Raw genomic sequence first — 112,149 nt, forward strand, 5'->3', positions numbered from 1 at the left:
TGCTCACCGGCACCTCCACCGACACGTACACCAACCTGTCCACGACGGCGTACCTGAACTGGTGCGAGCGCGTCGGGCAGGACCCCGTGTACGAGGCGTACCCGGCCCACGACCCGTGCGCCGGAGCGGTCGCCGCCGACCGCCTGCTCGCCCGCCCGGACCGGCCCGACGCCGTCTACGGGCTCTTCGACCCCAACGGAATCGACCTGCTGGCGGCGGCACGCCGGTATGGGCTGCGCGTACCCGACGACCTGCTCCTGGTGTGCTGCAGCGAGTCGTCCGTCTACGCCAGCACCGAACCCCCCATCACCACCCTCTCCCTCAAGCCGCGCCGCATGGGCACCGCAGTGGTGCAACTCCTCATCGACGCCATCGAAGGCGTCGAATCAGAGGAACCGATCCAACAGGTGCTGCCTACGGAACTCAAGGTTCGGACGTCCTCTCAGCGGCAGCAGCCGCACACCCTGGGTGACCCGCCTCGCTCACCTGGACAGGAAGAGGACACGGACCGGCAGGTGGCTTGCTCTGGGGGCGTCCACAGTTCCAGTCCTTGACACGTCCTGGCCGTCAACTGACCCGCTGGTACTGCCCTAGGCCCTGGCGCGGCTGCCCGCCGACGACGACCGTGCCACCGCCACAATTCGGGACCCCGAACAGGTATACGGCAAGGGTGTCGAAGTTCTATGATGTCGGGCATCCCGCCTCAGTGGTTCCCCCCGTGCCACTGAGGCGGGTTCGCCTTTGGCGCTCGCGTCGGATCCGGGGGCCGCCTTGGGCGGTAGACGGCGCAGCCAGTCCTCGGGTGGGGCCCGCGCCCGCCCGCCGCGGGGAACTTTCTCGTTTGAAGCCCGACGGATGAAGGTTCGAGCTGACCGCCATCCCTGTCGTCCATAGGCGGCATCGACCAGGTGGCATGGACCATGCGGAAGAAGCCACGATCCGTTGCGGAATCCACTCGCCCTGGCCGTGGACGATTGTCCTGGCCCCACGGTCAAGGGGGGTATGAAGCGGTGTCAATCGTCCGTGTCTGCCGACTCGACAGCCGCCAGTGTCACGGTGCCGTCGTCCGAGACCGACCAGCCGGGGTTGTGGCACACCTCCCAGCGGTGGCCGTCGGGGTCGGCAAAGTAGCCGTGGTAGCCGCCGAACGCCGCGCGTTGCGGTTCTTTGAGGACAGTCGCTCCTGCCGCACGGGCCCGCTGCATGGTTGCGTCCACTTCGGCGGGCGAATCGAGGTTCTGTGCGAGGGTGAACGGTGTGCCGGGTGTCGCCGCATGTCCGGTGTCGGCGCCGAGGTCGGCCAGGGGAAAGAGTGCCAGGGCCAGCCCCTTGCCGATCTGGTAGAAGACGATCTCGTCCAGATCGAGCAGCGGTTTCCAGCCCAGACCATGGCTGTAGAACCGGCGGCTCACTTTCAAGTCCTCGACGCCCAAGGTCACGAGATTCACCTGCTGGTTCATGAAACACCCCGATGTGCCGCTAGGAGATCGCCGTCCAGCCGCAACGCTACCGCCGGCGGCAGGCGATCCTGGGCTTGCCGGGCTTGCCGGGCTTGCCGGGCTTGCCGGGCTTGCCTTGGGCCATGCCGCACGGCTATCCACTGATCAGAGCTTTCTATTGGCCACGGGCGATGATCGACGCCCACGATGACCCCAGCCATGAGGGAGCCAAAACCGCGACGGCGTCCTCAGCGGCTGCCGCACGGGCTGAATTCCGCACCGCCCGGGAGCAGATGGCCGCTGTGCTGGGCACCGACCACCCGGACCGGGTGGCGGAGGTCATGGACAGCCTGCGCTCGTATCCGGGCAAGCACCGCATCGGCTGCCCGCTGCTCCTGCTGCACGGCGGCGAGGACCCCCTCGCCTGCTATGAGGACCAGGAGCCCTTCCTGCGCGCCGCCGACCCCTCCACCGCCACCGTGCGCATCTGGCCCGACGGCGAGCACACTCTCTACAGCCACGCCGCCGAGCGCGACGCCTGCACCGGAGACCGGTTCATGGATGATCTTGTTGGACAGGGCCTCCCGAGCAGCTAGGAGTAACAGTGGACTTCACCGTCGAGACCGCCACCGACGCGGTCGTGGACAGCTTTCGACAGAGCCAGGATCAGCGGTTGCGAGAGGTGATGGGGAGCCTGACTCGCCATCTGCACGCCTTCGTACGGGACATCGAGCCCACGATGGAGGAGTGGGAGGCCGCGATCGGTTTCCTCACCGCCGTCGGCCAGAAATGCGACGACACCCGGCAGGAGTTCATCCTGCTCTCCGACGTCCTGGGCGTCTCCATGCTCGTCGAGACCCTGAACGGGACCGAGAAGGGAACCGAGAGCACCGTCCTCGGCCCCTTCCACATGACCGAGTCCCCCCACCGTGAACTCGGCGACTCCATCGACCTCCTCGGCACCGGCCGCCCCTGCGTCGTCTCCGGCCAGGTGCTCGCCCCCGACGGCACCCCGCTGGCGGGCGCCGGACTCGACGTCTGGCAGTGCAACGAGGACGGCTTCTACGACGTGCAGCAGCCTGACGTACAGCCCCCGGGCAACGGGCGCGGCCTGTTCCGTACGGACGACGAGGGCCGCTTCTGGTTCCGCACTGTCGTCCCCTCCCACTACCCGATCCCCACCGACGGCCCGGTCGGTGGCCTTCTCGAAGCCACCGGCAGGCACCCCTACCGGCCCGCCCACATCCACTTCATCGCGAGTGCCGACGGCCATCGACCGGTGACCACCCACGCGTTCGTCGCTGACGGCCCGTACATCGACTCCGACGCCGTCTTCGCGGTCAAGCGGGGCCTGATCACCGACTTCACCGAGTCGTACGACGAGCAGGAGGCCGAGCGCTTCGGTGTGACCGCACCCTGCACACACGCCAGGTTCGACATCGTCCTGGCGCCGGAACCCGAGGCGACGTGATGATTCCGCAGCAGTCCTCCTTCACGTACGAGGCACTGCCCATGCGCGTGGTCTTCAGCGCCGGCAGCCTGCCCCAACTGCCCCAGGAGGCAGAATGGTTCGGTCTGCGGCGGCTGCTCGTGGTGTCCACTCCGGGGCAGCGTGTTCTCGCCGAGCGCGCCGCCGCGCTGATCGGCGACGACGCGGCAGGCGGTGCGTCGGCTGTTCACCGAGGTCCTACGCGCACGGTCATGGGCTGTCCTTTCGACGGCCCCCGGGCCGCTGTCGGCCCGGGGGCGAAGGGGTGTTCAGGAGAATCGGGTCCGCAGTTCCGTCTCGAGGTTCTCCAGCGTGCGGCCGCGCGTTTCGGGGACGTACAGCTTCACGAAGGCCAGGGAGAAGAGACCTGCCACCACGAAAAGGAAAAAGGTGCTGGAGATGCCGATGCCGGACACCAGCGACGGGAAGACCAGGCCGATGACGAAGTTGGTCAGCCACAGCACCACGGCTGCGACGCCCATCCCGAAGCCGCGCATCCGCATCGGGAAGATCTCCGAGAGCATCAGCCAGGTCACCGGCGAGATCGCGCCCTGCTGGAAGGCGAGGAAGGTGATGGTCATGGCGAGCACTGCGTAGGCCCGCCCCGTGCCCTCCGGCAGCGTCAGAGAGAAGACGCCGATCAGCAACAGCGCGCTGGTCGTGCCGATCTGGCCGGCCATCAGCATGGGTCGGCGGTCGGCCCGGCTCAGCAGCCAGATGCCGATGAAGGTGGCCAGCACCGAGATCACGCCGTTGGCGATGTTCGCCGTCAGTGCGCTGTCCGAGGTGAACCCGGCGTCGGTGAGGATCTGCGTGCCGTAGTACATGATCGTGTTCACGCCGGTGATCTGCTGCACGATCGCGATGCCGAAGCCGACGAACATCAGCTTGCGCACCCACGGTGTGGCCTTCATGTCCTTCCAGCCGCCGAGCTTCTCCTGCTCGTCCTTGACGGCGAGGGCGGTCACCTCGCTGAGTTCGGCCTGGGCGCGGGCCTCGGACCTGACCTGCTTGAGCACCTCGAAGGCCTCGTTGAAGCGGCTCTGGGAGGCGAGCCAGCGGGGGCTCTCCGGCATGACCAGCATGCCGAACCAGAGCACGACGGCCGGAATGGTCGCGATCACCAGCATGTAGCGCCAGACGCCGCCGGACTCGCCGCCCACGTGGGCGATGATCGCGTTGGACGTGAAGGCCAGCAACTGCCCACTGACGATCATCAGTTCGTTGCGGGTGACCAGCGCGCCGCGCCGCTCGGCGGGCGAGATCTCCGCAAGGTACACGGGCACCGTCACGGACGCGCCGCCGACCGCGAGGCCGAGCACGAACCGCGCCACCACCATCACCGCGGTGGTCGGGGCCAGCGTGCAGCCGAGCGCGCCGATGAAGAACAGCACGGCCAGCAGGAGGATGTTGCGGCGCCTCCCGCGCGCATCCGACATCCGGCCGCCGGTGACCGCGCCGAGCGCGGCGCCCAACAGCAGCGAGCTGGTGACCATGCCCTCCGTGACCGGGGTCAGGCCGAGGTCGTCGGTCATGTAGGGCAGGGCGCCGTTGATGACGCCCGTGTCGTAGCCGAAGAGGAGTCCGCCGAAGGTGGCGATGACGGTGATGAGCCGCAGCCGCCGGGAGACCGCCGGCGGAGCGTCGTCGATGAGCGTGGAAGGGGTGGTGCGCGCCTGTGCCGCGTCGTCCCTGACGTCCATGGCGGCCTCCTACCGGTTGTTGTTCGGGCGTCGGGTTCCGGTCAGGCCGCAACCGGCCAGGTGTTCACGGGTGCGTACGGCGATGGGCAGCGGTACGTCGGGAGCGCACGGGTACAGGTCCTGCTCGACGATGACGAACAACTCGGCGTCGAGCCTGGCGAGTTCGGCCACCACGTCGGCAGGGTTCGGCACACCTGCCGGAGGCGACACGCACACGCCGCGCTTGACCGCCTCGCCGAAGGAGAGGTCCTCGGCGGCGACCTGATGCTCGTCCTCGGGGAACCAGATGCCCCACGAGTCGGGGGCCGAGCCGAGGCACAGGTTGCCTGCGGTGGTGCGGAGGGTGGATGGCGCCGTTGCCATGGCGTGTCCTTCGGGGAGGGGACGGGGGACGTCAGCTGGAGGTGGGGAAGGTGAACCCTGCGGTGACCTGCTGTTTGGGCGGGGGCCGGCACGCCCTTCGGGCCGTGCTGCACCACGGCCAGCTCCACGCCGGCGGCGAGCAGCGCCTTGGCGGCGGCGTACGGCTCGCGCTCGCCGGTCGCCACCTCGCACTCGTCGATGACGGCGACGGTGGTGTGCCGAAGCGCCTCTGCCGCCCAGGTACTTGCCGAACGAGGTGACCTCCGCCAGCCCCACGCCTGTCTGGAGCGGATACACATCCACTCCCACGCGGCCCATGGTCAGCACTTCGATCGGCATCACGCTGGTTTCGTTTCCCTTCGCCCCGGAGATTCCGGGAACTATCGCGCTCTACTAGAGCGCTCTAGGCGAGTACGATGACCCCTGTCCAAATGTCATGTCAATAGGTTGTTGCGGGGAGATTTCGAGACCGCCCCGGCGCAGAAGAGCCGCGAGGGCCGCCTCGGTGGGAGACCACTTCCCGTGGCGGGCTACTTCCGAAGCTGTGACGATGGCGTACAGCCTTCGGATGCGACGGCACGACGGCACCTGGGAGACGACATGCCGATCAGCCGGTTGGGACTCGTCGTGCACGGGGGCCGCCCGGAGGCCGTGTCGGCAGCACAGACCGTGCGTGACTGGTGCACGGGGCACGGCATCGGGTGCGTGGACATCGATGTGTGGCAGGGCCAGGGGAGGCGCCGCGGTGCCCGGGAGGAGATGCAGGCCGCGGGCAGTCCTGATCTCGTCGTGACGCTCGGCGGGGACGGCACGTTCCTGCGAGGTGCGCGTGTCGCAGCCAAGAACAACAGCCGGGTGCTGGGCGTCGACCTGGGGAAGGTCGGTTTTCTGACCGAGGTCCCGGTCACCGATGTGGAGGACGCGCTGGACGCCGTGCAGGCAGGAGAGTGCGCGTGCGAAGAGCGGATGACGCTGACGATGCGGGCGTCCAGGCTGTTGGAGGTGCCCACCGATGTGGAGCAGATCCTGTGCTACGGGCGGGGGCCTGCGTTGCCGCCGCCCCCGCCGCATCCGGGTCGCGGCGAGAACGACTCGGTCGGCGTCGCGCTGGATGTCACCGCGCTGAACGACATCGTCGTCGAGAAGCTGGCGCGGGACCACCAGGTCGGCGTGGGGGTCTACATCGCCGACCGGCTGCTGGCTTCGTACTCGGCGGACGGCCTCATCGTCGCCACTCCGACGGGCTCGACCGCCTACAGTTTCGCCGCGGGGGGACCGGTGCTCTCTCCTCGGATGCGAGCGGTGGTCTTCACTCCCGTCGCCCCGCACATGGCGTTCAACCGTACGGTGATCGCCGCGCCGGACGAGTCGATCGCGCTGCGAGTGCTGCCCCATTCCGGTCGCGCCGTGGTCAGCGTCGACGGGCAGCCACGCGGCATCCTCGAGCCGGGTGACTGGATCGCGGTGCTGGTGGCGCCAGAGCCCCTGCGTATCGTCAGGCTCGCGCCCGCCAACTTCTACGGTCGGCTCCGGGAGCGGATGAGGCTTACGGACGCTCCCGCGACGGCTGCCGACGGTGCGGCGGCATCCCCGTCCTGGCCCGCGGGCCCCGTGCCCGACGGCCTGCGCCATCTCCGCCTCCCTCCACCGCCTTGACGGCCGGCAGTGGTTCCCGTGCCGGGCGCGCGCTACCGTCCGGCCGACATGGGGGGAATGTCGCCGGAACACGAGGGGCAGGGCCGTGGCGTTACCGTGATGGCGGTACTTCGAACGATCAAGGCGGATCAGCATGCACGGCGAGTACAAGGTGCCCGGGGGCAAACTGGTGGTGGTCGATCTCGACGACCGCGACGGAGTTCTGCGCAATGTCCGGGTGGCGGGGGACTTCTTCCTCGAGCCTGACGAGGCACTCGTCGCCGTGAACGAGGCTCTCGAAGGGGCCCCCGTAACCGCGGAGGCCGCTGAGCTCGCCCGGCGGATCGAAGCGGGCCTTCCTGAAGGCACCGTGATGTACGGCCTCACCGCGGAAGGCGTTGCCGTCGCCGTCCGCCGCGCGCTTGCCCAGGCCACGGACTGGACCGACTACGACTGGCAGCTCATCCACGAGCCTCCTCAGCCGCCTGCCCTGCACATGGCGCTCGACGAGGTCCTCACCGCAGAGGTCGCCGCGGGCCGCCGGCCGCCGACTCTGCGGGTGTGGGAGTGGGGCGGACCGGCCATCATCATCGGTAGCTTCCAGTCCCTGCGCAACGAGGTCGACGCCGAAGCCGCTCGCCACCACGACATGACCGTCGTACGGCGCATCTCGGGTGGCGGGGCCATGTTCGTGGAACCCGGAAACACCATCACGTACTCGCTGTCCGTGCCCGCCTCCCTCGTGTCGGGGCTGTCCTTCGCCGACTCCTACGCCTACCTCGACGACTGGGTCCTGGGTGCCCTCGACGACATGGGCATCAAGGCCTGGTACCAGCCGCTCAACGACATCGCCACCGAGGCGGGCAAGATCGCCGGGGCCGCGCAGAAGCGCATGGTCGGCCACGACGGTGGTCCGGGCGCGGTCCTCCACCACGTGACCATGTCCTACGACATCGACGCCGACAAGATGCTCGAGGTGCTTCGCATCGGCCGGGAGAAGCTGTCCGGCAAGGGCGTCAGCAGCGCCAAGAAGCGTGTCGACCCGCTCAGGCGGCAGACCGGCCTGTCCCGCGACGCCGTCATCGACCGCATGATCGAGTCATTCCGTGCACGCTACGGCCTCACCACCGGCCGTATCACCCGGCAGGAACTCGAGCGTGCTGAGGAACTCACCGTCACGAAGTTCTCGTCGCCGGCGTGGACCGGCCGCGTGCCGTAAAGCAGACCGATGCGGGTGCACTGCTTCCATGCAGCAGTACTGCCGCATGGAAGCAGTACTGCTGCGATGTACCACCATGCCGGTGCCGCGGTGCCGCCCACCACTGCGGCAGGATGGGGCCATGAGCGTAGTCAAGATCAACGTACTGACCGTACCGGCTGAACAGCGGGACATCCTGGAGAAGCGCTTCGCCTCCCGGGCGCACGCCGTCGAGAACTCCGACGGTTTCGAATGGTTCGAACTCCTCCGCCCGGCCGAAGGCACCGACAATTACCTCGTCTACACGCGGTGGCGCGACGAGGAGTCCTTCCAGGCTTGGCTCGAGGGGCCGATGAAGGCGGCACATCAGGGCGGCAGCGCGGAGGGCGGAGAGCGCCCCAAGCCGGCGGCCACCGGCTCCACACTCTGGTCCTTCGAGGTCATTCAGCAGGCTGCGCCGAAGAACGCTTGAACTGTCGGCGCCCGGAGGGATGCCTGACGGCATCCGTGGGGCGCCGACCGTGGTGCGCTGCCGGAGCCGCCTACCCGAACGACGCCGCCTTGCCCGCGCTGCGCGCGGCGCGGGCAAGGCAGGGCTGGGCGGCTGGCCTGCCCCCACATCACGCGGGCCTGGGACCTCGCCCGCGTATCGAGCGGAGACTTGCCGCCGATCCGAATCTCGTTCCCGTTCCCGTTGCCGTCGCGTCAAGGCTGTCGCTTTGTCCGCGGGAATCAATGACGCCGAGATATTGTTGTATATGACACGTATATGAGATTCCCGGCCGCACTGTCGCTCGACTGCTCGGCTCCGGTTGATCGGGGTGTATGCCGCACCGCTGCTGCCACCGCCGAACCGGGCCTTACCGCCACGGGCCGCAGCGGCCGCGTGTAGGGAGAGTGGCGTCAATGACCATGCTGCGTACGCGGGCTCCGCACTGTTACATCTCCGGCTGGTGTTCGACGACCTCGCACCGTCGCTGCGAGGGCAGGTATGCAGGGACGGCATGCTGCTGCCCCTGTCATGAGGCGACCGCTGTTGCCGCCGCGGCGCCCTGGTCGGGGGAGTCGGAGAAGCTGAGTGCATCCGAGGATGTGGCGGCGTAATGCCCCAGGGCTGGGGGCGGTCTGTCGACACCGGTCGGATGGGGGTGATCGCGGTGTCCGGCGAAGGCGGGTGGCCTCTCGCCGGCGGGAGGGCTACTCGGGCAGCGGGCGGTCCTGGACGACGTTCTTCATGACGAGGGTGGACGTCAGGCGCTGGACGCCCGGCAGTTTGGCCAGCTGCTTGTCGTAGAGCTGCTGGAAAGCCGCGAGATCGGCGGTGGCGACGCGCAGCAGGTAGTCGGGTTCGCCGAACAGGCGCTGGGCCTGGAGCACGTGCGGGACCGCGGCCACGGCCTCCTCGAAGGCGTCGACGGTATCGCGGTCCGACCAGCGCAGGGTGGCGAAGACGAGGGCCTCGAAATCCAGGCCGACGGCGGCCGGGTCGACGATCGCGCGGTAGCCGCGGATCGCTCCCTCTCGCTCGAGGTCACGCAAGCGGCGGTGGCAGGGCGAGACGCTCAGTTTCACGCGCGCGGCGAGCTCGGTCACCGTCAGGCGGCCGTCCAACTGCAGTTCGGTAAGAATCTTCCGGTCCAGGGCATCCATGAAGAAGATTCTCCCTCAAATGGCGCGATCATGAAGTAGGTACGCAAACACTTTCGGGCAAATCGCGCCTAATCTTCCCTCTTGGAACGTTGAATGTGAGAGGGATCGATCCATGGACACGACCACGATCGCGGCTTTCCTGGCAGTGGACCTGCTGCTGGTGTTCACCCCCGGCGCGGACTGGGCCTACGCGATCACCGCGGGACTGCGGGACCGGTCGGTCGTCCCTGCGGTCGCCGGGCTGATAGCCGGATACGCGGGATACACGCTGCTTGCCGTGGCCGGCCTGGTGGTGATCGTGGCGAGTTCGGCGAGCCTGATCACCGCGCTGACCGTCCTTGGGGCCGCCTATCTGATGTGGCTGGGCTGGGGCGTACTGAGGAAGCCTGCCGTCCTGGCCGCGTCCACGGAGAAAATGGCCTCCTCGCGCCTGCAGATCATGCTCAAGGGAGCCGGGATCAGCGGCCTGAACCCCAAGGCGCTGCTGCTGTACTTCTCGCTGTTTCCGCAGTTCATCGACTTCGGGGGCGGCTGGCCTGTGGCCGCACAGACGGGGCTGCTCGGCATGCTTCACATGACGGCCTGCGCTGTCGTCTACCTCGCCGTCGGCGTCCTGGCCCGCACGGTGCTGAAGACCCGGCCCTCGGCAGCCAGGGCGGTCACCCGCACCTCCGGTGCCATGATGATCGTCATCGGTGGGTTGCTGCTGGTGGAACGCCTGGCCGGCTGACGAACCCGCCCCACCCGTTCGCACACCTTGATGTCCGTCGAAAGAGAGCCCATGGAAGATCAGACGCAGCAGGAACAGGCGAGCCCCGAGGTGCACAAGCGCATCCAGGCCAGTTTCGACCGCCAGGGGCTGATGAGCCACCTCGGTGCACGCATGTCCCACATCGCGCCCGGCCGTGTGCACATCGTCCTTCCCGGCAGGCCCGAAGTGACCCAGCAGCACGGCTACTTCCACGCCGGTGCCACCAGCGCCATCGCGGACAGCGCCGGCGGCTACGCGGCCTTCACCCTGTTCCCCGAGAACACCGAGGTGCTCACCGTCGAGTACAAGATCAACCTTCTCGCACCCGCCGTCGGCGACCATATCGAGGCGGTCGGAACCGTCCTGAAGTCCGGACGCACCTTGACCGTGTGCCAGTTGGAGGTGTTCGACGTCCAGGACGGCCGGCGGTCGCTCGTCGCCAACGGACAGCAGACGCTGATCCGCGTGAACAGGCCCGAGCAGTGAGTCCGCAGCCGTTGCGTCGTGCAGGGTGCGGCCGATGCCGACCATGATGCCCACGGCGATCCCGCGGCGCAGGACGGCGATTACTCGACGGAGTTGAAGCGGCTCGTGCCCCCGTGGACATCGTTGCCGACCTCCAGGCTGCCCCCGGCGGCGTCCTTGGGGGTGAGGGTGAAGGCGATCCGATGGGTACGGCTCCGAGATGCCTTCGCATCGGCGTCGGCATTGACCACCCATGCCTTGACGCCGCCCTTGGCCCCGGCCTCGTGACGCAGTTCGACCGTGAACTCCATCTGAATCGGGCCGACTTCGAAGCGCACCGCCTCTCCGGACCCGGCCGCGGCCGCCTGCATCAGCCCGTCCCTGATCGCCCGCACCGCGGCGGCGAGTTCGATGTCCGCGAAGTCCGGCACTGATCCTCCTGTCGTCGACTGACGATCGACGGTAGGGCATGCCGCTCCGTCCCGTCTTCCCTTGGTGACCGCTGGTGGTCCGGTCGGGCTCGGACGGTCCCGAGCGTGGTGTGTATCAGCGGCCGCTGAGGCGGCGCCACCAGGGAGACGGTGGCTTCGGCGCATCGGACGTGGGGTACCTCAGGACCTGGCGTACCGAACCAGGCGGCAGGCACTCGGCTCCGGTGACCCGCAGATCGCCTGAGGACGCCCAGCTCAGGGTGACGGAGGCGTCGGGAATGCCGGCGAGCGCGGAGAGGTCCATGGTCGCCGGTCTGCGGCCGGCGTGCGTGAACTGGACGTGCAAGCGCAGCGCCCGAAGCGAGGGAAACAACCGGGGAAGGAGATCCGCGGTGCAGAGGTCTCCGGTCGCATAGGTGGTCACCTGCGCGCTGGTCACGCCGGGCAGACGGACCACCTGGGAGAGGTCCGGTGGGCAGAGGTCTTCGATGGTGAGGTCCACGTCCTGCAGCGAGGGGAGCCGGCTGAGCGCGGCCAGCTCTTCGGCCGGCACCGGCGCGCCGGACAGGGCGAGTGACGTGAGGTGCGGCCAGCGACGGATCGCATGGAGGTCGTCGACGACAAGGTTGCCGAGAAGCCGGAGCTTCCGCAGACCTGCGGGAAAGGGAACGTCGGTCAGCGTGAGGCGGCGTGCCGCCCCGCCCCGATCCCACCGCAGGGTCGCATCGTGGAGCGTCTCCACGTCCTGCAACGGGGACAGGTCGGGGCCGCTGGGCACGTTCCGGAGTATGACGGTGTTCACGCGCAGGCGACGCAGGGCCGAGTAGTCCGTGAGTCCGCCGCAGTCGGAGAGGCACAGCACGGAAAGCTCCGGCAGGTCCGCCGCCAGGAACTCCAGGTCCTGAAGCTTGTCGTTGGCATCCAGGGTGAAGTCGTCCGGGCGGGCGTGGCGGAGTACGGGCGACAGCGCCTCTGCTCGGAAGTCGCCCACGCAGGAGAGCACGGGGACCGAACCGATCGCGGACAGCGCGGAGAGCTGCGCCGCGCTGCGCACAGTAAGGCGTACTCCTGCGAGCGGTGTGTGGACGAGGATGCCCTCTGCGTATGCCCGGGCGTCGAAGCCGTCCCAGGCGTCCGCGAGTTCCTGCCGGACGTCCTGGTCCGGATGGGCGCGGAAGGAGTGCAGCACCTGATAGGCGTGCTCGCCGCCCAGCAGGCGGGCGGTACGGACGACCGCGCCGGCCTGTCCCGCCGTGAGCCCCTCGGGCGAGGGCAGCAGGTCCAGTGCCACGGTTCCGGCCTGAGCCAGCAGCTCGGCGTCCGCCGGGCTTTCGGGGGGTACGAGAGCTGCCGCACGCTCCTCGACCTCGGCGCGAACGTCTGGGGCGAGAGCCGTAGCGTGCTCCAGGCACGCCGCGGCAAGCAGGTGCAGCCGCTCGCGCTGCGGGGAGGCGGCCACGTCGCCGAGTTCGAGCAGGCGGCGCAGCAGTACCGCGCGTTCGTCCGCGCGGGCGTGGCCGACCGCCATCCGCACCACGTCTTCCCGCTGCGGCTCGTGGGCGTGCGCGGCCACCAGGTTGAGGTCCTGGCCCTCCACGGCGGCCTTCGCCCCGAGGTAGTCCTGGAACGTGCGGTGGATGAACTCCACGGTGTCGGGGGATGGCGCGCGCAGGATTCCGCTGCGCAGCAGCAGGTGGTCCAGGATGTCTGCGGCCTGCTCGGGTGCGGCGACCTGGGGCATCGAGCGCAGGGCATCGGCGACGACCCGTAGCGCGTTGGAGCGGTCGGCCTGGGCATGGCCGTTGCGGATCATCCAGTAGGCGAGCTGCTGCAGCAGCCACAGCTGGGCGCTCTCGTTGATCTGCAGATGCGTGGCGACCCTGCGCTGCACATCGCGGCGGACGAGCAACATGCTGAGCGCGGCCTCGTACAGCTCCAGACGGTTCTGCGGCAGGTAGGAATTGCGGTCGCGGTTCAGCGCGCAGATCATCGCGCACATCAGGGGGTTGGTCGCAAGGCGGCCCAGGTCGTTCTTGCGGGGCAGGGCGTCCGCCAGGACCTGCTCGTATTCCGCCAGCTGGGCCCGTTCCTCGGCGCGCTCGACGGTCTGGGCGGCTGCCTGGTGCCACCGGTGCATGAACGCGGTGACGTCCTGACGGTTCATCGGCAGCAGGTTCAGCTCGGTGAACTGCTGGCTGCTCAGCCAGCCGTCGTCCACGGCCGAGGGGCGGGTCGTCACCAGGAAGACGCAGTCGCGGTAGAGGGTGATCAGCTGCTTGAGCCAGTCCCGGGTCCGCTGCCGGTCGCCTTCCTGGATTTCGTCCACGCCGTCGATGAGCAGAAGCCCGCGCCCGGACTGCAGGACCTGGTCGGCCCAGCCTTCGGGCTGCAGGGAGTGCAGCGGATTGCCGACCGCGGAGAGGAAGTCCTGTGGTTCCGGCAGCGCATCGCGCCGGGTGAGGGTGCGCAGCGGCAGGACGAACGGCAGGCAGCCCTGAAGGTGCCCGAGCGCCAGGGGAAACTCCTGCCGGGCCGCGGTCACGGCGAGCCACTGCACCAGGGTCGTCTTGCCGGAACCGGCGTGGCCGCGCAGCAGGATGCGGGTCCGGCGTGCGAACGCCGTCTCGACACGTTGCCGTCCGCCGCCGACCGGATCGTGGAACCGGCCGCCCGGCTCGCCGACCGGGTCCTCCGATCCGGACCTCCGCCTGTGGTGGGGCGCCAGCTCCAGGCTCAGATACGCCGTGTCCAGTGGCCACTGGGCGTGTTCCTGGCGGCTGAAGTCGAGTCCGAAAATCCTCAGTTCGTTGTAGAACTCGGCCACGTACGCCGCGTATCGGCGCTCGAACGCGGCGTGCGGGTTGTGCTCGGGATCGGTGAGTTCGTCCACGGTCGGCTGGTGACCGGTGTGTTTCACCAGCCGCTCGATGAACTCCGGGTCCCCGAAGAGCACGCGGCTTCGTACGGCTTCAAGGCGACCGTGCTGCCAGTTGACGGGGTCCGTCACCACCACACCGATGATCGTTCCCTGCGCGAACAGAGCGGCCCCGGACATGCCCGCCCACGGCGAGAGGCCGTCCGCCTGCGCGAGAGGCGGCGTGTGCGGGCTGTCGAGTACGTATCGCGAGCGGACCATGCGCGAACCCGGCTTGAACGTGCCGACGATCTGCTCCGTGTCGAGTCCGCCCTCGCTGTCGCGCTGCATGTGCGGGAAACCGATGGCCTGGCAGGATTCCATGGGCGCGAGTCCGGAGGGCACGCCCCAGCGCACGGGCGCCAGCTGCTCGGCGAGTTCGGCAGGGATCAGGTCTCGCTTGGCGAGCAGGAGCGCGGCATCGCACTCGCGGTCCTGCCGCGACCACACCACGCGGCATTCGACCTCACCGACGCCGCCGAGAGTCGCGACCTTCGCCAGGTAGCGGTTCTGCACCACGTGTCCGGCGGTGAGGACGAGACGGGGTGTCAAGAGATACCCGCTGCCCTGGCGGGTGCCGAGTACGGCCGCGATGCGGAAACGTTCCGGGCCCACGGGTCACATTCTCCGCAGAAGTAGTGTTCGGTGGCTGCCTGCTGTGGTGGAGTCGCTCCAGCAGCCGACCGGGCTGCCCTGATCCCCGTCACCGCTTCCGTCGCTGGTCCGACGCTCCCACCGTAGGGCATTTCGCACCGTCAGGTCAGCGGTTCCGGCGGTCCGCGGGGCAGTTGGGGCGCACCCGGCGTGGGGTCACGGCTCGCACCGCTCAGAGGCGGCCTGGATGAGGGGGCGGCGGGTCGTCGCGTCGCGCCTTCACAGGCGACACCAGTCCCATGGGCCAGAATGCGGTGAATGACCGATTCGTTCGGAGATTTAACGCTGGGTCTATGGCAGGGGAGCGGGAGTCGATGGAGCTGGAGCTGAGCGACAAGGTTGCCGTCGTCACCGGTGGCGGCAAGGGCATCGGCCTTGCCGTCGTCGAGGCGTTCGGGCGTGAGGGCGCGCGGGTCGTGGTCGGCAGCCGTAGCGAGTCCGCGGAGCTCGCGGCGGTACGCGACGCGTACGACCTCGCCTTCGTCGCCGCTGATCTCAGTACGACCGAAGGGGCGGAGACGCTGATCCGGGCGGCTGTGGAACGGCACGGCCGGATCGACGTGCTGGTGAACAACGTCGGCGGCACCGATCACCGCACCGACTTCCTCGGCATCGACGACGCGCAGTGGCAGCGGGGCTTCGAGCTGAACTTCTTCAGCGCGGTCCGCGCCAGCCGCGCCGCGCTGCCGCATCTGCTCGCGGGCGACGGAGGCGCGATCGTCAACGTCAGTTCCATCAACGCCCGGATGCCCTTCCCCATGGTGGTGGACTACTCGGCCGCCAAGGCCGCGCTGACCAGCCTCACCAAGGCGCTGTCGGAGGAGTTCGCGCCGCGCGGCGTACGCGTGAACGCCATCGCCCCGGGACCGGTGCGCACCCCGTTCTGGACCGCTCCCGGAGGTTTCGCCGACATCGTCGCTGCTGATGCCGGGACGACGGCCGAGGAGGCCGTCGAGGTGGTGGTGCCCCGGCAGATGGGCATCTCCACCGGGCGCTTCACCGAGCCACAGGAGGTCGCCGACCTCGCGGTCTTCCTGGCCTCACCGTGCGCCGCGAACATCACCGGTGCCGAGTTCGTCATCGACGGCGGCCAGACGAAGACGACCTGAGACGCGGATCAGACGGCCGGCCTTGAGTGAGGGCGCAGTGTCGACGACGCGCAGGGCCTGGTAACGGGCCGCCTGCAAGGTCACCTCACCGGGTGGGCCGCCGTCGGTCACGTGGGAGGTGCTGTAGGGATTTCCTGACCGGAACTGGATCCGAGGGCCGGCGGCGTCTGGTCGTCCCCCGACGGGCCGAGGTCGCCGTCCTCCCACTCGGGGTCGTAGGCGCAGGGCACGGTGGCACCGCCGATGAAGTACTCCCGGTCCGGGAACCAGGTGAAGGACATCATCTCGGCCCCGTCGTCCCGCTGGACGTACAGATCCCACTCCTTGCCCTTCGTGCCCTCACGGAAGGCCGTGACCGGCCAGCCGTTGTCCTTCAAGTGCTGGTGGAGTCGGCGGAGGCCGGGGACGGCCTGGCTCGCGGGGACGTGGTCCAGCGCCCAGCTGTGGCTCATCCGGTAGGCCCCGTCGACGGTCTTGTCCGCCATCCCCAGCAGGCCCTCGTCGTAGCAGAAATCGGAGCTGAACGTGTTCTCCGTGCTGACGCCGACCTGCTCGGCTCCTGGTTCCACGGTGCGCTTGAACCCCACGACGTCATACGCCTTCTGGGAGCGCTGGAAGGCGCGGCTCGCCATGTCCTCGGGTGCGACGCGGGGGAAATCCGTTGCCGACCCCCATGAGCCCAGTGCGAACTGGACGATCACAACGAGTGCGACGACGAGTGCGACGCAGCCGCATCCGAGGCCCCCGATGACGAAAGCGGGGGGCCCGGAGTCGGTCGGGGCGGTGGTGGCGTCGGTCGGCGCGGTCTCCTCGGACATACGCGGACGGTATGTCAGCGGGGGAGCGCGGCGGATGGGTGCGGTTACCCAGCAAGGAGTGGGTACGCGAACTCAGTTGATGTCGAGCTCCTGTAGGGCGGGGGTGGGGGTTCGAGGTGCGGTCGGCTGCTGCGGTTACTCGGTGGGCCGGCGTGCCTGTCTTACTTCCCGGTGGATGGCCCAGGCGTCCGCTACTGGGCCCATGTGCCCGAGCTTGTCGGGGTTGATCACGGTGCGGATCGCCTGGATCTGCCCGTCGAGTACATCGAGCGCCATGGTGTGGAGAACCTTGCCGTCCCGGTCGCGGAAGATCGCGCCCGGCTGGCCGTTGACCTCGTGCCGCTCGAACGTCACGTCGACCCAGGCCATCCGGGGGAAGACGGAGGCAAGCAGCCGGGCCACGTTCTCGGCGCCGATGACGGCCCTGGCCAGCTGCGGGGCCTTGCCGCCGCCGTCACCGACCATCGACACGTCGGCGGCGAGCAGGTTCTGCAGGCCGGCGACGTCGCCTTCGCGGAGGGCGTCGAAGAACCGCGACGCCAGTTCCTCCCGGTCCTTGCGGTCCGCTTCGAAGCGGGGCCGGCCCGCAGCCATATGGCGCCGCGCCCGCACCACGAGCTGGCGGCACGCCGCCTCCGAGCGCCCCACCGCCGACGCGACCTCGGGAAAGCCGAAGTCGAACACCTCACGCAGTACGAAGACCGCCCGCTCGAGCGGGCTGAGCCGCTCGAGCAGCAACAGGGCCGCCATCGACACCGAGTCGGCCAGCTCCGCCGACCGCGCCGGATCCTCGTAAGGGTCGGCGAGAAGCGGCTCGGGGAACCACGGCCCGACGTACTCCTCCCGCCGGACGCGGGCCGAGCGCAGCACGTCGATCGAGATCCGGGTCACCGTGGCCGAGAGGAAGGCCTTGGCCGACCTGGGCTCGGTCGGGGAGGCCTCGAAACGCAGCCAGGTCTCCTGGACCGCGTCCTCGGCCTCGCTCACGCTGCCCAGTATCCGGTAGGCGATCGAGAAGAGTAGCGGCCGCAGCTCCTGGAACTCCTCGGTCCTGCTCATGCCGGCTCCTCCTTGAAGCCCTGGCGCCACGAGGGGTGGCGCAGCTGCCAGCCGAATTCCCGCTTGGTGTCGCCATGGGCGTTGGCGGTTGCTGAACACGCCCGTCGCCTTCTGTTCGCCCCGGCCCCATCTGCCACGAACACTCGCCTGATCATCACCCTCCGTGATCGACAATCGACTCTCAACCCCTGGGACAAGACAGCCCCGCTGTCCCAGGGCGTTTTTGCGCCCTGAGTCCTGAGTGGGACGGGGCTGGATGATCGGGCACCGTGCGTTGTGCCGCCGGTCAGCCGGTGAAGGACTCGGGGCCGAAGCGGCCCCACGCAATGAGGGCTGCAAGCGCGAGATAGACCAGGTTCAGCACCACGAGGCTGGATTCGCCACGGCGGCCGTGGGTGATCATCGCGCCGACCATCAGCAACACCCAGCAGACGGCGGTCACCGGCACCAGACCCGGTGCGATGTCGAGCGCGGCGGGCAGGATCAGGCCCGCTGCGGCCAGGAGTTCGAGGACGCCGAGCGTCTTGACGAAGGCGACGCCGGCGTCTGCGGTCCATCCCCCACCCTGGACCGCAGCCAGTTTCTCCTTGGGTACGAACGTCTTGCTGATGCCGCCGGTCAAGGCCACTGCGGCCAGCAGTCCGGCAGCGATCCACAGCGCGAGATGCATCGTCTACTCCTTGATCGAGGATTGCCTGCACCCCGTACGACGAGACAGCAACCTCGCCTGTGACATCTCCGAACACCCCGGCAAGGGCGTGGGAAGGCGGGCGCGCGCGTACGGCCTTCCCACCGGATCAGGATCTGAGTGGCCAGGACGAGACGAAATCGACGGCGCCGCCACGGTGGGCGTCGGCGCCGCGGTTTCGCGGGGACGGAATTCGGGCGACATGACGCGATCGCTCTGGAACGCTGCGGCCTGGGGCTGCGCCCTGGATACGACCGATCTGTGCCGGCACGGGAGTGGCGATCGATGAGTTTCACGTTGGAGGGGCCGGTTCTGGAAGGCGCGCTCGTGCGCCTCGAGCCTCTGGATCACCGCCATGCGGCGGACTTGGCCGCGGCGGCGGAGGAGGACCGGAACTCGTATCGGTTCACGTGGGTGCCTACGGCGGCCGAGGTGGAGCAGTACATCGATGCCCAGCTTGCCCGTGCCGCCGCCGGGAAGCTGGCCCCGTACGCGCAGGTGGAGCAGGCGTCCGGGCGGGCGGTCGGAGCAACGGCCTATTGGGATCCACGCCTGTGGCCTACTGGAGACCGACTGTGCGCGATCGAGGTCGGTTTCACCTGGCTCGCGGCGTCGGCTCAAGGTACGGGGGTGAATACCGAGGCCAAGTACTTGTTGTTCCGGCATGCCTTCGAGAACTGGGGGGTGGCACGCCTCGACTTGAAGACCGATGCACGCAACAGCCGTTCGCGGGCTGCGCTCGAGGGCGTGGGTGCACGGTTCGAGGGGGTGCTGCGGAACTGGTCCAGGTCCTGGGCGCCGGGCGAGGACGGTCGGCTCCGTGACTCTGCCATGTTCTCGATCGTCGCAGCGGAGTGGCCGGACTGCCGGGCCAGGCTCGAACAGCGAATCGCTCGAAACTCCTGACCCTCTGCGGTAGCCGGCACAGCACCGCGGTGGCGCAAGGGGTGACGGTTGGTAGATGTAAGATGCATGCGTCTGTGTCGAGAGGTCCGTCATGCCCCACATCACCATTGATTACTCGCCCCGGTTGGCCGATGTCTTCGACCGGCAGGCGTTCGTGAGGGAGCTGCACCCGATGGTGGTCGAGGAGGCGGGCTCGAACGGAGTGTGCAAGACCTTCATCCGCCGCGCCGGGGAAACGTACGTGGGGGACGTGAACGCCGATGGCGACGGGGACGGCCGGATGGCTTTCATCCACGTCGAGGTGGGGTTGCTGCCGGGCCGCCCTGACGTCCTCAAGGCCAGGCTCTCCGAAGACGCTCTGGCCCTGCTCGCAAAGCATCTGCACCTCGGGGACGGGCACGAGGTCGTCTCTTCGGTGGAGGTGCGGGACCTCGATCACGCCTACCGCCTGAGCCACACGCAGACCTAGCCAGGGGGCGTACGGGCATCGTCGCTCAAGCGTCGGGCTGACGGGCTGGCCGAGCCTGGTTGCGCTGGAGTTGGAGTCGGCCGGTCGGCCGCGCAGGGCGGAACCACGGTGCCGTAGGTGGGACCATCCTGCCGCCGTGTCAAAGGAGTTCGATGCTGAGCTGGGCACCCAATTCCTGAAACCCCAAAGCAACCGCAACCTGCCGAGATGCGGGCACCCGGGCACGCCATTGCGGCAGTAGTCCCGCAGCGAGCGCGTGCGCCGCCGTTGCCGAGCCCGCCACCCGGGCGAGCCCCTGCCCCCACCACGCGGGGGAGGTCAGCACACTGATGTGAGCGGTCCGGCTCGGCCATGACTGGTATCCGGCAGCGGCGATCGCTGCGTCTCCCTCGCGGATGACGAAAGCCGGCGAGGTGATCTCGTACAAGCCGGCTTCCTGAGTGTCCTCCTGGCCCGCACCCTTCTCCAGATTCCGCAGATCCGGGTGGTCACGGGGAAGGAGCTGCACCGGCAGCGAGGTGGGCGCGGCTGGACGGAATCCGTCCGGGGAGGCGTAGGCCAGCGCAGCAGGGCCGAGCACCCGAGCCACCGGTAGCACTTCGCGAAGCGTTTCAGCATCGGTGACTACCTCTGCAGACAACCCCTCCAGCGCATCGCGAACCATCATCGCCGCACGCTCGCTGGGCGCGGTCACGATCGCCGACCCGCCCATGGACACCACACCGATCCAGCCGGCAGGGCACAGCCTCGATTCCGGCGAAACGACCACGTTCACACCCCCCTTCGGCGCGAACGACACCGGCACCGAGGCCAGGTCCTCCCGCAACCCCCGGGCCCTGGCAAGCAAGGGATCAAGTGACTGGTCATTGACGCCGCTCGATGGCACTCCTGATCTCCTCCCAGTGCTGTGGGTCGTCCAGGGCTCCGGCCAGGAGCTGGTAGACGGCGCGTTCGCACAGGCCGACCAGTTCCGCGCGGGTCATTCGGGGCTGGTCGAGCCAGCTGAGCACGGCCTCCTCCATGAAGGCCAGCCAGCCGCTGACGGAAAGGGTCACGGCCGGTGTCATGGGCATCCCCGCTCCCGCGAGCCCGGTGAGGATCCATTCCGCGAGGGTGGCGCGTACGGTCCGGTGGAGGGTGCCCAGGTCGTTGCCGCTCTTGGAGAAGCGGACCACGGCGAGGTACATGACCGGGTGGCGGGCTACGTAGGAGACGAAGGTCTCGATGCCGGAGCGCAGTTGCTGGGCGGCGCTGAGGGCGGGGTCCGGTGCGAGCTTGCCGAGAAGCTCGTCGGCCGCCATCTGGACGATCGCATGGCGGAACTTGCGCTGCGAGCCGAAGTAGTGGAAGAGCAGCCCGGGGGAGACCCCGGCCTCTTCGGCCACGGCTTCGACGGAGATGTCGTCGATGGTCCGGGTGTCCAGCAGGCGTCGTGCGGTCGCGAGGATCTGTTGCCGGCGGTCATCGGGGGGAAGCCGTCGTGCGGACGAGTCGGAGCGTGCCATGTGCACATCCTATTGACTTCAAGTCAACAAGCCCTACTGTTGAGTAACACTCAATAGCGGGCCCGCGGTCCGGTTGACGGTTGCGGCAGGCGTCAGGGGCGTGCCGCATACCCGCTACCGAAGCGCCGCCCGCCACAGTCCCCGTGTGCGACCGAGAGGCCTGCCATGCTCAAGAAGTCAGCACGAACGCCCGCTCCTCCGGCTCCACATGCGGACGAGCACGACCATCTGGTCCTGCAACCGCGGGACGTGCAGTTCGACTGGGCGCGCCTCCCTCTGCACTGGATTCCGGGCGAGCCGCTGGCCAGTCACGTGATCAACGTGCTGCACATGCTGCTTCCCGAGGGCGAACGATGGTTCGTGCGTACGTTCAAGCAGGCCCTGCCGATGATCACCGACGAGCGGCTGCGGGAGGACGTGCTCGGCTTCGTCGGACAGGAGGCCGTCCACGCGGAAGCACACCAGGGCGTACTCGACCACTTCCTGTCCAAGGGGCTCGACCCCGCCCCGTACGTCCGCCACATGGACTGGCTCTTCCACCGTGTGCTGGGCGACCGCGATGGGCTGACGCCGTCTCAGCAGCGCGAACACGTCATCGAACGCGTCGCGCTGATCGCGGCGATCGAGCACTTCACCGCGTTCCTCGGGGACTGGGTGCTCAACGCCGACGCCCTGGACCGGGTGGGTGTCGACCCCGTGATGCTCGACCTGCTGCGCTGGCACGGTGCGGAGGAGGTCGAACACCGCAGTGTCGCCTACGACCTGCTCACCCACCTCGACCCCGGCTACGCACGGCGGATCCGGGCCATGGCCATCGCCGGGCCGGTGCTGTACTGGCTGTGGATCCGTGGCGCCCGCTTTCTGATGGCCGCCGACCCCGAGCTGGGCGGCACGGTCAAGGCCGGCTGGCGCGGATACCTGGCGGCGTCCCGCCGCGGGCTCCTGCCGGAGCTGGGGAAGACGGCGCGCTCGGCGGCGCGCTATCTGCGCCGCGGTTACCACCCCAGCCAGGAGGGCTCGACCCGGCAGGCGATCGCCTACCTCGGCTCCTCCCCGGCGGCCCGCGCCGCCGCCCACTGATCCGCTGATCGCGAACCCAGCCGACCGAGCCGCGAAGGACCGACGACCATCCCATGGACGCGAGCACCACGTACCCCGCACCGCCGCCGGACCTGTACGGCCGCGACCGCAGCGACCGCCTGATGCGGGCCATCACCGCCTTCAGCGACACCTACATACCCCTCGCCGCGAGGATGGCCGAGCGAGGCTCCCGCGATCGCCCTCCGGCCGGCGCGGCGGGCGGCACCCTTCGCCTCGTCGTGGCCGAACGGACGACGCACTGCGACGACGTCGTCTCGCTGCGGCTCACGGCCGTGGACGGAGGGCGCCTGCCGCAGTGGCAGGCGGGCAGCCACATCGACCTCCAGCTGCCGTCGGGGCGCAGACGGCAGTACTCCCTGTGCGGGGACCCCGCCGACCGGTACGGCTACACCATCGCGGTACGCCGCCTCGACGGCGGTGGCGGCGGATCCCTCGAGGTCCACGACTCCCTCTCACCGGGCAGCAGCGTCACCGTCACCGGACCGCGTAACGCCTTCCCCTTCGCCGCCGATCCGGCGGTGCTGCTCATCGCGGGCGGCATCGGTATCACCCCGATCCTGCCCATGGCCCGCGAAGCCGCCCAGCGGGGCCTGGACTGGCGGCTGATCCACACCGGCCGCACCAGGGCGTCCCTGCCGCTCGGCGCGGAGCTGGCACGGCTCGACCCGACCCGGGTGGAGATCCTCACCGACGACGAGCACGGCGTGCCGGACTGCGCCGAGCTGCTGCGGCGCGCGCCGGCCGGTGCCGCCGTGTACTGCTGCGGCCCGGCCCCGATGCTCGACGGTATCCGCGCAGCGTTCGACCGGCTCGGCCCCGGCAGGCTCTCTGCCCTGCATTTCGAGCGGTTCGCGCCGCCGCCGGTCACTGACGGCAGGCCGTTCGAGATCGAGTTGACACGCAGTCAGCAGGTACTGCCCGTCCCGGCCGACCGCTCGGCGCTCGACGTACTGAGCGAGAGCCTGCCGGCCGTGCCGTACTCGTGCCGGCAGGGCTTCTGCGGCGTGTGCCGCCAGCGTGTCGTCGGCGGCAGTGTCGAGCACCGCGACCGCCGGCTCACCGATCGGGAGCGGGCCGACGGCGAGATGCTCGTCTGCGTCTCCCGCGCCCCCGAGGGCGAACGTCTTGTCCTCGACCTGTGAGGTTCCCTGTCCCCGTCACGGAACCCGTCCAGCCACCGAATCCGGCACGGAACCCGCCCAGCCAGGGAATCCGGTCCGTCACAGGCCGGCCCTGCCACGGAACTTCGACCGTTTCACGGCCGCACCACGACCTGGAAGTGAGCCCCGATGACCACCACACCCACCGAGCCCTCGAGCGGGAGGCGCCAAGCCGCGCCGGCCTTCCCGTTCGACGCGGCCGACCTCGACCGCTTCCGAGAGCTTCAGCAACTGGCATATGAGTGCGCCGGACGGGTCGCCGACTGGCTGGAGCCGGGCGTGACCGAACGGCAGGCCGCCGCCCGGCTGCGCCAGGAGCTGATGAGGGAAGGCGTGGAGGACTTCTTCCACGTCCCGTTCGCCTGGTTCGGCGACCGTACCGCGTTCCGGCACTTCAAGACACCGCTCCAGTTCTTCGCCGGCCGCCGACGCCTGGAGGAGGGCATGCCGTTCGTCCTCGACTGCGCTCCGGTGGTCGACGGATACACCGCCGACATCGGCTACGCGGGCAAGGCCGGTGAGAACCCGGTGTGGGACCGTATCGCCCTCGACCTGCGTGAATACCGGGAGCTGATCCTGCGCGAGGTGCGGGCGCGCAAGCCGCTCGACGAGATCTACCAGGCCGTCGACGCACTGATCGCCCACCACGGCTACGACAACCGGCACAAGGTGTACCCGGGCCGGGTCATCGGGCACCAGGTCACCCGGATGAAGGCCCGGGGTCCGGCCGGGGTCACCCTCTTCGGGTTCGGCGTGCGCACCCTGCAGACCCTCGGCCGCGAGCTGATCAGCGAACGCCTCCACGGCCGCTCCCCCCTGTGGGCCGACGGCCGCTCATCGCGGCACGCCCCCACCCCCGGACTGTGGGCCGTCGAACCGCACGTCGGATTCGGCGACGTGGGACTGAAGTTCGAGGAACTCCTCGTGGTCACCGAGGACGACGCCTACTGGCTCGACGACGACCTGCCCCACGTACACCGCTGGACGAAGGAACAGGCCCGATGACCAACGCTCCCGAACCCTCCGGCAGCCGCGAGCCCGGAGCCACTGCCGATGCCGAGCCCCGCCTGCGCACCGTGCTCTCCGGTGGCGTCGCCATTGCCGTCTACGAGCAGGGCGACCCCGCGAAGCCCACCGTGCTGCTGGTGCACGGTTATCCGGACACTCACCGTGTGTGGGACGACGTCAGCGCGGCACTGGTCGAAGACCACCACGTCGTGCGGTACGACGTGCGCGGCGCCGGCAGCTCCGGAGCGCCCGCGCGGCGCGCCGGTTACGGACTGCCGCAGCTCGCCGACGATCTGTTCGCCGTGGCCGACGCGGTCAGCCCCGAGCGGCCCGTCCACCTCGTCGCCCACGACTGGGGGTCCATCCAGTCCTGGGAAGCGGTCACCGATCCGCGGGCGGCCGGCCGTATCGCCTCGTACACCACCATGTCGGGCCCCTGCCTGGACCACGTAGGGCACTGGATCCGGCACCGGCTCACCCGCCCCACCCCCAGGCACCTCGGGCAACTCCTCACCCAGGGTGCGCACTCCTGGTACATCGTCGCCTTCCACCTGCCGTTCCTCGCGCCCGCCGTCTGGCGTCACGGCCTCGCCCGCCGCTGGGACCAGGTGCTCCACCGCATCGAGGGCGTCACGCCCCGGCCCGGACACCCGCAGCCGACTCTCCGTGACGACGCGGTGCGCGGCATCGGCCTGTACCGGGCCAACATGCTGCCCAGGGTGCTGCGTCCGCGGCAGCGGCTCACCGAGGTCCCGGTGCAACTCGTCACCCTGACCAAGGACCACTACGTCAGCCCCGCACTGGCCGAGGGCGTGGAGCGGTGGGTGCCCAACCTCTGGCGGCGCACCGTGCCCGCGACCCACTGGTCGGCACTGCTGGAGAAAGGAACGACCGTGGCACGCATGGTCCGTGAATTCGTCGCCCACTCCGAAGGCGCCGCCGCGCCCCCCGGCTTCGACCGGTCCGGCCGCATCCGGCCGGGCAAGCGTCGCGGGGGCGAGAACGGTGGCAGCCCCTTCGCCGGGCGTCTGGCCGTCGTGACCGGAGCGGGCAGCGGCATCGGACGGGCCACCGCGCTCGCCTTCGCCGAACGCGGCACGGACGTGGTCGTGTGCGACCTCGATCTGGACGCGGCCGAGCGCACCGCCGAGCTCGCCCGCCTGCTGGGCACCGCCGCCCACGCCTACCGGGTCGACGTCTCCGACGGCCCGGTCATGGACGCCTTCGCCGCCGAGGTCGCCGCCGACCACGGAGTCCCCGACATCCTGGTGAACAACGCCGGGATCGGCCACTCCGGAACCTTCCTCGACACGACCGAGAAGGAATGGCAGCGGGTCCTCGACGTCAACCTGTGGGGCGTCATCCATGGCTGCCGCGCCTTCGGCACCCGCATGGCCGAGCGGGGCGAGGGCGGCCACATCGTCAACCTCGCCTCCGCCGCCGCATATCTGCCCTCCAAAGTGCTGGCCGCCTACGCCACCAGCAAGGCAGCGGTGTACATGCTGTCGGACTGCCTGCGCGCCGAGCTCGTGGACTCCGGCATCGGCGTGAGTGCCATCTGCCCCGGCATCGTCAACACCAACATCACCAGGACCACCACCTTCTCCGGACTGAACCCCGAACAACAGGCCGCCAAACAGGCCAAGTTCTCCGGCTTGTACGCCAAGCGCAACTTCCCGCCCGAGAAGGTCGCCGAGCAGATCGTCCGCGCGGTACTCCGCCGCCGTCCGGTCGTGCCCGTCACCTTCGAGGCCAAGGCCGCACGCATCATCGGCCGCATCTCACCCGCCCTGCTGCGCGCCACCGCGCGCCTGAACGCCACCGGATGAGAACCCGACCGCACCCCGGCCCGGTGCACGCGCGCGGGCCGGGCATCGGTCGGGGGCTCCCGGCGCCCGTGCCACAGCTCGCCGGGCCGGTTTGACAAGCCGTCGTTCCGCTTCAGGTCAGCTGGTCAAAGGCTCGTTCCCTCCCCCTGAAGTGGACCTTCACACACCGCGACGGGCTCGCTCCGCGTCCAGGAACAGGCTGACCGCCGCGACGAACCGCTCGGGCTCCTCGACCCACGGCCGGTGCCCGGATTCCGCGAAGATCTCCAGCCGGCTGTCGTGGTGGCAGTCGGCCACCGCCCGCGCCGGAGCCGTCCCGATCAAGCCGTCGGCCGCACCGGCCAGTACCAGGACGGGAGTTCGCGCGGCAGTCAGCCGGGCGACCCGCTCAGCGAGTGTCTGCTGGTCGGCCGATCCGGCGTAGAAGGCATCGCGCAGCCATGGGAGCCCGGTTGCGTGCTCGGGGCGGTACTCGGCTTGCCGCTCCTGCGTCCAGCGGTACCAGAAGAAGGGCAGGAGCCGCCGATGCAGGGCCGCGAGTTCGGCACCCGACCAACCGCCCTTCGCCAACAGGCGGTCCGCTTCCGCGGCATCGGCGTACCACGGCTCGGCTGAGCGCGAGGCACGGATCGCGGCCAGCTCGGCCTCGTCGGGCTCGCGACTCGCCCGGCCGACCGGCGCGACCAGAACGGCCCGTCGCACCCGCCCCGGAAACGATGCCAGGTACTCCTGCGCGGTCAGACAGCCCGCCGAATGAGCGAGAACGTCGAACCGCGCCAGCCCCAGGTGGAGACGGAGCGCCTCCAGGTCCCGGGCCTGCTCGACGAAGGAGACGGTCCCTCGGTCGGCGGGAACCTCGGACCGGCCCGCGGCCCGGGCGTCCACCAGAACCAGCCGGCGCTGCCGGTCCAGCCCCCCGAGCTTGCCCAGATAGCGGAGATCCGTCCCCGGCCCACCAGGAAGAACGACCAACGGCTCACCCTCACCGGTCAGTTCGTACCAGATCCCACAGTCGTCGTACGACGAGAAACTAGGCATGCCCGCCACCCTCCCACGCCAGGGCCCTTGCCGTCACCAGTGGTCCAGACCTTGGTCCAGACCACTTATCTGACGGCGATCAGCGGGTGGTCGTGCGGACCACCGCCGGTTCGCCGTGACTAGTGCGTGACTCGCTTCCGCAATGAGGACAGGATCTGACCTGATCCGCCCCTACGGTTTCCACATCGGCCGGGATGCGGTATCCGCGGCGGAAGAGAGAAGGGAACCTCCATGCTGCGAGGCCTCGCCACCGTCGGTTTCTGGGCCGCTGATCTGGCAGCGGCGACGAACTGGTACACCGAACTGCTGGGGGTGGGGCCATACTTCGAGCGGCCGGGATACGCCGAGTTTCGTTTCGGCGACTACCAGCACGAGCTGGGCCTGATCGACAGCCGTTACGCGCCCGCCGGCTCGGGGGCCGAACCAGGCGGTGCTGTCGTGTACTGGCATGTCGACGATGTGAGCGCGACTCTCGAAAGGCTGCTGTCCCTCGGGGCGAAGGAGTACCAGCCACTCACGGACCGCGGCGCGGGGTTCGTCACCGCCGCCGTGACGGATCCCTTCGGGAACATCCTGGGTTTCATGCAGAACCCGCACTACCTCGACGTGCTGGGCACGCGCCAGTAACAACGAGGGTGCGGCGAGGGGGCTCTGTTCGGGCCGTGTCATGCCAGGACCGCACAAGTAGGTGAGTTGAGCACCTAAGCTTCCGCTGTGAACGACACCACACATGGGATACGGATCAGACCAGGCAGCCTGGCCGACGCACCGGCGATTCTGGACATGCTCGACTCCGCGGTGGTCTGGATGAACGATCGCGGCAACACCGAGCAGTGGGGCACGACGCCCTATTCGCAGACGCCCGGCGGGGTGGCGCGGGTCGAGCGGTACACGACCCAGAACGCCCCGTACATCGCCGAGTTGGACGGAACGCCTGTCGGAGCCGTGGTGCTGGACTCCGGGCCCAGCCCGCAGATGCCGATCGCACCGGCCGACGAACCCGAACGGTACGTACGGTTGCTGGTCTCCGACCGACGGCACGCCGGTCTGGGCATCGGGGCGGCACTGCTGGCCCATGCCGCCGAGGAGACCCGGCGGGCCGGCGTGGAACTGCTGCGGGTCGACTGCTGGGCCGGCGGCGGGGGCGAACTGGTCGCGTTCTACGAGCGCAACGGCTTCACCCCCACCGACCCTTTCCTGTCCGGGAACTGGCCGGGACAGGTGCTGGCCCGGCGAGTCGGCTGACGGCGCGGGCAGACAGACGGACGATTCTGCGCGGTTCCGCATCGGTCGGCGGTGCCGTCGGCGTCGTACGGCGGCACCGCCGACTGGCACGTCGACTGGCACATCGATCTCGCCGGGCTCGCCGATGAGCGGCTACCCGAGCGCCGAGCTTTTGCTTCGCGGGATACGAGCCGCCGAGACCCGCGAAGCGGCAAGCGCTGACCGCGTTTCTGAGCGCGGCCGCGGTCCTGTGCGCCGAGCGTGCGGCGGGCGCGGGCCGCACGTCACCGTCCGTCGGCCGCGCCCGCCCCTGAGCGCCGCGGCCTGCAGTTTTCCCGCGCGTTCCGTGTACCTGCGGCTGCTGTCAGCCGTGCTTCAGTTCAGCCACTGCTCAGCTGTGCTTCGGCCGCAGCGAGTATCTCCGTCACTCGCAGTCCGAACGCGGCGTCGCACGGGTGCGGTCGGCCGGTGCGGGCCGCGGCGAGGAGTGCGTCGGCGGCTCGCATGAGAGCCTGGACCGGCCCTTCGGAGGCCTCGGGCAGGGTGGTCACACCCGCCTTGCCGCGCAGTTCGACAGCGACTCCGGCCGCCTCGGGCGGGGCGGTGAGGCTGAGGGTCAGGGTGCTCGACGCTCCGCTGACGTGTTCGAGGACGAGATGGACGGTGTCCTTCGGGCCGTGCGCGGTGGCCGCCACCTGCTCGACGTCCCCGAGAAGCGGCAGGAGAAGGGACAGGGCGTGCGGGCCGACGTCCCAAAGGGCTCCCTTCTCGCGTCGCCATGGCGACGCCGCGAAGGCGCTGTCGCTGGTGAACACCGAGCCCAGCCACTCCGCGCGTGCGGTGAACCAGCCGTCCACAGAGGCCTGTTCGGTGACCCACTCGTCTGTCGCGGCCTGGAAGCGGGTGGTGAAGAAGACGACCGAGGCGACGTCGGCCTGTGTGGCCGCGTCGACGACGGCTCGCCCGTCGTCGACGCTCGTGGCGAGGGGTTTGTCGAGCAGCAGATGGCAGCCCGCCCGCGCGGCGCGCACGGCGAGTTGGGCCTGCACGGAGGGAGGCAGGGCGACGGCGACCGCGTCCACCTCGGCGAACAGGACGTCGAGGTCCTCGTACGCGCGGGTACCGTAGCGGTCGGCCAGCGCCTTCGCCGCTTCCGCGCGCCTGCCCCACACCCCCACGAAGTCCAGCTCACGGTGCCCGCTCAGCGCGGGGGCATACGCGATCTCAGCCCACGGTCCTGTACCGAGCAGTCCTATCCGCATGCCGCCGCCTCTCTTCGTCCCGGTTTGCTCCGAGCCCATCTGGCGACCGATGCCGGTCGTCCAGCCGCCAGTGTGCCGTGAGCCTTTCACGCCTGCCCCGGTGGCGCGCAACCACTCATCGTGTCCAGGGGCCCGGTGCTCGGGTGTGTATCGAAAGTGGATCTTGAGTGATGAATGATCGTGGTTCATGGCGCGGGGAGATCTCACGGATGCACAGCGGGTGGTGTTGGAGCCGTTGTTGCCCAAGGGAGCGAAGGTGGGACGGCCGCCCATCTGGCCCCGGCGGCAGCTGATCGACGGCATACGGTACCGGGTTCGGACAGGAGTTCCTTGGCGGGATGTGCCCGTCGAGTAGGGTCCGTGGGGCCGGATCTACGATCTGTTCCGCCGATGGCAACGAGACGGCATCTGGCACCGGGTCCTCACCCGACTTCAGTCCCAGGCCGACGCGAAGGGCGGGATCATGTGGGACCTGAGCGTCGATTCCACAGTGTGTCGCGCCCATCAGCATGCGGCAGGGGCCAGGAAGCAGGGGGACCTGCAGAAGGAACCACCGGGCGGAGTGCTGGCCGAGCCCCGTGATCACGGGCTGGGACGCTCACGTGGCGGGTTCACCACCAAGCTGCACGTGGCTGTCGAGCAGGGCCAAAAGCCCATGTCGATCGTGGTGACGGCAGGGCAGCGCGGCGACTCGCCGCAATTCGAGCCCTTGCTGGAGAACGTCCGCGTACCCCGGATCGGATCGGGCCGGCCACGCGTCCGCCCCGATCGAGTACGCACCGATCGGGCGTACTCCTTCCGCAAGAACCGCGCCCACCTGCGCCGCCGTGGAATCCGCTGCACCATCCCATACAAGGCTGACCAGGCCCGCAACCGCAGGAAGCTCGGCTCCCGTGGCGGCCGACCGCCGCGTTTCGATGCGGTGGATTACCGCGAGCGCCATGCGGTCGAGTGCGGGATCAACCGACTTAAAAGGCACAGGGCAGTCGCCACGAGGTACGACAAGCTCGCCGTCCGCTACGAGGCGACGGTGCTGGTCGCAGCCGTGAACGAGTGGCTGTGACCAGCACCGTCGCAACGGCCCTCAGACGACGTCGAATTCGTTGCCCTCGGGGTCCTGCATGGCGGCGGCGTGGAGCCCCATGTCCGGCTCATCCTTGATCCGCAGCACGGTGGCACCAGCTTTGACCAGCCGTTCCACCGTAGCCTTGACCCGCTGTGTGCGGACGTCCAGTGGGACGTCACGGCCCCCACCGACCTTCAGGTCGAAGTGCCACCGGTTCTTGGCGACCTTCGGCTCCGGAACCTGCTGGAACCACACCCTCGGTCCACGTCCCGCGGGATCGATGATGGACTCCGGAATATCCCCGGCACCGGCCGGCAACTCTGCCTCGGGCACCCCCGCCGCCGCCCAGTAAGCACGCCACGTGGCGTGCCCGCCAGGCGGAGGCTCAGGCACGTAGCCCAGAGCCTCGGCCCAGAAAGCCACCATTCTCTGCGGATCGGAGCAGTCGATCGTCAGCTGCACTGTCATCTCCATGCTCGGAGCATCCCAGGCAGGTCTGACAGACGATCCACTTTCGCAACAGGCCCTAGCAGGCCAGGCACGGTGCGCCGGCCCTGGGGCCCGGGCCTGTGGCCGCGCCGGCGATGCTGGTCACCGCCGCCAGATCAGAGGTGTCGGCGAGGTCTGCGGCGGCGGGCAGGTCGATGGTGTGGCCGGTGTGGTGGGCCTTGGCGTGCAGGTAGCGCAGGTTGCCGGCGGTCGCGAAGACGCCGGTGGGGTGGGTCCGGTCGACGCTCAGGCCCAGGGCGCGCAACTGGCTTGCCTTGTCGGGGTTGTTGGTCAGCAGGTCCAGTTCGGTGATGCCGAGGGTGCTCAGCATCTGGGCGGCCGCCGTGTAGTCGCGGGCGTCTTCCGGCAGTCCCAGGGCGGTGTTGGCCTCGTAGGTGTCCAGGCCCGTGTCCTGCAGGGCGTAGGCGTCGAGCTTGTTGTAGAGGCCGATGCCACGTCCCTCCTGGCGCAGGTAGAGCAGGACGCCGCCGGTGTCGGCGATGCGCTGGACGGCCTCGCGCAGTTGGGGGCCGCAGTCGCAGCGGGTGGAGCCGAACACGTCGCCGGTCAGGCACTCGGAGTGCAGTCGCACCAGGGGGGTCGCGGCCTCGAGGGGGTCGCCGAGGATCAGGGCGACGTGCTCCGCGCGGTCGGCCAGGCCGTGGAAGGTGACCGCTCGGGCGGTGACGGAGTAGCCGTCGGCGAAGCGGAGGGGGATGCGGACCTGGGTGCGCACCGAGGCGGCGGGCAGGCTGGTGGACATGTCGGCTCCAGGGGGTCGGGCCAGGTAACTTGAAGTTTCAAGCTTGCTCGATGGTCCCGACCATAGCCGACCGGTTTGAATTTGAACAACGCCGGGCGTGGTGGCGTGGATCACCCGAGACGGCTCGAGGAGGAAGGGGTCCGGGCCTGGCAGCCCCTCGTCCGGCCGGGAGAGGGCTTTGCGGCGTGAGAGGAGCCGGCGCGGAAATCGCCGGGCGAGTGCCGGGTCTCCGGCACTCGCCCGGCGACCCGGCGTCGTGCGTCGCGTCAGGCAGCGGCCTTCAGTGCGGCCGCCTTGCCCTTGATGGCGGCGTCCTCGTGCGCCTTGGCCTTCGAGGCGTCGGCGAGCGGGATCAGCTCGGCCATGGCGGGGTTGGAGTGGGCCAGGGTGAGCTCAGGGACGATGAAGTCGACCTCCATGCCGAGCATGTCGCCGAGAATCGCCTGCAGGTAGTTCTGTACGTACTCGAAGCCCTCGCGCGGGGTGCCGGGAGCGTAGGAACCGCCACGGCTGGCAACGACGTAGACCGGGGTGCCCTTGATCGGCGACTCCTCGACTCCGGCGGTGCGACCCATGAGGATCACCTGGTCGAGCCAGGTCTTCAAGGTGGACGGAATCGTGAAGTTGAACATCGGGGCGCCGATCAGCACGGCGTCCGCGCTCTCCAGCTGCTCGATCAGCTCAAGCTGCCGGGCGTGGGCCGCCGCCTGCTCGGGGGTGCGGCTGGCGGGGTCGGTGAAACCGGCGGACGTGGTGAGGGCGTCCAGGTGCGGCACCGGGTCGGTGGCCAGGTCCCGGTAGATCACGGTGCCGTCGGGGTGCTGTTCCTCCCATGCCTGACGGAAGGCCGCGGTGACCGACCGGGAGGTGGAGGCGGACTCGGGGAAGAGCGACGAGTCCAGGTGCAGCAGCGTTGCCATGGGAGATCTCCAAAGAGCCGGGAACGGCATGAGCGGTCGGGAACGGCAGGAGCAGTACGGAGCAAAGGGCTGCCGTTCCGTGTGTACCTATTGATAGCACAGCTGCTTACTTTTTCTCACCCACGACCGGAGCTGCAGTACACTCCAGGCATGGAGGAAGCCGCCCCTGAGCCCTGCAAGACGGTTGACGGCGCGTTCACGCGCGTCTTCGTGCTGCTCGGAAAGCGCTGGACCGGCCTCATCGTGGCCGTGCTCATGGAGCGCCCGGTGCACTTCGCCGACCTGCGCCGCGCGATCCCGGGTATCAGTGAGCGCATGCTCTCGGACCGCTTGACCGAGCTGGGGGCGGCGGGGCTGGTACTGCGCGAGGTGGACGAGGGCCCGCCGCTGCGTGTCTCGTACCGGCTGACCGACGCCGGCGCAGCCCTGCAGCCGGCACTCATGGAGCTGCGGGGCTGGGCGGAGCAGCATCTTCCGGAGGCACAGGGCGTCTCGCTGCCGTGCCCCGGCGGGGCCACCGTCGCGCCTGAGGTGTACTGAGAACCCCTTTCGGCGAGTGCCTGCGTCAGCTGGTGACGCCAGGATGCCGAGAAATTGCTCTAAGACGCCGGCCGCACGGCCGGGGGTGTCGTCGTGGCCGCTCCTTGCCGTCAGGTGGTGGAGCGCACCGCCATCAGTAGTCCGCTTGCCCAGCCGAGGCGGACGCATCGGAAGTCCTGTCGTTCGTCCAGGTCGGCCAGGAGGCGTGTGACGGAGGCGTGGTGGTTGTCGGGCCAGCCGGGCTGGGGGAAGAGGTCATCGATCAGGTAGGTCCCTCCGGGAGCCACCAGTTCCAACGCCCGGTCGAGGTGCGTGAACTTGCCTGGCCAGGTGTCCGCGAAGACGAGGTCGAAGGGCTCGCCGTCGTAGTCCTCCAGCCACGTGCCGCCGTCCCCGGACACGAAGGTCGCCCGCGGGTCGGCACCCAGCTGCTCTTGCGCGATGGCCTGGACAGCGGGGTCGAGTTCGACGGTGATCAGGCAGGAGGCAGGGTCCATGCCGCTGAGGAGCCAGGCGGTGCCCTCGCCTGCTCCCGTGCCGAGTTCGAGGATCCGGCCCGCGGGCCGGGCGGCGGCGAGTGCTGCAAGGAGGCTTCCTGTGCGCTCCTCGCAGGACATGGTGAATCCCGCGGCGCGTGCTTTGGCGCGCAGCGTGGGCAGAGTGGTCGGGAGGCGGCTCGGCGTGTCATCCATTCGGAGATGATGCGAGGATCGTCTCCTTGCGGGCAAGGCTGATTATTCTTGCCGCGGTGATCGAAGTCGGCTGATCGACTTCTCAGTTGTGGCCCTGGAACGCCTGGGCGGCCGTGACCAGGGTGACAAGCGCGCTCATGTCTTCCACGGCACTGTCATGGTGGCCACGACCCGACTCTGGCTCCGCCCGTGATCCGCGGACAGGCCTAAAAAGCGGCGATCGGAGCGGTGGCGCGTTCGCGGCGGGCCAAGGTGCGCATCACCGGAAGCACGCCGTGACGAGTGACGGCGATGCGGGTGAGGCAGCTGATGACCGCGTCGGTGGCCTCGGCGGGCACCGATGGCGTGGGCGCCTCCAGGCTGACGGCCAGGTCGTCGATGTGGACTACGAGTTCCACGAGCCGGGTGAGCAGACACTGGTCGAGGGGCAGTACGTGGGCGAACACGCCGACAGGCCGGTCGAGCGGCATCGACGGCAGCTGCGATGCGAGCCTGGCGCGAGCGGCGTCGAACTCCTCGGCCAGGGCGGCAGCTCCACCGGCCGCCTCCTGTTCGCCCACCTCGCGGATCCGACGCGGCACGGCATCCTTCAGTTGCGGCGCCGCGTCGGCACCGGACAGGAAGTACGCGACAGCATCGATGGGCGTACCGCCCGGCTGTGGCAGCTCGGCCAGCCAACGCTCGACGTTGAAGACCGCTCGGGCAAGATGCCCGGCCAGACCGCTGACCCGGAACTCGGCCAGCGCGCTCGGCTGCTCCCAGCGTTCGGCCAGCACCGGCAAACGCAGCAGCCGGGATGCGACCTCAGCTGTGTCGAGAAATGCGAAGATCACACAGGGAGGCTAGCGGCCGGCCTGCTGCGCTGCCATCCGTTGTCCGAGATCGCCGCGGAGCCTCCATCTGGCTACGCGCATGATCCGCCGGAGAGAACGGCTGGGATACTGCGGCCATGCATGCCGGAGTGATGGGGAACGGGGCGCGATCGGACGTGGCGGTGTCTGCACGGAACATGTCGGCGCAGGGTGGGAGCTGGGTACTGCGTTCCGCGGTGCAAGCGGACATCGAGGTGCTCGCGGAATTGCGTGCCACGGTGATGCGTGCGGATCTCGAACGCCTTGGGCGCTACGACGAGCACCGGGTGCGGCAGCGGCTGCGGGATACCTTCTCCCCGCAGCACACATCGGTCATCATGATCGACGGTGAACTCGCAGGATGCGTCACGGTCCGGCCCGTCGAGGACAGACAGTTGCTGGAGCACTTCTGCCTTGCTCCGCACCGACAGGGCCAAGGGTTGGGATCCGCTGTCTTGCGCACGGTGCTGGAGCGGACGGACGCGCAGGGCATGGCCGTGGGTTTGAACGTCCTGCAGGGCAGTGCTGCTCGTCGGCTCTACGAGCGCCACGGATTCGTCGTGGAATCCCAGGACCCGATCGACGTCTTCATGGTGCGCCCGCCGGGGGCGAGTACCACTGCGACAGCCTGACTTGCCACGGCGGGACAGCGCGACGGCCTCGGTCCGGTCCGCGGGGCTGTCTTCCATGGCCGGGACGCGGCAGCGGCCGCACGGGTTCGACGTGCTGCGCGGCGGCGGGAGGCGGGTGCCGGACCGAAGTGCGTTGTTACCGCCTCCGCAGAACAACGTAGGCCCCCACGCGCCGCAGCGCCTCGCAGAGCAGGAACGGGTGGCGGAGGCTTTTCCGATGGGTCCGTCGTCAGCGCACTAGGGGAGGCCCTAGTGTCCTCGCTTGTGACTGAACCTTCCTCGTACCTTGCCGCGACAGCGGATGCCTACGATGCCGTGGCCGTCCTCTACGCCGAATTGGTCCGCAATGAGTTTGACGCTCTTCCGCTGGATCGCGCGATGCTCGCTGCGTTCGCCGAGGTCACGCGGGCCACCAATGCCGGGCCCGTCGCGGAGCTGGGATGCGGCCCGGGACGTGTGACCGCGTACCTCCGGGACCTCGGGCTGGACGTCTTCGGCATCGACCTGTCGCCGGTGATGATCGATCTCGCCCGCGAGACATACCCAGACCTGCGGTTCGAGGTCGGTTCCATGGCCGCCCTGGACTTGGCCGACGGCAAGCTGCACGGCATCGTGTCCTGGTATTCGGTCATTCACACCCCACCGCAGGACATGCCTTCGTATTTCGCCGAGTTCCGGCGGGTGCTCGCGCCTGGCAGTCACCTGTTGCTCGGCTTCTTCGAGTCCGAGGGTGAGCCGGTTGCGGCGTTCGACCACAAGGTGACGACGGCCTACCGGTGGCCGATCGACGAGCTCGCGGGGCTGGCCGGCGAAGCTGGATTCATCGAAGTCGGCCGGATGCTGCGTGAGCCGCGTGAAGGGGAGCGGTTCCGCCGGGGCCATCTGCTGATGCGCAAGGGCGAGCAACTCAGGTGATCGTCTGCCCGTGAAGGGTTGTCGGGCAGTCACGGGCGGAGCCGAAGCTTTCTCCGCCTTGGAGAGCGAGTGGTGTCAGACCGCACCGATACGGTCGCCTCATGAGAGCTACAGGAGCGTTCACGGTCAAAGGATCGCTGCACGGTCGGTCCGGCGCCTTCAACTTCATGCACTCGGCGACGACTTCCGGCAGCGACCGCACGGCGGAGTTCTTCACCATCGTGCCCACGAGCGGCACGGCAGAGCCGGCCCGGATCTCCGGTGCCGGAGGAATGGCGGTCGACGCTGATGGAACGCATCGGATCTGGTTCGACTACGAGTTGGATGTGACTGCATGACAGACGACGTGAATGAGGCAAGGGTAGTCGCCCTGCGCATGTATGAGGCTTTCAATGGGCGGGACCTGGCTGCCCTGGCGACGGTTCTCGCACCGGACTTCGTGAGCCACCCACTGAGAACGACCGGTATCGAGGCCGTCGTGAATGCCTGGTCCAAGATGTTCGCGGCCTATCCCGACATCCAGGTCTCCGTCGAGGACATGCTCGTGGACCGCGACCGGGTCGCTGTCCGCTCCGTGCTGAGTGGGACTTCGGGCTTTGCGCCGGAGAGGGGGGAGCCTGGACCCACCATGATGGAGATCTTCAGAGTTCAGCAGGGCCGGATCGCCGAGCTGTGGGGGCTGTCCAGTCTCGGCCGGTAACACGCCTCGCCGGTGACAACAGGGCCCTGGGCCCGCCCTCCTCTGAGCCCGACCCCAGCCGTCACACCACAAGCGTGCGAAGGGCTGTGCGCCGAGCGCGACCAGCTCCTTCGTGCAGTGCAGGCGCACGCCGAGCAGGACCAGGATGTGGCAGGCCGAACGGCGACGGCTCCTTCCGGAGCGGCGGACGCAGCATCTGTTGCTCGCCGCCCCGGTCGCGGATCCGGTTGAGCAGGGGGAAGGCGCGAGGCGCGGCGGCGCCTGACCGCTGCTCAGCTCGGGCCGGGCGTAGGCGGCGACGCGTGGGTCGGCGAGCGGTTCACGCCCGGACTTGGGGGCGGCCTCTGGAACTTCGCCGACTTCCAGAGTGAGCGCTGCGCATGCCTCTCACCTGTCGGCGGAGGCCCCCTCGTAACGCTGGAGGAACTGCTCCACGAACTCGAGGGCCTCCGCGTGCCGGGTCGTCATGCCCATCGTGTTCTCCATCATGAGGATCCGGCCGAGAGCGTTCGTCAGCATGAGCAGAACGGCCGGGGACACCTCGGGCGGCAGCTCCACGCCCGTCTCCGTGAGACGGCGGGTGAGCGCCTCCAGTTGTGCCTCGCGGTAGCGCTCGGCGCGGACGGTGAGTTCGGCGCGGATCGACTTGCGGTGATTGGCCAGTGCTGTGAACTCCGTGGTCAGCGCGTTGCCCGGGTGACTGTTGAGCTGCCATAGAGCGCGCAGTGGCTGCGGGCCGTCCAGCAGGCGGACCTGCCGCTCCAGCTCCTCGTCACCGCGCCGCCGCAGCACGGCGAGGAACAGATCGTCGAGCGTGCGGAAGTAGTACAGCACCAGCGCCGGTGCCACCTCGGCCTCACGGGCCACACGGCGGATGCCGACGGAGGCGTAACCCTCCTTGAGCATCAGCCGCTCGGTGACGTCGAGCAGGACCTGGCGGGTCTTGGAGTTCTCGGTGCCCATACGGCGAGGCGCAGTCATGCCCCTCATTGTCGTTGACGTCGTCCTTGACGGTGCCGGGGCGCGATGTTAAACAAATGTTCAGCGCTCGTGTTAAACGCTCGTTCAACGCGTGAACGGAGGGCCGGGCCGATGGCACGGACCACAGACGAGGCGACACCGGACCACCCCTACACGGGTACTCGCGCCCTGCGCGTCGAGGATCCGCGGCTGCTGACCGGCACCGGCACGTACGTCGACGACATCGTGCGGCCCGGGATGCTGCACGCCTGCTTCGTGCGCAGCCCGGTCGCACGGGCGCGCATCGCCGGAATCGACGTATCGGAGGCGCTCGCCCTCGAGGGCGTGCATGGCGTGTTCATCGCGCAGGACCTCAACCCCGGCGTGCGCGAGCAGTGGTACACGCTGAACGGGCGGGACGACCCGGACACGCCCCGCCCGCCGCTCGCCGAGGGCGAGGTGCGCTTCGTCGGGGATCCGGTGGCGATGATCGTCGCCGTCGACCGCTACACGGCCGAGGACGCGGCCGAACTGGTCGTGGTCGACTACGACGAACTGCCGCCGGTCGTCGACTACGCCGGCGCGCTGGAGTCCTCCGAGTCGGTCCACGCGACACATCCCGGCAACCTGGCGGGGCAGCTCGCCGGACGCCCGATGGACGAGCTCGCGCCCGTCTTCGAGGGCGCGCCGCACGTGGTGAGCGTGACCGTCCACCAGCAGTCCCACGGCCCCGTGCCGATGGAGACCCGCGGGATCGTCGCCGAATGGTCGGCCCCCGCAGGGGAGATGACGATCTGGGCGGCGACGCAGTCCCCGCACGAGGTCCGCTCCTTCTGCGCGCGTCTGCTCGGCGTCGACGAGCACCGGGTGCGCGTGGTGATGCGCGACACCGGCGGCGGATTCGGGCAGAAGGTGCTGCCGCAGCGTGAGGACATGTGCGTGATGCTGGCGGCGGTCAAGCTGCCCGCCGCGCTGAAGTGGATCGAGGACCGGCAGGAGCACCTGCTGGCGGCCGGCCAGGCGCGCCACGAGCACGGCGAGGCGCGGATGGCCTTCGACGACGACGGCCGGATCCTGGCCGCCACCCTCGACCACGTGCAGGACGCGGGTGCCTATCCGACGCCGTCCCCCGTGCAGAGCGGCATCGCCGTGGGGATGCTGTTCCCCGGGCCGTACCGGATCCCCGAGGGCACCTTCTCGTCCCGCTTCGTCTTCTCCAACACCAGCGGACGGGTGGCCTATCGCGGGCCCTGGCAGTTCGAGTCGATGGCGCGCGAGGTCCTCCTCGACACCGTGGCGCGCCGCCTGGGCATGGACCCGGTCGACCTGCGGCGCAGGAACATGCTGCGCCGCGAGGACCTGCCGACGGTGAACTGCCACGGCATGCCCTACGACGACATCACGCCGTACGAGACCTTCGAGCAGGCGCTGGAGATGCTCGGTTATCCGGCCTTCCGGCGCGAGCAGGAACGAGCCCGTGCCCAGGGCCGCCACCTCGGCGTCGGCACCTGCACCTACGTCGAACCGACCGCGGGCGCCACGCCGTTCCACAGCACGGAAGGCGCGACCATCCGCATCGAGCCCTCCGGCAAGGTCAACGTCTACGTCGCCGGCGGATCGTGTGGAAACAGTCTGGAGACAACCGTCATCCAGCTCACCGCCGACGCGCTGAGTGTGGCGATCGAAGACGTCAGCACCATCCAGGGCGACACCGCGGTCACCCCGTTCGGCAGCGGCACCGGCGGCAGCCGGTCCGGCCCCATGACCGCCGGCGCGATCGCCGAGACGGCCGCCGGATTACGCGCACGCATCCTGGCCATCGCCGCGCACCGGCTCGGCGTCGCGGCCGACGAGGTGGAGCTCGTCCGCGGCCGGGCATCGGTGACGGGCAGCCCCGAGAAGGGGCTCACCCTCACCGAGATCGCCGACATCGCCTACTTCCAGGTCCACGCCCTGCCACCGGGCGTACCGGCCGGCCTGGAGGCGAGCGGCCGCTACCGCACGCCGCACCCGATGATCTGGGCCAACGCCACGCACCTGTGCACGTGCGAGGTGGACGTGGTGACCGGCGCGGTGAAACTGCTCCGCTACATCGTCAGCGAGGACTGCGGCCCCATGATCAATCCCAGTGTGGTGGAGGGCCAGATCTTCGGCGGCACCGTCCAGGGGATCGGCGGCGCCCTCTACGAGCACCTCGCCTACGACGAGGACGGCAATCCCCTCGCCACCACGTTCATGGACTACCTGATCCCCACGGCCGCCGAAGTGCCCGTCATCGAGCTTGGGCACATCGAGACGCCCAGCCCCGGTCCGGGCGGTTACAAGGGAGTGGGGGAGGGCGGCGCGATCGGTTCCGCCCCGGCCGTCGTGAACGCGGTCGCCGACGCTCTCGCGCCCTTCGGGGTGGAGATCACGCGGCTGCCGCTGACGCCGGCGTCGATCGTCGAGCTCCTCGAAGAGGCCCGGATGCGGGGGGCGGTGACCGCGTGAAGCCCGCGCCGTTCGAATATCACGTCCCCACCGGTGCCGGCGAGGCGGTCGCTCTTCTCGCCGACCTGGGTGACGAGGCCAAAGCCATCGCCGGCGGCCAGAGTCTGGTCCCCATGCTGGCGCTGCGCCTCGCGTCCTTCGGCCATCTTGTCGACCTGCGCCACGTGGCGGAATTACGGGGCATCGAGCGCCGCGACGGGTCTGTGTGGATCGGCGCGGGGACAACCCAGGCCACCATCCAGGGTTCGGACGAGGTGCGCGGCACGATTCCCCTCCTCGCCCGTGCCACGCCGTTGATCGGCCACTTCCAGATCCGCAACCGCGGCACCGTCGGGGGCTCGCTCGCCCACGCCGATGCCGCGGCCGAGTACCCGGCGGTGGCACTGACCCTGGACGCCGAGCTGGAAGCGCTGTCGGTACGTGGGCGCCGCACCGTCCCGGCCGCACGATTCTTCACCGGCACGTGGACCACCGCCCTGGCCGACGACGAACTGCTGACGGGCGTCGCCTTCCCCGTCTGGCGCCGCCCCTGCGGTTTCGCCGTCGAGGAATTCGCCCGCAGGAGCGGGGACTTCGCCCTCGCCGGCGCCACCGTCGCCGTCGGACTCGACGCCGACGGGCGCATCGACCGGTGCGCCATCGGCCTGTTCGGACTCGGTGCGACCCCCTGCAGGGCCCGCGCGGCGGAGCAGGAGCTGATCGGCGCCGAACCGACCGAGGACAAGGCCGACGACATCGGAGGCCTCGCCATGTCGGGCCTCGGCTCGGTTCCGTCCGATCTGCACGGATCGGCCGGCTATCGCAAGCGCGTGGGCGCGGCCATGGTGGCCCGCGCCTGGCGGCGTGCCGTACGGGAGGCGGTCCATGGCTGACATCGACATCCGGATACAGGTCAACGGCGTCGCACGCCGGGACACCGTGCCGCCCCGTCTCACCCTCGCCGACTTCCTGCGGGTCAACTGCGGCCTGACCGGGACGCACCTCGGCTGCGAACACGGGGTCTGCGGCGCCTGCACCGTGCTGCTGGACGGCGAGGCCGTCCGCGCCTGCCTGGTGTTCGCCGTGCAGGCCGACGGCGCCGAGGTGACGACCGTCGAGGGGCTCGCCTCACCGGACGGTGAACTCTCCTTCGTCCAGGCGGCGTTCCGCGAGCACCACGGGCTGCAGTGCGGTTTCTGCACCCCGGGCTTCGTGGTCTCGGTCACCGCGTTCCTCGCCGAGAACCCCAAGCCCACCGACGACGAGATCCGCGATGCCCTGTCCGGGAACCTGTGCCGCTGCACCGGCTACCAGGGGATCTTCAAGGCCGTCCGGGCCGCCGCCGAGACGAAGGACTCCGCATGAAACTGCAGAACACGCTCAGCATTCCCGCGGCGGCGGACGAGGCCTGGCGGGTCCTGCTCGACATCGAACGCATCACCCCCTGCGTACCCGGGGCGACGCTCACCTCCCGCGACGATGACAGCTACCACGGAAGGATCAAGGTCAAGCTCGGCCCCGTCACCCTGACCTACAAAGGGACCATCAAGTTCCTGTTGCAGAACGAGCCGGACAAGACCGTGGTGCTGGAGGCCGGCGGCAGGGAGACACGCGGCAACGGCACCGCGAAGGCCCTGGTGACCTGCCGTCTGATCGGCTCCGGCGACGACTCCACCGACGTGTTCGTGGAGACCGACCTCGCCATCACGGGCAAGCCCGCCCAGTTCGGCCGCGGCACGCTCGCCGAGGTCGCCGGCACCCTCATCGGCCAGTTCGCCGAGAACCTGGCCGCCGAACTCGCCGCAGTACCACCGGCCCTCGCCGATCCGCCGACCGCCGCCCCGACCGAAGCCGGTAGCAGCAGCGATCCCCCCGCCTCCCCGGCGCCGCGAACCGCCGAACCCATCGACCTCATCGACGCGGCCGGCGCAGGAGTACTCAAGCGCCTCGCACCGCCGGCCACGGTACTCGCCGCGCTGCTGCTCCTCGCGCTCGTCCTGCGCGGCCGCCGACGCACCGACCGGTGACCAGGCCTCCCCGCCACCGTCACCACACCCCAACCCAGGAAACGAGGTAGTCATGCCCGGACGAGTCGAAGGCAAGGTCGCCTTCATCACCGGCGCCGCGCGCGGCCAGGGCCGCAGCCATGCCGTACGGCTGGCCGAGGAGGGCGCCGACATCATCGCCGTCGACGTGTGCAAGCAGCTCGACGGCGTCACGTTCGCCATGTCCACGCCCGAGGATCTGGAAGAGACGGTCACCCAGGTACAGAAACTGGGGCGGCGGATCCACGCCGTACAAGCAGACGTACGGGACCACGACGCGCTCAAGGCGGCGGTGGACGACGGCGTTGCCCAACTGGGACGCCTGGACATCGTCGTGGCCAACGCGGGCCTCGGCAGCGACGGCGCCACGCTCGACGCCATGGACGAGAAGACCTGGCGCGACATGATCGACGTCAACCTGACCGGCGTATGGCTGTCCACCAAGGTGTCGACCCCGCACATCGTCGCGGGCGGCCGAGGCGGCTCGGTCATCCTGACGAGCTCCGTGGGAGGGCTCAAGGGCTATGCGAACATCGGCCACTACATCGCCGCCAAGCACGGCGTGGTGGGGGTGATGCGCACGCTGGCCGGGGAGTTGGGGGCACACAACATCCGCGTCAACACGGTGCACCCCACCCAGGTGAACACGCCGATGGTGATGCACGAGGCCACCTACCGCATGTTCCGCCCCGACCTGGAGAACCCCACCGTCGACGACTTCGCGGCGGTGTCGCAGGGCATGCACGTGCTGCCCACCCCCTGGGTGGAGCCCCTGGACATCAGTAATGCCGTTCTCTTCCTCGCCTCCGACGAGGCACGTTTCGTCACCGGCGTGACGCTGCCGATCGACGCAGGCGCCCTGCTCAAGTGAGCCGCACACCATAGGGAGGTGTGTTCGTGACCACTGCCGACACCATCTACTGGGACCCCTGCGACCCCGCGCTCGCGCGCGACCCCTACTCCCTGTACGCGCGGCTGCGCGAGGAAGTGCCGCTCTACTACAACGGCAAGCACGACTTCTACGCCGTCAGCCGCTTCGCCGACTGCCAGCGGGGCCTCGCCGACTGGCAGACCTTTTCCTCCGCCCGGGGAGACATCCTCGAGATCATCCAGGCGAACATCGACCTTCCGCCCGGGACCCTCATCTTCGAGGACCCACCCGTCCACGACATCCACCGGCGCCTGCTCGCACGTGTCTTCACCCCTCGCCGGATCGCCATGCTGGAGCCGCGAGTACGGGCCTTCTGCCGACGGGCCCTCGAGCCGGTGACCGGCGCCGAGCGGTTCGACCTCGTCGAAGCCGTCGGCGCCGAGATGCCGATGCGTGTGATCGGGATGCTCCTGGGCATCCCGGAGTCCGACCAGCCGGCCATCCGTGACCTTACGGACGAGACGCTGGGCACCGAGGGCGGCGGCAAGATCAACGAGGCGGACATCCTCAGCACCGAGGCGTTCAGGGACTACATCGACTGGCGCAAGCAACACCCCTCGGACGACCTCATGACCGAGCTGATGAACGCCGAGTTCGAGGACGAGCAGGGGGTCAGGCGCACGCTCACCGACGAGGAGGTCCTCACCTACTGCACCGTGGTCGCCGGTGCCGGCAACGAGACGACGGGACGGCTCATCGGCTGGTTCGGCGCCCTGATGGCCCGCTATCCCGAAGCGCGCCGGGAGCTCGCGGCCGACCCGTCCCTCATCCCGAACGCCATCGAGGAGATCCTGCGCTTCGAGCCGACAGGCCCGTTCACCGCACGTCACGTGACCAGGGACGTGGAGCTGTACGACCGTACGGTGCCGGCGGGCAGCGCCATGGTCTTCATCCAGGCCGCCGCCAACCGCGACCCCCGGCGCTTCCCCGACCCGGACCGGTTCGACATCCACCGGGTCACTCAGCACATGAGCTTCGGCGTCGGCGCTCACTACTGCCTCGGTGCGGCACTGGCCAGGCTGGAGGGCCGGGTGGCGGCGGAGGAGATCCTGAAGCGGTTCCCGGGCTGGGACGTGGACTGGGGCCACGCGGAGCTCGCGCAGACATCGACCGTCCGCGGCTGGAAGACACTACCGCTGCTCATCGAAGGAGGCCGGTGATGACGGAGCGGTGGACGGTCACGGTCGACCAGCGGGTCTGCGTCCGCACGGGTCTGTGCGCGGCTTCCGCGCCCGAGGAGTTCGAGCTCGACGAGCACGGGCAGGGGCGCGCGAGGGCCGAGACGCTGCCGGCATCCGATGCGGTGCTGGAAGTGGCCGAGTCATGCCCGATCGAGGCCATCAGCATCACGGCCGCGGACACCGGTGAGCGGGTCTTCCCGCCGCAGACCTGAGCACCTGTGTCACATCCTCTTTCCGCAGGTCAACGGGCCCTGGAGCTAGCGGTGATCAGTTTTGCCGTTCGGTTGAGCGTCGATGGACGCCGAAGCGAACGGCAGCGGGAGGGTTCGTCAGGCGGCTGCTGCGAGGGGAGTCGGGGCAGCTTCGGTCCGGCGGTTTCGTCGGGTGAGGCGGCGGGTCATGAGGGTGATGAAAGCCCACTGAGACCCGTGCATCATGAAAACTGCACGTCAGACGGCCTGGTGTGCGTAGGCATCAGGAAGCTCGGGCAAGTCCGGAGCGGTAGTCGACCGACAAGATCATCCGTCAGCGGGCGACTTCCCGGTTCGTCAGCACGAGCAGGGCCCGCACCAGCGCGGTCGCCCAGTTCGGGTCGGTGCGGACCTTGCCGAGGACGCGCCAGTTCTTGAGATGGGCGAAGCCGTGCTCGACCGGGGCCCGCACCGCGGCCAGTGCCGTGTTGGACAGCTTCTGACTGCGGGTCAGGGGCCGGCCTGGACCTCCTGAAGCTGCTTGGCCAACTCCTCGGCGAGGGCGTCCAGTTCGCTTCGGCGGGCGGTGATCCACTGCCGCTCCTGCATCCCCGCGCCCTCCCGCGTTCTCACGGCGTGCCGACCTGCTGACGGATCGTAGCGGGGGTCGGTCGTGGGCGCAGCCGAACCCGGCATCCCGCCGGAGCCGGGACCTGCCCGATGATCTACACCATGGTCATCGGCCGCCGACCGGCACGAGCACCCAACTCGCCATTCACACCAGACCCGTGACCTGCGACTTCACGATGCACACCGCTCACTGCCTGTCTCCAGGTGCCAGTGCCGATCACCAGTGCCGATCCCCTCGGTTTCTGCGACCATCTGCCAATGGTTGACAGCAGGGATCGTGCGGCGGCTACGAGTCAGGCCGGAACGTCCTGACCACGGACGAGTACGGCGCGAAGATGTACCAGTGGGAGGCAGAGAAGTAGGGCGGCGGGGCCTGATGGGTGCGCCATGTGCCGGTCATTCGCCTTCCGCGGCCCGTCGCTCCTGCTCGTACTGCCACTGCAGCGCGCTGTCAGCGGCCTTCCACTCCTTGGCCGCCTCGGGCAGTGGTTCGTTCCGTAGGTTGGCGCCGAGGCAGGCCAGGGCGTCCGCGTGTGCCGCCCACGCCACGGTGCGTGCGCTGTGCAGGCGTGACTCCCAGAGGAGTTGCGAGTCGCTCGCCCAGATCAGCAAGTCGAGCGATGTTGAGAGCCGCTTGCGGAGGTCCTCGTTCCCGAGGGTTTCTACAGCAACCGTCGCCTCGCCAAGAGCCGCCCGGAAGTACTCATCCCACCTCTCAAAATCGTGTGGGGCGGCATCGGATCCGACATCGTGCCGCCGGTAGTCCTGGAATGCTTTCAGGAGGGCAGCGGTGATGACCCCTGTAGCTTCCCGCTCCTCAGCCCGCTTCCGGGCCGCCTTCGTGTCGGACAGCACTCGCCACGCAACTGTCGAGGAGAGCGCTCCTCCGACCATCGCACCTACGCCCCCCAGGACCGCTGATAGCCAAACCGGGCTGCCCTTGGCGGCCTTCTGCTGCAGCTACGGCAATGATCCACTCCACCGGAAAGGTTCCTCCCCCACAGGCAACATGCTCAGGCGGAGAAAGTACCGCCAGGCTCGGTTGGCCCGGCCGCTGGACCGCGGCGAGAGCCTCGTCGAGCTCGTGGAGTGCGCGCGCTCCGCATCGTGATCACCGCGCCGCCGAACGCGACCTCTGCTTCGCCGGTCGCGATCAGGGACCCGGAGTCGCCCCATCAGTCCGCTTGGAGGAGATCGAGCACGGCTCGCTTGTAGGCGGCGTATACCGTGGGGAGTTCTGCAAGGTGGGCGCGCTCGTCGATGCCGTGCAAGCCCTCGTACGGCACTCCGAAGCCGGCGGTGGCTGGGATGCCTTCCCCAGCGAGCAGGTTGCCGATGTTCGACGGCCCCGCGGTCTTCGCCCGCACCGTGAGGCCCGCCTCGGCGGCGGCCCCCAGCAGGGCGGCTGCGGGCTGCTCGTCCTCGGTCAGGCGGAACGGCGGCCACGTGGCAACCGGAGTGATCGCGGTGGGCTGCGGGGCCGGCAGCTCCGCGTCGAGCTCGGCGACGGCCTTGCGGACCAGCGTCTCTGCATCGTGGGCGTCGAAGCCAGGGGTGGTTCGCACGTCGATGTTCAGCTCGCATCGGTCCGGCGTGACCGAGAAGCCCTCGCCGCCGTGGAAAGAGGTCACTGACAGCTTGGGCGGCAGCGGGAACCCCGAGGCCCCGCCCCCACCGGGAAGTTCCGCCTCGTCGAGGAGCCGTACGAGGTGGGCGGCACGGGAAATCGCACCGACCACTGTCTTGCTCGACCCCGAGTGCCCCGCAGGGGCGTGCACGGTGATGGTGGCTCGCCACAAGCCACGGCCGCCGACTACGACTTCGTCCAGCCCGGGGTAGCCGATCATCACCCCGGCCGGGCGGGCCGCATGCGGGTCGGCGAGGTAGGCACGAGCGCCACCGAAGCCACCGGTGTGCTCATCAACGTCCAGGAGCACGGCGAGCCCGCCATGCAGGCCAGCAGCGAGGGGCATGAGGTCGGCGGCAATGTGGCAGAACATCGCTGCGGCGAGCTTGGAATCGGCCGAACCCCGGCCCAGCAGCCAGCCGTCCACCACGTCCCCGGAGGCCGGCGGGAACGACCAGGCCGCCTCGTTGCCGTACGGTGCCGTGTCCACACACGCGTCCAGCGTCCACCAGGAACCTGGCAACCTGCCCGGGATCTCCACGAGCAGCCCCACCAGGTGCCCGGCCTCGTCGTGCAGGCGGCGGTGCGGCAGTGCACGAGCCACGAGCCAATCCTCCAGCACACCGAGGACGGGCCCGTAGTCGTCGATCCCGCCTCGGCTCGGACGGCGAATCAGCTCGCTCGCCAGCTCCACCACGGAGGCCGCGCGGGCCTCGCCCGCCAGTTGAAGGTTCTCGCTCACGCCTCTCCCCACCACGTGTCAGTTGTGCCGCACCGGCAGTGCGCGGACGGTCTCACTCGTCTCCACCGGCCGCGCGGACGCGCATGCCTCCCGCCCATGGTGGACCAAGCCGACAGCCGCCTCCCGACCTAAAAGGACACCGCAGTCGAACCCGTCCGCACCGTGGAAGGACGGCAGCGGTACCACCGCGGCGCTCTCGGAGGCGACAAAGAAGCGTTCCAACGCCTGGGCCGGCTCGACCATCCCGATATGCAGCGTCTTGACGCCGTTGCGGCGCCCGGACGGGTCACGCAGCTCCAACAGCCGCAGCAGGCGCTCTGTGAGCGCCCGGTGCCGCGGCGGCCCATACAGCACGCGGTGGTGGATCAGGTCCGGGTGCTGGGCCACGGCTGTCTCGATCGCCGCCAGAGACGCCTTCTCCCGGCTCCGGGAGCCGGTGACGACCAGCTGCTCACGCGCTCCCGCAACGACGTCGACCATCGCCTCGACCAAGTCCGTCCATCGGCTGAGTACTTTGACCACCACGGCCGTGCCGGAGTTCTCCAGCACGCTGGTGGCCGCCCCGTCCTGGTGACCGAACAGCACCTCCGGGCGCTCGCGGTATAGCTGGCACAGTCCGGCCCGGTTCCGCTTGCCCGTACGGCGCCGGCCAGACTCCCACGCGCTCAACAGGCTTGCGTCCGCCGCACCGCCGGTGACCGCGTTCAGGGCGTCGGCGGCCTCCTCAAGCGTCATGTTCAGCGCGATCCGGGCCCGCTTGAGCGCCGAGTCCGTACTGCTACCCGTGGCCACGGACACCGCCCCCTCCCCTATGCGCCGGTATGTACCCGCAGTGTTCCCTACCCGCTGGCTGCTCAGGAGGCCTCCATGAGCCGTTCTGTCTGCACCTCAAGGTCAACCGAACTGTGCGATATCGATCGCGTGCTTGGGCACGATGGCAGACGCGTCCACTGCAGTCCTGAGCTCTGCACCTGCCGTAGGGCCGTGCTGGTCAGCCGGATGCAACGGACAGGATGACGTCCACCAGCCGGTCCGCGGCATCCGGCCTGCCATGCGCCCGCGCCCGCTTCGCCATCACGCCCCGGCGGGGCGGGGTCGGTCAGGAGCGGGCCGACTGCGTCACGCAAGGCGTCCGTGGTCACCTCACCGAGCAGGGCCACGGCGGCCCCGGCGTTCGCCAAGTGCCGGGCGTTGTGAGCCTGCTCGTTGCCCGCCGAGGAAGCGAGCGGGATGAACACCGCCGGCTTTCCCAGCGCCATCAGCTCGGCAAGCGTTCCAGCGCCGCTCCGGGAGACCACCAAGTCCGCCAGCGCCAGGACATCCGGGAGCTCCGGACCAACGAACCCAGTGAGGTAGTACCGGCCCGCCAAGTCCTGCGCATGTCGCACTTCGGTGACGAACCGGAGGGTCACTGTGCTCGGACTGGGAGGGCGCCCGACGGGTTCGTGAGGCTACCCATTCAGAGGTTGTCCCTTTTCGTTCCCGCGCCTCGGCCACGTCCCCGGCATCCACCCAATGAGTACCGGGACCGTCCGAAGGAGGACTTGCGGCATGGCCGTCATTGATGGGCTCACGCCTGTGCAGGGAGACAGCCCCCAGGGCGGGCAGCCCAGGGACCACATGCCAAGTATGGGGTTTCCTGTGACGTCGATCAGCGACGTGGTGGGTTGGGGTGGACAAGGCCGGTCTGGTAAGCGATGACGACGAGTTGGGCGCGGTCGCGGGCTTGGAGTTTGGTCATGGCGTGGTGGATGTGGGTGCGCACGGTCAGAGGGCTGAGGTAGAGCTTTCCGGCGATCTCGGTGTTGGTGAGCCCTTCTGCGGCCAGGGCCATGACTTCACGTTCTCGGGCGGTGAGGGTGGCCAGGCTTTTCTGGGCTGCGGGGTGGGTGCCGGGCTGGGGGGTGGTGAGGAAGCGGGTGATGAGGTTGCGGGTGGCCTGGGGTGAGAGGAGGGCGTCGCCGGCGACGACGGTGCGGATGCCGTGGAGGAGTCCTTCGGCGCCGACGTCTTTGCCGAGGAAGCCGCTGGCTCCGGCGTGCAGTGCTCGGGCGACGTGTTCTTCAGTGTCGAAGGTGGTGAGGATGAGGATGTGGGTGGCTGACAGGTCGGGGTCGGCACAGATGGCGGCAGTGGCGGTGAGGCCGTCGGTGCCGGGCATGCGGATATCCATGACGACGACGTCGGGACGGTGCGTGCGGGTGAGCGTGACTGCCTCGTCGCCGTCGGCGGCTTCGCCGACGACTTCCATGTCGGGCCGTGAGTCGACGAGGATGCGGAAGGTCTCACGCAGGAGGGCCTGGTCGTCGGCGAGCAGGACGCGGATGGTCATGGGGTGCTGTCCTTATGGGATGAGCTCGGGTGCAGGGGGAGTTCGGCGGTGACTTCGAAGCCGCCGGCGGGACGGCGTCCGGCGTGCAGTTGTCCGCCGAGGGACAGCGCGCGTTCCCGCATTCCGATGAGACCGTACCCGTTGCCCGGGGTGTTTTCGGGGCCCGTTCCCTGGTCGGTGACGCTGATGGCGAGCCGGTCGTGGGTGTAGGTGAGGGTCACTTCCGCGGTGCTGGTGTGGGCGTGCTTGGCGATGTTGGTGAGCGCTTCCTGCACTATGCGGTAGGCGGTGAGGTCCACGCCGGGGGTGAGGGGCTGGGGTTGTCCGTGGGTGGCGAGGGTGACGGTGAGTCCGGCGGCGTTGTGCGCGTCGAGGAGTGCGGGGAGTTGGGCGAGGCCCGGGGCCGGCTGGAGGGGGTCGTCGGGCGTGTCGTTCTGCTGGCGCAGGAGCCCGACGGTGGCTTTCATCTCGCGCAGGGCGGTGGCAGTGGTCTCGCCGAGGGCGGTGACCATTCTCTCGGCCTGTTCCGGGTGGCTGCGGATGAGGAGGGCGGCGGTGGTGGCCTGGGCGTTGGCCAGGGCGAGGTGGTGGGCGGAGACGTCGTGGAGTTCGCGGGCGATGCGCATGCGTTCTTCGGCGACGCGGTGCCGGGCTTCTTCCTCGCGGGTCCGTTCGGCGTATTCGGCGCGGGCGTGCACCGATTCCAGGTAGGCGGTGCGGAAGCGGGCGGTGGAGCCGAGAGCTGTCGGCAGGAGGAGGTAGGCGATCGGGCCGATCACCTTGAGAGCCAGCGATTCTTCGGCGGGTCCGCCGATCGCAGAGGCACCGACGGTGAGGGCGACGGCCGCGAGGGTGAAGTTCCGGGTCGTCCCGCGGTCGGTGCGCTCGGCCAGTGAGTAGAGCGCCGCCATCAGCGGGGCGAGCAGCAGGACGGTCATCACGTAGCCGGCCAGGGCCATAGCGGTCGCGCACAGGATGGCGACGGTGGTGACGAGCATCGGCCGGGTGCGGTGCCAGAGCAGTGCGGCGCAGGAGATGCCGGCCAGGAGTACACCGGGCCACCCGTGGGCGGGTGCGACCAGGTGGTCGACGCTGACGAAGCTGCCGGGAACGGCCACGACGAACAGCACCAGGGCCACCGCGGTGTCGACCCTGCGAGGATGACGGCGCAGGTAGCGCTGCCAGGTCGTGATCATCGTGTCTTCCACTTGTGTAGTGATCATGGTGTACGCCGGGTCTGCGGAACGTTCTGGAGGTGCCGCCCACCCGTGTCCAGGTGGGCGGCACCTCCAGGCTGCCACTAGTGGACGGGAAGACCCTGTCGCTCCGTCTCGTCGGGCGTTGCTGCCGTGGCGTTCGTATCGGCGGTCAGGGCGTTGCCCTCGACGTCGACGCGGGGCACGATCCGCTCCAGCCAGCCGGGCATCGTCCAGGCACGCTTGCCCAGCAGCGCGAGGACGGCGGGCACGATCGTCATCCGCACGACGAGCGCGTCGAACAGCACGGCGGTGGCGAGGCCGAAACCGATCATCTTGATCATGGGTTCGCTGACGCCGATGAATCCGGAGAACACCGAGATCATGATGACGGCAGCGGCGGCGACCACCCGGGCGCTGTGGCGGAAGCCGGATACGATCGCCTGGCCGGGACGTTCGCCCTTCAGATGAGCCTCCCGGATGCGGGTGACGAGGAAGACCTCGTAGTCCATGGCGAGGCCGAAGACGATGCCGACCATGACGATCGGCATGGTGTTCATGATCGGGCCGGTCTGGTGGACACCCAGCAGGTCGGCAAGCCATCCCCACTGGAAGACGGCGACGACCGCGCCGAGGGCGGCCAGCACCGACAGCAGGAATCCGAGCGCCGCCTTGAGCGGGACCAGCACGGAACGGAACACGATCAGGAGCAGGAGGAAGGCCAGGCCCACCACGAGTGCGAGGTACGGGACGAGGGCGCCCTGGACCTTCTGGTCGCTGTCGATATTGGCGGCCGTGCTGCCGCTGACCATGAACGTGGCATCCGTAGCCTTTTCGATCGCTGGCCGGTCGTCACGCAGGGTGTGGATCAGCTCGCTGGTCCGCTCGTCCTGGGGGTCGGTGGCCGGGGTGACGGAGAGGATCGCGGTGTTGCCCGCGGTGTTGTAGCGCGCCGGCGAGACGGACACGACACCGTCGACGGCGCCGATTTCCCGGGCGCTCGCTTCTACGGCGCCCTTGGGGTCCTGGGCGCTCTTGGCGTCCACGACGATGGTCAGCGGGCCGTTGAAGCCCGGGCCGAAGCCCTTGGCCAGGGCGTCGTACGCGCGGCGCTCGGTGGTCGAGGTCGGCTTGGACCCGTCTCCCGCCGTGCCCAGGTGCAGCTGGGTGGCAGGCAGGGCGATCACGCCCAGGGCCGCCACCGCCACCAGCAGCACCGGCAGCGGCTGGCGGACCACCAGGCGGGCCCACCGGCTGCCCAGGTTGGGCTTTCCCTCGCCCGTGACAGCAGACGGCGCACCACGGCGGGCGGAATGACGCGTCGAGCGCGCCAGAACAGCACGGGGGAAGATCCCCAGCAGAGCCGGGACCAGTGTCACCGCGACCAGGACCGACAGCGCCACGGTGCCGGCCGCTGCCAGTCCCATCTGGGTCAGCGTCGGGATCCCCACCACCGACAGCCCGGCCAGGCCGATCACCACGGTCAGGCCTGCGAACACCACCGACGACCCGGCCGTGCCCACGGCCACCCCGGCCGCGTCCTGCGGCGCGAGCCCCCGGGCGTGTTCCTCCCGGTAGCGGGAGACGATGAACATCGCGTAGTCGATCCCGACCGCGAGGCCCAGCATCATCGCCAGCGTGCTGGTCGCACTGGACAGGCCCAGCGCATTGCTGAGAGCCATGATCGTCGCGGCGCCGATCCCGACACCGATCAGCGCGGTCAGCAGCGGCAGGCCCGCAGCGGCCAGCGAAGCGAACGTGATCAGCAGGACCACGGCCGCCACAACCACGCCGACCAGCTCGGTCGCACCGCCCGACGGCTGGGTGGCCAGAACCGAGCCACTGACCTCGACCGTCAGCCCCGCGTCCCGTCCCTCCTCAACGGCCTGCTCCAGCTCCTGCTTCACCTTGTCGTCGACGTCCTTCGCCTTCACCTCGAAGGTGACCGACGCGTACGCCGTGGACCCGTCCTTGCTCACCGCGTCCGTCCGGTACGGGTCGGCCGCCCGGACCACCTGATCGAGGTCGCCGACCTGGCCCACGACCCCGTCGACGACCGATCGGTTCGCCTGGTCCGTGATCTTCTGGCCATCCGGCGCCACGAACACGAGCTTCGCGCTCGCCCCCTCGGAACTGGCGCTCCCGGTGCTGTTGGCGGGGAAGCGCTCCTCGATGAGGTCGAACGCCCGCTGCGACTCCGTCCCCGGCATCGAGTAGGAGCCATCAGGCGCAGCCGGCGCCAGCGCCGACGCCATGCCCGCGGCGACCAGCGCCAGTACCCACAGCACCAAGACGCGCCAGCGCCGCCGGAAGGCCAACCGGCCCAAACGATCAAGAAAGGCAGCCACAGAAGGAACTCCACATCCGAACTCGGGGAACCCTTCCACCCTGTCCGACCAGGCATTTCCCGTCTTCGTGCAGCCGCCGACAATCCACTACTACGTACGCAGTAGTCGCTGAGCGCGGATCACATCGCGACCCGCGGTGGCGGTGTCACCGCCTGTATCCAAAATCGTCGTATACACGTACTCGTCGATGTCAGCGACGGACAGCACCACGTCGATGCCCGCCAGCCCCGCACCCGTGCAGTCCAACTGACTTGCTGCTGACCAGGATCACCGTCCTCATCCCACTAATGTTGCGGGTCGACCTCGTCTGGGAGAGGAACAGGCATGGATGCCGACCGGCTGAGGGCCGTGCTCGCTCGTTAGGACGGCTCCGAGGCATCGATCGAGGATCTCGCGGGAGGCTGGAACTCGACCACCTGGCTGGTCCGCCTGGCCCGCGCAGGCGGCAGCGGTAGCGCTGGCCGGTATGTGGCCAAGCTCGCCGATGCCGCGGACGCCGATGCGTTCCGCGGCGGATTGCGGATGGCGACAGAGGCTTCCTGCCGTGGCTTTCCCAGCGGCCCGCCCGTCCCGGCACGGGATGGGAGCCTGGCCGTGGACCTACCCGAAGGGGTGCTCGGGCTCCTCCAATACGTGCCAGGCCGACCGCCCGACACCGCGTCACCGGCAGACATGCGGCGCGCCGGAGAGACACTGGCTCGCGCGCATCGGGCGCTCCGAGACGAGGGCGCGTGCCTGAGAGGACGACTTGCCGGCGCGGCAGGTTCGTCGGCGCATCGCACGACCGATGTCCGCCCGCGAGCCCGCCGCGCCGTGCCCGCCGACTCCGGGGTCATTTCTGCAACTGCCTCACTGCTAAGGCAGTTGACTTCACCAACAGGGCGCAGTACATTCCCGATATACGGAAATTTGGTTCTCGAATCCGCGAAACATCACTCTCAAAGAGGTTCGGTGTCGTGGTCCAACCGTCCGTGAAGGAACAGATCGTCCTGGCTGCCGAGCGCCTCTTCGCCGAGCACGGCCTCGACGGAGTGTCTCTGCGCCAGATCAGCGCGGCCGCCGGGAACGGCAACAACACGGCGGTCCAGTACCACTTCGGCTCGAAGGAACGCCTGGTCCAGGAGATCTTCGAGTACCGCCTGCCGGGTCTGAACGAGCGACGCGGACTGCTGGACGCCCGCCGGCGCCCGGACGACCTCAGGTCGCGGGTGGAGTGTCATGTCCTGCCGGTCCTGGAGCAGGGCGAGCAGGAGGGCAGCCACTACCTGAGCTTCGTCGCGATGCTGCAGCAGAACGGCCGGCGCGACGTCTTCGACCGTCTCTCCGAGGAGTTGCGGGCGCCCACAACCGCCTTCCTCGAACGGGTCGGGGCGCTGCTTCCGCACATCCCCGAGCCGTTGCGCAGACACCGCATCGCTCAGGCCATGGCGTTCAGCGTGCACGCCGCCTCCGAACGCGAGCGGACCCGCGCGCGCAACGGGCACGTGCTGCCGTTCGCCGTCCACGTCGGGGACCTGCTCGACGGTCTGGTCGGCTTCCTCCAGGCACCGGTGTCCTCGGCGACATCGTCCGTGCTCCGGGAGACCGATCCGCGCGAACCGGCCCTGCCGCTCCACCCCTGAGCATCCGCCCTTCCATCCGCGAGCCCTTCCGTCCGCGAGCGAGAGGAGCGACGGTCCGATGAGCATCGATCTGAACAACGCCGTGGCGGTGGTCACCGGCGCCGGCAGCGGGATCGGCCGCGCCACCGCACATGCCTTCGCCCGGCGCGGCGCGCGGGTGGTGGTCACCGACCTCGTCGGCGAGCGGGCGCACACCGTCGCCGACGAACTCGGCTCCTGCGGTGTCGCCGCGGTGTGCGACGTCACCAGCCTCGACGACCTGCAAGCCGTCCGGGACCTGGCCCTGGACCACTTCGGCCGCATCGACCTGGTCATGAACAACGTCGGGATCCTGGCCGTCGGCCCCGTCGAGGACATCCCCCTCGAGGCGTGGCAGCGCGTGGTCGACGTCAATCTGCTGAGCGTGGTGCGCAGCAACCTCGTGTTCCTCCCCGTCCTGCTGGAGCAGGGGGCGGGCCACATAGTCAACACCGCATCCACGGCAGGCCTGTTGCCCTACGGATTCGACCGACTCCCGTACACCGCGACCAAGCACGCGGTCGTCGGGCTGTCCGAAGCGCTCGCGCTGTACCTGCGCCCGCGCGGCATCGGCGTCTCGTGTCTCTGCCCGGCCGGCGTGGCCACCAACATCGTCGAGCAGATCGCCTTCTACGGCCGACCGGCACCGCCGCGCGGGCCGGACTTCCCCGTCCTCGACGCCGAATCCGTCGGTGAACTCGTCGCCGACGGCGTGACCCAGAACCGCTTCCTCATCCTCACCGCACAGGAAGCCGCCGACGAAGTGCGCGAGCGCGGAGCGGATGTCGACGCCTACCTGTCCCGTCTGACCAAGGACTGCCCATGAGCAGCACACTCGACCGACTTCGTCTCGACGGCAAGGTCGCCATTGTCACCGGCGGCGCCGGCGCCATCGGCCAGGTCTACGGCCGGGCGCTGGCCGAGGCAGGTGCCGCCGTCGTACTGGCGGATCTCAACGGCGAAGGCGCCGAGAGCGCCGCCGCGGCCCTTGCCTCCGACGGTCTGCAGGCGCTCGGCGTGCAGGTCGACATCACCGACCGCGCCTCGGCGGCCGACATGGCCGAGAAAGCGGCCGCAGCCTTCGGCGGCATCGACATCCTGGTGAACAACGCCGCGCTCATGGCCGAGATCCCCCAGGTCGACATCCTGGACCTGCCAACAGACTGGTTCGACCGGGTCATGCGCGTCAACGTGCTCGGCGCCGTCGTGTGCACGGGCGCGGTCAAGGCGTCGATGGTCGAGCGCGGCGGCGGGCGGATCATCAACCAGGTGTCCGCCGGCGCCTTCATGGGCGGGGGCATCTACGGGGTCAGCAAGCTCGCCCTCGTCAGCGTCACCGTCGGCCTCGCCCGCTCACTCGGCCCGCTGGGCATCAACGTCAACGCCATCGCGCCCGGCCTGGTCGAGAACGAACCGGGCCTGCGCAGCCTGCCGGCCGGCCATCCCGCACGCGCCGCACTGGCGGCCTCCATCCCGGGCAAGAAGTCCGCGCCAGCGGAAGACCTGCTCGGCATGCTTCTCCTGCTCGCCTCCCCGGCCGGCGAATGGATCAACGGTCAGGCCATCAGCGTCGACGGCGGCTGGGTCACGCGGCTGTGACCGGCACATCCGCCGATACGGCCGAGGCCCTCCGGCCCCAGACGCTCGCGGACCTCGCCGCGCACACCCTGTCGACGCCGTACGAGCCTCCGGCTCCGGCGCCCTGAGCACCGCACCCCTCGCGTCGGCCGCGCGCAACGAACGGCGGCTCCCGCGTACTGCCGCAAGCCGGACGACTCCCGCGCACCGCCCAACCCGGACGAAAACAAGGCGGAACCGACATGACCTCCTCCACAACCCTGTCCCACGACCTCGGCACCACCGGCCCCCTCGTCGACGGCACCTGGCTCGACCGGACGTCCGCAGGCCAGATGGACCACGTCAACCCCGCGACCGCCCGCGTGAACGGCACAGTCCTGCTGAGCGGACCTCAGGAAGTCGACTCGGCCGTCGCCGCGGCCAAAGCCGCCTTCCCGGCGTGGCGGGAGATGTCCCCGGACGAACGCCGCCGCATCCTCCAGCGCGTTGAGCAGCTGATGCGGGAGCGCGTCCCCGAGCTCGGCCGAATCAACACCCTCGAACTCGGCGTCCCCTTCCGCATGTCGGCGGCGCTCGCCCATCTGTGTGCCGGCTGGTTTGGGTACTACGCCGGCTGGGCCGACAAGATCGAGGGCGCGACGATTCCGCCCAGCCCTCGGATGGTGCCGGGCCTCGACTACACCGTCCCGGAACCGTACGGGGTCATCGGCGTCATCCTGACCTGGAACGGCCCGATCATGTCGGTCGGAATGAAGATCGCCCCCGCCCTCGCGGCGGGCAACTGCGTCGTCGTCAAGGCCCCCGAACTGGCCCCCTTCACCGTGGCCCGGTTCGCCGAGATCGCCCTGGAAGCCGGGCTGCCCCCAGGAGTGCTGCACGTCCTGCCCGGCGGCCCGGAGGCCGGCGACCGGCTGGTCCGCCACCCCGACGTCGCCAAGATCTCCTTCACCGGCGGGATCCCGACCGCGAAGAAGATCCTCGACGCGGCGCGCCACACGCTCAAGCCGGTCCTGCTCGAACTGGGCGGAAAGACAGCGAACATCGTCTTCCCCGACGCCGACCTCGACGAGGCCGTCGCGGAGACGGTCCGGTCCTGCTACACCCTCTCCGGCCAGGGCTGCAACCTCACCACCCGCATGCTGGTGCACCGCGACGTGTACGACCGGGTGGTCCGCTCCACCGCCGACGCGGCGACCGCGCTGCGTGTCGGGGACCCCTTCGACCAGGGGACGGCACTCGGACCGGTCATCGGCAAGGCGGCCCACGAGCGGATCCTCGGCATGATCGAGCGGGCGGCCAAGGACAGCCGGGTCGTCACCGGCGGCGGCGCCACCGACCCGTCGGCGCTCACACCGGACATCCGCGACGGCTACTTCATCGACCCGACCGTTCTCGCCGACGTGGACCCGCACAGCGAGGTGGCCCAACAGGAGGTGTTCGGTCCGGTGCTGTCGATCATCCCCTTCACCGACGAGGACGAGGCGGTCGAACTGGCCAACTCCACCCCCTACGGCCTCGGCACCGTCGTACAGACCCGCGACGTGTCGCGGGTGCAGCGCATCGTCCCCCTGCTCCAGTCGGGCACCGTGCTCGTCAACGGCTCGTCGGGCCAGCCGCCGGGCGCCCCGTTCGGGGGCTACAAGAACAGCGGCTATGGCCGCGAAGGCGGCAAGGAGGGCCTCTACGAGTTCCTCCAGACCAAGAACGTCTTCATCCGCGCGTGACGACTCTCTCCCGCACCCTTTCCGGCATCAGGAGGCACCCATGGACGACGGCCGCGTGGAACGAACCATGACCGAGGTCATGACCACCCCCGAGCCATCGCCGGCGACCACCCCGTTCGGCCGGGCCTCGCGCGACTTCCTGTTCGGCGAGGTGTGGTCGCGTCCCGGCCTGAGCCGCCGGGACCGGCGATGGGTCACGCTGACGTGCGTGGCCGCCGCCGACTCCCCCCAGCCCATCGAACAGCACGTCCACGCGGCACTCGCCAGCGGCGACATCGGACTCGAAGCCATGCTGGAGTTCGTCCTGCACTTCGCGGTGTACTGCGGGTGGCCCAAGGCGTCGCACCTGGAGGGGGCCATCGCCCGGCAGTGGGACCGCATCCACCGGGAGCGCGGTGAGGAGCCGCCGCCGTGGCCGCAGTTGACGAACGACACACTCGGTCCCGGCGCGTGGGACGAGCGACTCAAGCGCGGCGTGGAGGAGTTCATCGACGTCAACCTCACGCCCGCACCACCGACGAACTCGCCGTATCGGCATGCCGGGATCCTCAATTTCGTGTTCGGGCACGTCTGGCAGCGGCCCGGCCTGACCCGCCGGTCGCGCCGGATCGTGACCGTCGCCAGCGTCGCGCTCGACGACGCGCCCGTCCCGCTGCAGACGCACGTCACCTCCGCGCTCCACTCGGGCGACCTCACCAAGGAGGAGATGGACGAGATCGTGCTGCAGTTCGCCGCGTACTACGGCTTCGCCAAGGGGGAGGCACTCGCGGACGCGGTCGAGACGGCGTGGGCGTCCAAGCCCGGTGGGACACGCAGGACACGGTGACGACTGACCGCCGGCCGAGTAGGCCACCGCACCGTGCCGAGGTGTCGTCTTCGGCACGGTGCGGTGTGCGGTGTGCGGGGTGGGCGGCTGCGGCACTACCAGGCCGGCATCGCGTGCTCGGGGTAGCGGGCGCCGGCCGCGCCGTGCGGGAGGATCTCCTGGATGCGGGCGAGGTCCTCGGCGGTGAGGGTCACGTGCGCGGCGGCGACGTTCTCCTCCAGGCGGCGGGGGCTGCGGGTGCCGGGGATGGGCACGATGTCGTCGCCCTGGGCCAGCAGCCAGGCCAGCGCCAGCTGTGTGACCGCGATGCCCTTGGCCTGCGCCAGCGCAGTCAGCTCGTGGACGGCGGCCAGGTTCTTCTCGTAGTTGCCGGGCTGCCAGCGTTCGTCCATGCTGTGGCGCATGTCGTCGGCGGCGTACTCGGCCGCCGGCTTCACAGCACCGGTGAGGAAGCCGCGGCCCAGCGGCGAGTACGGTACGAAGCCGATGCCCAGCTCGCGCACCACCGGCAGGACGTCGGCCTCCACGGCCCGCTCGAACACCGAGTACTCGGTCTGCAGCACGGACACCGGGTGGACGGCGTGTGCGCGCCGGATGACGTCGGGGCCGGCCTCGCTCAGCCCGAAGTAGCGCACCTTGCCTTCGGCGATCAGTTCACCGACGGTGCCGGCCACGTCCTCGATGGGGACATCCGGGTCGACCCGGTGCTGGTAGAGCACGTCGATGTGGTCGGTGCCGAGGTGGCGCAGGCTGTTCTCGGCGACCTCGCGGATGTGCTCGGGACGGCTGTCCAGGGCGGCGCCGACCTTCGTCGGATCGCTCAGGTCGAAACCGAACTTGGTGGCGATGACGATGTCGTCGCGGAAGTCCTTCACGGCCCGGCCGAGGAGCTGCTCGTTGCTGCCGGTGCCCATGCCGTACAGCTCGGCGGTGTCGAAGAGGGTGACGCCGAGTTCGTACGCGCGGTGGATGGTGGCGATGCCGCCCTGCTCGTCCGCGGCCCCGTAGGCCATGGTCATGCCCATCGTGCCCAGGCCGACGGCGCCGACCTCCAGGCCCTGCGTGCCGAGCCTGCGGTGCGGGAGGTTCGTGTCGTGCTGTGTCATGCCGTCAACGCTAGGAGCGAGGCAGCGGAACGTCATGGGGCGCTGATCGCATAGGATTGCCTGATCCTCTCATTCGAAAGGTGCGTCTCATGCTGGACCGGCTTGCCCAGGCCATCGAACGGCACTGTCAGGGGGCGTGGTCCGAGACCGCCGTGCCCAGGCTCTCGCTGGTCGCGCTCGACGAGTTCATGGAACCGATGGAGGTGACGTACGAGCCGATGATCTGCTTCATCGCCGATGGTGCCAAGCGCACCGCGGCGGGAGAGCACAGCTGGATCACGCCCCGCGGTGAGATGGCCCTGATCACCCTCGACCTGCCGGTCACCGCCGCCTTCGAGAAGGTTCCCTACCGTGCCGCGGTCATGCGGCTCGACAGCCAGGCCCTCGCCGCCGTGCAGATGGAGCTGGACGAAACGGGCCCGCCGGCACCACCGGCCGTCACCGCGCAGGTCACCGCGCCGATGGCGCCGGAACTCGTCGACGCAGTCACCCGGTGGATCCACCTCCTCGACACCCCGGAGGACATCGGCCCCCTGGCAGCGCGTATCGAGAGCGAGATCCTCTACCGGCTGCTGCGCAGTCCGCTCGGTCCCGTGCTGCGCCACTGGTCCATGGCCGACTCCGCCGCCTCCCGGATCCGCACGGCGGCCCGCTGGATCTGCGACCACTTCACCGAACCGCTCGGCATCGACGAGGTCGCCCAGGTGGCCCGCATGAGCCCGGCCACGCTGCACCGGCACTTCAAGGCGGCCACCGGCATGAGCCCGCTGAAGTTCCAGAAGCACCTGCGGCTGCAAGAAGCGCGACGCCGACTGTTCGCCGGCGACGTGACGGCGGCCCAAGTCGCCCAGGCGGTCGGATACGTCAGCGCCACCCAGTTCAACCGCGAATACCGCCGCGCCTACGGGCTGCCGCCCGGCCAGGACGCCGCCCGGTTGCGCACCCGGCTTTCCGAAGCCCGGCAGGTTCCGGTTCTGCTCGACGGATCGGGCGCGAAGCCGTAACAGGCTCGTCGACGACCTGCCCGGACGGTGCCCGACCTGCGCCCGGCCAGTGCGCCTTCCCCGTCGCCGGGGCGGCATGACGGCCGGCGTTCAGGAGGATGCCGGTGCCGAGCGCGAAGCCCATGAGCGGCGTCACATCGGGAGGGTCCCGCGGGCAGGGGATGATGGGCCCATGGATTCGCGGGAGCTGGACCCGGCCGGCCCGATGAGCGTCCTGGCATCGCCGGGTTCCGGGGATGGAGATGTGCGCCAGACGGCGAGGTGGAGGCCGACCCGGTTCCGTCGGCAGCCAGGGAACTCGCGCGACCTGCCGGTACGGGGCCTGCCGGAGGGTGCGCCGTCCCTCGACGTGGTGAGGATCCGGTCGGGTGTGCCCGACGACGAGACCGGTTGCCGGCTGGAGCAGCGCCAGGACTTCCACACGCTGTTCTGGGTCCGGTCCGGTACCGGCCGGCAGGTCATCGACGGGAAGCCGCTGGACGTGGGCTCTCCCAGCCTGACGCTCGTCGGCCGTGGCCAGGTGTACCGGTACGACCACATGGGCGACGTCGACGGCGCGGTCATCAGCTTCGGCGACGACCTGCTGTACGAGGGCTCCGTCACGCAGGTGAACCCGGTGTGGCTCGTCGGGCGTTACGGGACGCAGTCGGTCAGCGTGCCGGTCGAGGACGCGGCGCGGATGGACCGGTTCGTCGACATACTGGCCGCCGAGGCGCGGCGCCCGCAGGATGCGCTGAACGCGGAGGTGCACCGGCACCTGCTGCTCACGCTGCTGTTGTGGACCCAGCGCTACTACGACGCCCGCACCGACGGCTCGATGAGCGACGACGGTGACGCACGGCTGCACCGCCGGTTCGTGGCCCTGCTCGAGCGGGACTTCGCCCACCGCCACGACGTGGACCACTACGCGGACGCGTTGGGCGTCCCGGCACCGCTGCTGGCCCGCGCACTGTCCAACAGCACAGGCCGCCCGACGAAGGCGCTGATCACTGAGCGGGTCATGCTCGAAGCGTCGCGTCTGCTGCGGTTCACCGACCTACAGGTCGGGGAGATCGCATCCCGGGTCGGCCTGCGCAACCAGTTCTACTTCTCGCGCGCCTTCAAGCAGCGGTATGGAGAGTCGCCGGGGGCCTACCGCACGCGCGTGCGCGAGGGCGCCGCGTCTGCGGGTGCCGGATCCACGCCCTGAACTGCGGCGTCCCGAAAGGTGCATGGATCCAGCGGATTCCTTCATGGCCTGATCCATTCCGGCTGGCGAGGCTGGTTGTGCGGGAGACATGCCGCTCCGGACCAAGTTCCGGGCGACGTTTCCCGCCTCGACTTGGCTTTTCGAATGAACCGGAGAAGGCAATGGAATCGTTGAACCGGCGAACGCTGCTTGGCGCCGCGGCAGTCGGTGTGCCGCTGGCTGTGGCCCCCGGACTGGTGACGCCCGCGTCGGCGTCGCCTCAGCCGCCGCAGTACGGCGGCAGATATCAGCTGGAAAAGGACAACTGCATCCACTTCCACATCGCGGACTTCGTGGCATGGAACAACCGCAAGTGGGACATGCAGGCGTACTACCACGCGTCCGATGTCTATGTGGAGATGTACGGGAAGGCGACCACCACGGTCGAGGCGCACATCGCCGCCATGAAGGACATCCTCGTCGACTTCCCCGACGCCCGGATACTGCAGCACTACCCGCAGGTCGTGCAGGGGGACTGGACCGCGACCGTCGGCCACTACGTCCCCGGCGGGTTCCGCCTCTGCACTTTCGCCCGCCACCACAGGGGGCAGATGGTCGAGGAGTACCTCTTCACGCGGGAGATGGCCGAGGACGAGCCCGACCCGTACGCCGACGACGAGCCCTTCGTCACCATCACCAGCCCCGACAGCCGACTGCTTCAGGTCGCTGCCGACGTCCGTCCCGGCTGGACCGCCGTCATCCGCGGCAGTGAGCTGGGCAAGCGCTCGGCCACCTTCACCAGAACCGAGGGCGGCAAGGTCGTCGAGCAGCTCCGGTTCGCCGCGGTCTAGGCCCTTCGTCAAATTCCCGTCGTCCGCCCGGAGGGCGAGCGTGCGTGCCAGGCGCCGCGAGGCAGGCGGGAATTTGACGACAGGGCCTAGGAGCGCGACGGGAGCGGGCTCACCCTCGGCTGCGCCGGCGGATGCCGGTGCAGCCGAGTCGTGCTCCAGCCCGGAGCTGGTCGTACGCCCTTCCGTGGGCTTGACGTGTCTGGAAGGAATCCGATGATGGCGAGGTGAGGACACAGAACGGCGAGTCGGTTCTGACGAGGGTGGTACGGATCTTCGAGGCGTTCACGCCGGAGGAGTCGGCCCTGACCGTCTCGGAGATCTCCCGCCGTACGGGGCTGCACGTGGCGACCGCGTCGCGGCTGGTGGCCGAACTCGTCACGTACGGGTTCCTGACCCGGGACGCCGACCGCCGGGTCCGTATCGGCATGCGCATGTGGGAGCTGGCCACACGAGCCTCACCCACCCTGTCGCTGCGCAACGCGGCCATGCCGTTCATGGAAGGTGTCCACGACGTCGTCGGCCACCACGTGCAGCTCGGCGTGCTGGACGGCGACGAGGTGCTGTTCCTGGAGCGGCTGACGGCACCGGGCGCGGTCATCAACTACACCCGCATCGCCGGCCGTCTTCCGCTGCACGCCTCCTCCAGCGGCCTGGTTCTGCTCGCCCACGGCCCCGCCGATCTGCGGGAGCGGGTGCTCGACGGGCCCCTGCAGCGCTACACCCCGAACACTCCCGCCACCGCCGCGCGACTGCGGGCCGTGCTGGCCGAGGTCCGCCGGCAGGGATACGCGTACTGCCCGGGGTACGTCCACCCGGACGCCCTCGGCGTCGCGGCGCCCGTGCGTGACGCGCGCGGTGAGGTGGTGGCCGCGCTGGCGGTGATCGTCCCCAACGAGGCGGGGGCCTCCTCCGTCGTGCCCGTGGTGCGGACCGCGGCACGCGGTGTTTCCCGTGCGCTCGGGGCCCCGGACGCCCCGGTGCGGCCTCGAGAGCCCGGTGACCCACGTGACGGCAGCGCAACGGCCGTGTGACAGTCAGCGGAAGTTCGTCTCTCAATGGTTGAGAATGCCGTCGCGACCGTCCGTCGTCGCCGCGCATCCTGCCTGCAATCCAAGGACGGGAGGCGACAACGTGGTCGGAACCAGCGTGGTTGCGGATGCCGGATCCGGCGTCGGCGCGGGACGGTCGACGCCGAGCAACGCGGCGACTCTGACGGTCTCCAAGAAGGAGGACATCGCCGAGGGGGTCGTGTCACTCACCCTCGCCCACCCTGACGGTGCCCGGCTGCCGGACTGGACGCCGGGTTCCCACATCGACCTGGTACTGCCGGAAGGTACGACCCGGCAGTACTCCCTGTGCGGCGACCGATGGGACGCGCACACCTACCGGATCGCAGTGCTGAGAGAGCCCGCAGGACGGGGCGGCTCTGCTTACGTGCACGACCTGTTGAGTCCGGGGGACCGCGTCGGGGTCGGCGGCCCGCGCAACCACTTCCCCCTCGTGCCGTCGGAGAAGTACCTGTTCATCGCGGGCGGCATCGGCATCACCCCGCTGCTGCCCATGGTGCGCCAGGCCGAACTGCTCGGCGCGGACTGGCAGTTGCTGTACGGCGGGCGTACGCGGTCGTCGATGGCCTTCCGCGAGGAACTGACGGCCGCCTACGGCGAGCGCGTGCACGTCGTCCCGCAGGACGAACTGGGACTGCTGGACCTCGCGACCTGGCTGGGCACACCGCGACCCGACACCAAGGTGTACTGCTGCGGCCCCGCCCCGCTGCTCGCTGCCGTCGAAGCGGCCTGCGCCGGCTGGCCGCCGTACTCCCTGCGCGTCGAGCGCTTCACCGCCGGCGCGCAGACCGCGCCGGTGCGGGACACGCCGTTCGAGGTCGAGCTGCGGCGTACCGGACGCACGGTCACCGTCACGCCAGAGGTCTCGGTGCTCGAGGCGGTGCGTAGCGCAGGCGCTGACGTGCTGTCCTCCTGCGAGCAGGGCACCTGCGGAACCTGTCTGACGCCTGTGCTCGAGGGGCAGCCGGACCACCGGGACTCGGTGCTGGCCGACCACGAACGGGCCGCGAACGACTGCATGTTCCTGTGCGTGTCGCGATCCTGCGGCGACCGCCTCGTCCTCGATCTCTGAGACCACCTGTCTTTCTTCAAGGAGCCGCCATGACCGAGGCACTGGAGCGTGCCGTCGTGCCACCCGTCAGTGACGCCGACCCCTTCGCCCGCGAGAACCTGCTGGACCCCGAACCGCTGCACCAGGCCATGCGCGAGGCCGGTCCGGTCGTGTACCTGTCGCGTTACGACGTCCATGCGCTGGCCCGCTACGAGCACGTGCACGCCGCTCTGGTGGACTGGCAGCACTTCGAGTCGGGCTCGGGCGTGGGCCTGGCCAACTTCCGCCACGAGAAGCCGTGGCGCCCGCCGAGCCTGCTGCTGGAGGCCGACCCGCCCCGCCACGACGCCCCGCGTCGAGTGCTGCGCGAGATCCTCGCCCCGCCCGCACTGCGCCGCCTGCGCGAGACGTGGCACACCGTTGCCGAGGAACTCGTCGACCAAGTCCTCGCCGAGCGAACCGAGTTCGACGCCTTCACCGCGCTGGCGGAGGCGTTCCCGCTGCGGGCCTTCCCGGACGCGGTGGGCCTCGGCCCCGACGGCCGGGAGAACCTCCTGCCGTACGGCAACATGGCCTTCAACGCCTTCGGCCCGCGCAACGACCTCGTCGCGGCAGACGCGCACCGCACGGCCGAGCTGTCGGCGTGGGTGAACGCCCAGTGCCGGCGGGAGGAACTGAGCGACGACGGATTCGGCGCGCAGATCTGGGCCGCCGCCGACCGTGGTGATCTGACGTACGAACAGGCGCCGCTCGTCGTGCGTTCCCTGCTCACCGCCGGCGTCGACACCACCGTGCACGGCCTGGCGGCCTGCCTGTACGCCTTCGCCACCCACCCCGGCGAGTGGCAACGGCTACGGGAGCGGCCCGAGTTGGTGCGGGCGGCGTTCGACGAGGCAGTGCGCTGGCAGTCACCGGTGCAGACCTTCTTCCGCACCGCCACCACCGACGTCACCATCGCCGGCACGGTCGTTCCCAAGGAAACGAAGATCCTCATGTTCCTCGGCGCGGCCAACCGCGACCCGGACCGTTGGCACGACCCGGACCGCTTCGACCTCACCCGCGACCCCTCCGGCCATGTCGGCTTCGGCATGGGCCTCCACCAGTGCGTCGGCCAGCACGTGGCCCGGCTGGAGGCCGAGGCGCTGCTTACCGCCCTGGCTCGCCGCGTCAAGCACATCGAACTCGCGGGCACACCGCGCCGGCACCCCAACAACACCCTGCGCTCGTGGGCGTCCCTGCCCCTGCGGGTCCAGCCGGCTGCTTGATCAGCCGTCTCACCATCTTCACCCGAAAGAGAAGGAACCAAGCAATGTCCCAGCAGGTACGAGGCGTCGTAGCACGAGCGAAAGGCGAGCCGGTCCGTATCGAGACGATCGTGATCCCCGACCCGGGACCGGGCGAGGCGGTGGTGCGGATCCAGGCGTGCGGGGTGTGTCACACCGACCTCCACTACCGTGAGGGCGGCATCAATGACGACTTCCCGTTCCTGCTCGGACATGAGGCGGCCGGGGTGGTGGAGTCGGTCGGCGAGGGCGTGACCGACGTCGAGCCCGGCGACTTCGTGATCCTCAACTGGCGTGCGGTGTGCGGCCAGTGCCGGGCGTGTCTGCGCGGGCGGCCCTGGTACTGCTTCAACACGCACAACGCACGGCAGAAGATGACGCTCACCGACGGCACCGAGCTGTCCCCGGCCCTGGGTATCGGCGCCTTCGCCGAGAAGACCCTGGTCGCGGCTGGACAGTGCACCAAGGTCGACCCGGCCGCCTCACCGGCCGCTGCGGGCCTGCTGGGCTGTGGCGTGATGGCTGGCATCGGCGCGGCGATCAACACCGGTGCGGTCAACCGTGGTGACTCCGTGGCCGTCATCGGCTGCGGCGGCGTCGGTGACGCGGCGGTGGTCGGCTCCCACCTGGCGGGCGCTGCGAAGATCATCGCCGTGGACATCGACGACCGCAAGCTCGCCACCGCGGCGTCCCTGGGCGCCACGCACACCGTCAACTCCCGGGACACGGACCCGGTGGAGGCGGTACGCGAGCTGACCGGGGGGTTCGGCGCGGACGTGGTCATCGACGCGGTCGGCCGCCCGGAGACGTACCAGCAGGCCTTCTACGCCCGCGATCTGGCCGGCACGGTCGTCCTCGTCGGAGTGCCGACCCCGGAGATGAAGCTGGAGTTGCCGCTGCTGGACGTCTTCGGCCGGGGCGGGGCGCTGAAGTCCAGCTGGTACGGCGACTGCCTGCCCTCGCGCGACTTCCCCCTGCTGATCGACCTGTACCTCCAGGGCCGTCTGGACCTCGACGCGTTCGTCAGCGAGACGATCGCCCTGGACGGGGTCGAGGACGCCTTCGCCCGGATGCACAAGGGCGACGTGCTTCGCTCCGTGGTCGTCCTGTGACGGCCGCCCGGATCGAGCACCTGGTCACGTCCGGCACCTTCAGCCTGGACGGCGGCACCTGGGACGTCGACAACAACGTGTGGATCGTGGGCGACGACGAAGAGGTGATCGTCATCGACGCCGCCCACGATGCCGACGCCATCGCGGCCGCGGTCGGTGACCGGCGTCTCAAGGCCATCGTGTGCACACACGGCCATGACGACCATATAGACGCCGCTCCCGCGCTCGCCGACACGACCGCTGCGCCGATCCTGATCCACCTGGACGACCGGCTGCTGTGGAAGCACACCCACCCGGACCGGAACCCCGACGGCTACCTCTCCGACATCCGCCGGATCAGCGTGGCCGGGATCGAACTGACCGTGCTGCACACCCCCGGGCACACACCAGGAGCGATCTCGTTGCACGCGCCGGAATTGGGCACGGTCTTCACCGGCGACACCCTGTTCGCCGGCGGACCGGGGGCCACAGGGCGGTCGTACTCCGACTTCCCGACCATCGTCCGTTCCATCCGCGACCGCCTGCTGGTGCTGCCGCCCGAGACGGTGGTCCGCACCGGTCACGGCGAGTCGACCACCATCGGCATCGAGGCCCCGCATCTCCAGGAGTGGATCGACCGGGGTTACCAGCAACACGGGGCCTCCCGGCCGTCATCCTTGCCGGGCCTCCCGGCCGGCGCCGGGAGGCCCGTGGCAGAAGGTGTCACGCGCCCCTGAGAGCGGGTTCGAGGTCGGGCTTGCCCGCCGGCGGCTGGGGATCGTCGTGAGGCCTGAACAGTTTGCTCGGCCACCACATCCATCGACCCACCTCCAGGGTCAGCGCGGTGACCAGCACCGAGCGAACGATCATGGTGTCCAGCAGCACGCCGAACGCCACCGCGAAGCCGAGCTCGGCCGCGAACACCAGCGGTAGCGAGGCCATCGCCGCGAAGGTCCCGGCCAGCACCAGACCCGCCGAGGTGATCACACCCCCGGTGGCGGACAGACCCGTCAGCGCGCCGTGCCGGGTGCCGTGCAGCAGTGCCTCTTCGCGTACCCGGGTGACCAGGAAGATGTTGTAGTCGATGCCCAGGGCGACCAGGAACACGAACGTCAGGAGAGGGAAGGAGGCTTCCGCCCCGGCGAAGTTGAACACGTGATTGAACATCAGACTGCTCACTCCGAGGGCCGCTCCGAACGACAGCACCACCGTCGCCATGAGCAGCAGTGGCGCGACGATCGCCCGCAGCAGCAGCGCGAGGATGAGGAACACCACGACCAGCACGATGGGGATGATCACCTTGGAGTCGCGGGCGGCCGCATCTTGCGTGTCGAGAATGATCGCCGGATTGCCACCGACTTGGGCATCCGCACCCTCGATCTCATGGACCGCGGTCCTGGCCTGCTCGACGGTGCGCATCGCGGCCGTGCTGCTGGGATCGTCCTCGAGCTCCCCGAGCATGATGGCCTCACCATCCTTGACCATCGGAGTCGAGACGTCAGCGACTCCTGGGACGCCGGACAGCGCGGTCTTCACCTGTTCTGCCGAGGCGGCCTTGGCCACGATGTAGACGGGGTCGCCCGACCCGGCCGGGAAGTGCTTGGCCTGGATCTCCTCGCCGACGGCCATCGGCGGCTTGTTGGTGAACTGGTCCTTGTTGGAGAGCCCGTCGGCCTTGAGCCCGAAGACCCCGAGCGCCATGACGCCGAGGACGAGCGCGGTGCCGATCCACACGATCCGCGGCCGACCGGAGACGGTGGTGCCGACCCTGGTCCAGATGCCCTCCTTGGTCGCCCCGGTCGCCCCGGCCGATCCGTACGACGGCTTCACCGGCCAGAAGATCCAGCGGCCGCAGATGACCAGCAGGGCCGGCATCAGGGTGACCATGGCGAGCAGCCCGACGAGGATGCCGACGGCACAGGCCGGCCCGAGTCCCTTGGTGGAGTTGAGGGTGGCGAGCATCAGCAGCATCAGGCTGACCGCGACGGTCGCGGCGCTGGCGATGATCGCGGGACTGGAGCGGTGCAGGGCCTCCGCCATCGCCTCGTGCCGGTCCTCGTGCCGCCGCAACTCCTCTCGGTACCGCGAGATGAGCAGGAGCGCGTAGTCGGTGGCGGCGCCGAACACCAGCACGGTCAGGATGAAGCTGGTCTGCTTGTTGACGGTGAGTCCGGCGTTCTTCGCCAGCAGGTAGATCACTGCTTCCGACGTGACCAGGGCGACGCCCACGGTCAGCAGCGGCAGCAGTGGCAGCAACGGGCTGCGGTAGGTGAGCAGCAGGATCACGACCACCACCAACGCGGTGATCGTCGTCAGGCCGCCTCCTCCGCTGAAGGCTTCGATCGAGTCGGACGCATAACCGGCAGGTCCGGTGACGTGGAACCCGAGACCATCGGCGTTCTCTTCGCCGACCTTGCTCATCGCGTCGACGACCTTGCCGATCCCTTCCCAGCCCGTCTTGTCCGTGTGGACCTGGACTACGGTCTGAATGGCCTTGCCGTCCTGGGACTTCACTGGACCCTGCGGCTGCCCCACGACGTTCTTGACGCCCTTGAAAGCTTCGGCGTCGGCCTGGGCCTTGGTCATGTCGGCAGAGGTGACGCCCTCGGGCCGGTCGTAGATCACGATCGCGGGTACGGTATCGGCAAGCTGGAACTTCTCGGCTCGGTCGACGACCCTGGTCGACTCCGCATTACCGGGCAGCCAGGCCGAATTGTCGTTCTCCTCGACGTCGCCGAGCTTGCCGGCCAGCATGAGCGCCGGGATCAGCAGGACCACCCAGAGGGCGAGGACGACCCATTTCGCCACTCTGCCGCTGGGCAAGGACGCCATTTTTCGCACCATGTGGATTCCTCGGTGTCCAGTCGACAGTGTTCAGTCGACGTGAGAGAGCTTGTCGGGATTGGCGACGACGTAGATTCCGGACACCTGGCTGCCGTCCGGAGTGAGGTCGAGGACGAGGACGGAGTGGAGGGTTTCGCCGGCGAACAGCAGCGCTGACGGGCCGCCGTTGACGCTGCGGTAGGCGATGTCGAGGCCCTTGCCGGAACTGGGGGCGACAGCGGCGAACAGGCGGGCGACCTTGTCGCGGCCGTGGATCGGCCGGGGGCCCCCCGGTGCGTGACCCTTTCCTCCGCCGTCGCCCCACAAGGTCACCTCCGGCGCCAGGATCTGCAGGAGGGCGTCCAGGTCACCGCCGAGCGCGGCGGCCAGGAACCGCTCGGTCACCTGCTGCCGGACGTGCGGATCGGGCTCGTATCGGGGGCGTCGGGCGTGGACGTGCTCGCGGGCGCGATGGGCGAGTTGGCGAATCGCCGAGGGACTGCGGTCGAGGATTTCCGCGATCTCGGTGTGGGCGTAGCCGAACACCTCGTGCAGGACGAACACCCCGCGCTCCAGCGGAGTGAGAGTTTCCAGGACCACCAGCAGAGCCATCGACACCGACTCGGCGCGCACTGCCGTATCGGCGGCATCGTCGGGGGCGGGAGTGTCGGTGAGGGGACTGACGAGCGGTTCAGGCAGCCACGGCCCGACGTAGGTTTCACGGCGCCGGCTGATGGTGGCCTGGTGGGCGAGGGCCCGGTTCACCGCGATCCGCACCAGGTAGGCGCGCGGGTTGTCGATCCGCTCCGCGCTCGGTGCCTGCTTTCTGGCCGTCCACGACAGCCATGTCTCCTGCAACACGTCCTCGGTGTCGGCGACGCTTCCGAGCATGTTGTAGACGATGGAGAACAGCAGCTCACGGTGGTCGTTGAGCACCTGTGTCGCGGTGTTCGCCACCGGATCTGACGCCGCCTCCTGTGGGCCGCCTTCGGATAAGGCTGCCTGTGGGGCTGGCGGGGTGTCGGACATCGTTGGGCCTCCCGTCGCGGTCGCAGTCTGAAATGAGAGCGACCCGGGCACCCGGAGTGTGACATCCATCCCCGAGATGTGATCTACATCTCATCGATGGCCTGCGATGCCCTACGAGATGGCTTGCGGCCACTGCACGATCTTCAGGAGTCAGGCAACCCCCGGTGATCACGCGGTGGCCGCACCCGTTCCCAGCCGGGTTCGCCGCAAGATCGCGAAGTCAGACCGGCGCACGTCAGACCGGCGTACTGGGAGTGCTTGGTCAGCCCGGCTTCGAGACGATGTCAGCCACCTGCCTGGAACGGCGAATGGGAGGAGTCGAGCGCCAGCGGAAGAATTCGTCTTTCAGCTCTCCTCGCCGGACACCGTCAACGGGTCCGCCCCCTGCCAGGCCGCTAGCAGGAGCTGCCGCAGACCATGGGGTGTCACAGGGCGCGGGTTGTTCGCCGGGGCCACCTCGAGGATCGCGCTCACGGCGTCATCGATGTCGGCCTCTTCGAACCCGTAGCCGCGCAGCGCCTTCGGCGCGTCCACCGCGCGCCGCAGCCGCTGCAGGCCCTCAATGGCCGACGCGGCGCCGAACGCTTCCGAGATCCGGCGCTCGGCCTGCGGCGCGGCGGGTGCGTTGAACGCCAGTACATACGGCAGCACGACCGCATGCGTCTGGGCGTGCGGCAGATCGAACGCGCCCCCGAGCACATGGCAGATCTTGTGATGCAGCCCCGAACCCGCTGAGGAAAACGCCACTGCCGAGAGATAAGCCCCGTACAACACCTGTTCGCGGCCCTCGAGCCCGACCGGGTCGGCCACGACCGCCGGCAGTCCGGCCGCCAACGCACGAATGCCCTCGCCCGCCAGCGCCTGGTCCACCGGATCAGTATGAGGCGCCCACATGGAATCCACGCAGTGTGCGAGTGCGTTCAGTCCCGAAGCGACACTCATCGCCACCGGCAACGACAACGTGAGTGTCGCGTCGTACACGACCGAGCGGGGCAGAACCCGGGCGTCCACTCCCGTGGTCTTGCGTGCCCCTTCGGTCAGCTCCCAGACGCTGGTGGCCTCCGACCCCGCGTACGTCGTGGGGACGGCCACGATGGGAATACCGCTGGTCAGTGCGATCGCCTTCGCGAGGCCGGTCGTCGAGCCCCCGCCGATGCTGACCAGGAGATCCACCTCGTGCGCGGCTGCCGCGGCGCGTGCCCGCTCGGCCGAGGCGACCGGAACGTGCATCACCACCTCGTCGTGGCGGAGTACGACCGGCAGGCCGGAGGTGACCTTCTCTGCCAAGTCGGCCTCGGTTGCGGCCGCGATCACCATCACCCGCGAGCCGCCCAGCCGTTCCACTTCGGTGCGTACCACTGCCGACGCCTCGCCAGGTGCGAAACAAACGCGCTGTGCCAGGGTTTCATGCTCGAATCGCAAGGGGGCCTTGTCCTTTTGCTCGTGGAGGGAACTGCCGGGCATGGAAGCCGTCAGGCGTGCTGCGGGGCCAGCACGATGTCGAACCGCACGCGGGACCAGCTTCGCCCGGACAGGTCACGCCCGTCGGGAGCCGGTGCGCCGGCCGGCTGCCGTTCGAATCGCTTGACGAGGGATTCCTTGACGCCGAACACGGCGTCGGAGGTCAGCAGGCTGTCGCCCTCGACGAAGATGTGGGTCACGAGGGTGCGCAGGCCGGGGGCGGTGGCCATGAAATGCAGGTGGGAGGCGCGCAGGGGCGAGCGCGCGGTCTTGTCGAGCAGGGCTCCCACGGGCCCGTCGTGGGGGATGGGGTACGGCGTGGGAGTCAGCCCCCAGAAGGCGTAGCCGCCCTTGTCGTCGGTGAACAGGTGTCCCCGGCCGGCCAGGTGACCGTCGCCGTACTGCACGTCGTACAGACCTTCCTCGTCGGCCTCCCATACATCGAGGCGTGCGCCGGGTACCGGGCTGCCGTCGGTGTCGGTGACGGTGCCCTCGACCCAGCAGGGTTCTCCCGGGGCGCCTGCGGCCATGTCGCCGCCCCGGGGGATTTCGGGGGAGCCGTCCACGAAGAACGGGCCGAGCACCGTGGCTTCGGTGGCGTCGGCGGTGGCCTCGTGGTTGACGTTGATGGTTTGCATGGAGGCGCCGAGGACGTCGGACAGCAGGACGAACTCCTGGCGGTGTTCGGTGGTGATGTGGCCGGCCGCGGTGAGGAAGTCGATGGCGTGCTGCCATTCGGCTTCGGTCAGGCGGACCTCACGGATGAACGCGTGCAGGTGCCGCACCAGGGCCTGCATCAGCTCCTTGAGCCGGGGATCCGGGGTGTCGCGGAACGATGCGAGCACGGTCTGGACCAGTTCGTCCTCGACCTGGCGCTGATGGTCCGAGACTGCGGGAGTGGTGGTGGTCATTCTGACGTCTTTCCTGTAGTCGGCAATGGTTGTTGGTGTTTCCTGGCGGGTTCGCCGGCGCGGGTACGGCGCATGCCCGCGACCACGAGGACGGTGAGTACCAGCAGAGTTCCCGCTGTGATGCGGTAGCCGATGGCGACGGAGTGGGAGAACGCCTCCGCGACAGCTGTCCTGGCTTGGGCTCCAGTCTGCGCGGCGGCGGCGAACGCCTCGGCCGGCGTCGTTCCGGCGGCGGTGAGCGATGCCGGGAGGCGGGAGGAGAAACCGGTGGCGATGGCCGTACCGACGACGGCGACGCCGAGCGCGCTGCCCAGTTCCCGGGCCGCGCTGCTCAGTCCTGACCCGACGCCCACCCGGTGCGGCGGGAGTCCGGAGACGACGGCGTGCGAGAGTGCCGGGATCGCCAGGCCGTTGCCGAGCGCCGTGACCAGCGCGTACGCGGTGAGCACCGAATAGGGCGTGGCGACGGTCGCCGTGGACAGCAGAAGCAGCCCGGTGCCTACGAGCAGCAGCCCGCCCGAAACGGTCCACAGGGCGCCCCAGCGGTCGGTCCAGCGCAGGCCGATCCGGGTCGCCACGACGATGCCGCCCGCGAGGGGCAGCCCGCCGACCCCGGCCTGCAGTGGTGAGAAGCCTTTGACGTACTGGAGGTACTGGGCGTTGACGTAGAAGAGGGCGAACATGCCGAAGAAGACCGCGGCGACGCCCACGGTTCCCGAACGCACCGGACGCAGCCGGAACAGGCGGGGGTCCAGGACGGGCTGGTCGGTGTGCAGCTCGGTCAGGACGAAGCCGGTCAGCACGAGCACGGCCGTCCCGAAGGCGGCCAGGACGGCGACCGACGTCCAGCCGCGCGCCGGTCCCTCGATGATGCCGAACAACAGGGCGACGCAGCCCGTGACCAGCAACACCGAACCCGGCGCGTCGAGTCCCGTCGGCACTCGCCGTGGCCGAGGCGCGAGGTACGCCGCGCAAGCCAGCAGTACGACGGCGATCGGGACGTAGACCCAGAACAGCGCGTGCCAAGGCAGGTACTGCAGTATCACTGCCCCACCCGTGTTTCCCAGGACACCGCCCACCGGCTGCGAGGCGCTCCAGACCGCCACGGCGGCGGCCCGCCGCGGCGCCGGGACGCCGTGCAGCAGCAGCGACATGGACGCCGGCATGAGCAGCGCCGCGCCGGCCCCGCTCAGCACCCGCCCAGTGAGCAGCAGCGCCACATCCGGGGCGAGCGCTGACACGGCGGCGCCCGCGGCGAACAGCCCGAGGCCGCAAAGAAGGGTCCCCTTGCGGCCGAGGCGGTCACCCAATGCCCCCGCGGGGACGAGAAGAGCCGCGAAGACGATGACGTAGGAGTCGACGATCCACAGCAGTTGTGTGGGCGACGGGTGCAAGCTGTCGGCCGAGAGCTCGGGTATCGCGAGGTTGATGGCGGCGACGAGCGACTGGACGCACATCACGGAGCCGCACATCACCAGCAGTACAGCGCGCGTCCTGCGACGTGGTGCCTCGGTGACGGAGTGCGCCGCGAGCCCGGCGGCTACCGTGACCGCCTCTTGTTCTCCCGGTGCGCCGGGTGCATCGCCCGGCGCGTCCGGTACGGGGACGTTGGTCACGTTGACGACCGCCTACCCGGAGGTACGCCGCGTTCGTCGACCGTCGTTGACGATGGCCGCGAGCAGCCCGCCGGCGAGGGCGAGATTCTTGAGGAAATCGCCCTGCTGGTGGACGCGTTGCGGGCCGTCGGGCTGGGTCCAGAAGGGGAAGGCGGCGAGTGTCGTGGGCACCAGCGAGCCGACGAGTGCCGTCGCGCAGGCCGCGGGGACGATGCCGGCGGCCAGTGCGGCGCCGGCGGTGACGTGGACGGCCGCGTTGGCGCGGACCAGTTGGCGGTCCGTGAACCGGTCCAGGAGCGGCACCGTACGGCGGCATCGCTTCAGCAAGGTCTCCGCCGCATGCGCCGGGCCGTCCGGGTGCCGCCACACATGGCGGCCTCCGGAGACGAAGACGGCGGCCAGCGCGAGCCGGGAGAGGGCGCGGCCCACGTCGTCGTAGCGCGGTGGTGTCTCAGACATTCCATGGATCCGTTCGCAGGTGGCGGTCGAAGAAGCGCTCGATGAGCGCGGGGGTCAGCAGCACGGAACGTTCGACGTCCGGGGCCTTGGAGGAGCGCACGGTGGCTGTCATGGGGTGCAGTTCCCAGTCGCCGGTGTTGAGGAAGCCGTGGTCGGCGCCGTGGACAACCAGCAGATGGGACTCGGCGCCCACGGACAGCAGGGCGTCGTGGAGTCGGTGGCTCTGTGCCGGCCCGATGAGGAGGTCGGCGTCGCCGTGCAGCAGGAGCACGGGCGGAACACGAGGGTGGGCCTGCCGCGCAGGGCTGGCCTCTGCGGCGGAGGCAGCCCGCTCCGACGGGCGCCCGCCCAGCAGCCCCCACGCCGGATCGGAGGAATCCATGCCCAGCACTCCGCCGGGCAGGGCGTCGTCGTTGAGAAGCAGCAGATCCGTGGGGGGATAGCCCGCCACCACGGCTCGTACGCCGGGCGCCGCGAGGGAGCCGTCGGTGTCGGCCGCGAAGGCCGAGAGCAGCGCCAGGTGCGCGCCGGCGGAGCTGCCCCACAGCCCGATCGACGCCGGGTCCAGACCGTGGGCGTCCGCGATGTCGTTCAGGTGGCGCAACGCTGCGAGTACGTCGTGCAGTTGGGCGGGCCAGGGAGAGACCTCGGAGGACCGGTACTCGATGTCCGCCATGGCGTAACCGCGTTCGGCGAGAAGCCGGGTCAGCCGGGGCCCGTACCCGCGTCGTTGAGTGCGCCAGCCGCCGCCCGGAAGCCACACGATCACGGGGGCGGGGGTCGGTGCGGACTGCGGTAGGTACAGGTCCATCCGCAGTTCCGTGCGGCCCTGGGCCCCGGACGACGGCGTGCTGAACACGATGTCGCGCACCACCCGTACGGGAGCGGGGTCGACCCTCTCGGGAGGACGCGGTGCCCGGCTGAGCCCTTCCATGAAACGGCCCATGACGTCGGCGTTGTTCGCCGGCACAGCCGCAGCCGTGAGGTCGGAGGTGTGCGACTGCTGTGGGGTGTCACTGGTCACCGGCTCGTCCTGTCCGTCCCGGTCACGGCGAGGAGGGGGAGGGTACGACGCGCCTGTGCGCGGTGCTCGGCGAGCCGCTGCCGGTAATGCGGTGCGAGCCTGTCCTGGGTCCAGTCGAAGTCCTCCGCCAGGGTCACGTCCACCGCGGACACACCGGGCAGGGCCGTGAGCCGGGCGTGGGCCTCGTTCGCGAAGGAGCCGATCAGTACGCAGCTGGGCTCGGTCACGCCGACGGTGACCGCGATGCGCTGGCCGCCGGCGTCATCGTCCTGTACGTGAATGTCGCTGACGAGTCCCATGTCGTCGAGTCCGGCGGGCACTCCTGCGGTGATGCTGCACGGATCGAGGATCTCGTTCAGCGTCGCGCGGATCCGGGCCTCAGTGATCGTCATCGGGCACCCGCCAGGGTGCCGTCCTCCACTGGGGCCACCCGCCCGCCCCAGGGCTGCTGCAGCTCGGTGGTGTCGAACTCGTCGCCCCGGATGCGCTCGCGGAGGTCCTTCTCGTCGATGCCGTGCATCCGCAGGAAGTTGCGGCCGAGGATGTCGGCTTTGATCTCCTTCGTGAGCTCGGGCAGCCCGTACTCCTCGACCAGATCACGGGGCATCTCGAAGTTCCAGAACGCCTCGATCGCCGGCCGGGGATGGACCGCGTCGCACCCGGTCGCCCAGATGATCCGGTCGGCGGCTCCGGCCTGCAGGAAGGCACCCATCGCCTGTGCGAAGCGGCGGGGCGCGTAGACCGCCATGAACGACGTGGCCTCCAGATTGACCCAGATGTTGCGGAAGGACTCCAGCTGGAGGGCCGTCTCCTCCACGAAGGCCATGCCGCCGTGGACGACCTCGAAGGTGAGGTCGGGGAAGGCCAGTGCGGCGGCCTCGATGTCGGCCATCCCGAGGGCGGAGGTCGGGCCGGGGCCGACCGGGAGGGCCTTGTGGATGGCCACGACCTTCAGACCGTGCTGCCGGGCCCGCTCGAACACCGGGAAGCAGATCTCCGGGTCACCCATGTCCAGCGCGGTCGCCCGGCCCTCGACGACATCGATCGGGTAGAGCTTGAGAGCGTTGACGCGGTGCTTCTCCACCAGCTCGTCCACCCGGTCCAGCGCGCCGGGGCGCAGCGGGGACACCGCACCGTAGATCAACACGCGCTCCGGCCACTTCTCGCGCATCTCCAGGCCGAAGCTCAGCGCCGAGCCTCCGTCGCGGAAATGGCCGTAGATGGGGGTCTCGTGGTAGGCGATCACGTCGGTCTGGCTCTCCGCGAGCAGGGCCCGGCCGATGATGTCCGCGCCCGCGCCCTGCATGTAGGTGGAGCGTTCGAGGGTGTACTCGGGGCCGCTGACCCGCTTGTGCAGGCTGTAGAGGTGCTCGCCGATGGCCGCCCCGATGTGCGGGTTGACGCAGTTCTCGGGACGGAAGTTGTAGTTGTGGGCCACGCCCTCGACGACGAGGAAGTCCTCGATCACTGTCGTTCTCCTTCGAAGTTCGAAAGTCCAGGTGTCGGTGGTTTTTGTGCGGGCGCTCAGCCGAGCAGGTCCTTCAGCCCTTCCAGGGCGCGGGAGGCGAGCCGTTCGTCGGTCTCTCCGTCGGCCCCGCCGATGCCGACGGCGCCGATGACCTCGCCGTCGTCCACGGTGATGGGCAGGCCGCCCGGCACCGGGAGGAGCTGGGCGTCGACCACGTGCACGGGTGCGACCGCCATCGCGGGGGACGCGGCGAAGGCGGCGAACGTCGAGGTCGGCATGCCGGTGACCGCGGCGGTGTAGGCCTTGCGGCGCGCAGTCTCGATCCCGATGGAGCCGACCCCGTCGTCGCTGAGCAGAACCTTGGTGACGCCGCTGCGGTTGACGACCACCACGCAGATGCGCGCGCCCTCGGCCCGGGCCGCCTCCAGTGCGGTCTCGGCCGCCCCGTACGCGATGGCGTAGGTCAGGGGTTCCCGCATCATGCGGTCCTCTCACGGAGTGGGGCGACGGTGGCGCCTGAGGCGGCCGGGACCCCGCGGATCAGGTCCGACGCCTTCTCGGCGACGGCGATGACGGTGGCGTTGATGTTCGCTCCGGGCACGCTCGGCAGTACCGACGCGTCGACGACGCGCAGCCCGGCGATGCCGTGCACCCGCAGGTCGGGGTCGACGACGGCGGTCTCGGAGGTGCCGATGGCACACGTGCCGCAAGCGTGGTTGGCGGAGTAGCCGGTCTCCCGCAGATAGCGCTCGAAGTCCTGGTCGGTACGCACGTCGGGGCCGGGGGCGAGTTCCGCCCCGATCATCGGGGCGACCTCGGGACTGCGCAGGATGGCCAGCGTGGTGCGCACGGTCTCCCGCAGGGCGGCGACGTCCTCCGGCTCGGTGAGGAGGTTGAACGTGATGCGCGGAGGGGCGGCTGGGTCGGCGGAGCCCAGCCGGACCTCGCCGCGGCTGCGGGGGGTCGCGACGGCGTTGAGGGCCACGCAGTGGCGGTCGCGCAGCGGCCGTATGCCGGGGAACCAGGGCCGGGCGTCAAAGCCGCCGGCCAGGATGCCGAGGAACCCGTCGGGACGGTCCAGGCCGGCACGGGTCCGGACGTAGGCGGACAGGAACTCGGGCATCTGAGCGAGCGGACCGCTCCCGGTGACGAGCCAGCGGACCGCGCCCCGCACCAGACGGTCCGCGCGCAGGTGCTCGTGGAAGGTCACCGGATCCTTGACGTCGAACAGCACGGGTGCCGCCGGATGGTCCTGCAGGTTGGCCCCGACGCCGGGAAGGTCCGCCACCACGTCGACGCCGACTTCGCGCAGCTGATCCGCCGGACCGATGCCCGAACGCATCAGCAGCTGCGGCGAGTTGTACGTGCCCGCGGAAAGTACGACCTCGCGTGCCGCCCGGACGACCCGGCTCCGTCCGCCCTCCACGACTCGTACGCCGGTCGCGCGGCCGTTCTCCAGTACGACTGTGTCCACCAGTACCCCGGTGAGCAGGGTGAGATTGGGGTGTCGCCGTAGCGCGGGGCGCAGGTAGGCGGCGGCGGTGCTGTGGCGTCGGCCGCGGTGGATGGCGGTCTCGTTCTGGCCGGCGCCGGTGGGGTCGCCGCTCTGTGTGTCGTCGGGGAACTCGATGCCCAGTGATCGCGCGGCGCGGTCGAGTCGCCGGCCGAACGGGCTTCTGCGCACGACGGTCGACACGGTGACGGGTCCGTACCCGCCGTGGTGCTCGGTGTCCCCGCGCCAGCTGGTCTCCGAGCGGCGGAAGTAGGGCAGCAGATCGTCCCAACCCCAGCCGGTCGCACCGGACTTGACCCAGTCGTCGTAGTCGAGGCGGTGTGCGCGGACGTGGGTCGAGCCGTTGATCGAACCGGTGCCGCCGACCAGCCGGCCGCGCGGCACCGGGATACGTCTGCCGTTCAGTCCCGGCTCGGGCTCCGTCTCGTATCCCCAGCTGATCTCCTTGCGGCCGGACAGCAGCCCGACGCCGAGGGGCAGCTGGACGAGCAGGCTGCGGTCCGCGGGCGGGCCGGCCTCGATCAGCAGCACGCGCGTCCCGGGGTCTTCGGACAAGCGTGTGGCGAGGACGCAGCCGGCCGAACCCGCGCCGACGACGACGTAGTCGTACTCGGCGCTGTGCCCGGCGCTCATGCGGAAGGTCCAGACATCATCGTCTCCTTCGGCCTTCTTCGGCCTGGACGAACGCGCGGTGGAGGCGGGGGTGCGGGGAGGCACGGACAGTCGCTCGCCGTGGCGCGTTCTCAGGTGTGATCGCGAGGCGGCAGGGAGTCCGCGAGCGGCTCGTCGCCTCGGCGAGGCACAACGTAACAGGGGCATCGGCCTTGCGATAGATGTCTGCAAGTAATTCATCAAAGCAGGTCAGAGCCGTTGACAGTTTTTCATCAGAGCCGTACAAACGGCAGGAGCGCCACGTGGGCCGCACCGCCTGCCGCGTCCGCCCGAGCCGTCGAGGCATGCGTCCGAGCCGTCGAGGAAGGACTGCCGCACGCTCCTGCGACCACGCCGGACGGGAGCACAGAAGGAGCCTCGACCGCAGGCTCGCCGCAGCCGTCCGACCTCGCCCAGTGGCCCTTGTTCACGCGTCCCCGCTGCCTCAACGCCGAGGAGATGGTTCAGCATGACCGACACGACCGTGACCGACACGGGAACCGGCTACGGCCGCAAGCCCTCCTCTCACGACGCCCGCCTGACCGAGGTCGGCCCCGGCACGCCGATGGGCGAGGCGCTGCGTCGCTACTGGCACCCGATCGCCAGCTCCGCAACGCTGACCAGCGACGTTCCGCACCGCGCCCGCCTCCTGGGCGAGAACCTGATCGTCTTCCGGGACGGCCAGGGCCGCCCCGGCGTCGTCTTCGAGCGGTGCGCGCACCGCGGCAGCAGCCTCTTCTACGGCCGTATCGAGGAGGACGGCATCCGCTGCTGCTACCACGGCTGGAAGTTCGACGTGCAGGGCCACTGCGTGGAGCAGGCCTGTGAGCTCGACGGCGGCCGCCGCCGCAATCTGGCACGTCAGCCGTGGTACCCGGTGGAGGAGGCCTACGGCCTGGTCTTCGTCTACATGGGCCCGCCCGAGCTCAAGCCCCCGCTGCCGCGCTTCGACAGCCTCGAGCCCCTGGAGGAGGGTGAGACCTACTTCAGCAGCTGGCTGGTGCCCGGGGCCGAGGTCGTCGGCCTGGAACAGGACTTCAACTGGCTCCAGATCTTCGAGAACGCGGTCGACCCCGTGCACGCGTCATGGCTCCACTCCAACCACAGCGGGTTCCAGTTCCAGGGGACCGATACCACCGGCTTCCCCGAGAGCTACTACGACCCCTCCACCGTCGCGGAGCGCGTCACCTACCACCGCACCGATCACGGTGTGAAGTACATCCAGCGCTACCAGGACAAGAAGGGCCCCGACGGGGAGCTCGCGGACATCGACTGGGCGGTGGAGCTGCAGCTGCCGAACATCATCTGCCTGCCCGACTTCATCAGGGTGACGCCCGACGCCCGGCACGACATGCTGATCTGGGTGGTCCCTGTCGATGACACGCACCACCGGCTGGTCTTCTCCATCCGCTCCGCCGACCCGAGCCGGCGCGAGGCCTTCGTCTTCGGCATCAAGCAGAACGGCAAGGACGGCTGGCTGCTGACCGACGAGGAGCGTCAGCGCTTCCCCGGCGACTACGAGGCCCAGTGGTCCCAGGGCGACATCACCCAGCACTCGGAGGAGACCCTGGCCGCGTCCGACCGCGGGGTCGTCATGCTCCGGCGCATGCTGCGCACGATGGTCGACGAGGTCGAAGCCGGCCGGACCCCGCTCAACGTCGATGCCCTCGGCGACCCGGTACGGCACGTGGAGGCCGGCGTCTTCACCCGGCGGGAGTCGGAGGACCAGGCCGGCGCGGCCGAGGCTGCGGCGCCCACGGCGGCGGGGGCGTGACCGAGGCGTGAGCACCACCTGGACGGACGTGGTCGTCGTGGCCCGGCACGACGCCACGTCGAGAATCGCGGTCTTCGACCTCGCCCGGGCCGACGGCGGCGAGCTGTGGGAGTACGAGCCCGGCGCCCACGTCGACGTACAGGTCGGCGAGGCGGGACTGATCCGGCAGTACTCCCTGTGCGGACCTCCCGGCATCCGCAAGCAGTACCGGCTCGCGGTTCTGCACGATCCCGCGTCCCGCGGCGGTTCCCGGGCGATGCACGCCCTCGCTGAGGGCGACACCCTCCGGATCGCCGCGCCGCGCAACCGCTTCGGCCTGACGCCCGCGCGCCGGCACCTGCTCCTCGCGGGCGGCATCGGCATCACTCCGCTCCTGTCGATGGCACAGGCGCTCGACGCCGCGGGCGGCGAGTACCACCTGCACTACTGCGCTCGCAGCCGGACCGAGGCGGCCTTCGTACCCGAGCTGGAGGACCATCCGCGGGTCACCCTCCACTTCGACGACCAGGCCCCGGAGCAACTCCTCGACCTGGGACGCGACGTGGGGGACCCCGCTCCCGACACCGCGGTCTACGTCTGCGGGCCCGGTGGGTTCATGGACTACGTGCTCGGGCGGGCGGCCGAACTGGGCTGGCCCGCGGCCGCCTTGCACAAGGAGCGCTTCACGGCTTCGACGCCCGCCGCCGAGCCCGGCGGGGGAGAAGGGGACGGCTTCACGGTCCGCCTGTCCTCGACGGGAGCGGAGTACCTCGTCCCCGAGGACCAGACCATCCTCGACGTCCTGCTGGCGAACGGGGTCGAGGCCCCCTACTCGTGCGGGCAGGGCATCTGCGGCGAGTGCATCGTACGAGTACGCGCCGGCGAACCCGATCACCGAGACGACGTCCTGACCGACGACGAGCGCGCCGAGGGCCTGTTCACCCCGTGCTCGTCGCGGTCCCGATCCCCGATCCTGGAGCTGGAACTGTGACCACCTCATCGACAGCGGCGACAGCCCGCCCCGTCCCTGCCCCGGCCCCGGCCACGGTCGAGGAGGCCGAGGCCGCCTGGCTCGCCGCACAGACGCTCCCGGACCCGGAGCAGAGCATGCGTGCCCTGATGCACCCCGACTGCGTGGTCGTGCACTCGGCGGTGGGCCATATCCACGGTACGGACGACTGGCTGCGGTATGCGGCACGTCTGGGCCGGACCAGCCAGGTGGACACCTACGACGTGACCGTCCAGCGATTCGGCACCACGGCCGTGGTCAGCTGCCTGCAGGAGATGCGCGTCGCCTTCGTGCCCGAGCTGACCCCGTTCGTCATCCAGGCCGCGGTCAGCCGGGTCTGGTTGGCGGCCGAAACGGGCGGCTGGCAGCTGGCGCACATGCAGTTGGCCCGTCGGCTCCCGCCGGGCTGAGCGCCCGTGCTCCCGGCAGGCGGGAGCACGGCCACGGCCACCGTTACTCCTCGGGCTCGCCGTCCACGGCTGCGCCGTTCACCGCTGCTTCGTCCACCGTGGCCTCGTTCGCCGTGGCTTCGGCGAGCGCGGAGATGATCCGGGCCACCTGCTCGGCGTAGTGGTCGATGAACTCCGGTGACGCGGGGTCCTGTTGGGTGAACTCGCGTGCGATCCAGGGGAGGGCCACCGGCGCGATCGAGGCGGCGAAGAAGGCGAGGGACAGTGCCGCGACATCGAGATCGGAGCGGATCTCGCCGCGCGCCTGCCGTTCGCGGAGGTCCCCGACGCTCTTGAACAGCTCGGCAGCGCGCGCGTCCTCGGAGGGCGGGCGCATGCCGGGCTCTTCGCGCGTCAGTGTGTGGACCCAGCCCGGGTCCTCGTGGGCCATGTGGCAGTACCTGCGGATGGCCTCGGCGAAGGGGAGGGCCTGGGTGAGCGGCATGGCCGACTCCAGCCACCGGTCGCTCAGCGCCTCGTACAGCCCTCGTTTGCCTCCGAAGTAGTAGGTGATCAGCTGGTGGCTGACACCGGCTGCCTCCGCGATACGGACGACCCGGGCCCCGTCGAAACCGTGGGCGCCGAACTCCGCGCCGGCCGCGGCCAGAATGGCCCGCCGGGTACCGACGGGGTCGCGCTGGCGGTCGGGATCACTGGGGCTCCGTCGGCGCTGCCGCTTGCCGGACGGTGCTGCCGACTTCCCTGATGACGTATCCTCCGCTGCCACAAGGACGACCTTACCGGCGGTCTTGTTGGATGGGCCAACGACCCTTTCCGTCGCCGCCTCCCTCTACTGAGGACCCGGGCAGGCCCCCGAGAGGGCAGACGCGACTCATGTTCCTCTGCTCGTCAGGAGACGGGATTTCGGCGGTGCTCGGTGCCGGTGATCGTGTTGCGCAGGATCCCGAGGCGCTCGACCTCGACCTCCACCACGTCGCCCGGCCGCAGCAGCCAGGGCGGCGTACGGGCGTAGCCGACGCCGGACGGGGTGCCGGTGGCCAGCAGGTCACCGGGGTGGAGCGTGAGGGTGCGCGAGATGTGGGCCAGCGTCTCGGCCACGTGGTGGATCATGTCGCGGGTGGAGGCGTCCTGGACGGTCACGCCGTTGACCCGCGTCTGAACCCGCAACCCGTCCCGCAGGTCCCCGACCTCCCCGGCGGGCACCATGGGACCGAGCGGGCCGGAGCTATCGGCGTTCTTCCCGAGGATCCATTGCGAGGTCAGCTTCTGCGCTCGCCGCGCGGTGACGTCGTTGAACGTCGAGTAGCCGACCACCGCAGCGAGCGCCTCGTCCGGGTCGGCGTCCACCAGCGTCCGGCCCACCCAGGCCACGATCTCGCCTTCCCAGTCCAGGCCGTCCTCGGTGGAGGGCACGGGGATCTCTGCCCCGCCGACCGTCAGCGAACGCGTCCACCGCGCGAACAGCGTGGGGTGTTCGGGCAGTTCCTCGTCCCGGTAGGACCCTTCGGCGGCATGGTCGAGGTAGTTCAGCCCGACACACAGCATCTGTGCCTCCGGCAGCACCGGCGGCACCAGGCGCGCCTCACCCACCGGGACCGTCTCGCCGACCGGCGGGCGGGCCGGCCAAGCTTCGGGATCGGGATGCTCAGGCGGGGGAACCGGGCGGTCATCGTCGGCGGCTGGATGATCAGCTCTCGCATGACTCGTTCAGGTATGTGCGTGCCAGTGCGCCGGCGCGCGTGAGCCAGTCGGCGAGGACGGCGATCTCGTCGGGTGTGTAGTCCGCGCAGAGTGCCGCGAGGCGGGCGTAGTAGGGCTCGTAGACGGCCCGCACGCGTTCGGCGGCGGCGGGGACGGCGATGACGCGTACCCGGCGCCGGTCGGCGGGGTCCGGCTGCCGGGTCGCGAATCCGGAGCGCTCCAGGCGGTTGAGGATGCCCGTCACCGCTCCTGTCGTGACGTGCGCTCGCTCCGCGAGGCCGCCGGCGGTGACCGGGGAGTCCCCCGCCTCTAGGACGTACGCGAAGCAGATGAGGTCCGTGACGCTCAGGCCCAGGTCCCTTGCGAACTCCTGCTGGCCGACCATGCTCGTGGCGATGAGGGTGTCCATCGCGCTGATCGCATCCGGGACGGAGGCGGCGGGGCGGGGGTTTCCATCCATGGAAATTCCCTTAGTACACAAGATAAAGTCCTTAGTTGCTAAGGGATCCTACGCTTCGGTGCTGGTGGCACACCATCGGCTCGGTCCGGGGAGGCAGGCACATGAGCGGACATCAGAACGACGAGGGCCACACCATCGCCGGATGGACCGGTGTCGCCGTTGCCACGGCCGGGGCCGCGGTCGCCGGGGTGGGTATCTGCGGCTGGAGCCCGGGGATCTGGCTGGGGCTCGGCGTCATGGCGTCGGCGGTGCTGGTCACGTGGGGACTGCACCTCGCGGGGTGGGGCAAGCCCTCCGGCCCGCGGCCTGCCGAGCAGTGGGGCCTGCGGGTCCGGGACCGGGGCGCACGCGAGGGGCACGTGGGCTGCTTCGGGTGCCTGCTGGCCGGACGGCGCGGCGTTCCCGTGCACACGGCCACCGCGCCCGAACCCGCCGTCACCGCCTCTGGTACGGGCTCTGTGGCCGACCTGTCATCCTGACGGATACCGCGTCGGGAGCGGCCATGAGCGGCCTGCTACGCCTTGGAGCCGCCGAGGAGGCCGGCCTCCTCGCACGCTGTTCTGTATCGGGGGATGCAGATCTGGTCGATCGTGTACAGGCCGTCCTTGACCACGGTGTTGTCGATGTTGTCGACGGTCACCGAGAGCGGAGTCAGAAGGACGGCGGGGATGTTCTTGGTGGTGGGGCTGTTCACGGTTTCCTTGGCGAGATCATTGATGTTCTCGCCGCGACCCAGGGCAAGGGCCAGTTTGGCAGCGGCGTCGGCCTGCGTCTTGAAGTTCTTGTAGACGGTCATGTACTGCTCTCCTGCGATTATGCGCTGGATGGCAGAGAGCTCGGCGTCCTGTCCGGTGATCGGAGGAAGCGGGTTCAGATGGGCCGCCTTCAGGGCGGAGACGATGCCGGTGGCCAGACCGTCGCTGGCCGCATAGACGCCGTTGATCCCGTCCGGACCAAGCGAGGCGATAGCGCCTGACATGTTCGTGCGGGCGATGTCGGTTCTCCAGTCCGGGGTGTTGTAGGACCTGCCGATCTTCACCTTTCCCTTGAGGACGGAGAGTGCGCCCTCCTCGAAGGAGGCCGAGTTGGGGTCGGTGTCCGAGCCGTTCATCATGACGATCTGCGACTGGTCGGGCCTGTCGCCCAGCGCATTCAGGAGCGCCTCACCTTGAACCCTGCCGACCTCTACGTTGTCGAAGGAGACGTACGCCGAGATCGGGCCCTCGGCGAGTCGGTCATAGGCGACGACCGGGATGTGCACCTGGTGCGCCCGCTGGACTGATGCACCGATCGAGCGGGCGTCGACAGAGATCAGGACTATGACGTCGACGCCATTGGTGATCATCGTGTCCACCTGTTGCTGCTGGGTGACCGGGCTGTCCTGTGCCTCGGCGGCATCCACGGTGCAGTTCGGGCACATCTTCTTGATGGCGTCGGCGATGAACGGCTCGTCGAAGTCCAGCCAGCGGCGGTCGGCCGGCCCCGGGCTCAGCACCCCGATGGACAAGCTCTTCACGTTGGGTGCGCCCGTCTCTCCGCAGGCGGCCAGGCCGGCGGCCAAGGACACCGCAGCTGCGGCGGCTACGCATCGCTTCCCGTGCACGTTCATGCCCGTGGCCTCCGGTTCGCGTCACCTTGTTCGCGCGCCCGACAGCGAAGGCATGCACGCGCCGCAACCACGACCTCTTCGATTCTGCTTCGTGACAGCGAATATCCGACTGGGCGCGGACGCAAAGAGATACGTCTCAATATAGCAAAAACCACTGCTTAACCAGCCAAAACGTTCGCGTAGCGTCAGCGGTGACGACCGCGATGTGTCCGCTGTCGCGGACCCGCGACGTCGGCGCACCGCCTCCACCGAGGACGTCACCAAGGCCCTCATCGAAGCCCTCGACCGCTGAGACGCTGGGAACGGAACCACCCGCAGGACGCCCGCGCACCGGCGCAGGGCGCCGACACCCTGGGCCGCACGGCCCGCCTGCTGCCAGGCGGGCCGTCGGCGCCGGGGCACTGAGTGGCCTTCGGTCAGGGACGCACAAGGACCTTGAGGGCTTCGCGCTGGTCCATCGCGCGGTAGCCGTCGGGTACCTCGTCGAGGCCGACGGTGCGGTTGAAGACGCGTCCGGGCTCCACTGTTCCGTCGAGGACGCCGGGGAGGAGTTCCTCGATGTAGGCGCGGACCGGGGCGGGCCCGCCGGTGAGGGTGATGTTCGGGCCGAACAGGCTGGTGAAGCCGACCGGCGCCTCCTCGTACTGCGGGACACCGACCCGGCTGATCACGCCGCCAGGACGCACCGCACCCACGGCCATCTCGTAGGCGCTCATGTAGCCGACGCACTCGAGGACGGCGTGCGTGCCGTCGCCGCCGGTCAGCTCGCGCACGCGCTCGATGCCTTCTTCGCCGCGCTCGGGGACGACATCGGTGGCGCCGAACTCGCGGCCGAGGTCGGTACGGTCCTTGTGCCGGCCCATGAGGATGATGCGGTCGGCGCCGAGCTGCTTGGCGGACAGCACGGCCAGCAGGCCGACCGCGCCGTCGCCGATGACCGTCACCGTGGTGCGCGGGTTGACGCGCGCCTGCTTGGCGGCGTGGTAGCCGGTGCCGTACACGTCGGAGAGGGTCAGCAGCGAGGGCAGCAGCTCGGAGTCCTCGCCGACGGGCAGCTTGACGAGGGTGCCCTGGGCCTGCGGGACACGGACCGCCTCGGCCTGACCGCCGCCGACGTCCCCGGTGCCCCAGAAGCCGCCGTTGCGGCAGGAGGTGTGCAGGCCCTCGCGGCAGAACGCGCAGGTGTTGTCGGAGTACGCGAAGGGGGCCACGACCAGGTCGCCGCGCTGGAGGCCGGAGATTTCGGAGCCGAGCTCCTCGATCACGCCGATGAACTCGTGGCCCATCGGCGTGCCCTGCTGTGCGGCCGGCATGGTGTGGTAGGGGTGCAGATCGCTGCCGCAGACGCAGGAGCGGACGATCCGCACGACGGCGTCGGTGGGCTGCTGGAGGACCGGGTCCGGCGCGTTCTCCACGCGCACGTCGCCGGCTCCGTACATGAATGTTGCCCGCATGGGTGTTACCTCTGGTGCTCGAATTGTGCTTGGGTTCGAAGGTGTTGTCGGCCCTGCCCGTCAGGCGCGCGTGCGCGGGCCGGCGTACTGCTCGTCGGTGACGGCCCACACCGTCTCGGGACTGTCGTCGCCCGTGCCCTCCCACATCGCCAGGTGCTCCATGAAGTGGTCGGGAGTCGCGCCGTGCCAGTGCTCCGCGCCCGGCGGGCAGGAGACCGTCTCGCCGGGGTGGGCCTCGAAGACCGTGCCGTCGCGGGTGCCGATCAGAGCGGTGCCGGAGACGACGTGCAGGGTCTGGCCCGCGGCGTGGCGGTGCCAGGCGGTGCGGGCACCGGGCGCGAAGCGGACCAGGTTCACGCGCATCCGGGACGGCGCGTCGCCGGGGTGGATCACGTCCCACCACACGTCACCGGTGAACCACTCGGCCGGTGCCTTGCTGGTGGGCTGTTTCTTGAGGAATTCCATGGAGGGTGCTCCCAGTTCCCAGGAGGGAAATTGTTTTTCTATGCGTATTTCTCTACGTCGGTGAAATCCGTACGCATGACAACGCTCACACGTCCCGCCAGGCGCGCAAAGAGGAGAGTTTCCTCCTGGGAGGAGAACATCCTGGGAGAAAACTCTCCCACCCACCCCTGGAGCCGGCAGTGCGAGACTGGCCCGTATGACCAGCAGCGCACACCTGAAGGAGCTGGGCGAGTTCCTCAAGGCCGGCGCGCCGAGCTCAGCCCCCGCACCGTCGGCCTGCCCGACACCGGAGCGCCGCGCAGGGTGGCGGGCCTGCGCCGGGAGGAAGTCGCCCAGCTGGCCGCGATCAGCACGGACTACTACGTACGCCTGGAACAGGGCCGCATGCAGCCGTCCGCGCCCGTGCTGCAGGCGCTTGTCCGTGTACTGCATCTGAGTGACGACCAACGGGACTACGTGTACGAGCTGGCCGGCAAGGCCGGTGCCCGGCCCCGTCGGCGCGCCGGGCCGCCTGCGCGCCCTGGCCGGCCTCGAGCCGGACGCCCCCGATCTGTGGGAGCGCTACGACGTGCGCTGGCACACCCACGGCAGCAAGACCTTCCACCACCCCGAGGTCGGTGACATCACCCCCGGCTACCAGTCGATGCAGATCGAGGGCCCTCCGGGACAGCGGTTCATCGCCTACTACGCCGAACCCGGCACCCCCGAGCACGACGCCATGGCGTTGCTGGACCTGCCCGCCCGGGAGCCCGCCGGCGCCACCGCGTCGCGCGACGCCTCCACGGACGCGGAGTCCTCCCCGTCGTCCTGACACCGTGAACCGCCCCGGCTGTCAGGTCGATGCGGTGCCTCAGACCGGCGTACAGGCTCCGGCCGCTCATGAAGGCCGTGACCTCGGCCTCGAGGACAGAACTCATCAGGCGTGCCCATCGATGAGGCGCCGCAACGCTGGTCCGGCACCCCGCGCGCTCCAGATGTGGCCGATCGGCCACATCTGCCATGCCGACCGGCCAGTGAAACGCGGTGAGGATGGCCGCGCCCGACGCCGACTCGATATTCGTGGACGTGCGAGACGTCGTCTGATTCCGCGGGAATCCGGGTCGAGATGCGAGGTGCCAATCACATGCCGACGCGGAACGGCCATGCCGACCGGAGTGGCCGATGACAGTGATCACATCCGCGGTATCAACCACCCGATATCGAGCAGGCACGCACATGCTTGCAGAAGTCTTCGCCCGGCACGGCCTCGATCCCGCGCTGGTCAGGCTTCGTGCTGGACGCGCTGACGGCCGCCGACATGGACCCGTACGTCGCACACCGGGAGTCCCGGTCCGGTGGCGCGGCAGATCCGGGCCTTCCTGGGCGCCCGATAGGAGGCCGAAAGGATGAACCGCTCTCACGAGACCATGGAACACGAAGAGATGCGCCAGCCCGTGCCCGTTCCGAACGCCCCCGGTCGCCTCCCCGTGCTCGGGCATCTCCTCCAGCTCGGCCGCAGGCCCCTCGACTTCTTCCAGAGCCTGCGGTCCCAGGGCCCCGTGGTCCGTATCGGCTTCGGGCCGAAAGCGGCGTACGTCGTCAACGACCCCGACCTCATCCGGCGGGTCTTCGTCAACGACGCAGCCGACTACGACAAGGGGGTCTTCTGGGAGAAGGTCCGGGAGTTCGTCGGCGACGGGCTGGCCAGCGTGAGCAGCGGTGAATTCCATCTGCAGCAGCGCCGGATGATGCAACCGGCCTTCCACCGCCGGCAGATCGCCCGCTACGCCGAGATCATGAGCGACTGTCTGACAGAGCTGGCCGAGTCCTGGCAGCCCGGACAAGTAATCTCCATGGACGACGAGATGCAGTCGGCGGCCCTCACCCTCGTCGCCCGGACCTTCTTCTCCTCGCACCTCGGCCGGGAGGCGAGCCGCGCGCTCGAAGAGTCCTTTCCGACCGTCCAGGACGGCATCGTCAAGCGCACTCTGGCCCCGCTGGGGGTGATGGAGAAGCTGCCGACACCGGCGAACCGGCGGTTCACCCGGGCGATGGAGAACATCTGGGGGAGCTGCGAGCGCGCGGTCGACGACTACCGGGCCACCGGCGCCGACGGTGGTGACCTGATGTCCATGCTGATCCAGGCGCACGATCCGGACACCGGCGAGTCCATGAGCGACGAACTGATCCGGGACCAGGTGATCACGATCGCGCTCTCCGGCCGGGACACCACCGCGAACGCGCTGGCCTGGGCGTTGTACCAGCTGAGCCGGCGGCCCGACGTGGCCGACCGTATCGCCGCCGAGGTCAAGGAGGTGGTCGGTGACCGGCCCGCGGGCTTCGAGGACCTGATGGCGCTCGACTACACCAACCGCGTGGCCAAGGAGGTGTTCCGTCTCTACGCGTTCTGGCTGCTCATCCGGAGCACGGTGCGGGACGTGACTCTCGGCGGGGTGCCCATACCGGCGAACACCCAGGTGCTGATCAGCCCGATCGCCATGCACCGGGACCCGTCGATCTATGAGGACCCGCTGCGGCTCGACCCCGACCGCTGGCTGCCGGGCCGGGCCGAGAAGATCCCCCGCAACGCTTACTTCGCCTTCGGCGCGGGCAACCGCCAGTGCATCGGCGACCGCTACGCCTGGACCGCGGTCATGCTCGGCCTGGCCGCGATCGCACCCCGCTGGGAGCTGCGGCCGGTTCCGGGGCACGAGATCACCGAGGTGGCGAAGGTCTCCGTGACGCCGAATGCGCTTCCGCTGAGGGTGGTTGCCCGATCCAAGTCCGGCTGACAACCGACTTCCCGTGAACGCAAGACCGATCTGCTCGGAGAGGTGATGTGACACATGGCCGGTCAGACAGCCGGGGACACGCAGGACAGCGCACCGGTCGACGCCTTGCATCGGTTGCTGGAGCCGGAGAACCGCAGGAATCCGTATCCGTTCCTGGAATGGCTGCGCACAAATGATCCGGTGCACCGGACGACGAGCGGTACCTACCTTCTCAGCCGCCATGCCGATGTTTCCCGTGTGCTGCAGGAAAGCGGCACAGTGTTCCTCAGCCCGGACCGTTCCATGCTGGAAGCCCGTTACCCCGATGCTCTCCGGCACCGCTCGGTGAGGATCTTCGCCGGCAGCATCGCGCTGACGAATCCTCCGGAGCACACCAGGCTGAGGAAGGCGCTCAGTCGCGATTTCACCGCTCGCCGGGTCGAAGGGCTTCGGCCCCGCATCGCCCAGATCTGCGATCGCCTGCTCGATGCCGTTGCCGAGCCCTTGCTGGACGGCGAAACGGTCGATCTGCACCGCACCGTGGCGGAGCCCTTGTCGGTGGCGACGATCGCGGATCTCCTCGGAATACCGGAGGGCGACCGGACATGGCTGTCCTCACTCGTCGAGGGCGTACTGAGCGCCCATCCGGAGGCCCCCGCCGAGGTGCTCGACGTCGCGGACAAGCACAGCGCCGAGATGGAGGACTACCTCGCCGGGCTGATCGCAGAGCGACGCAGGAATCCTCAAGACGACCTGGTCACGGCACTGGCCAGGAAGGCGGGCGCCGGGACGGACGAGCTCGAGGAGAGCGAACTCGTCCCCATGATCTGGGCGTTGTGGTGCGCGGGTTTCAAGACCTCGGCCGCCGGCATCGGCAACGGTGTGCTGGCGATGCTGGAGAACCCGGAACAGCTCACCTGGCTCCGCGGCGATGACGGCGATATCACCGCTTTCGTCAATGAGACGCTGCGGTACGACCCGCCGACCACGATCACCCCGTTCCTCCGCTTCGCGACCCGTGACGTCGAGTTCTCGGGCGGAACCATTCCGGCGGGCTCCAGCGTCCGGCTGCTGCTCGGCGCCGCGAACCGCGATCCCGATGTGTTCCCCGACCCCGACCGATTCGACCCCGCCCGCGAGACCAGGTCGTCACTGGCGTTCTCCGGCGGTATTCATTTCTGCGTCGGCGCCGCACTGGCCCGTACCGAACTGGGCATCAGCCTGCCCCGGATCCACGCCCGGTTCCCGCGACTGGCCGTCGCCTCGGAGCCGACCTGGTCGGACGCCGTCTTCCACCACATGGTCCGCGAACTGCCCGTGGTGATGAACGGATGAGCGCGACGGAAACGGAAGGCGAGTCGCTCGTCGTCGACACCGAGGTGCCGGTTCCGGCGCCGGTCTCGGCGATATGGGATTTCCTTACGCGGTCCGACGGCCGCGGAATGCGCGACATCATCCAGGGCTCCGACGGGCTGGAGAAGGAGAGCGCCGACATCACCGAAGTCGGCTACCGGTTCACGGAGTTCTTCACCGATCCCGACACTCACGACCGAGTGCCCTGCACCTGGCGGACGGTCACGAAGTCCCCCTCGGAGTGGTACCTGGTCGCCGAGGACTTCCTCCATCACGGGCTGATCATTCACCTGAACTACTCCGTTTCCGGCCCCGGCGACGATGTCCGCCTCCGGCGACGCATGCGGACCTGGGTACCCTCGGGCACGGAGCTGACCGTGGCGTGGCGGACCCGGCTGGGCGACCAGAAGCTGGCCGACGGAGTCGCCCAGCAGATCGCGGCACGCATAGCTCAACAGCCCGAACATCGGGCCGACTGACGCCCGTTGCTGGCTGATCGAAGCCCGCTGTGGCGGTGGCCGGGACGACCGGCCACCGCCACACTGCTGTGCTCCGAGGGCGGGTCCACTCCTCCAGACCGGCGTTGCGTCCGGACGGAACGGCTCAGCCCCAGGTCACAGGAAGTTCATGGACTCCGCGGAGGTTGAGGTTGTCCAGCCAGCGCAGTTGCTCCACGGGAATGCCCCGGGGACAGGCCGGGCAGCAGGCGCAGCAGGGACGAGACGGCCACATCGGCCTCCATCTTCGCCAGCTGGGCGCCAAGGCAGTAGTGAACGCCGTGCCCGAAGGCCATATGGCGGCCGGCCTCGTGCCTGCGGGGGGGGCGAAGCGGTCGGGCTCGGTGAACACCTCGCCATCACGCGCCGCCGAGGTGATCGCCAGCAGCAGGGCGTCGCCATGTGAGATCTTCTCTCCGCCGATTTCCATGTCCTCCGTGGCGAAACGCCGGACGCCGACGGGTACCGGGCACTCGTACCGGAGATCTCCTCCTGCGTCAGTCGTTCGTCGACGTCCCACGCCGCGACCAGGGCGGACAGAAGGTCGGGCCCGGGTTCGCGTTCCTTTCGCCGAGTCAGTTCGCCCACATAGCTGGACACCCTGACAATCGCCTCTTCTGCGGCCTTCCTGTCGCCGGAGTTCGGCAGGAACACCTTGTTGACCACGCCCCTGGCCCCGGCCGCGTCGCTGCGCTCGGCGGCTGGTCGCCCACGGCCGGTTGTGTCCAGGCCGTCACGTCACCACCGTGACCACCGGGCTGTTGCCCGTCGTCCCGGTTTCTCCGTCGCTGGTGCCCATCCGCTCGGCGAGGCGCAGGGCTTCGTCGATGAGGGTCTCGACGATCTTCGATTCGGTGACGGTTCTGACGACCTGGCCCTTGACGAAGATCTGGCCCTTGCCGTTGCCGGAGGCCACGCCGAGGTCGGCTTCGCGGGCTTCGCCCGGTCCGTTGACGACGCAGCCCATGACGGCGACGCGAAGTGGCACGGGCAGGCCTTCGAGTCCGGCGGTGACCTCTTCGGCGAGCTTGTAGACGTCGACCTGGGCCCGGCCGCAGGAGGGGCAGGAGACGATCTCGAGTCTGCGCGGCCTGAGGTTGAGGGACTGCAGGATCTGGATTCCCACCTTGACCTCCTCCACCGGTGGCGCCGAGAGGGAGACGCGAATGGTGTCCCCGATTCCCTGGCGGAGCAAGGCGCCGAAGGCGACGGCGGACTTGACGGTGCCCTGGAAGGCGGGCCCGGCTTCGGTGACGCCGAGGTGGAGCGGGTAGTCGCACTGGGCGGCCAGCAGTTCGTAGGCGCGGACCATCACGACGGGGTCGTGGTGCTTCACGGAGATCTTCAGGTCGTGGAAGTCGTGTTCGGCGAAGAGTGATGCCTCCCACAGGGCGGACTCGGCCAGTGCCTCGGGTGTCGCCTTGCCGTGCTTCTTCAGCAGCCTGGGGTCCAGCGAGCCGGCGTTGACGCCGATCCGGATCGGTGTGCCGTGGTCGCGTGCTGCCTGGGCGATCTCCTTGACCTTGTCGTCGAACTTCTTGATGTTGCCGGGGTTGACGCGGACGGCGGCGCAGCCGGCCTCGATCGCGGCGAAGACGTACTTCGGCTGGAAGTGGATGTCCGCGATCACCGGGATCTTGGACTTGCGGGCGATCGACGGCAGGGCGTCGGCGTCGTCCTGCGAGGGGCAGGCGACTCGGACGATGTCGCAGCCGGCGGCGGTGAGTTCGGCGATCTGCTGCAGGGTGGCGTTGACGTCGGCGGTGACCGTGGTCGTCATGGACTGCACCGACACGGGGTGCTCGCTGCCCACGCCGACCGCACCGACCGTCAACTGACGAGTGGCACGCCGCGGCGCCAGCACGTGCGGCGCGGGATCGGGCATGCCGAGCAGCACGGTGGGTGCGCTCATCGGCCCACCACCTCCTCACCGTAGGGGCGTTCGGTCTCCGCGGGCGGGACCGGCCGGTGCGGCCCGTCGAGGCTCCGGACGAGCTGCTGGGCCAGTGCTTCGGGATGGAGTCCTTGTTCGGCGAGGACGTCCTGCCGCTTTCCCGCAGCCAGGAACTGCGGTGCGATGCCGAAGGTACGTACCCGGGTGGCGATCTCGTGGTCGCGCAGCAGCTCCGCCACGGCCGAGCCGACGCCTCCGGCGACGTTGCCGTCCTCGACGACGGCCACGAGACGGTGGACGCGTGCCATCGGCAGCAGCGCGGTATCGACCGGTACGACCCACCGGGGATCCACCACCGTGACGCTGATGCCGTGCCGCGCCAGCAGATCCGCGGTCGCCAGGCAGGCGGGAGCCATCGCGCCCACCGACACGAGCAGGATGTCCCGGCCCGGCGCCTGTCGCAGTACGTCGAGCCCGCCGATCCGGTCCACGGCGGGCACGTCCGGGCCGACCGGGCCCTTGGGGAAGCGCACCAGCGTCGGGCCGACGTCCACCTCCACCGCCTCGGCCAGTTCCCGGCGCAGGGTGGCCGCGTCGCGTGGCGCCGCGATCCGGACACCGGGCAGGAGCCGGAACAGGGACAGGTCCCACATGCCGTGGTGGCTCGGGCCGTCCTCCCCTGTGACACCGGCACGGTCCAGGACGAAGGTCACCGGCAGACGGTGCAGGGCCACGTCCATCAACGCCTGGTCGAACGCGCGATTGAGGAAGGTGGAGTAGACGGCGACCACGGGGTGCAGTCCCGTCATCGCCATACCGGCCGCCGAGGTGACCGCATGCTGCTCGGCCATCCCCACATCGACGACGCGGTGCGGATACCGCTGCGCCATCGGGTACAGGCCTGCCGGACGCAGCATCGCTGCGGTGATCCCCACCAGATCGTCCCGTCGGCCGGCCAGATCCAGCAGCTCCGAGCCGAACACATCGGTCCACGACGCCGTGCCGCCCACGGTGGGCCGCCCGGTGGCCGGATCCACCACGCCGACGGCGTGAAAACGATCCGCCTCGTCCGTCTCGGCCGGTCGATAGCCGCGCCCCTTTTCGGTCACGCAGTGCACCACCACCGGCCTCCGGCGGTCGCGTGCCTGCGTGAACGCCGCCTCAAGCGCCTCCAGGTCGTGCCCGTCGACCGGCCCGATGTAGTCCAGGCCGACTTCCTCGAACAATGAGCGGGCGCCGGGGTCGGATCTCAGCCGGGCGAGGTGTGCGGCGAAGCCCCCGACCGTCGGTGCGTACGAACGGCCGTTGTCGTTGGCCACGACCACCAGCCGCTGGTCGCCCGCCGCCCCGATGTTGTTCAGGGCCTCCCAGCACATGCCACCGGTCAGCGCACCGTCTCCGACGACGGCGACGGCCGTACGGTCGTGCTCACCCCTCAGCCGGAACGCCTTCGCCATGCCGTCCGCGTAGGAAAGAGCCGTCGAGGCATGCGAGTTCTCGACGAAGTCGTGCTCGGACTCCACGCGACTGGGATAGCCCGACAGACCCCCGGCCTGACGGAGCCGGGCGAATGCCTCCGCGCGGCCCGTCAGCAATTTGTGCACGTACGCCTGGTGGCCGGTGTCCCACAGGATCGGATCCCGCGGTGAGTCGAAGACCCGGTGCAGTGCGATGGTCAGCTCGACCACGCCCAGATTCGGGCCGAGGTGCCCGCCCGTTCGGCACACGCGGTCCACCAGGTAGCGCCGAATCTGCGCGGCCAGCCCGGTCAGCTTCGCCATGTCGAGGAGCCGAAGGTCACGCGGGCTGCGGACCGACGACGACACGTCCATGTCGACTGCCATCACCGCACCTCCTTGGGCAGATTGAAGCGGATCGTTTCTTCGATGACGGTCCGTTCGGCGACCGTCACCGGTCCCAGGCCCCGCAGGGCGTCGATGACCGCGTCGACCAGCGGCGGTGGGGCCGATGCCCCGGCCGTCACCCCCACCGTCCGGCAGCCGGCCAGCCACTCCAGTTCGATGTCGGACGGGCTGTCGATCAGGTGGGCCCGGCGCCCCGCCCGCTGCGCGGTCTCCACCAGCCGCACCGAGTTCGACGAGTTCGCCGAACCCACCACCAGCACCAGATCGACGTCCACGGCGACCGCCTGCAACGCCTCCTGACGGTTCGTGGTCGCGTAGCAGATGTCGTCCGACGCAGGACCGTCCAGGTGCGGGAACCGTTCGCGCAGCGCACCGACCGTCCGGGCCGCCTCGTCCACCGCCAGCGTGGTCTGCATCAGATAGGACACCGGGCCGTCCACGTCCAGCCGCTCCACGTCCTCGACGCTCTCCACCAGAACGGTACGGTCCGGGGCCTCGCCGAGGGTGCCCTCGCTCTCCTCGTGGCCGGCGTGTCCGATCAGCACGATGGTGTCACCGCGCTCGGCGAACCTGCGGGCCTCGGTGTGCACCTTCGTCACCAGCGGGCAGGTTCCGTCGATCACCCGCAACCCCCGCGCCTCCGACGCCTGCCGGACCGCCGGTGCGACACCGTGCGCCGAGAACACCACCGTGGCCCCTTCCGGAACCTCGGTCACCTCCTCGACGAACACCGCGCCACGCGACTCCAACTCGCTTACCACGTGCACGTTGTGGACGATCTGCTTGCGCACGTACACCGGGCTGCCCCACTGTTCCAGGGCCCGCTCGACGATCTCGATGGCCCGCTCCACCCCGGCACAGAACGACCGGGGCCCGGCCAGCAGCACCTGCCGCCCGCCCACCGCCCGCTCCCACACCGCACGGACGTCATCGACGGCACGCCGGCGCGCCTCCGCTCCGTCGTCCTGCCCGGCCCCGATCTCGGCTAGCAGAGCGACCGGCCGGTCGGCCGCCGACCGGACCAAGGCCGCGGTGGCGGGGTCGACTCGTACCTCGGCCGCGTCGGTCGTTCCGGCGGTGGCCATGGCCGCCAAGCGGGTGCGCAGGCCGCGTCGTTCCAGTGCCGAGGCGAGGAGAGGGGCCGCGGTGAACCGGTGCACCCATCCGAAGCCGTCACGGATTTCCGTTGCGACGGCAAATTCCCCTGACTCCTGGTCATCGCCGGCGGTATCGGTGCGCCCTGCGCACACGATGACGTTCCTCGGGTTCATCACCAACTCCTCGCTGCCGATCCGGGGACACACGGGCGGGCGCTCATACGAGGACGTCGAGAGCGTCGGCCGGGCCCGGCCGGGTGGCAGCCGCGCCACCCGCGGCCAGCAGTGTCCGGTACCGCGGGTCGACCCGCCGCTCCAGCACGCTCGCCACGTACCGCCCTGGGAGAGCGGCGAGTTGGGACCGCGCCGGCGAAGCGGGAAGGGCCTCCATCGCGCTGTCGGCCGCTCGCAGGTACTGCTCGATCAGCTCCATGGCAGTCGGTACGCCGTACTGCCGGGCGCAGGAGTACGCCTCGCTGACCCGCGCGGTGGTCATGTCGGCGCTGAGCAGGGCACGCAGCCGGCCGGGCTGCTCCCGCATCGCGGCGAGTACGCACACCGTGTAGACGCCGTTGGCCAGGTCGTGTTCGACGGGCTTGTTCCACAACTGCTCGGTCGAGACCACGTCCATCAGATCGTCGACCAGCTGGAAAAGCATGCCCAACGACTCGCCGAAGCTCGCGAGCGCCTCGACCTGGTCGTCCGGCAGGCCACCGCACAGGCCCCCCAGCTTGCAGGAGGCCCGCATGACCGCCGCCGTCTTGCCGTTCACCGCGAGCAGGTACTCGTCGACAGTGACGTCGGTGCGGTAGCGGTTGGCGGTCTCGCGCGCCTGGCCCGTGCACATGTCGGCGTACGCCTCCACACAGGTGTCGGCAGCGACCGCCGAGACCGCCGAGGCGAGCCGCGCTCCGGCGGCGAACAGGTAGTCACCACCGAGGACGGCGGCCTCAGACCCCCTGCTCGCGTGCAGGGTACTGATGCCGCCACGGCTGTCCGCATCGTCCATGAGGTCGTCGTGGACCAGCGAACTGAGATGGATCAGTTCCACCGCCGCCGCGCAGGAGACCGCCATTGCCATATCCGCCGACGTGCCGCAGCCGGCCGCCGCGAAGACCAGAGCGGGACGGAGGCGTTTGCCGGCTCTGCTGAGCAAGGGGCGCAGACCGGAGTCCAGCCAGGGTTCGGGGCAGCGGCCTGCCACCGCGATCGCCGTCTCGAGCCGTTCGGGCAGAGTCCCGTCCGGCAGCGTCAGTCCGAGTCGTGCTGGATTCAGCATGGTTATCTCATCTCGTCGACGTCACGCGCTGACCACGACTACCCGGAAGTGACCCTGCGCGCCCCTCTGGGGGTTTCCTCATGGCCGATGGATTCGGTCTCTCCCGAATCGCCGTGCTGTTGGTCGACATCCGGGCCCTGCCCCAGGGGGGCACTCGGCTGCCGGCATGTCGTTCCCGCGCGGGACTTGCACCGCGCGCCGGGCGGGATCCGGTGGCCGTTGTCGCTGCTACGGCCGCCGGTCGGTCCGGTCGGGGAGTTGTACGGTCGGGGGCCTTGAAGCTGGTGGTGCAGGTCAAGCCGCTGCCGACGCTCGTGCGGCGGCGGTACTTGAGGCGATCCGGCGCGCGCAACGGGGTGGCGGGCCTGGGGCCTGCGGCCTGGGGGCGCAGGCTGCCCGGCAAGTGATCAAGAAGAGCTGCGACGCGTACACCGCACGGTTCATCGCGCACACCTGCGCCGAACGCGGCAGCATCGACAGGCGAACGGGGTCTCCCAGGCCTTCTTCGCGTACCGGTCCTGCCGATTCGTCGATCAGGCAGACCGGATCAGCTCCCGCACCCTTCGCGCCCGCGCGTGGCAGTTGTGGCGATGCGGGGCCGAGTCGACCTCTACGGGATGAGAACGGGCTTGATGACCCGGCCCGCCAGCATGTCCTGCTCGGCCTCGTTGATCCTGCTCAGCGGATAGGTCTTGACCAGCCGGTCGAAGGGGAATCGTTCCTGCTGCCAGAGGGCGATCAGCTGCGGGATGAAGTCCTGCGGCACCACGTCGCCCTCGACGATGCCCATCAGCGTCTTGCCGGTGCCCAGCGCCAGGGCGTCGAGCTCCAGCAGACCGTTCTGCAGGCCGACCAGACCCATGGTCCCGGTGGTCCGCAGCGCCGCGATCCCGGCGGAGATCACCGCCGGGACGCCGGTGGTGTCCACGCCGAACTGGACGCCGCCGCCGGCCGCCTTCTGGATCTGCTCGGTCAGGTCCGCCACGTCGCCGCGTACGGTGTCGGTGGCGCCGAGCTCGCGTGCCAGTGAAAGCCTCCGGTCGTTGAGGTCGACCGCGATGATCTGGGCGGCACCGGCCACCCGGGCCGCCATCACCGCGGAGAGGCCGACCGAACCGACGCCCAGCACCACGATGCTCGACCCCGCCGAGACCCGCAGTGCGCGCAGCACCGCGCCCGCGCCGGTCTGGATGCCGCATCCCAGCGGCCCGAGCTTCTCCAGCGGTAGCGCGGGGTCCACGACCACCGCGTTGCGGGCGGTCGCAATGGCGTGGGTGGCGAAGGAGGACTGGCCGAACCAGCGGGCCGCTACCTGCCTTCCCTCGCTGTCGCGGACCGTGGTGGAGCCGTCCAGACGGCGCCCGAGGAGGTTGCGGGGCGTGAAGGTCTCGCAGCAGGACGGGTGGCTGCCGCGGCAGTTGGCGCACTCGCCGCAGGAGTCGAAGGAGAGCACCACGTGGTCGCCGGGCTTGATGCCCGACACTCCCTGTCCGACGGCCTCCACTACGCCCGCGCCCTCGTGTCCGAGCACCATCGGCAGCATCGACGCGTACATCTCGGAGCGGGCCATCAGCTCCGAGTGGCACAGCCCCGTACCGGCTATCTTCACCCGTAGTTCGCCGGGGCCGGGCTCGGCCAGCTCGACCTCCTCGAGGGAGTACTCGCCTTTGCCGGAGCGGAGCACGGCCGCGGTCGCCGGGGTGCCGCCGCCGGTGGGGTCGGGGACGCGGGTGAGGTGGAAGTAGAAGTCCTCCGTCGCGCCCTTCTTGTCCATGAATCCCAGCATCACGTCGTCGGTGAGCCGGCGGAAGTGGTCCACGATCGGCAGCTGGTCGTAGACCATCCCCGCCGACACCCTGCCGCGGAAGACGACCTCACGGATCGTCGCGAGTCCCATGTCCTCGAAGGAGTAGACGGTTCCGTCCTCACGGGTGCACAGCAGGGGCTCCACGTGGTCCTCGCTCACGAACCGCTTCCCGTACCACCGCATCTGCTCCATCAGACCGGCGTTCTCCGTGCCCCTCTCGAACCAACCCCCCTTCCACGTTCCCTTGAGGAAGTCCGCGTCGACCGTCTCCAGCCTGTTGAAGACCCGTTCCAGGGTGGCGTTGTCGCACTCGCCGTCGGCGGCGATGATGTCCAGGATCTGCTGTTCGGCAACCATCTCTCGGGTTCTCCTCGCTGCGGGTTCCGGAGTGTCGGTGACGGGTCGGGTCACCGTGGTGCGTCGGGGGGAGAGGTCCGGCGACGGTGCCCGGACCGTGAGCGACTCGGTGCCCTCCTGCCGTGGGCGGACCGGGTCGAAGCGCTCGTACATGCGGGTGTGCCAGAGCAGTACGCGCTCCAGGGCCACGGCCGGACCGTACGCGGTCGCGGTGAGCGGGGCCAGTTCGAGTCGGCAGTCCTCGAAGCTCTCGGCGGAGGCGCGGCGCGCCTGGTCCTCGCTGAGGCCGATGGCCAGGGCGTCGACCTGTCCTTCGGACTGCTCGCGCCGGTGGCCGCGCAGGTCGTTGACGAGACGGATGGCCTTGGCGGCGTGGCGCAGCGCGCTGCGCAGGAGGGGGAGCCGTTGGGGCAGGTCGGGCTCGTCCATCAGTGCCCACATGGCGGCCAGTTGCTGCTCCACGCCGATGGACCAGGCGCCGTAGAGCAGATAGCTGTGGAGCCGGGGCAGTTCACCGCGGATGGCGGCCTCGGCCGCCTCCCTTTCGAGCCACATGCCGGTCAGGGTTTCGTGCATGCTGTCCCGCCAGAAGGCGAGCAGGTCGGGCCGCCCGGCGTGGTGCAGGTTCGCGCTGATCTCCGCCAGCGCGACCTCCATCGAGTCGTCGGAGGCGGCTGGGCCGCCCTCGATGATCCGACGCCAGTCGGTGACCCGGGCGGCGAGCCGGTCGGCGTCCGCGTCGGGATCGTCCAGCACGTTGTCCAACGCCATGAGCCACATGGTGAGTTGGGAGACCTGGTAGCAGGAGTTGGAGGGAAGCCAGGGGGCGAAGAACGCGGTCTGGAGGCACATCAGCGGCACGAGGGCCTGATCGACCGGCAGGTCGAGGTCCCGCACCCACGTGTCCAGACGTGTCATGTTCTGCATGGCAAAGGAGCAGTTGTCCGCGATGCGGAGGATCTCCTGTGGCGGATGGTCGGCGGCGGCGCCTGTCCAGCGCGGTGTTCCGGCCCTCATCCGGCCGCGCACTCGGCGCCGGAGGTGAGCACGTTCAGGGTGTCTTGTTCCGTACCCATGATGGTCTCCCTCATCTCAGGAGAATGGTGTATACCAATGAACAATCATGGGTAGGAGCGGCGGTAGTCAAGCCCCCGATGTGGAATCAGACCAGCAGTCAAGTGCCTTCGCCGCAAGTGCAATCGCGAAGACTGCGATGCTTTACCGGAATTTCACTTTTCACTGATCGTCTTTCGGCGCCATCCTACTGATCACCTTCAACCGGCAGCGTCGGCTGCGTTCGCGGAGAGGTAGTCATGACCTCAGGGATCGCAACAGCACTCACCTCCGAACGGATCAACAGGGCCGTGGCGCTTGCCACTTGGCAGGCCCTTTCCTCTCAGCAGAGCAACGGCTCCTGGGTCTCGGACCCGGATCCGCGGATCACCGAGACGGCACTGGCAGCCCTCTCTCTCACCCGAGCGGCACACCCCGACGCCCCCGTGGCGGCGGCAGCGGCCCTCGCCTGGCTGCGCGGTGCGGCGCCCCAGGAACACCACCCCGCAGCCCTGGCGGTCGAGACCGCTTTGCGGTCGCTGGCACTGGGCGAGGGGGGCAGCATCGATCTGCGCCATCCCTCTTTCGACGACCCCGCGCTCGCGGCACGGGCTCGCCTGCTCGAGGTGGTGGCGCTGCACACCGGCCGGGAGACCGCCGGCGGCGACCTGGCCAGACTGCGGAAGTCGCTGAGCGACGGCTGGTCGCACGGCGGCCGTCTCAAACGCTGGACCCGCGTGGAACTCTGGTCCGCCCATGCCCTGGTGGAGGCCCACTTCGGCAATCTGGAGCGGGCACAGGAGGCCGCCCGCCGCATCGCCGAAGAACAGTCACCGGCCGGCGACTTCTTCGCGAACCCCGTCAGCACCGCACTCGCCGCGCTGGCGCTGCAGGCGGGAGACCCCGAGGGCTCGGCGGCCCGGCGCTGCACCGAATACCTGCTCGGCAGTCAGTTCCCCGACGGCACCTGGCGCTTCACCTCCAGCGACGTCTGGGACACCACCCTGATGATGCGGGTCTTCCGCGGCGAGCCGGTCTTCGACCGCCATGCCCTGCCGCGTGCGGTGGACTTCCTGGTCGGGGTGCAGAATCCCGACGGCGGCTGGCCGTTCCGCTCCCATGTGGAGTCCGACAACGACACCACCAGCGCGGCCCTGATCGCGCTGCGGCACGCCTCCGCCCCGGCGGGGACGGTCTTCGGTGGTCTGCACCACCTGGCCGAGCAGCAATTGGCCGACGGCCTCTGGCGCACCTGGCAGTCCGCCGGGGACCCGCCCGTCGAGGACGTCGTCGCCCACGTGGTCAGTGCCCTGGACCTGCACTCCGACACCCATCTCATAGAACGGGACGAGGCTCGCAGCTGGCTTGAAGAAAGGTTTCGCCGTCACGGCCGCTGGAACGCCGCCTGGTATCACGGGCTCCCCTATGCCACCGCGGAGGTGCTGGCCGCGCTCGCTCCGGGGGGTGCCGATCCGCACGCCGCCACCCTGGCGCTGGCCGAGACCCAGAACCCGGACGGCGGCTGGCCCGCCGAGGCGGGCGAGGCCAGTTCCCCGGCCGCGACGGGTCTGGCGCTGGCCGCCCTGGAGGCCGGCGGTGTGCTGGACAAGGAGCGCTGGGCGGCCGGCCTCGATCACCTGATCGCCTTTCAGCGCCCCGACGGCAACTGGCCCGGGCAACCGCTGATGTACGGCCCCCGCCCGCTGCTCACCCACTACCAGACGCATACCCAGGCGTTCGCCGCCATGGGGCTCTTCGCCGGCCGGCGCTACCTCCGCACCCATGGGGAGATCTGAGATGAGCACCGCAATACCGGGTGTCATGCCCATGACTCCCGTGGCGCGCGGTCGCCGTCCCCTGACCGGCCACGGCCGACAACTCAACAGCGAAGCGCTGGAGTTCATGCGGCAGTTGCGTGAGTACGGCCCGATGGTGAAGATCTTCATCGGCCCGCGCCCGGTCCACGTGGTCAACTCACCCGAGCTCATCCGAGAGGTGCTCGCCGTCCAGGCCCGGGGGTTCGACAAGGGGGCGATGTTCGACACCCTGCGCAAGCCGCTCGGCAACGGGCTCACCACCTCCTCCGCGGACTTCCACCGCCGCCAGCGCAGGCTGATCCAGCCCGGCTTCCACCACGAGCGGATCGAGCGCTACACCGACATCATGTCCGAGCGGTCCACCGTCAGGACCGCCGCCTGGCAACCCGACACGGTGGTCGACCTGGTACCGGAGATCAACCGGCTCACCATGGACATCCTGCTGCGCACCCTCTTCGCCACCGGTCCCGGCCCCGAACTGCACGCCGCCGTCAAGGAGTGGCTCTCCGTCAAGTACCGGTCGATGAGTCTCGCCCTCTCGCCGCTCCAGGCCTGGGCGGAACGCATCCCCGTACTGCCGCGCTGGCGTCCGCCGGACGGCGGGCCGCTGGACCGGCTGCGCACCGCCCAGCAACGGATCATCGACGACTACCGGGCCGACGGCGGCGACAGGGGCGATCTGCTCTCGATGCTGCTGCTGGCGGACGGCCCGGACGGCTCCATGGACGACAGCGAGGTCGCCGACGAGCTGATCACCCTCTTCCTCAGCGGCACCGGTACGACCAGCGCCGCCATGGCCTTCGCGGTCCACGAGGTCTCCCGCCACCCCGAGGTCCAGGCCCGGCTGCAGGAGGAGGTGGACACCGTACTGGGCGAACGCCCACCCGGCTTCAAGGACCTGCGCTCTCTGTCGTACACCCGTCAGATCCTCACCGAGACCCTGCGCCTGCACCCGGTCTCCTGGCTCTCCATGCGCCGCACGATCCAGCCGCTCACCCTCGGCGGCACGGAACTGCCCGCCGGTACCGACGTCTTCTTCAGTCCCTACGCGCTGCACCGCGACGCCGAACTGTACGAGGACCCCGACCGCTTCGCCCCCGAGCGCTGGGCAGGCGACGCCGCCAAACCGGCGCGCGGCACCTATCTGCCCTTCGGGGCGGGCAACCGGCTCTGCGTCGGCGAGGAGTTCGCCTGGGCCGAACTCACCATCGCCCTGGCCTGCTTCGCGAGCCGCTGGAGCCTGGCACCCGCCGAAGGACAGCCGGTGCGGACCCTGGTCGGCACGGTGATCCGACCGGAACGGGTGCCCGTGACGCTGACGCCACGACGGGCCGGGCGGCCGTGAACGAGACCGACACGGAGGAGGAGACGCACAGGGTGGACGAGAAGACAGTGCGCGCACCCTTCGACGACCGGGTGGCCATGGTGACCGGCGCGGCTTCGGGCATCGGGGCGGCCTGCGCCCGACGGCTGGCCGCACAGGGCGCGCAGGTCCTGGTCACGGATCTGGACGTGGACGGGGCCGCACGGGTCGCCAAGGAGATCACCGCCTACGGCGGCCGGGCGCTGACACGGCGGCTGGACGTCACCGACCCCGAGGCGGTGGAGCGGGTGGTGACCGAGGCGGCGGGCCTCGCCGGCGGGCTGCGGGTCGCCGTCAACAGCGCGGGCATCAACGGCGCGCTGCTGCCGATCGGCGAGTTCCCGCTCGCAGAGTTCGACACCGTGCTCAAGGTCAACCTGTACGGGGTCTTCCACGCGATGCGGTACCAGATCCCGGCGATGGCCGCCGCGGGCGGCGGGGCGATCGTCAACCTGGCGTCGATCGCCGCCCACGCCGGGTTCCGCGGCCACGGGGCGTACGCCGCCGCCAAGCAGGGAGTCCTCGCGCTGACCCGCACCGCAGCCCGGGAGCACGCCGGCTCAGGTATCCGGGTGCTCTCGGTCTCGCCGGGCGTGGTGGACACCCCGATGGTGGCGGCACTCCCACCGGGCGCCACCGACGCCGTGCTCGATGCCGTCCCGCTGCGGCGGCCGGCGCGCCCGGAGGAGGTCGCCGAGCTGATCGCCTTCCTGGCCTCCGACGAGGCCGCGTACCTCACCGGCAGCGACCACGTCGTCGATGGGGGCTATCTCGCCAAGTGAGCGAGGGATGCCGGGCACGGCATGTGGGGGCACCCCTCAGTGGTGGCTGGGGGAGTGCCCCGCTCCATCGGAGCGATGTTCGGGGCCTCCCCGCCGCCTCTGGCCGTACGCCTCGACGAGGCGGGACCGCTCGCCGCCGCACTTCCCGGCGCCCGCGCCGAACGGAAAGAACGCGGTGCGCGGAACGGCCGCGGCCCGCTGGGGAAGCCAGCGGGCGGGGTCGAAACGGTTGGGGTCGAAACGGTCGGGGTCCGGACCGACGCCGGGGTGGAGGCGGATCTGCACGGGCTGCAGACCACCTCCACGTCATGGTCCTCCGGTCGGCTTGTCCACCAGGTGGCTGCCCCTCACCTTCTCGTGGAGACCTCGGCCGACGGACCACAGGCCGGGGTCATGCCTGGTCCTCCCCGATGCCGCCGGTGAGTCCCGCATCGTGGGCGATGAGGGCGGCGCGTACGCGGTTGCCGCATCCGAGCTTGGTGAGCAGGCGGCTGATGTGGGCCTTGACGCCTCCCTCGCTCAGATGAAGGGCCCGCCCGATCTCGTTGTTCGCCATGCCCTGCGCGACGAGCGCCAGTACGTCCTTCTCCCGCACCGTCAGACCGCCGATGAGTTCGCGGGCGCGCTCGACACGCTCGGTGTCTATCTGCGCCACCCGTTCCAGGACGCGTTTCGCGACCTCCGGGCCGAGCGCCGCCCCACCGGTGGCCACCACCCGCACTGCAGAAACGATTTCCTGCGGGTTGCCGCTCTTGAGCAGGCAACCGGCGACACCGGCCCGCAGCACCTGGTCGACATGCTTGCCGTCCAGTGACGAGGCGAGCACCACCACGGCGGTCGTGGGCGCCAGGCGGCGCAGGGCCCGGACGACCCGGGCCCCTTGGGCGCCGGCCATTTCGCCGTCGATCAGCAGCACTCCGAGCTGGTGACGCATGGCCAGCGTGACGGCCGCGCCCGCGTCGTCCGCTTCTCCGGCGACGCGGATGCCCTCGGCCTGCTCCAGCATCGCCCGGACGCCGCCCCGTACGAGGATCTCGTGATCGGCTATGCCGACCGCGACGGTCGTCGCATCGGGCTGCGCGCCGGTGCCGTCGTGTGGCGCCCCTGCGGATATCGCCGTTCGTACGCGAGCGGAGACGGATCTGTGCCGGACTTCTGCGACGGTGTTCGTTGTCTTCACGGTCGGGACCTGGCCGAACGGCCACTCGGTCACCAGCGGGGGCTGTGCCATGCCGACTCCTCTGACAAACGTACGGTTCGGCGGGCAGGCACCCCGGCGCCGGTGCCGGAACATGCCCGCGCGAGGCGGAGCTGCGATGCTGAACGAGTGCGGAGGGATGCTTCCATGTGCGGACGAATCATGATCGCACTGGCAACTCCCGTCAGATGTCGCCCAGGCTTCGCTTAGGGAAACGGACGGATCGGGCCGAGGGTTCGAAGGTGTACGCACGGCATCAGCTCGGACGCTGATGGTGAGGCCGGGCAGTCGGGCGATGCGGAGGTCCGCCCGCCCGGCGCACGGACAGGGATCCTCCGGGTGGCTAGAGAAGTCGGTTTCTGGTCAGCTTTCCTGTGCTGTTCCGGGGCAGCTCGTCGAGGAACACCACTTCTCTGGGCGCCTTGTGGCGGGCGAGGCGCGCCCTGACGTACGACCTCACCTCGTCCTCGTCCAGCGAGGCGCCGTCGACAGGGACGACGTACGCCTTCAGGCGCTGGCCGAACTCCGCGTCCGGCACACCGATCACCGCGGCCTCCCGTATCTCCGCGTGCTCCGCCAGGAGGTTCTCGATCTCGCCGGGGTACACGTTCTCGCCGCCGGAGAGGATCATGTCGTCCTCCCTGCCGTCGATGAACAGGCGGCCCTCGGCGTCGAGATGGCCCATGTCGCCGCAGCTCAGCATCGAGTCGATCATCTCGCGGGTCCGGCCGTCGGTGTAGCCCTTGAAGGCCAGGTCGCTGGCGACGAACACCCGGCCGGTCACGCCCGGTTCCGTGATCCGCTGCCCGTGCTCGTCGAGGATCGCGATCTGGGAGCCGACAGGCGGCCGGCCCACGGTTCCGGGAGCGGCCTTCCAGTCCTCGGGCAGGGCCACGGTCGCGACCGATATCTCGGTGGATCCGTACATGTTGTGGATCACGTCGCCGAACACCTCGGTGGCCCGGTTGCCCAGTTCAGGGGTGAGTGGCGCCCCGGCCACCAGGATGATCCTCAGCGACGAGGTGTCGTACGAGTCGAGGATCTTCCGGTCGAGGTCGAGGATCCGGTGGAGCAGCGTGGGCACCAGCACCAGTGCCGTGGCCCGGTACTTCTCGACCTGGCGCAGCGTCGCCTCGGCGTCGAACCGGCGGCGCACCACGCCGGCCGAGCCCAGCGACAGGGACATGAGGAACTGCGACAGCCCGGTGCCGTGGAAGAGAGGTGCCCCGATCACCGTGCACTCGCCCGCCCGTAGCGGTATCCGATCCAGCAACTGCGCGACCGCCAGCGGGTTTCCGACGGCGCGGGGAGCGGCCTTCGGCGTCCCGCTGGTACCGCTGGTCAGCAGGACCAGGGGGCCGGGGCTGGCGGGCGGGGGCAGAGGCCGGTCGTCCGCGTCCTTGATCAGCTGCTCCAGCGTCGGTACGGCAGATCCCTCCGGGGCGCGCTCGCCGTCCGTCCAGGCCAGGAACTGCCGCACCGTCTCCGGGAACGAGGCCGCGGCCACGGTCGCCGAGAACTCCTCGTCGTACACGATGGCGTCCACGCCTTCGCGTTCCGCGACCTCGGCCAACTGGGGTCCGGGGAACCCGGTGTTCATCGGCAGCATCCGGGCGCCCAGCTTGCCCGCGGCGACCATGGTCTCCACCGCTCCCCGGTGGTCCCTGGCCAACAGGGCGACCAACGAGTCCGGCCCGATGCCGCGTTCGGCCAGGGACCGCGCGAGGGCGTTCGTCCTTCTGTCGATCTGGCCGAACGTCAGCTCTCCCAGCTCGTCCACCAGGCACAGGGCGTCCCCGTCCTTCCGGGCCCCTGCCCACACGGGACCGGCGGCCAGCCCGAGCGTGCGGATCGCGCGCCCCGAGCGGACGAGCAGATCGGGCCGGCCGAGCCGGATCAGACCCGACCGGTGCAGGACTTTGAGGCTGCGCAGGACGACGCCTGCCCGTCCGGCCGGTCTCCGGTCATCGTTGCGGTACGACACAGACCCTCCACTTTCCTGGTCCGGCCCTCGGCGCGCTGGCGACGGCCTTCAGTCCATCTCTTTGTACGTACCTTTGGCCCACGTTCCGCTTCTCCACCCCCATCTCGCCGGTCATGCGGCCGGGTGCCGGTGTCCGAGGTGGCCGATGGATTCGCACCCTTGTTCCTTAAGTGGCTGATCGGCCACAGAGTGCCCCCTGGGGACCGTGATGCGCAATGGCTCCTCCTACGTTGAGCGGGCTGCGGCTGTCCGGGGCAGTGAGGCCCGGCAGCCGGCGAAGGCGGACGAGGGCGAAGGGGTGCGATGAACCACTTCCACGAGACACCGGAACAGCAGCGGCTGCGCAGTTCGGTCGCAGAGATGGCCGGCCGTTACGGGCTTGAGTACTTCGTCCGTAAGGCGAAGGCCGGCGAGGACACCACCGAGGTGTGGGAGGAGGCCGGCCGCGCGGGGTTCCTCGGCGTCAGTATCCCCAAGGAGTACGGCGGCGGCGGCGCCGGGATCTACGAACTGCAGATCGTTGCCGAGGAGTTCGCCGCCGGGGGAGTGCCGCTGCTGTTCCTCCCCGTCTCGGCGGCCATGTGCGCCACCTTCCTCGCGAAGGCGGGCACCGAGGAGCAGAAGAAGCGGTGGCTGCCGGGGTTCGCCGACGGCTCTGCGCGGATGACCTTCGGCGTCAGCGATCCGGCCGGCGGCTCCAATCTGCACCGCATCGCCGCCACCGCCCGGCGGGACGGCGGCGACTGGGTGCTGTCCGGCC

Annotated in this window: 107 protein-coding genes and 8 pseudogenes (1 of these 115 only partly in view); 57 read left to right on the forward strand and 58 right to left on the reverse strand. The window is 69.6% G+C overall.

Features of this window, described 5'->3' with window-relative positions; translation table 11 throughout:
• On the forward strand, window positions 1-554 hold a 554-nt coding region (locus ACWD4J_RS13655; RefSeq protein ID WP_451395534.1), incomplete at its 5' end, for a substrate-binding domain-containing protein.
• A gap of 459 nt (window positions 555-1,013) precedes the next feature.
• On the opposite strand, the gene ACWD4J_RS13660 is transcribed toward ACWD4J_RS13655, so the two are convergent.
• Window positions 1,014-1,460 carry a VOC family protein gene (locus tag ACWD4J_RS13660; protein ID WP_451395535.1) on the reverse strand — a complete coding sequence of 149 codons (447 nt, stop codon included), beginning with the start codon at window positions 1,458-1,460 and terminating at the stop codon, window positions 1,014-1,016.
• A 272-nt stretch (window positions 1,461-1,732) separates the two neighbouring features.
• Between ACWD4J_RS13660 and ACWD4J_RS13665 the strand changes: the two genes are divergently transcribed.
• Window positions 1,733-2,035 (forward strand): hypothetical protein, encoded by a 303-nt coding sequence (locus tag ACWD4J_RS13665; protein WP_451395536.1) that lies wholly within the window; start codon window positions 1,733-1,735, stop codon window positions 2,033-2,035.
• 8 nt (window positions 2,036-2,043) lie between these two features.
• Window positions 2,044-2,910: a dioxygenase family protein gene (locus tag ACWD4J_RS13670; RefSeq protein ID WP_451395537.1), complete on the forward strand. Its 867-nt coding sequence runs from the start codon at window positions 2,044-2,046 to the stop codon at window positions 2,908-2,910.
• A 287-nt stretch (window positions 2,911-3,197) separates the two neighbouring features.
• On the opposite strand, the gene ACWD4J_RS13675 is transcribed toward ACWD4J_RS13670, so the two are convergent.
• From ACWD4J_RS13675 to ACWD4J_RS13685, 3 genes and pseudogenes are all read right to left on the reverse strand, one after another.
• Entirely contained in the window at window positions 3,198-4,631 is a 1,434-nt protein-coding gene (locus ACWD4J_RS13675) for a sugar porter family MFS transporter (protein ID WP_451395538.1), read from the reverse strand.
• 9 nt (window positions 4,632-4,640) lie between these two features.
• Window positions 4,641-4,910 (reverse strand): annotated as a pseudogene (locus ACWD4J_RS13680) (2-keto-myo-inositol dehydratase); the annotation flags it as partial.
• Window positions 4,911-5,077: 167 nt separating this feature from the next.
• Window positions 5,078-5,233 (reverse strand): annotated as a pseudogene (locus tag ACWD4J_RS13685) (5-dehydro-2-deoxygluconokinase); the annotation flags it as partial.
• Between the two features lie 361 nt (window positions 5,234-5,594).
• Between ACWD4J_RS13685 and ACWD4J_RS13690 the strand changes: the two are divergent.
• The 3 genes from ACWD4J_RS13690 to ACWD4J_RS13700 all read left to right on the forward strand — a co-directional run bounded on the left by ACWD4J_RS13690 (window position 5,595) and on the right by ACWD4J_RS13700 (window position 8,299).
• Complete coding sequence (locus ACWD4J_RS13690; protein WP_451395539.1) at window positions 5,595-6,650, forward strand: NAD(+)/NADH kinase; 1,056 nt, start codon at window positions 5,595-5,597, stop codon at window positions 6,648-6,650.
• Window positions 6,651-6,783: 133 nt separating this feature from the next.
• A complete protein-coding gene (locus ACWD4J_RS13695) occupies window positions 6,784-7,848 on the forward strand; it encodes a lipoate--protein ligase family protein (RefSeq protein WP_451395540.1) in 1,065 nt (354 codons plus the stop codon).
• A 121-nt stretch (window positions 7,849-7,969) separates the two neighbouring features.
• Window positions 7,970-8,299: an antibiotic biosynthesis monooxygenase family protein gene (locus ACWD4J_RS13700; protein WP_451395541.1), complete on the forward strand. Its 330-nt coding sequence runs from the start codon at window positions 7,970-7,972 to the stop codon at window positions 8,297-8,299.
• Between the two features lie 725 nt (window positions 8,300-9,024).
• Here ACWD4J_RS13700 and ACWD4J_RS13705 read toward each other — a convergent pair.
• Window positions 9,025-9,477 (reverse strand): Lrp/AsnC family transcriptional regulator, encoded by a 453-nt coding sequence (locus ACWD4J_RS13705; RefSeq protein WP_451395542.1) that lies wholly within the window; start codon window positions 9,475-9,477, stop codon window positions 9,025-9,027.
• Between the two features lie 112 nt (window positions 9,478-9,589).
• Here ACWD4J_RS13705 and ACWD4J_RS13710 point away from each other — a divergent pair, with 112 nt between their 5' ends.
• The gene (locus ACWD4J_RS13710) at window positions 9,590-10,207 is read left to right on the forward strand and encodes a LysE family translocator (RefSeq protein ID WP_451395543.1); all 618 of its coding nucleotides are present in this window, start codon (window positions 9,590-9,592) and stop codon (window positions 10,205-10,207) included.
• A 51-nt stretch (window positions 10,208-10,258) separates the two neighbouring features.
• Window positions 10,259-10,714 carry a PaaI family thioesterase gene (locus ACWD4J_RS13715; protein WP_451395544.1) on the forward strand — a complete coding sequence of 152 codons (456 nt, stop codon included), beginning with the start codon at window positions 10,259-10,261 and terminating at the stop codon, window positions 10,712-10,714.
• A gap of 80 nt (window positions 10,715-10,794) precedes the next feature.
• Here the strand turns inward: ACWD4J_RS13715 and ACWD4J_RS13720 are convergent, their stop codons facing one another.
• Both ACWD4J_RS13720 and ACWD4J_RS13725 read right to left on the reverse strand, forming a co-directional pair.
• Window positions 10,795-11,124: a trypco2 family protein gene (locus ACWD4J_RS13720; RefSeq protein WP_451395545.1), complete on the reverse strand. Its 330-nt coding sequence runs from the start codon at window positions 11,122-11,124 to the stop codon at window positions 10,795-10,797.
• 115 nt (window positions 11,125-11,239) lie between these two features.
• Window positions 11,240-14,653, reverse strand: a complete 3,414-nt coding sequence (locus ACWD4J_RS13725) for an NACHT domain-containing protein (RefSeq protein WP_451395546.1) — start codon at window positions 14,651-14,653, stop codon at window positions 11,240-11,242.
• Between the two features lie 353 nt (window positions 14,654-15,006).
• Between ACWD4J_RS13725 and ACWD4J_RS13730 the strand changes: the two genes are divergently transcribed.
• The gene (locus tag ACWD4J_RS13730) at window positions 15,007-15,801 is read left to right on the forward strand and encodes an SDR family NAD(P)-dependent oxidoreductase (protein ID WP_451395756.1); all 795 of its coding nucleotides are present in this window, start codon (window positions 15,007-15,009) and stop codon (window positions 15,799-15,801) included.
• 107 nt (window positions 15,802-15,908) lie between these two features.
• On the opposite strand, the gene ACWD4J_RS13735 is transcribed toward ACWD4J_RS13730, so the two are convergent.
• The 3 genes from ACWD4J_RS13735 to ACWD4J_RS13745 form a co-directional block, all read right to left on the reverse strand.
• Complete coding sequence (locus ACWD4J_RS13735; RefSeq protein WP_451395547.1) at window positions 15,909-16,619, reverse strand: hypothetical protein; 711 nt, start codon at window positions 16,617-16,619, stop codon at window positions 15,909-15,911.
• A 135-nt stretch (window positions 16,620-16,754) separates the two neighbouring features.
• A complete protein-coding gene (locus ACWD4J_RS13740; protein WP_451395548.1) occupies window positions 16,755-17,678 on the reverse strand; it encodes an RNA polymerase sigma-70 factor in 924 nt (307 codons plus the stop codon).
• A gap of 286 nt (window positions 17,679-17,964) precedes the next feature.
• Window positions 17,965-18,348 carry a DoxX family protein gene (locus ACWD4J_RS13745; RefSeq protein WP_451395549.1) on the reverse strand — a complete coding sequence of 128 codons (384 nt, stop codon included), beginning with the start codon at window positions 18,346-18,348 and terminating at the stop codon, window positions 17,965-17,967.
• A gap of 303 nt (window positions 18,349-18,651) precedes the next feature.
• Here ACWD4J_RS13745 and ACWD4J_RS13750 point away from each other — a divergent pair, with 303 nt between their 5' ends.
• Together ACWD4J_RS13750 and ACWD4J_RS13755 are read left to right on the forward strand one after the other, a co-directional pair.
• Window positions 18,652-19,272, forward strand: coding sequence for a GNAT family N-acetyltransferase (locus ACWD4J_RS13750; protein WP_451395550.1), 621 nt, complete (start codon window positions 18,652-18,654; stop codon window positions 19,270-19,272).
• A gap of 91 nt (window positions 19,273-19,363) precedes the next feature.
• Window positions 19,364-19,741 carry a 5-carboxymethyl-2-hydroxymuconate Delta-isomerase gene (locus ACWD4J_RS13755; RefSeq protein WP_451395551.1) on the forward strand — a complete coding sequence of 126 codons (378 nt, stop codon included), beginning with the start codon at window positions 19,364-19,366 and terminating at the stop codon, window positions 19,739-19,741.
• Window positions 19,742-19,880: 139 nt separating this feature from the next.
• On the opposite strand, the gene ACWD4J_RS13760 is transcribed toward ACWD4J_RS13755, so the two are convergent.
• Together ACWD4J_RS13760 and ACWD4J_RS13765 are read right to left on the reverse strand one after the other, a co-directional pair.
• Window positions 19,881-20,627 (reverse strand): GNAT family N-acetyltransferase, encoded by a 747-nt coding sequence (locus ACWD4J_RS13760; protein ID WP_451395552.1) that lies wholly within the window; start codon window positions 20,625-20,627, stop codon window positions 19,881-19,883.
• Window positions 20,605-21,246 (reverse strand): TetR/AcrR family transcriptional regulator, encoded by a 642-nt coding sequence (locus ACWD4J_RS13765; protein WP_451395553.1) that lies wholly within the window; start codon window positions 21,244-21,246, stop codon window positions 20,605-20,607. The genes ACWD4J_RS13760 and ACWD4J_RS13765 overlap by 23 nt, the downstream gene beginning before the upstream one ends.
• Before the next feature lie 165 nt (window positions 21,247-21,411).
• Here ACWD4J_RS13765 and ACWD4J_RS13770 point away from each other — a divergent pair, with 165 nt between their 5' ends.
• The 4 genes from ACWD4J_RS13770 (at window position 21,412) to ACWD4J_RS13785 (ending at window position 26,344) form a co-directional block, all read left to right on the forward strand.
• The gene (locus ACWD4J_RS13770) at window positions 21,412-22,326 is read left to right on the forward strand and encodes a metal-dependent hydrolase (RefSeq protein ID WP_451395554.1); all 915 of its coding nucleotides are present in this window, start codon (window positions 21,412-21,414) and stop codon (window positions 22,324-22,326) included.
• A 53-nt stretch (window positions 22,327-22,379) separates the two neighbouring features.
• Window positions 22,380-23,489 (forward strand): PDR/VanB family oxidoreductase, encoded by a 1,110-nt coding sequence (locus ACWD4J_RS13775; protein ID WP_451395555.1) that lies wholly within the window; start codon window positions 22,380-22,382, stop codon window positions 23,487-23,489.
• Between the two features lie 147 nt (window positions 23,490-23,636).
• Window positions 23,637-24,512 (forward strand): M24 family metallopeptidase, encoded by an 876-nt coding sequence (locus ACWD4J_RS13780; protein ID WP_451395556.1) that lies wholly within the window; start codon window positions 23,637-23,639, stop codon window positions 24,510-24,512.
• A complete protein-coding gene (locus ACWD4J_RS13785) occupies window positions 24,509-26,344 on the forward strand; it encodes an SDR family oxidoreductase (protein WP_451395557.1) in 1,836 nt (611 codons plus the stop codon). Before ACWD4J_RS13780 ends, ACWD4J_RS13785 begins: the two co-directional genes overlap by 4 nt.
• Window positions 26,345-26,503: 159 nt before the next feature.
• Here ACWD4J_RS13785 and ACWD4J_RS13790 read toward each other — a convergent pair whose 3' ends face one another.
• Window positions 26,504-27,382: an alpha/beta fold hydrolase gene (locus ACWD4J_RS13790; protein WP_451395558.1), complete on the reverse strand. Its 879-nt coding sequence runs from the start codon at window positions 27,380-27,382 to the stop codon at window positions 26,504-26,506.
• A gap of 231 nt (window positions 27,383-27,613) precedes the next feature.
• Between ACWD4J_RS13790 and ACWD4J_RS13795 the strand changes: the two genes are divergently transcribed.
• Both ACWD4J_RS13795 and ACWD4J_RS13800 read left to right on the forward strand, forming a co-directional pair.
• Window positions 27,614-28,009, forward strand: coding sequence for a VOC family protein (locus tag ACWD4J_RS13795; protein WP_451395559.1), 396 nt, complete (start codon window positions 27,614-27,616; stop codon window positions 28,007-28,009).
• Window positions 28,010-28,096: 87 nt separating this feature from the next.
• Window positions 28,097-28,627 carry a GNAT family N-acetyltransferase gene (locus tag ACWD4J_RS13800; RefSeq protein WP_451395560.1) on the forward strand — a complete coding sequence of 177 codons (531 nt, stop codon included), beginning with the start codon at window positions 28,097-28,099 and terminating at the stop codon, window positions 28,625-28,627.
• Window positions 28,628-28,986: 359 nt separating this feature from the next.
• On the opposite strand, the gene ACWD4J_RS13805 is transcribed toward ACWD4J_RS13800, so the two are convergent.
• On the reverse strand, window positions 28,987-29,868 hold the full coding sequence (locus tag ACWD4J_RS13805; protein WP_451395561.1) for a Gfo/Idh/MocA family protein: 882 nt from the start codon (window positions 29,866-29,868) through the stop codon (window positions 28,987-28,989).
• Window positions 29,869-30,055: 187 nt separating this feature from the next.
• Here ACWD4J_RS13805 and ACWD4J_RS13810 point away from each other — a divergent pair.
• Window positions 30,056-30,931: pseudogene (locus ACWD4J_RS13810) on the forward strand (IS5 family transposase).
• A 21-nt stretch (window positions 30,932-30,952) separates the two neighbouring features.
• Here the strand turns inward: ACWD4J_RS13810 and ACWD4J_RS13815 are convergent.
• The 3 genes from ACWD4J_RS13815 to ACWD4J_RS13825 form a co-directional block, all read right to left on the reverse strand.
• Window positions 30,953-31,408 (reverse strand): VOC family protein, encoded by a 456-nt coding sequence (locus ACWD4J_RS13815; RefSeq protein WP_451395562.1) that lies wholly within the window; start codon window positions 31,406-31,408, stop codon window positions 30,953-30,955.
• A 52-nt stretch (window positions 31,409-31,460) separates the two neighbouring features.
• Window positions 31,461-32,186: a GTP cyclohydrolase II gene (locus ACWD4J_RS13820; RefSeq protein WP_451395563.1), complete on the reverse strand. Its 726-nt coding sequence runs from the start codon at window positions 32,184-32,186 to the stop codon at window positions 31,461-31,463.
• 266 nt (window positions 32,187-32,452) lie between these two features.
• Complete coding sequence (locus ACWD4J_RS13825) at window positions 32,453-33,106, reverse strand: FMN-dependent NADH-azoreductase (RefSeq protein WP_451395564.1); 654 nt, start codon at window positions 33,104-33,106, stop codon at window positions 32,453-32,455.
• Between the two features lie 150 nt (window positions 33,107-33,256).
• On the opposite strand from ACWD4J_RS13825, the gene ACWD4J_RS13830 reads away from it, so the two are divergent.
• Window positions 33,257-33,646, forward strand: a complete 390-nt coding sequence (locus tag ACWD4J_RS13830; RefSeq protein ID WP_451395565.1) for a winged helix-turn-helix transcriptional regulator — start codon at window positions 33,257-33,259, stop codon at window positions 33,644-33,646.
• 110 nt (window positions 33,647-33,756) lie between these two features.
• On the opposite strand, the gene ACWD4J_RS13835 is transcribed toward ACWD4J_RS13830, so the two are convergent.
• A complete protein-coding gene (locus tag ACWD4J_RS13835) occupies window positions 33,757-34,338 on the reverse strand; it encodes an O-methyltransferase (protein WP_451395566.1) in 582 nt (193 codons plus the stop codon).
• Between the two features lie 206 nt (window positions 34,339-34,544).
• Window positions 34,545-35,171 (reverse strand): maleylpyruvate isomerase N-terminal domain-containing protein, encoded by a 627-nt coding sequence (locus tag ACWD4J_RS13840; protein ID WP_451395567.1) that lies wholly within the window; start codon window positions 35,169-35,171, stop codon window positions 34,545-34,547.
• Between the two features lie 176 nt (window positions 35,172-35,347).
• On the opposite strand from ACWD4J_RS13840, the gene ACWD4J_RS13845 reads away from it, so the two are divergent.
• The 4 genes from ACWD4J_RS13845 to ACWD4J_RS13860 all read left to right on the forward strand — a co-directional run bounded on the left by ACWD4J_RS13845 (window position 35,348) and on the right by ACWD4J_RS13860 (window position 37,436).
• On the forward strand, window positions 35,348-35,821 hold the full coding sequence (locus tag ACWD4J_RS13845) for a GNAT family N-acetyltransferase (protein WP_451395757.1): 474 nt from the start codon (window positions 35,348-35,350) through the stop codon (window positions 35,819-35,821).
• Between the two features lie 264 nt (window positions 35,822-36,085).
• On the forward strand, window positions 36,086-36,736 hold the full coding sequence (locus tag ACWD4J_RS13850; RefSeq protein ID WP_451395568.1) for a class I SAM-dependent methyltransferase: 651 nt from the start codon (window positions 36,086-36,088) through the stop codon (window positions 36,734-36,736).
• Between the two features lie 101 nt (window positions 36,737-36,837).
• A complete protein-coding gene (locus tag ACWD4J_RS13855; RefSeq protein WP_451395569.1) occupies window positions 36,838-37,074 on the forward strand; it encodes a DUF3224 domain-containing protein in 237 nt (78 codons plus the stop codon).
• Entirely contained in the window at window positions 37,071-37,436 is a 366-nt protein-coding gene (locus tag ACWD4J_RS13860) for an ester cyclase (RefSeq protein ID WP_451395570.1), read from the forward strand. The genes ACWD4J_RS13855 and ACWD4J_RS13860 overlap by 4 nt, the downstream gene beginning before the upstream one ends.
• A 387-nt stretch (window positions 37,437-37,823) precedes the next feature.
• Here the strand turns inward: ACWD4J_RS13860 and ACWD4J_RS13865 are convergent, their stop codons facing one another.
• The gene (locus tag ACWD4J_RS13865) at window positions 37,824-38,417 is read right to left on the reverse strand and encodes a TetR/AcrR family transcriptional regulator (RefSeq protein ID WP_451395571.1); all 594 of its coding nucleotides are present in this window, start codon (window positions 38,415-38,417) and stop codon (window positions 37,824-37,826) included.
• 111 nt (window positions 38,418-38,528) lie between these two features.
• Here ACWD4J_RS13865 and ACWD4J_RS13870 point away from each other — a divergent pair, with 111 nt between their 5' ends.
• The 7 genes from ACWD4J_RS13870 to ACWD4J_RS13900 are packed head-to-tail and all read left to right on the forward strand — an operon-like array spanning window position 38,529 to window position 45,234.
• Window positions 38,529-40,886 carry a xanthine dehydrogenase family protein molybdopterin-binding subunit gene (locus ACWD4J_RS13870; protein ID WP_451395572.1) on the forward strand — a complete coding sequence of 786 codons (2,358 nt, stop codon included), beginning with the start codon at window positions 38,529-38,531 and terminating at the stop codon, window positions 40,884-40,886.
• Window positions 40,883-41,758 carry an FAD binding domain-containing protein gene (locus ACWD4J_RS13875; RefSeq protein ID WP_451395573.1) on the forward strand — a complete coding sequence of 292 codons (876 nt, stop codon included), beginning with the start codon at window positions 40,883-40,885 and terminating at the stop codon, window positions 41,756-41,758. The genes ACWD4J_RS13870 and ACWD4J_RS13875 overlap by 4 nt, the downstream gene beginning before the upstream one ends.
• Window positions 41,751-42,230, forward strand: a complete 480-nt coding sequence (locus ACWD4J_RS13880) for a (2Fe-2S)-binding protein (RefSeq protein WP_451395574.1) — start codon at window positions 41,751-41,753, stop codon at window positions 42,228-42,230. The genes ACWD4J_RS13875 and ACWD4J_RS13880 overlap by 8 nt, the downstream gene beginning before the upstream one ends.
• Window positions 42,227-42,892 carry an SRPBCC family protein gene (locus tag ACWD4J_RS13885; RefSeq protein WP_451395575.1) on the forward strand — a complete coding sequence of 222 codons (666 nt, stop codon included), beginning with the start codon at window positions 42,227-42,229 and terminating at the stop codon, window positions 42,890-42,892. The genes ACWD4J_RS13880 and ACWD4J_RS13885 overlap by 4 nt, the downstream gene beginning before the upstream one ends.
• A 52-nt stretch (window positions 42,893-42,944) precedes the next feature.
• Window positions 42,945-43,781, forward strand: coding sequence for a mycofactocin-coupled SDR family oxidoreductase (locus ACWD4J_RS13890; protein WP_451395576.1), 837 nt, complete (start codon window positions 42,945-42,947; stop codon window positions 43,779-43,781).
• 26 nt (window positions 43,782-43,807) lie between these two features.
• Window positions 43,808-45,001, forward strand: coding sequence for a cytochrome P450 (locus ACWD4J_RS13895; RefSeq protein ID WP_451395577.1), 1,194 nt, complete (start codon window positions 43,808-43,810; stop codon window positions 44,999-45,001).
• Window positions 45,001-45,234 (forward strand): ferredoxin, encoded by a 234-nt coding sequence (locus ACWD4J_RS13900; RefSeq protein WP_451395578.1) that lies wholly within the window; start codon window positions 45,001-45,003, stop codon window positions 45,232-45,234. The genes ACWD4J_RS13895 and ACWD4J_RS13900 overlap by 1 nt, the downstream gene beginning before the upstream one ends.
• Window positions 45,235-45,547: 313 nt before the next feature.
• On the opposite strand, the pseudogene ACWD4J_RS13905 reads toward ACWD4J_RS13900, so the two are convergent.
• The 9 genes and pseudogenes from ACWD4J_RS13905 to ACWD4J_RS13945 all read right to left on the reverse strand — a co-directional run.
• Window positions 45,548-45,733 (reverse strand): annotated as a pseudogene (locus ACWD4J_RS13905) (transposase family protein); the annotation flags it as partial.
• Entirely contained in the window at window positions 45,724-45,846 is a 123-nt protein-coding gene (locus ACWD4J_RS13910) for a hypothetical protein (RefSeq protein ID WP_451395768.1), read from the reverse strand. The gene ACWD4J_RS13910 and the pseudogene ACWD4J_RS13905, both read right to left, overlap by 10 nt.
• A 393-nt stretch (window positions 45,847-46,239) precedes the next feature.
• A complete protein-coding gene (locus ACWD4J_RS13915; protein ID WP_451395579.1) occupies window positions 46,240-46,698 on the reverse strand; it encodes a hypothetical protein in 459 nt (152 codons plus the stop codon).
• 320 nt (window positions 46,699-47,018) lie between these two features.
• A complete protein-coding gene (locus ACWD4J_RS13920) occupies window positions 47,019-48,212 on the reverse strand; it encodes a M20 family metallopeptidase (protein WP_451395580.1) in 1,194 nt (397 codons plus the stop codon).
• 18 nt (window positions 48,213-48,230) lie between these two features.
• Window positions 48,231-49,010: an XRE family transcriptional regulator gene (locus ACWD4J_RS13925; RefSeq protein WP_451395581.1), complete on the reverse strand. Its 780-nt coding sequence runs from the start codon at window positions 49,008-49,010 to the stop codon at window positions 48,231-48,233.
• 193 nt (window positions 49,011-49,203) lie between these two features.
• A pseudogene (locus tag ACWD4J_RS13930) lies at window positions 49,204-49,582 on the reverse strand (UDP-N-acetylglucosamine--N-acetylmuramyl-(pentapeptide) pyrophosphoryl-undecaprenol N-acetylglucosamine transferase); the annotation flags it as partial.
• Between the two features lie 281 nt (window positions 49,583-49,863).
• The gene (locus tag ACWD4J_RS13935; RefSeq protein WP_451395582.1) at window positions 49,864-50,544 is read right to left on the reverse strand and encodes a response regulator transcription factor; all 681 of its coding nucleotides are present in this window, start codon (window positions 50,542-50,544) and stop codon (window positions 49,864-49,866) included.
• Window positions 50,541-51,740, reverse strand: coding sequence for a sensor histidine kinase (locus ACWD4J_RS13940; protein WP_451395583.1), 1,200 nt, complete (start codon window positions 51,738-51,740; stop codon window positions 50,541-50,543). The genes ACWD4J_RS13935 and ACWD4J_RS13940 overlap by 4 nt, the downstream gene beginning before the upstream one ends.
• 104 nt (window positions 51,741-51,844) lie before the next feature.
• Complete coding sequence (locus tag ACWD4J_RS13945; protein ID WP_451395584.1) at window positions 51,845-54,088, reverse strand: MMPL family transporter; 2,244 nt, start codon at window positions 54,086-54,088, stop codon at window positions 51,845-51,847.
• 956 nt (window positions 54,089-55,044) lie between these two features.
• On the opposite strand from ACWD4J_RS13945, the gene ACWD4J_RS13950 reads away from it, so the two are divergent.
• The 5 genes from ACWD4J_RS13950 (at window position 55,045) to ACWD4J_RS13970 (ending at window position 59,856) form a co-directional block, all read left to right on the forward strand.
• A complete protein-coding gene (locus ACWD4J_RS13950) occupies window positions 55,045-55,710 on the forward strand; it encodes a TetR/AcrR family transcriptional regulator (protein WP_451395585.1) in 666 nt (221 codons plus the stop codon).
• A 58-nt stretch (window positions 55,711-55,768) separates the two neighbouring features.
• Entirely contained in the window at window positions 55,769-56,554 is a 786-nt protein-coding gene (locus tag ACWD4J_RS13955) for an SDR family oxidoreductase (RefSeq protein WP_451395586.1), read from the forward strand.
• Window positions 56,551-57,327 (forward strand): SDR family oxidoreductase, encoded by a 777-nt coding sequence (locus ACWD4J_RS13960; protein ID WP_451395587.1) that lies wholly within the window; start codon window positions 56,551-56,553, stop codon window positions 57,325-57,327. Before ACWD4J_RS13955 ends, ACWD4J_RS13960 begins: the two co-directional genes overlap by 4 nt.
• 221 nt (window positions 57,328-57,548) lie before the next feature.
• Window positions 57,549-59,030, forward strand: coding sequence for an aldehyde dehydrogenase family protein (locus ACWD4J_RS13965; protein ID WP_451395588.1), 1,482 nt, complete (start codon window positions 57,549-57,551; stop codon window positions 59,028-59,030).
• 40 nt (window positions 59,031-59,070) lie between these two features.
• Window positions 59,071-59,856: a carboxymuconolactone decarboxylase family protein gene (locus tag ACWD4J_RS13970; protein ID WP_451395589.1), complete on the forward strand. Its 786-nt coding sequence runs from the start codon at window positions 59,071-59,073 to the stop codon at window positions 59,854-59,856.
• Window positions 59,857-59,951: 95 nt separating this feature from the next.
• On the opposite strand, the gene ACWD4J_RS13975 is transcribed toward ACWD4J_RS13970, so the two are convergent.
• Window positions 59,952-60,962: an aldo/keto reductase gene (locus tag ACWD4J_RS13975; protein WP_451395590.1), complete on the reverse strand. Its 1,011-nt coding sequence runs from the start codon at window positions 60,960-60,962 to the stop codon at window positions 59,952-59,954.
• An 89-nt stretch (window positions 60,963-61,051) separates the two neighbouring features.
• Here ACWD4J_RS13975 and ACWD4J_RS13980 point away from each other — a divergent pair, with 89 nt between their 5' ends.
• From ACWD4J_RS13980 to ACWD4J_RS14015, 8 genes are all read left to right on the forward strand, one after another.
• A complete protein-coding gene (locus tag ACWD4J_RS13980; protein ID WP_451395591.1) occupies window positions 61,052-61,966 on the forward strand; it encodes an AraC family transcriptional regulator N-terminal domain-containing protein in 915 nt (304 codons plus the stop codon).
• Window positions 61,967-62,336: 370 nt separating this feature from the next.
• Window positions 62,337-63,155: an AraC family transcriptional regulator gene (locus ACWD4J_RS13985; RefSeq protein ID WP_451395592.1), complete on the forward strand. Its 819-nt coding sequence runs from the start codon at window positions 62,337-62,339 to the stop codon at window positions 63,153-63,155.
• Window positions 63,156-63,316: 161 nt separating this feature from the next.
• Window positions 63,317-63,985, forward strand: a complete 669-nt coding sequence (locus ACWD4J_RS13990) for a hypothetical protein (protein ID WP_451395593.1) — start codon at window positions 63,317-63,319, stop codon at window positions 63,983-63,985.
• Between the two features lie 224 nt (window positions 63,986-64,209).
• The gene (locus ACWD4J_RS13995; protein WP_451395594.1) at window positions 64,210-65,016 is read left to right on the forward strand and encodes an IclR family transcriptional regulator; all 807 of its coding nucleotides are present in this window, start codon (window positions 64,210-64,212) and stop codon (window positions 65,014-65,016) included.
• 100 nt (window positions 65,017-65,116) lie between these two features.
• Complete coding sequence (locus ACWD4J_RS14000; protein WP_451395595.1) at window positions 65,117-66,124, forward strand: PDR/VanB family oxidoreductase; 1,008 nt, start codon at window positions 65,117-65,119, stop codon at window positions 66,122-66,124.
• A 29-nt stretch (window positions 66,125-66,153) separates the two neighbouring features.
• Window positions 66,154-67,368 carry a cytochrome P450 gene (locus ACWD4J_RS14005; RefSeq protein ID WP_451395596.1) on the forward strand — a complete coding sequence of 405 codons (1,215 nt, stop codon included), beginning with the start codon at window positions 66,154-66,156 and terminating at the stop codon, window positions 67,366-67,368.
• 44 nt (window positions 67,369-67,412) lie between these two features.
• Complete coding sequence (locus tag ACWD4J_RS14010) at window positions 67,413-68,498, forward strand: S-(hydroxymethyl)mycothiol dehydrogenase (protein WP_451395597.1); 1,086 nt, start codon at window positions 67,413-67,415, stop codon at window positions 68,496-68,498.
• Window positions 68,495-69,214: an MBL fold metallo-hydrolase gene (locus ACWD4J_RS14015; RefSeq protein WP_451395598.1), complete on the forward strand. Its 720-nt coding sequence runs from the start codon at window positions 68,495-68,497 to the stop codon at window positions 69,212-69,214. Before ACWD4J_RS14010 ends, ACWD4J_RS14015 begins: the two co-directional genes overlap by 4 nt.
• On the opposite strand, the gene ACWD4J_RS14020 is transcribed toward ACWD4J_RS14015, so the two are convergent.
• From ACWD4J_RS14020 to ACWD4J_RS14070, 11 genes are all read right to left on the reverse strand, one after another.
• On the reverse strand, window positions 69,201-71,321 hold the full coding sequence (locus ACWD4J_RS14020) for an MMPL family transporter (protein WP_451395599.1): 2,121 nt from the start codon (window positions 71,319-71,321) through the stop codon (window positions 69,201-69,203). The genes ACWD4J_RS14015 and ACWD4J_RS14020 overlap by 14 nt on opposite strands.
• Window positions 71,322-71,351: 30 nt before the next feature.
• Window positions 71,352-72,257: an RNA polymerase sigma factor SigJ gene (gene sigJ, locus ACWD4J_RS14025; RefSeq protein WP_451395600.1), complete on the reverse strand. Its 906-nt coding sequence runs from the start codon at window positions 72,255-72,257 to the stop codon at window positions 71,352-71,354.
• Between the two features lie 417 nt (window positions 72,258-72,674).
• Window positions 72,675-73,751: a maleylacetate reductase gene (locus tag ACWD4J_RS14030; RefSeq protein ID WP_451395601.1), complete on the reverse strand. Its 1,077-nt coding sequence runs from the start codon at window positions 73,749-73,751 to the stop codon at window positions 72,675-72,677.
• 50 nt (window positions 73,752-73,801) lie between these two features.
• Window positions 73,802-74,701: a dioxygenase family protein gene (locus tag ACWD4J_RS14035; protein ID WP_451395602.1), complete on the reverse strand. Its 900-nt coding sequence runs from the start codon at window positions 74,699-74,701 to the stop codon at window positions 73,802-73,804.
• Window positions 74,698-76,317: an MFS transporter gene (locus tag ACWD4J_RS14040; RefSeq protein ID WP_451395603.1), complete on the reverse strand. Its 1,620-nt coding sequence runs from the start codon at window positions 76,315-76,317 to the stop codon at window positions 74,698-74,700. The genes ACWD4J_RS14035 and ACWD4J_RS14040 overlap by 4 nt, the downstream gene beginning before the upstream one ends.
• Window positions 76,318-76,329: 12 nt before the next feature.
• Window positions 76,330-76,776 (reverse strand): hypothetical protein, encoded by a 447-nt coding sequence (locus ACWD4J_RS14045; protein WP_451395604.1) that lies wholly within the window; start codon window positions 76,774-76,776, stop codon window positions 76,330-76,332.
• The gene (locus ACWD4J_RS14050; RefSeq protein WP_451395605.1) at window positions 76,769-77,800 is read right to left on the reverse strand and encodes an alpha/beta hydrolase fold domain-containing protein; all 1,032 of its coding nucleotides are present in this window, start codon (window positions 77,798-77,800) and stop codon (window positions 76,769-76,771) included. Before ACWD4J_RS14050 ends, ACWD4J_RS14045 begins: the two co-directional genes overlap by 8 nt.
• Window positions 77,797-78,192, reverse strand: a complete 396-nt coding sequence (locus ACWD4J_RS14055; RefSeq protein WP_451395606.1) for a metal-sulfur cluster assembly factor — start codon at window positions 78,190-78,192, stop codon at window positions 77,797-77,799. The genes ACWD4J_RS14050 and ACWD4J_RS14055 overlap by 4 nt, the downstream gene beginning before the upstream one ends.
• Window positions 78,189-79,268, reverse strand: coding sequence for an amidohydrolase family protein (locus tag ACWD4J_RS14060; protein ID WP_451395607.1), 1,080 nt, complete (start codon window positions 79,266-79,268; stop codon window positions 78,189-78,191). Before ACWD4J_RS14060 ends, ACWD4J_RS14055 begins: the two co-directional genes overlap by 4 nt.
• Window positions 79,269-79,324: 56 nt before the next feature.
• Entirely contained in the window at window positions 79,325-79,747 is a 423-nt protein-coding gene (locus ACWD4J_RS14065) for a GlcG/HbpS family heme-binding protein (RefSeq protein ID WP_451395608.1), read from the reverse strand.
• Complete coding sequence (locus ACWD4J_RS14070) at window positions 79,747-81,414, reverse strand: GMC family oxidoreductase (RefSeq protein ID WP_451395609.1); 1,668 nt, start codon at window positions 81,412-81,414, stop codon at window positions 79,747-79,749. The genes ACWD4J_RS14065 and ACWD4J_RS14070 overlap by 1 nt, the downstream gene beginning before the upstream one ends.
• A 487-nt stretch (window positions 81,415-81,901) precedes the next feature.
• Here ACWD4J_RS14070 and ACWD4J_RS14075 point away from each other — a divergent pair, with 487 nt between their 5' ends.
• From ACWD4J_RS14075 to ACWD4J_RS14085, 3 genes are read left to right on the forward strand one after another with little or no spacing between them, the layout of a single operon-like run.
• Window positions 81,902-83,206 carry a Rieske 2Fe-2S domain-containing protein gene (locus ACWD4J_RS14075; RefSeq protein ID WP_451395610.1) on the forward strand — a complete coding sequence of 435 codons (1,305 nt, stop codon included), beginning with the start codon at window positions 81,902-81,904 and terminating at the stop codon, window positions 83,204-83,206.
• Between the two features lie 7 nt (window positions 83,207-83,213).
• Window positions 83,214-84,176, forward strand: coding sequence for a PDR/VanB family oxidoreductase (locus ACWD4J_RS14080; RefSeq protein ID WP_451395611.1), 963 nt, complete (start codon window positions 83,214-83,216; stop codon window positions 84,174-84,176).
• Entirely contained in the window at window positions 84,173-84,604 is a 432-nt protein-coding gene (locus ACWD4J_RS14085; RefSeq protein ID WP_451395612.1) for a nuclear transport factor 2 family protein, read from the forward strand. Before ACWD4J_RS14080 ends, ACWD4J_RS14085 begins: the two co-directional genes overlap by 4 nt.
• A gap of 43 nt (window positions 84,605-84,647) precedes the next feature.
• Here ACWD4J_RS14085 and ACWD4J_RS14090 read toward each other — a convergent pair whose 3' ends face one another.
• The 3 genes from ACWD4J_RS14090 to ACWD4J_RS14100 all read right to left on the reverse strand — a co-directional run bounded on the left by ACWD4J_RS14090 (window position 84,648) and on the right by ACWD4J_RS14100 (window position 86,765).
• Window positions 84,648-85,370, reverse strand: a complete 723-nt coding sequence (locus ACWD4J_RS14090) for a TetR/AcrR family transcriptional regulator (RefSeq protein WP_451395613.1) — start codon at window positions 85,368-85,370, stop codon at window positions 84,648-84,650.
• Between the two features lie 122 nt (window positions 85,371-85,492).
• The gene (locus ACWD4J_RS14095; RefSeq protein ID WP_451395614.1) at window positions 85,493-86,194 is read right to left on the reverse strand and encodes a fumarylacetoacetate hydrolase family protein; all 702 of its coding nucleotides are present in this window, start codon (window positions 86,192-86,194) and stop codon (window positions 85,493-85,495) included.
• A gap of 97 nt (window positions 86,195-86,291) precedes the next feature.
• Window positions 86,292-86,765, reverse strand: a complete 474-nt coding sequence (locus ACWD4J_RS14100; RefSeq protein WP_451395615.1) for a MarR family winged helix-turn-helix transcriptional regulator — start codon at window positions 86,763-86,765, stop codon at window positions 86,292-86,294.
• Between the two features lie 101 nt (window positions 86,766-86,866).
• Between ACWD4J_RS14100 and ACWD4J_RS14105 the strand changes: the two genes are divergently transcribed.
• Window positions 86,867-87,244, forward strand: coding sequence for an HGxxPAAW family protein (locus tag ACWD4J_RS14105; RefSeq protein ID WP_451395616.1), 378 nt, complete (start codon window positions 86,867-86,869; stop codon window positions 87,242-87,244).
• A 35-nt stretch (window positions 87,245-87,279) separates the two neighbouring features.
• On the opposite strand, the gene ACWD4J_RS14110 is transcribed toward ACWD4J_RS14105, so the two are convergent.
• The 3 genes from ACWD4J_RS14110 to ACWD4J_RS14120 form a co-directional block, all read right to left on the reverse strand.
• Window positions 87,280-88,374, reverse strand: a complete 1,095-nt coding sequence (locus ACWD4J_RS14110) for a substrate-binding domain-containing protein (protein ID WP_451395617.1) — start codon at window positions 88,372-88,374, stop codon at window positions 87,280-87,282.
• A gap of 416 nt (window positions 88,375-88,790) precedes the next feature.
• On the reverse strand, window positions 88,791-89,828 hold the full coding sequence (locus ACWD4J_RS14115) for a zinc-dependent alcohol dehydrogenase family protein (RefSeq protein ID WP_451395618.1): 1,038 nt from the start codon (window positions 89,826-89,828) through the stop codon (window positions 88,791-88,793).
• 60 nt (window positions 89,829-89,888) lie between these two features.
• Window positions 89,889-90,293 (reverse strand): (R)-mandelonitrile lyase, encoded by a 405-nt coding sequence (locus ACWD4J_RS14120; protein WP_451395619.1) that lies wholly within the window; start codon window positions 90,291-90,293, stop codon window positions 89,889-89,891.
• A gap of 196 nt (window positions 90,294-90,489) precedes the next feature.
• Here ACWD4J_RS14120 and ACWD4J_RS14125 point away from each other — a divergent pair.
• The 5 genes and pseudogenes from ACWD4J_RS14125 to ACWD4J_RS14145 form a co-directional block, all read left to right on the forward strand.
• Window positions 90,490-90,815, forward strand: a pseudogene (locus ACWD4J_RS14125) (helix-turn-helix domain-containing protein); the annotation flags it as partial.
• Window positions 90,816-90,861: 46 nt separating this feature from the next.
• The gene (locus ACWD4J_RS14130) at window positions 90,862-91,104 is read left to right on the forward strand and encodes an MmyB family transcriptional regulator (RefSeq protein WP_451395620.1); all 243 of its coding nucleotides are present in this window, start codon (window positions 90,862-90,864) and stop codon (window positions 91,102-91,104) included.
• A 574-nt stretch (window positions 91,105-91,678) separates the two neighbouring features.
• Window positions 91,679-93,064, forward strand: a complete 1,386-nt coding sequence (locus tag ACWD4J_RS14135) for a cytochrome P450 (protein ID WP_451395621.1) — start codon at window positions 91,679-91,681, stop codon at window positions 93,062-93,064.
• A 54-nt stretch (window positions 93,065-93,118) separates the two neighbouring features.
• Complete coding sequence (locus ACWD4J_RS14140; protein ID WP_451395622.1) at window positions 93,119-94,378, forward strand: cytochrome P450; 1,260 nt, start codon at window positions 93,119-93,121, stop codon at window positions 94,376-94,378.
• On the forward strand, window positions 94,375-94,875 hold the full coding sequence (locus ACWD4J_RS14145; protein ID WP_451395623.1) for a hypothetical protein: 501 nt from the start codon (window positions 94,375-94,377) through the stop codon (window positions 94,873-94,875). The genes ACWD4J_RS14140 and ACWD4J_RS14145 overlap by 4 nt, the downstream gene beginning before the upstream one ends.
• A gap of 146 nt (window positions 94,876-95,021) precedes the next feature.
• Here ACWD4J_RS14145 and ACWD4J_RS14150 read toward each other — a convergent pair whose 3' ends face one another.
• From ACWD4J_RS14150 to ACWD4J_RS14175, 6 genes and pseudogenes are all read right to left on the reverse strand, one after another.
• Window positions 95,022-95,189 (reverse strand): cytochrome P450, encoded by a 168-nt coding sequence (locus ACWD4J_RS14150; RefSeq protein ID WP_451395624.1) that lies wholly within the window; start codon window positions 95,187-95,189, stop codon window positions 95,022-95,024.
• A 38-nt stretch (window positions 95,190-95,227) separates the two neighbouring features.
• Window positions 95,228-95,413 (reverse strand): annotated as a pseudogene (locus tag ACWD4J_RS14155) (cytochrome P450); the annotation flags it as partial.
• A gap of 213 nt (window positions 95,414-95,626) precedes the next feature.
• Window positions 95,627-96,805: a flavodoxin-dependent (E)-4-hydroxy-3-methylbut-2-enyl-diphosphate synthase gene (gene ispG, locus ACWD4J_RS14160; protein WP_451395625.1), complete on the reverse strand. Its 1,179-nt coding sequence runs from the start codon at window positions 96,803-96,805 to the stop codon at window positions 95,627-95,629.
• Entirely contained in the window at window positions 96,802-98,619 is a 1,818-nt protein-coding gene (locus tag ACWD4J_RS14165) for a 1-deoxy-D-xylulose-5-phosphate synthase (protein ID WP_451395758.1), read from the reverse strand. Before ACWD4J_RS14165 ends, ispG begins: the two co-directional genes overlap by 4 nt.
• Window positions 98,620-98,630: 11 nt before the next feature.
• A complete protein-coding gene (gene ispH, locus ACWD4J_RS14170) occupies window positions 98,631-99,923 on the reverse strand; it encodes a 4-hydroxy-3-methylbut-2-enyl diphosphate reductase (RefSeq protein ID WP_451395626.1) in 1,293 nt (430 codons plus the stop codon).
• A gap of 43 nt (window positions 99,924-99,966) precedes the next feature.
• Window positions 99,967-101,028: a polyprenyl synthetase family protein gene (locus ACWD4J_RS14175; RefSeq protein WP_451395627.1), complete on the reverse strand. Its 1,062-nt coding sequence runs from the start codon at window positions 101,026-101,028 to the stop codon at window positions 99,967-99,969.
• A gap of 275 nt (window positions 101,029-101,303) precedes the next feature.
• Between ACWD4J_RS14175 and ACWD4J_RS14180 the strand changes: the two genes are divergently transcribed.
• Window positions 101,304-101,435 carry a hypothetical protein gene (locus ACWD4J_RS14180; RefSeq protein ID WP_451395628.1) on the forward strand — a complete coding sequence of 44 codons (132 nt, stop codon included), beginning with the start codon at window positions 101,304-101,306 and terminating at the stop codon, window positions 101,433-101,435.
• Window positions 101,436-101,638: 203 nt separating this feature from the next.
• Here ACWD4J_RS14180 and ACWD4J_RS14185 read toward each other — a convergent pair whose 3' ends face one another.
• Together ACWD4J_RS14185 and ACWD4J_RS14190 are read right to left on the reverse strand one after the other, a co-directional pair.
• A complete protein-coding gene (locus ACWD4J_RS14185) occupies window positions 101,639-102,712 on the reverse strand; it encodes an NAD(P)-dependent alcohol dehydrogenase (RefSeq protein WP_451395759.1) in 1,074 nt (357 codons plus the stop codon).
• A 54-nt stretch (window positions 102,713-102,766) separates the two neighbouring features.
• Window positions 102,767-104,209, reverse strand: a pseudogene (locus tag ACWD4J_RS14190) (DUF4334 domain-containing protein); the annotation flags it as partial.
• Window positions 104,210-104,505: 296 nt separating this feature from the next.
• On the opposite strand from ACWD4J_RS14190, the gene ACWD4J_RS14195 reads away from it, so the two are divergent.
• Genes ACWD4J_RS14195 through ACWD4J_RS14205 form a run of 3 tightly spaced genes read left to right on the forward strand, consistent with a single transcriptional unit; the run spans window position 104,506 to window position 108,207 of the window.
• Entirely contained in the window at window positions 104,506-106,041 is a 1,536-nt protein-coding gene (locus ACWD4J_RS14195) for a prenyltransferase/squalene oxidase repeat-containing protein (protein WP_451395629.1), read from the forward strand.
• 1 nt (window position 106,042) lies between these two features.
• On the forward strand, window positions 106,043-107,407 hold the full coding sequence (locus ACWD4J_RS14200) for a cytochrome P450 (RefSeq protein WP_451395630.1): 1,365 nt from the start codon (window positions 106,043-106,045) through the stop codon (window positions 107,405-107,407).
• Window positions 107,408-107,439: 32 nt separating this feature from the next.
• Complete coding sequence (locus ACWD4J_RS14205; RefSeq protein ID WP_451395631.1) at window positions 107,440-108,207, forward strand: SDR family NAD(P)-dependent oxidoreductase; 768 nt, start codon at window positions 107,440-107,442, stop codon at window positions 108,205-108,207.
• Window positions 108,208-108,243: 36 nt separating this feature from the next.
• Here the strand turns inward: ACWD4J_RS14205 and ACWD4J_RS14210 are convergent, their stop codons facing one another.
• The 3 genes from ACWD4J_RS14210 to ACWD4J_RS14220 form a co-directional block, all read right to left on the reverse strand.
• Complete coding sequence (locus tag ACWD4J_RS14210; RefSeq protein ID WP_451395632.1) at window positions 108,244-108,492, reverse strand: cytochrome P450; 249 nt, start codon at window positions 108,490-108,492, stop codon at window positions 108,244-108,246.
• 106 nt (window positions 108,493-108,598) lie between these two features.
• Window positions 108,599-109,438 carry a LuxR C-terminal-related transcriptional regulator gene (locus tag ACWD4J_RS14215; RefSeq protein WP_451395633.1) on the reverse strand — a complete coding sequence of 280 codons (840 nt, stop codon included), beginning with the start codon at window positions 109,436-109,438 and terminating at the stop codon, window positions 108,599-108,601.
• Window positions 109,439-109,748: 310 nt separating this feature from the next.
• Window positions 109,749-111,389: an AMP-binding protein gene (locus ACWD4J_RS14220; protein WP_451395634.1), complete on the reverse strand. Its 1,641-nt coding sequence runs from the start codon at window positions 111,387-111,389 to the stop codon at window positions 109,749-109,751.
• 303 nt (window positions 111,390-111,692) lie between these two features.
• Between ACWD4J_RS14220 and ACWD4J_RS14225 the strand changes: the two genes are divergently transcribed.
• Window positions 111,693-112,149 carry the 5' portion of an acyl-CoA dehydrogenase family protein gene (locus ACWD4J_RS14225; RefSeq protein WP_451395635.1) on the forward strand. The gene runs 704 nt beyond the window's last position, so the window shows 457 of its 1,161 coding nt (coding positions 1-457); it begins with the start codon at window positions 111,693-111,695; the stop codon falls past the right edge of the window.

It is taken from the genome of Streptomyces sp. NPDC002577 (assembly GCF_053594815.1).

Bases quoted from the DNA above. Each gene is read 5' to 3' on its own strand.
- ACWD4J_RS14135 (WP_451395621.1), top strand. From the start codon at position 91,679: ATGAACCGCTCTCACGAGACCATGGAACACGAAGAGATGCGCCAGCCC.
- ACWD4J_RS13940 (WP_451395583.1), bottom strand. From the start codon at position 51,740: ATGATCACGACCTGGCAGCGCTACCTGCGCCGTCATCCTCGCAGGGTC.
- ACWD4J_RS13835 (WP_451395566.1), bottom strand. From the start codon at position 34,338: ATGGATGACACGCCGAGCCGCCTCCCGACCACTCTGCCCACGCTGCGC.
- ACWD4J_RS14145 (WP_451395623.1), top strand. From the start codon at position 94,375: ATGAGCGCGACGGAAACGGAAGGCGAGTCGCTCGTCGTCGACACCGAG.
- ACWD4J_RS13700 (WP_451395541.1), top strand. From the start codon at position 7,970: ATGAGCGTAGTCAAGATCAACGTACTGACCGTACCGGCTGAACAGCGG.
- ACWD4J_RS13695 (WP_451395540.1), top strand. From the start codon at position 6,784: ATGCACGGCGAGTACAAGGTGCCCGGGGGCAAACTGGTGGTGGTCGAT.
- ACWD4J_RS13665 (WP_451395536.1), top strand. From the start codon at position 1,733: ATGGCCGCTGTGCTGGGCACCGACCACCCGGACCGGGTGGCGGAGGTC.
- ACWD4J_RS13860 (WP_451395570.1), top strand. From the start codon at position 37,071: ATGACAGACGACGTGAATGAGGCAAGGGTAGTCGCCCTGCGCATGTAT.
- ACWD4J_RS13765 (WP_451395553.1), bottom strand. From the start codon at position 21,246: ATGGCACGCTCCGACTCGTCCGCACGACGGCTTCCCCCCGATGACCGC.
- ACWD4J_RS14020 (WP_451395599.1), bottom strand. From the start codon at position 71,321: ATGGTGCGAAAAATGGCGTCCTTGCCCAGCGGCAGAGTGGCGAAATGG.
- ACWD4J_RS13830 (WP_451395565.1), top strand. From the start codon at position 33,257: ATGGAGGAAGCCGCCCCTGAGCCCTGCAAGACGGTTGACGGCGCGTTC.
- ACWD4J_RS13785 (WP_451395557.1), top strand. From the start codon at position 24,509: ATGACCAACGCTCCCGAACCCTCCGGCAGCCGCGAGCCCGGAGCCACT.
- ACWD4J_RS14110 (WP_451395617.1), bottom strand. From the start codon at position 88,374: ATGAACGTGCACGGGAAGCGATGCGTAGCCGCCGCAGCTGCGGTGTCC.
- ACWD4J_RS13900 (WP_451395578.1), top strand. From the start codon at position 45,001: ATGACGGAGCGGTGGACGGTCACGGTCGACCAGCGGGTCTGCGTCCGC.
- ACWD4J_RS13735 (WP_451395547.1), bottom strand. From the start codon at position 16,619: ATGTCCGAGGAGACCGCGCCGACCGACGCCACCACCGCCCCGACCGAC.
- ACWD4J_RS13740 (WP_451395548.1), bottom strand. From the start codon at position 17,678: ATGAGCAGGACCGAGGAGTTCCAGGAGCTGCGGCCGCTACTCTTCTCG.
- ACWD4J_RS13815 (WP_451395562.1), bottom strand. From the start codon at position 31,408: ATGGAGATGACAGTGCAGCTGACGATCGACTGCTCCGATCCGCAGAGA.
- ACWD4J_RS13990 (WP_451395593.1), top strand. From the start codon at position 63,317: ATGGAATCGTTGAACCGGCGAACGCTGCTTGGCGCCGCGGCAGTCGGT.
- ACWD4J_RS13965 (WP_451395588.1), top strand. From the start codon at position 57,549: ATGACCTCCTCCACAACCCTGTCCCACGACCTCGGCACCACCGGCCCC.
- ACWD4J_RS13855 (WP_451395569.1), top strand. From the start codon at position 36,838: ATGAGAGCTACAGGAGCGTTCACGGTCAAAGGATCGCTGCACGGTCGG.
- ACWD4J_RS13805 (WP_451395561.1), bottom strand. From the start codon at position 29,868: ATGCGGATAGGACTGCTCGGTACAGGACCGTGGGCTGAGATCGCGTAT.
- ACWD4J_RS13790 (WP_451395558.1), bottom strand. From the start codon at position 27,382: ATGCCTAGTTTCTCGTCGTACGACGACTGTGGGATCTGGTACGAACTG.
- ACWD4J_RS13745 (WP_451395549.1), bottom strand. From the start codon at position 18,348: ATGCATCTCGCGCTGTGGATCGCTGCCGGACTGCTGGCCGCAGTGGCC.
- ACWD4J_RS14075 (WP_451395610.1), top strand. From the start codon at position 81,902: ATGACCGACACGACCGTGACCGACACGGGAACCGGCTACGGCCGCAAG.
- ACWD4J_RS14140 (WP_451395622.1), top strand. From the start codon at position 93,119: ATGGCCGGTCAGACAGCCGGGGACACGCAGGACAGCGCACCGGTCGAC.
- ACWD4J_RS13705 (WP_451395542.1), bottom strand. From the start codon at position 9,477: ATGGATGCCCTGGACCGGAAGATTCTTACCGAACTGCAGTTGGACGGC.
- ACWD4J_RS14065 (WP_451395608.1), bottom strand. From the start codon at position 79,747: ATGCGGGAACCCCTGACCTACGCCATCGCGTACGGGGCGGCCGAGACC.
- ACWD4J_RS14195 (WP_451395629.1), top strand. From the start codon at position 104,506: ATGACCTCAGGGATCGCAACAGCACTCACCTCCGAACGGATCAACAGG.
- ACWD4J_RS13975 (WP_451395590.1), bottom strand. From the start codon at position 60,962: ATGACACAGCACGACACGAACCTCCCGCACCGCAGGCTCGGCACGCAG.
- ACWD4J_RS14100 (WP_451395615.1), bottom strand. From the start codon at position 86,765: ATGGATGGAAACCCCCGCCCCGCCGCCTCCGTCCCGGATGCGATCAGC.
- ACWD4J_RS14005 (WP_451395596.1), top strand. From the start codon at position 66,154: ATGACCGAGGCACTGGAGCGTGCCGTCGTGCCACCCGTCAGTGACGCC.
- ACWD4J_RS13675 (WP_451395538.1), bottom strand. From the start codon at position 4,631: ATGGACGTCAGGGACGACGCGGCACAGGCGCGCACCACCCCTTCCACG.
- ACWD4J_RS13690 (WP_451395539.1), top strand. From the start codon at position 5,595: ATGCCGATCAGCCGGTTGGGACTCGTCGTGCACGGGGGCCGCCCGGAG.
- ACWD4J_RS14055 (WP_451395606.1), bottom strand. From the start codon at position 78,192: ATGACGATCACTGAGGCCCGGATCCGCGCGACGCTGAACGAGATCCTC.
- ACWD4J_RS13730 (WP_451395756.1), top strand. From the start codon at position 15,007: ATGGAGCTGGAGCTGAGCGACAAGGTTGCCGTCGTCACCGGTGGCGGC.
- ACWD4J_RS13825 (WP_451395564.1), bottom strand. From the start codon at position 33,106: ATGGCAACGCTGCTGCACCTGGACTCGTCGCTCTTCCCCGAGTCCGCC.
- ACWD4J_RS13970 (WP_451395589.1), top strand. From the start codon at position 59,071: ATGGACGACGGCCGCGTGGAACGAACCATGACCGAGGTCATGACCACC.
- ACWD4J_RS14045 (WP_451395604.1), bottom strand. From the start codon at position 76,776: ATGTCTGAGACACCACCGCGCTACGACGACGTGGGCCGCGCCCTCTCC.
- ACWD4J_RS13660 (WP_451395535.1), bottom strand. From the start codon at position 1,460: ATGAACCAGCAGGTGAATCTCGTGACCTTGGGCGTCGAGGACTTGAAA.
- ACWD4J_RS14150 (WP_451395624.1), bottom strand. From the start codon at position 95,189: ATGGCCTTCGGGCACGGCGTTCACTACTGCCTTGGCGCCCAGCTGGCG.
- ACWD4J_RS13955 (WP_451395586.1), top strand. From the start codon at position 55,769: ATGAGCATCGATCTGAACAACGCCGTGGCGGTGGTCACCGGCGCCGGC.
- ispG (WP_451395625.1), bottom strand. From the start codon at position 96,805: ATGAGCGCACCCACCGTGCTGCTCGGCATGCCCGATCCCGCGCCGCAC.
- ACWD4J_RS13750 (WP_451395550.1), top strand. From the start codon at position 18,652: ATGAGTTTCACGTTGGAGGGGCCGGTTCTGGAAGGCGCGCTCGTGCGC.
- ACWD4J_RS13960 (WP_451395587.1), top strand. From the start codon at position 56,551: ATGAGCAGCACACTCGACCGACTTCGTCTCGACGGCAAGGTCGCCATT.
- ACWD4J_RS14165 (WP_451395758.1), bottom strand. From the start codon at position 98,619: ATGGACGTGTCGTCGTCGGTCCGCAGCCCGCGTGACCTTCGGCTCCTC.
- ACWD4J_RS13880 (WP_451395574.1), top strand. From the start codon at position 41,751: ATGGCTGACATCGACATCCGGATACAGGTCAACGGCGTCGCACGCCGG.
- ispH (WP_451395626.1), bottom strand. From the start codon at position 99,923: ATGAACCCGAGGAACGTCATCGTGTGCGCAGGGCGCACCGATACCGCC.
- ACWD4J_RS13755 (WP_451395551.1), top strand. From the start codon at position 19,364: ATGCCCCACATCACCATTGATTACTCGCCCCGGTTGGCCGATGTCTTC.
- ACWD4J_RS13775 (WP_451395555.1), top strand. From the start codon at position 22,380: ATGGACGCGAGCACCACGTACCCCGCACCGCCGCCGGACCTGTACGGC.
- ACWD4J_RS13870 (WP_451395572.1), top strand. From the start codon at position 38,529: ATGGCACGGACCACAGACGAGGCGACACCGGACCACCCCTACACGGGT.
- ACWD4J_RS13715 (WP_451395544.1), top strand. From the start codon at position 10,259: ATGGAAGATCAGACGCAGCAGGAACAGGCGAGCCCCGAGGTGCACAAG.
- ACWD4J_RS14175 (WP_451395627.1), bottom strand. From the start codon at position 101,028: ATGCTGAATCCAGCACGACTCGGACTGACGCTGCCGGACGGGACTCTG.
- ACWD4J_RS14070 (WP_451395609.1), bottom strand. From the start codon at position 81,414: ATGAGCGCCGGGCACAGCGCCGAGTACGACTACGTCGTCGTCGGCGCG.
- ACWD4J_RS13770 (WP_451395554.1), top strand. From the start codon at position 21,412: ATGCTCAAGAAGTCAGCACGAACGCCCGCTCCTCCGGCTCCACATGCG.
- ACWD4J_RS14200 (WP_451395630.1), top strand. From the start codon at position 106,043: ATGAGCACCGCAATACCGGGTGTCATGCCCATGACTCCCGTGGCGCGC.
- ACWD4J_RS13710 (WP_451395543.1), top strand. From the start codon at position 9,590: ATGGACACGACCACGATCGCGGCTTTCCTGGCAGTGGACCTGCTGCTG.
- ACWD4J_RS14035 (WP_451395602.1), bottom strand. From the start codon at position 74,701: ATGACCACCACCACTCCCGCAGTCTCGGACCATCAGCGCCAGGTCGAG.
- ACWD4J_RS13885 (WP_451395575.1), top strand. From the start codon at position 42,227: ATGAAACTGCAGAACACGCTCAGCATTCCCGCGGCGGCGGACGAGGCC.
- ACWD4J_RS13780 (WP_451395556.1), top strand. From the start codon at position 23,637: ATGACCACCACACCCACCGAGCCCTCGAGCGGGAGGCGCCAAGCCGCG.
- ACWD4J_RS13865 (WP_451395571.1), bottom strand. From the start codon at position 38,417: ATGACTGCGCCTCGCCGTATGGGCACCGAGAACTCCAAGACCCGCCAG.
- ACWD4J_RS13890 (WP_451395576.1), top strand. From the start codon at position 42,945: ATGCCCGGACGAGTCGAAGGCAAGGTCGCCTTCATCACCGGCGCCGCG.
- ACWD4J_RS13795 (WP_451395559.1), top strand. From the start codon at position 27,614: ATGCTGCGAGGCCTCGCCACCGTCGGTTTCTGGGCCGCTGATCTGGCA.
- ACWD4J_RS14215 (WP_451395633.1), bottom strand. From the start codon at position 109,438: ATGGCACAGCCCCCGCTGGTGACCGAGTGGCCGTTCGGCCAGGTCCCG.
- ACWD4J_RS13980 (WP_451395591.1), top strand. From the start codon at position 61,052: ATGCTGGACCGGCTTGCCCAGGCCATCGAACGGCACTGTCAGGGGGCG.
- ACWD4J_RS14010 (WP_451395597.1), top strand. From the start codon at position 67,413: ATGTCCCAGCAGGTACGAGGCGTCGTAGCACGAGCGAAAGGCGAGCCG.
- ACWD4J_RS13820 (WP_451395563.1), bottom strand. From the start codon at position 32,186: ATGTCCACCAGCCTGCCCGCCGCCTCGGTGCGCACCCAGGTCCGCATC.
- ACWD4J_RS14105 (WP_451395616.1), top strand. From the start codon at position 86,867: ATGAGCGGACATCAGAACGACGAGGGCCACACCATCGCCGGATGGACC.
- ACWD4J_RS13935 (WP_451395582.1), bottom strand. From the start codon at position 50,544: ATGACCATCCGCGTCCTGCTCGCCGACGACCAGGCCCTCCTGCGTGAG.
- ACWD4J_RS13845 (WP_451395757.1), top strand. From the start codon at position 35,348: ATGTCGGCGCAGGGTGGGAGCTGGGTACTGCGTTCCGCGGTGCAAGCG.
- ACWD4J_RS14115 (WP_451395618.1), bottom strand. From the start codon at position 89,828: ATGCGGGCAACATTCATGTACGGAGCCGGCGACGTGCGCGTGGAGAAC.
- ACWD4J_RS14120 (WP_451395619.1), bottom strand. From the start codon at position 90,293: ATGGAATTCCTCAAGAAACAGCCCACCAGCAAGGCACCGGCCGAGTGG.